A 110764-nucleotide genomic window follows, 5' to 3' on the forward strand; every position below is an offset into this window, starting at 1 on the left:
CCTCCCGCCGGACCAGGGGGGGCGCCCGCAGGTGCGCGAGCGGGTCTTCATCGCCGCGACACGGGTCGAGGACCTCGACGACGCCTGGACCGACATGCCTCCCGTCGTGACGCCTCGGGCAGAGGGTTGGGATCCCTCCGTGTGGGACATCGAGGACTACCTCGACCCTGAGGGGTCCACGGTCACGCCGGCGACCAGGATGACGGCCGCCGAGGTGCGCTGGGTGTCGGCGTGGGACGACTTCGTCCAGTCCTTGCGACGCGCGGGCGAGCTGCGGCTGCCGGGGTTCCCGATCTGGGCGGACGAGTTTCGGCTTCCTGAGGACCTCGTCGTCTCCATGGTGACGCCGACGTGGAAGGCCGGCTTCTTGCGCAAGAACGCTGTCCTGTACGCCCGCCACCGCGACGTCATCGACGCGTGGCTGGACCGCTGGGACGGTTTGGAGGGGTTCCCGCCCTCCCGTCGCAAGCTCGAGTGGCAGGCACAGGACGCGACCTCGCTGTGGGACACCGTCCTCCACTTCCGCCCCTCGGGCATCAGGGCCAAACGGGCCACCTACCTGCCGGCCCTCGTGGCGATCACGCAGACGAGCGTCGTTGCCTCGCGTCGTCGCCGGCTCACGGTTCGCGAGGCCGCGCGGCTGCAGGGTCTTCCCGAATGGTTCGACTTCGGGGACCAGCGTGACGCGGCGTCGTTCAAGCAGCTCGGGAACGCCGTCAACGTCGGGGTCGTGCACCACGTCCTGAGGCAGCACGTGCTGCGAGACGCCGACCTGCTGGGCACGAAGAGCCCCCTGGTGCGGGCCGCCGCAGAGGCGTCGCCGGACCCCAGCGCCTTGCTGGACGCACACCGAGGTCGAGGAGGGCACCTGGAGGCGTCCTGATGGCGCGAAGACCTGCCAGTAGCGTGCGGCCATGGCGAGGGAGTACGGCGTCGAGTATCCCGAGCGGCCGCTGATGGCCGTCCTGTCCGACCTTCTCGGAATACGGCACTTCAGCACCAGCAACGGCGGCACCGTCCGCAGCGACTTCCTGGGCGCGGTGCTGGAGGCGCTCGCGGGGGACGCGCGGACCGTCGTCGGGAAGGACGCACTGCTGGTCGCATGCATCGAGGCGGCGACGAGGCAAGACTTCGACCCACGTCTGCGCAGCCCAGGTGACACCGTCACCAACGCGGCACTCCAGGCGATGGTCGACGGCATTCTCGAGCACGGCGTCCCGGGGCGGCTCGACGCGCGCGGACCTGTGGACAACCCGACGGAGGGGTCTGATGTCGAGGCGGGCGTCACCTTCGACCCGGGCCTCGTCGGTGACCAGCGCGACCGACGCCTCGCGGAGCAGGCCGCACGCGAGGGCCAGGACCGTTTCCGGACGGCAGTCCTGGACGCGTACGGGCAGGTCTGCGCCATCACGGGGACGGACGCGGTGCGTGCGCTCGAGGCAGCCCACATAACGCCGTACCGAGGTCCCGCGACGAGCGTCGTACCGAACGGGATATGCCTGCGTGCAGACGTCCACAGGCTCTGGGACGGCGCGCAGCTCGCGGTGGACGAGAACACGTTCACGGTCCTGCTGGGGTCTGCGGCTCGTGCATCGACGTACGGGGAGCTGCACGGGGCGCGGGTCCGGACTCCCCGCCTGCGCCGCGACCGCCCTTCACCGCTCGCCCTCAGGAGCCACCGCGAGTGGTGCGGCCTCTAGGCCTGCCACGTCCCGTCGCTCCGGTCGGGTGAGTCCGGTCGGTGTGCCGTCACCCGCTCACGGGGTGGCCGCAACTCCCAGCGGTACCGTCCCCGCCTCCAGCCGCCTGCCCTGCGTCGTCTCCACGACGACGTCGAGCGCCGGCAGCCACCCGACCTCGCCGAGCCGGGCCACGAGGTCCCCGAGGTCCGGCGGGTCGGCGGGGGTGCGCACGCTCACGACCAGGTCCGTGCCGACGACCTGCACGTCCGTGACCTCGGTCTGCGCGGCCGGGGCCGCCCACTCCTCGGCGACCGTCCGGGCTCGTGCCGTCGCGACCTCGAGGTAGACCGCCAGCCCCGTGTTGGCCGCGAGCACCGTCGTGACCACGACGAGCAGGCCGCCGATGGTCGCCCACGCCCGGCGCCGGCCGCGTCGCTCGGCGCGGCGGCGGACCTCCAGCGCCGCGAAGACGAGCGTGCCCGCGAGCACGAGCGCGAGCAGGTTCGACACGAACAGCAGCCCGGCGCCGAGGGCCAGGTCGGTACGGCCCTGGCCGAGGCACACCCCGACGACCGCGAGCGGCGGCACGAGCGAGATCGCGATGGCGACGCCCGGCAGCACGGCGGCCACGTCGCGCCGGGCCAGGCCCACCGCGCCGGCGAGCCCGGTCGCGAGTGCGGCGACGAGGTCGAGCAGGCCGGGTGAGGTGCGCCCGGCCACCTGGCTGTTGCCGACGAGGTCGTAGACGTCGGGCAGGGTGAGGGTCGAGGAGGCCCCGACCCCGACCACGAGTGCGACGCCGAGAGCGACGGTGAGCAGCGACCGCAGCATGACGCGGCGCTCGATCCGGGCGATGCCGAGGGCCGTGCCCATGATCGGCGTCGACAGAGGAGCGATGATCATGGCGCCGATGACGGTCGCCGTGGAGTCCGAGAGCACGCCCGCCGTCGCGATGACGGCCGACAGCAGGAGCATCGTCCAGAAGGCCGAGCGCTTGCTGCTCGCGTCGCCGTGGGACAGGTCGAGGTCGCCGGACAGCTCGTCGAGGCTGCGCCGCTGCTGCGGGGGCAGCACGAGGTCCGTCGCCGTGGTCCGCCACGTGCGTCGCGGTCCCGCCGCGCTCATGCGGGGCAGCGTGCCACCGAGTCGGACGTGGCGGAACAGGCGACCCGTCACGGTCGCGGTCCCGGGACCGGAGGTGAGGGGCGACAGCCGAGTGCGGGACGCAGCGGAGCCCCCGACGGGTGCGTCGGGGGCTCTGCTGTCGGGGGCGGGCTCAGCCCGCGGTGCTCACGGCTCGAGGGTGGCCTCGATGTCGGAGAGCTCCTGCGTGGCCTCCGGGTCGAACTCGATCTCGGTCTCGGTCTCGGTCACCTCGACCTCGACCTCCTCCTCGTCGGTCTCCGTGACGGTCGCGGTCGGCTCGACGGTCACCACGTCCTCGACCACCTCGGTCTCCGTCTCGGTCGAGACGTCGGTGACCTCCTCGACGACGGTGCCGTCGTCGACCTCGTCACCGCAGGCGGCGAGGCCGAGGCCGAGGAGGAGCGCGGTTCCGAGGGCGGCGGGTGCGGTGCTCGTGCGTGTCATGGTGGCAGCTCCGATCTGTCGGGTGCGGGCTTCCACCTAGAGGGCTACCCGCCCGAAAAAGCCCATTCGTCCCAGACGATCACGAGGGTGTAACGGTCGGGTCGAGGTGCCCCGGGCTCCGGCGGTCACCGGTCTGACGCGCCTCGTCCCGGGCCGGGTCTCAGGCCGGGTCGGCGCCCGACGGGGCCGGCAGGGGCGGCGCCACCGGGTGCGGGCCCGGCACCTCGACGACGGCGCCGTCCGACGGTCCACGGCGCTCGGCCGGACCCGTGCCGGCGGCTCCGGCGGCGTAGGCGGCGCTGAGCCGACGGTAGGGCCGGCTGAGCAGGGCGGCCGTCGTGAGCAGGAGCCCGAGCAGGCCGGACACGACGAAGACGAGGGCGATGCCACGGTCGGCGCCGGTGCCGAACCAGCCGCCGACGAGGTCGGCCGCCGCGCCGTCCGTCATGGACGGGATGACGACGAGCTCGGTGAAGGGCGCGACGAGGAAGGCGGTCAGCGGGGACGCGGCCAGCTCGACGCTCTGGGCGAAGCCGAACACCCGGCCCTGCCGCTCGTACGGCACGACGCGCTGCAGGACCGTCTGCTCCGCGGCCTCGGCGAACGGCATGAGCAGCATGAACACGAGCATCCCGGCCGTCAGCAGCACGATGGACGAGCGCATCGGGAAGACGATCGTCACCGTCCACAGCACGACGTTGACGAGCAGCAGCGTCCGCACGGGGTTGCTGCCGAGGCCGACCTTCGCCGCAACGAGCCCGCCGACGATGACGCCGGTGCTGAGCGCACCCCACAGCAGCCCCCACACCTGCACCGAGACCAGCGACAGCCCGTATGCGTCCATCAGCGCCATGAACGCGCCGCCGAGCACGTTGTTGACGCACGAGAAGACGATGAGCGCGGGCAGCCCCGGCACGCCCCGGACGATTCGCAGCGTGCCGCGCAGGTCGACGCCGTGACCGGCGTCGCCGGCCCGCGTCCGCACGAGGGCGGGTTCGGGGACGTCGACCCGGGCGAGGTGGACGATCGACGCCCCGAGCACGACGACGCCGAGCAGCAGGACCGATCGCATGCCGTCGAGGCCGACGAGCAGCCCGCTGATGACGGAGGTGACGAGGAAGCTGACGCCCGTCGCCGTGCCGACGAGGCCGTTCGCCCGGTCGCGGACCGGTTCCGGCACGAGCAGCGTGACGAGCGTCGGCATGGTGATGGTGCGGAGGTTGCCGGTGATGACGCCGAGCATGAGGAGCACGACGAACCCCCACAGCACGGGGCTCGCCGGGTCACGGAACAGCTCCGGCGGCGTCAGCAGGTACACGGCGAGGCAGACCGCGTACACGGAGAGCGAGGCCGCGGCCGAGGCCTGCATGACGACCTTCTTGCGGTGGTGGTCGACGAGGCTGCCGAACCACACACCGGTCAGCGACGTCGCGGCGAGGAAGATGCCGGCGATGAGGCCGGTGGCGAGCACGGAGCGCGTCTCCAGGTAGACCCAGAACGTCACCGCGAACCACATGGTCGCGTTGACCACCGCCACGACGGTCGTGCTCGCGAGCGCGTGGGCGAACACCCGCTGGCCGCCCTCGCGCAGGTCGAGCCGCGGTGCGGCCGCCCCGGTCTCCTCGCTCACGGGCCCTCCTCGTGCGTCGGCGTCAGGTCGGCGTCCGTGGGGTGGACCGCCGGGCGGGCGCGGACTCATCGCGGCGCGTCCGACGGCCACCCTCGACCTTCTCGACGGTCCCTGCCGTCGCCGTCGTGCCAGACTCCGCGCGGGGGACGGCGAGGGGCGCCGGTTCCCGGAGGGGGAGCCCGTGACCAGCACCGTCCTGCCCGTCGTGCGCGCCGGGGCGCTGGCGGCCACCGTCGTCCTGCTCGCCTCGTGCACGCTCTCGTCGGGCGAGGAGGGGCCGACCTCCGACGAGGCCGCACCGGCCACCGCCGAGCAGGGCGCCGCCGACGCGCGGGCGGGCGGGGTGGCGGACACCGTGGACGTCGTCCTCGCCGCGGCCGGGACCGACGAGGTGGCCGTGACCGACGACCTGCCGGTGGTCGCGACGCGCGCGGCCGAGGACGCGGACGGCGCGTACGAGGTGGACCTCAACGGCGTGGCGGTGCGCGGCGAGCTCATGACGGTCGTCTTCACGCTGCGCGTCCAGACCGTCGCCGGTGGCTCCTTCACCGTCAACAACCTGTTCGACGACGGCCGGTCGGTGGACGGCCCGGGCGGCCCGTCCTACTTCAGCACGGACGGCGTCTACGTCCTCGACGGAGCGGAGGGCACCCGCCACCTCGCCGCCTACGACTCCGGGGGACGGTGCGTCTGCTCCGACGCCCTCAACTCGGTCGCGGGGCTGCAGGAGGGGTCCAGCGTCGTGCTGACCACGACGATGGCCGCCCCGCCGGAGTCGACGAGCACCGTCGACGTCGTCATCCCCGGCGTCGGCGCCTTCGCCGACGTCGCGCTCGAGCGGTGAGCCGGCCCGCTCGGCGCCACCGCTCCGGTCCGGTCGGCGCCGCCGCCGGAGCGACCGGCCTCCTCGGTGTCCTCCTGCTCGGTCAGGGTGCGGTCGCCGCCACCTCGCCCGAGGTGGCGCCCCTGGTGGCCCGACCACCCGCCGTCGCCTCCGGCGACGGGGTGATCGCCTCGGTCGACGCGGCCGCCGTCACGGTGGACGGCGTCATCGCCGAGGTCGTGCCGCGCACCTCTTCGGAGGACGGCGCCCTCGAGCAGGAGGGCACGAGCGACTTCACGCTCGCGGGCGACGTCTACTTCGCCTTCGACTCCGCCGACCTCGCCCCGCGGGCCGCGGGCGACCTCGCGGCCGTCGCGGCGCAGCTGAGCGAGGCGGGGGTCGAGGACGTCCTCGTCGTCGGGCACACCGACTCCATGGGCTCCGACTCCTACAACCAGGAGCTGAGCGAGGCGCGGGCCGCCGCCGTGGTCACGGCGCTCGAGCCTCGGCTGCCGGGCGTCACGCTCACCGCCGAGGGACGCGGGGAGTCCGAGCCCGTCGCGGAGGAGCGGACGGAGACCGGTGCGGACGACCCGGAGGGGCGCGCGCTCAACCGTCGCGTCACCATCAGCCCGGCGGGGTAGCGCGACCCGGTCGTCACCGTCCGTCGAGCGCGGAGGCGAACGGCGAGGCGTAGCCGGCGGCACCCGACAGCACCCGGTCGACGTCGTCGGCGTCGAGCGCGGCCGGGGTCCCGGCCCGCTCGACCGCCCGGACCGTCGCGCCGAGCAGACGCACGTCGCCGGGGGAGGCGATGGCGGCGACCCCCGGCTCGGCGAGCGCGAAGGCGACCGCCGCGTCGACGTGCTCGGGGTCGTCCCACGGCTCGTACCAGGTGGTGTACGTGTGCTCTGCGCCGTCCGGCCACAGCCGGCGCGAGACGGTCTTGATCGTGCGCAGCCCCACGTCGCGGGCCTCGCAGTCGGCGACCAGGCCGTGGAACTCGGCGGCGTAGTCCGGGCGTCGGGCCAGCAGGTGGTTCCACGGCGACAGGACCGTGTCGAAGTCGTGGCGTCGCAGCGCCTCACGGTGCACGGCGGGCGCGGCGTGTCCGTGGCCCGTGATGCCGACGAAGCGCGTGAGCCCCTCCGTCTGCGCCCGCAGCACCGCCCCGAGCGCGCCCGAGGTCGCCGACCGCGGACCCGTCACCTGGTCGAGCACCTCGGTCTCGCCGACGGCGTGCACCTGGAGCAGGTCGACCCGGTCGACTCCCAGTCGGGCGAGCGAGCGCTCGATCGACGCCCACGCCGCCTCGTAGCCGCGCTCCTCGACCTTGGTCGCGAGGAAGACGTCCGGCGAGGAGAGCCGGTCCGCCCACGGCCGCAGCCGCTCCTCGGACGCGCCGTAGCTCGCCGCCGTGTCGAACGACGTGATGCCGGCGTCGAACGCCTCCTGCACGGAGGCGTCGGCGGTGTCCTGGTCGACGTCGGACAGCATCGCCGCGCCGTACACGAGCACGGACCCGTCGAACCCGGTGCGACCGAAGCGTCGTCGCTGCATGGCAGCCACGGTCCTCCCGACCGCGGAGCCGCGCCACCCATGCGGGCCACTGGTGTTGCGCCACATCATCTGAACGTGTTCAACTGAACGTGTTCAGAAGGAGGTCGCCATGCCCGACACCCGGTCGCCCGTCGCCGACGTGCTCGACCCCGACCTCGAGGCCCGGCCGTGAGCCCCGCGACCGGCGACCCGGCCGCGGTGGCGGTCGCGCTCGTCGTCGCGCTCGGCGCGGTCGTCCTGCTGCCGCTGGGGCTACGGCTGCTCACCGCGCCCGGCCTCGCGCCGCTGGCCCGGGTGTGGCCGCTGCTGGGCCTCGCCGCCGCGGCCGCGCCGTGGCTGCCCCGCGGAGCCGTCGCGGTGGCGCTGGCGTCGGCCTACCTCACCGCGACCCTCGCGCTCGCCGGCTGCGGCCTGACCCGCGCGCTCACGTGGTGGCGCCGCGGTCGACCCGGGCCGCTCACCACCGAGGTGGCCGTCCTCACCGCGCTCGGCACCCCGAGCGCCGGGGCGCTCGCCCTGGTCGCCGAGCGGGCGGGCGTCGAGCTCTTCGGCTTCGACCTCGCCGTGCTCGCCCTCACCGCGCCGCACCTGCACTACGCCGGGTTCGTCGCCGCCCTCGTCGCCGCCCTCGTGCACGCCGAGGTGGGCGCGTCGCGCTGGGCGCGGTTCGGGGCGTGGACCGTGCCGGTCGGCACGCTGCTCGTGCTCGGCGGGTACTTCGTCGGTGACGCCGCGGAGCTCGTCGGCACGGTGGTGCTGACGGCCGGCACGTGGGCGGTCGCAGCGCTCGTGCTGTCGCGGCTGGACGCACTGGCGCCCCGGCGCGGCGCCGTCCGGACCGCCCTCGTCGGGTCCGTCGCCCTCCTGCCCGTCACCATGCTCCTCGCCCTCGGCTGGGCGGTGACCCGTGTGGCGGACCTGCCGTGGCTCTCGGTCGAGGCGATGGTCCTCACGCACGGGCTCGGCAACGCGCTCGGCCTGGGGTTGTGCGGTGTCCTCGCGTGGTACGCCCTGCGGCGGACGGCGGCCCCGCTGTGAGCGCCGGACGGTCCGGGCCGACCTACGAGCCGGTCGGCTGCACGGAGGCGGTGCTCGCCGGCGGGCCGTCGCCGGCCGGCATGCGGTCGCTGCACGTGGTGCGGGCCCTCCGTGCCGTCGCCTTCGAGGAGGCGGCGCACCGGCTGCTGCGCTGGCAGGTGCACGAGGCCGCCGGGGTCCGGGTGCACCGTCCCGCCGACCCGGTGGTGCTCGGGCAGCACGTGACGACGCTGCTCGGCGTCGGACGCCTCGCGCTCGCCGCACCGTGCGAGGTGGTGCGCGTGTGGGACGGGCCGGACCTCGCCGGGTTCGCCTACGGCACGCTGCCCGGGCACCCCTTCGCCGGCGAGGAGGCGTTCGTCGTGCGGCGCACCGCCGACGGCGTGCGGTTCGAGGTCGTCGCCGCGAGCCGCCCCGCGACCTGGTGGTCGGCGCTCGCCGGTCCGGTTGCTCCTCTCCTGCAGGGCGCGTACGCCCGGCGCCTCGCCCGAGCGGCGGACCGGGCGTGAGCGGGCCGTGGGACCTGCCCGGGCCGGGGTGGGGCCGACCGCGCGTGGGGTCCCGTCTGCTCGGGCGGGCGCTGCTCGAGGGCCTGGTGGCCGGGCTCGTCACCGGGGCCGTCTCCGGGGCCGTCTCCGTGGCCGCGATGCTGGGTGACGGGTGGTGGTTCGCCGGCGACCTGGTCGACGGCTTCCTCACCCTCGGGGACGTCCTGGCCCTCCTCTGGGTCCTCGGTGTCGGCGGCCTGGTGGGTGGCGCGTTCGGGGCCGTGGCGGGAGTGGCCGGCGGCGCGGTCGCGGCGATGGTCCTGGGCGCGGTGTGGTCGGTCTGCGGCCGCGACTGGTCGCGGGTACGTCCCGCGCTGCCCGTCGCCCTGGTCGTCGGGGGGTTGGGCGGTGGTTCCGGGCTGCTGCTGCTCGGGTCGCTCCCGGCCGCTGCCGGCCTCGCCGTCGTCGCGGGCCTGGGCGGTGCCTGGCGCGCTGACCGGGCGGTGCGCCGCGTCCGAGCCGTCGGGACGCTGGCGTGACGCCGCGGCCGGCTGCCGCCTCCGCCCCCGCGGCGGTTCGCTGCCGCATCCCGCGGCGCCGGCACCCTTCGGGGTCGCTGTGGTCGACGACGCGGCGCGGCGCTGCCCGCGTGGTGCGGTCGTGAAGCCGGCAGGCGACGGGCAACCGCGGCGCCGGCCCGACACGGCTGGGCCATGGGTCCGGACGACGGGCTCCGACGCCGCCACCGGGTGGACCCTCGTCGGGGCCGCGCTGTGGGACGGCATGGTCTGGGGGGCCACGCTCGGCGCGGTGACAGCGACCGTCCTCGGGTTCCCGTACCTGCCCTTCGCCGTGCTCGGCGCGGTGGTGGGGTGTCCGGCGGGGCTGGTGGGTGGTGCGGTCGCCGCGGCCGTCCTCGGGGTGGTGTGGCGGATCGCCGGGCGCGACTGGACGCGGGTGCGGCCGTCGCTGCCCGTCGGGCTGGTGCTGGCCGCCGCCGTCCTGGCCACCCTGTGGTGGTGGGAGCCGGTCGTCGCCCTCCCTGTCGCCGTGTCGGCCGGTGCGCTGGCGGGGTGGCGGGCGGAGCGGGCGCTGCGACGTCTGCGCGCCGCCGTGTCGGCCGGGTGACGGCGGCGCCACCGCCATCGCGGCACACAGGAGGCCGAGGACGACCGCGAGCGCCCGACACGGGACTCGGGTGTGCCGCCGTGGCGGCGGGCCGCGACGGCGAAGGGCGCCTAGGGTCGGCACCGTGGCGGGCGGGTCCTCCAAGGCGCCGGCGGTCGAGATCGACGTCGACGGCCTCACCGTGCGCCTGTCGAGCCCGGACCGGGTCTACTTCCCCGAGCGCGGGGAGACCAAGCTCGACCTGCTCAACTACTACCTCAGCGTCGGCGACGGCATCGTCAACGCGCTGCGCGAGCGCCCGTGCATGCTCCACCGCTTCCCCAAGGGCGTGGCGGGGGACAAGGTGCACCAGAAGCGCGTGCCCGCGGGCGCCCCGCCCTGGGTCGAGACGGTCCGCGTGCACTTCCCGCGGTGGAACCGCACCGCCGACGAGCTGTGCGTCACCCACCTCGCGCAGGTCGCCTGGGCGGTGCAGATGTCGACCGTAGAGTTCCACCCGTGGAACAGCCGCCGCGCGGACACCGAGTCGCCCGACGAGTGGCGCATCGACCTCGACCCGGGCCCGCTCAGCGACTGGGGGACGGTCCGGCGCGTCACCCGCGTCGTGCACGAGGTGCTCGACGAGCTCGGCGCCGTCGGGTTCCCCAAGACCTCCGGCGGCAAGGGCCTGCACGTCTACGTACGCATCCCGCCGACGCACGGCTTCACCGACGTGCGACGGGCCGCGCTCGCCTTCGCCCGCGAGGTCGAGCGCCGCGCCGGTGACGACGTGACGACCGCGTGGTGGCGCAAGGACCGCGACCCGTACGCGCTGTTCGTCGACTACAACCAGAACGCCCGCGACCACACGATCGCCGCGGCGTACTCGGTTCGCGGGAACGCCGTCGGCACGGTGTCGACGCCGGTGCGCTGGGACGAGGTCGACGACGTCGAGCCCGACGACTTCACCATCGCGACGGTGCCGGCGCGCTACGCCGAGCTCGGCGACCTGCACGCCGACATCGACGACCACGGGTTCGACCTCGCGCCGCTGCTGGAGTGGGCCGAGCGCGACGAGCGGGAGGGCGCGGAGACTCCGCCGGAGCCCGACTAGCGCCCGTTCGAGACCGACAGTGGTTCAGGGGACCTGCACGCCGGAGCGGAGAGCGTCGATCTGCTCCATGCGGAGTCCGGCCACGGAGCCGTCGAACCTGCTGATGCGCGCCGCCAGGTCAGCGGCGTTGCGCGAGAGCGTCTCGGTGAGCCGAAGGCGGGACGTGGGGTCCCACGACCGCCCCAGGCTCCTGCCCGCCCGGAACGGCCCCATGAGCACGGGGTCGTAGTCGCACCTCACGCCCGCCGCCTCGTCCTGCCACAGCTCGTCGCCGAAAGGACCGCGGTGGGTGACGTCGAACAGCACACCGATGTCTCGCGCGTCCTTGTCGGTGAGCTCCTGGCGGTAGCCCCAGGCGATCACCTTCAGACCGATCATGTCGGCGAGCTGCGGCACGCACACGACCAGGTCGTCGACGACCACGCGCTCGGCGCCGGCGACTGCCTCGCGCATACCCGTGACGTCGAGTGTCACGCCGGGTGTCGTCTCGACGATGCCGTCCGTCTCGAGTCCGCCGTAGGGGATGACGTCGACCTCGAACCCGAGCACCTTCACGACCGAGTCCCGCGGCCCGGCCCCCAGCGCCGTCAGCACCCGCCGATACTCCTGCAGCGTGTCGACCAGAATCGTCACGTCGACGTCCAGCGTCACCGCGACGCGGTTGACGTCGGCCACGCAGAGCGCCCAGTAGTCGCGCGCGAAGGAGCCGATGACGGTCGGTACCGGCAGGACGGTCGTCAGGGCACGCAGGACCTCCACGGGGAGGACCTCCGCGGCCGTTCTCACCTGAACGAGTCGAGGTAGGCGGGCAGCAGGGCACGGGCGGCGTCCACCTCACGTGGTTCGAGACTTCCCAGGCCGTCTGCGACAGCAAGGAGCTCGGGCACGTACCTGCTGACCTCGGTGGGCTTCCAGAACTGCTCGCGCAGCTCGACCTCGAACACGTGCGCGGTGCCCTGATCACGACGAGGAACGAGCTGAGCGTGCCGCCGCAGCTCGTGCCAGGGCGGATGACCGAAGACGACGGTTCTCGCCGGCAGCAGGTCGGCTCCGTAGTGGCGCAGCGCCGCTCCGCCGCTGAGAAGCCCTCCGTCGAGCGGCGCATCCTCCTTCCACCACCACTCGGGTGGCGGGCCGGAGAAGACCGAGCGCTGCAGGCGCGGTTGCAGCACGAGTCGGTAGCCGTCGATCCAGTCCTCCACCATGCGGGGGACGTCCACGAGGGCTCGCGTGGGAGATGCGGTGACGAAGCCGGCGCGTGTGAGGCCGGCCATGGCGTTGACCACGCTGCCCTTGGAGACGCCGGCTCGCTGGGAGAGCTGCTCGTACGGCACGTGCAGAGCGTCCGGGTCGACCAGGAGAGTGAAGGCCACACGGAGCCCGGACTTGGTAGCCATGGGCAGGTCGTTGCCCGCCGTCGCGCCGCCAGGCGGTTTGCGGCCCTCCACCTGCACGAGCAGTCCGGGTAGCCGTAGGTGGGCGTTGCCCCCGCTGTCGAGGTACTGGATGCCGGCGGCCCGGTACCTCTCACCCGTCGCCCGGCTCACGTGATGCACCCCGAGCACCAGTGGGCCGAGATGCTGATGTCGGTTCCGCCAACGCTCGAGCTCGGCTGGCCCCATCGGGTTGGTCGAGGTGCGCGCCAAAAGCGGGAGCCGTCGTTCGCCGTCCACCACGGGGACGACGACATACAAGTCCACGTCCGACTCGTGCGCCTCCTCGACCGTGAGTCCGAGCGCCTCGACCGCTGATGCCAGCCGCTCGGTCAGATTTTGCACATGGTCAACGATAGTGGCCGACTGGTCCAAGTGACCCGTCCTCGACCGACCAGGCGTGCGCCGGCGATCGCTGCGTCCGGCTGCGGCAGGCGGCGTGCTCGGTGCGTGGCTCGCCCAGCAGGCGCCTCCGGCCGTGGCAGGCCTGACGGTCGCGATCCTCTGCGAGGGAGGTGATGACCACGACCGTGGGACCTGCCGACCCCGCAATAGCTGCTGACCGGGGTGAGGCGGGCGCCGTTGATGTCGAGGTCTACCCATGTCTGCACGCGCTGCTAGACACTCGTAGAGAAGGCACGACACGCCGATGGCCTTCTCTACGGAGTTCTGCGACGACGGCTAGACGGGCGCATACCGTCCTCGCATGGACCCCGTCCGCAACCCCTACGCGCCCGGCGCGGGCCAGCGCCCGCCCGAGCTCGCCGGCCGCGACAGCGAGCTCGAGGCCTTCGAGGTGCTCCTCACCCGCGTGGGCCGGGGCCGGCCCGAGCGGAGCATCGTGCTGACCGGGCTGCGCGGGGTCGGCAAGACGGTCCTGCTCAACACGCTGCGCTCGCAGGCCGTCCGTCGCGGGTGGGGGACCGGCAAGGTCGAGGCCCGGCCGGGGCAGTCGCTGCGCCGCCCGCTCGCGGCGGGCCTGCACCTCGCGGTCCGGGAGCTCGGGGCACCGGCGAGCGAGACCGAGCACGTGCTCGGGGTGCTCAAGTCCTTCGCGCTGCGCCACAACGACGCCGACGCCAAGGTGCGCGACCGCTGGCAGCCGGGCATCGACGCCCCCGTCGTGCCGGGTCGCGCGGACTCCGGCGACATCGAGATCGACCTCGTCGAGCTGCTCGTCGACATCGGCGGGCTCGCGGGCGACTGCGGCAAGGGCGTCGCGGTGTTCCTCGACGAGATGCAAGACCTCGGCACCGACGACGTGTCCGCCCTGTGCGCGGCCGCGCACGAGATCAGCCAGGCGGGCCTGCCGTTCGTCGTGGTCGGTGCCGGTCTGCCGCACCTGCCGGCGGTGCTGAGCGCGAGCAAGTCCTACAGCGAGCGGCTGTTCCGCTACGTCGGCATCGGGCGGCTCGCGCGCGAGGCCGCCGACCGCGCGCTCGCCGCGCCGGCGAAGGAGGAGGACGCCGAGTTCACCCCCGACGCGCTCGACGCGATGTACGAGGCGACCGCCGGCTACCCGTACTTCGTGCAGGAGTACGGCAAGACGGTGTGGGACGTCGCGACCACGAGCCCGATCACCGCCGACGACGTGCGGGTCGCCGTGCCGCGCGCCGAGTCCGAGCTCGCGGTCGGCTTCTTCGGCTCCCGCTACGAGCGCGCGACCCCGGGCGAGCGGGAGTACCTGCGCGCGATGGCCGACGTGCTCGCCGAGGTCGAGCAGGCCCACGACGGGCCGGGCGACCCGGACGAGGCCGTCCCGACCGCGGCCGTCGCCGCCGCGCTCGGCCGCAAGCCGCAGTCGCTGTCGCCCGCCCGCGACGCCCTGCTCAAGAAGGGGCTCGTCTACAGCGCGGAGCGCGGGCTCATCGCGTTCTCGGTGCCGCACTTCGGCCGGTACCTGCGCCGGCAGGACGCCTGACCGACGGCGCCCTCGGCGACCGGTAGGACCCGGCCGGCGAGCCCTACCCTGGGGCGGTGCCCCTGCCGCCCGTCCGTCGCCGTGGGACGGGCGAGCCGCTCGTGCTCGTGCACGGCCTCGGGGCCACGTCGGACTGCTGGCGGCCGGTGCTCGACGACCTCGCTCGACACCGTGAGGTCGTGACGTTCGACCTGCCCGGCTTCGGCGCGCAGGCCGCGCTGCCCGGGCGCTTCGCCCTGGCGGCGCTCGTCGACGCCGTCGAGGACGTGCTGCGCCGCGAGCGCCTGCTCGGCGCCGACCTCGTCGGCAGCTCGCTCGGCGGGGAGGTCGTGCTCGAGCTGCTGCGGCGCGGCCACGGCCGCCACGTCGTGTCGCTGGCGCCGAGCGGGTACTGGGGCCCGCTCGGGCGGGCGTGGTTCCTGCTCGTCGCGTGGACGGCGACCGCCCTCGTCCTCGTGCTCCGCTCGGCCGTGCCCGCGGTCGTGGGGGTCGCGGCCGTCCGGGCGGTGCTCCTGCAGCCGCTGTCCCCGCGCCCGCACGCGCTGGACCGGGACCTCATGACGACCGCGGCCCGCCACTTCGGCACGACACCGGCGTTCCTGCCCGGGCTGCGCTGGATCGCGCGCCGCCGCGACCCGGTCCGGGTCCCGGCCGGAGCCTCCGCGGGGCGTCGGGTCACGCTCGCGTGGGGCCGTCGCGACGGGCTGTGCCTGCCGCGACAGGCGCACCGCGCCGCCGTGGCGGTCCCGGACGCGGTGCTGCACTGGTTCGACCGGTCGGGGCACCTGCCCCCGTGGGACGAGCCGGCCGCCACGGTCGACCTGCTGCTCGCGGCGACGGGCGTCGACGCCGACGGGCCCGGTGCGGTCAGCGCGGCGAGCCCCCCGTCTGCACCCCGTCCACGAAGTACCGCTGGCCCAGGAAGAACAGCAGCACCATCGGAAGGGTCGTGATGACGCTCGCCGTCACGACGATCTCCCACTGGAAGTTGCCGCTGCCGACGAACCGGTCGAGCAGGATCTTCAGCCCGAGCGGGATCGTGTACAGCGCCTCGTCGCGCAGGTAGATGAGCGGGCCGATGAGGTTCGTCCACGCCGCCTGCACCTCGAACAGCAGCGTGAGCACGATCGCCGGCTTGCACATCGGCAGGGCCATGCGCCAGAAGATCGTCCAGTTGTTCGCGCCGTCCATGCGCGCCGCCTCGAACACCTCACGGGGCAGGCCGAGGAAGAACTGACGCAGCAGGAACACGTAGAAGGCGCTGCCGAACAGCCCGCCCGCCCACAGCGGCACCTGCGTGTTGACGAGGCCGACGGCGTCCCAGATCAGGTACGTCGGGATCATCGTGACGGCACCCGGCAGCATCATCGTCGCGAGCACGAGCCCGAACAGGACGCCCCGCCCGCGGAAGCGGAAGTACGCGAAGCCCCACGCGACGAGCGCGCTCGACACGGTGACCGACACCGCCGCCAGGGCCGTCACCACGAGGGTGTTGACGAGCCACAGCGCGACCGGCGCCTCCTGCCACACCGTCACGTAGTTCTGCAGCGTGAAGGTCTCCGGCACGAGCCGGTTGTCGAAGATCTGGCTGCGCGGCTTGAACGACGCGCTCAGCAGCCAGACGAACGGGTAGACGAACAGCAGCGTGACGAGCGACAGCGACGCGATCACGAGGACGCGCCCGACGACGCGCCTCGCCTTGTGACGCTCCGGTCGGCGCGCGGGCGTGCTGATGCTCTCCACGACCTCGCGGCCGGAGGGCAGCCGGCCGGGCAGCGGCGCCGCACGCGGCGCGGTCGCGGTCACCGGTCGCCCTCGTAGTACACGAGCTTCCGGGACACGACGAGCTGCACGGCGGTGATGGCGAGCACGACGAGGAACAGCAGCCACGCCAGCGCCGAGGCGTAGCCCATGTTGAAGAACTGGAACGCCTGCTGGAACAGGTAGATGGCGTAGAACAACGCGGCGTCGTTGCCGTAGCCCCCTGTCGACCCGAAGTAGGCGGTGTACGCCTCGGTGAAGGTCTGCAGGGCGCCGATGGTGTTGACCACGACGAGGAAGAACAGCGGGCCGCTCACCAGCGGGGTCGTGACGTGCCACGTGCGCCGCCAGAAGCCGGCCCCGTCGACCTTGGCGGCGTCGAGCAGCTCGCTCGGCACGTTGCGCAGGGCGGCCAGCATGATGAGGACGGACCCGCCGACCGTCCACAGGCTCATGAGGACGAGGCCCGGCTTGATCCAGAACGAGTCGGTCGTCCAGTTGGGGCCGTCGATGCCGAACCAGCCGAGGGCGACGTTGAGCAGCCCGTTCTGCCCGTTGAGGAGCAGGAGCACGAGCACACCGACCGCGACGGGCGGGGTCATGCGGGGCAGGAAGAACGCCGTCCGGAAGAAGCCGGTGCTGCGGCCCGCCTTGTCGAGCAGCAGCGCGAGCGCGAACGCGAGCACGACGTAGGTCGGCACCTGCAGGAGCGTGAAGACCACCGTGTTCCCGAGCGCGAGCCGCACGTCCGGGTCGTTGACGAGGCGCACGTAGTTGTCGAGGCCGACGAACGTCGGGGCGTTGATGACGTCGTAGTCGGTGAGCGACAGGTAGAGGCTGTAGCCGATCGGCCACGCCGTGAAGACGAGGAACCCGATGATCCACGGGCTCATGAAGGCGAGCGCGGCGAGCACGGCCCGTCGCCGGGCGCGGCGCTGGCCGGGCCGCAGGGGCGGGCGGTCGGCCCCGCCGCCCCGTCGCAGCAGGCGGGGCCCGAGCGCGCGCAGGTCGGCCGGCGTCGACGGCGGGCGCTCGGCCCCGACCGCGCTCACCCGTCGGCTCCAGCGCTCGGCGACACCTCCGCCGGGTCCACCGGGTCCTGCGACACCTGGGCGGGGTCGCCGCCTGCGCTGTCCCACTGCTGCCACGCCTCGTCGAGCGCCGCCTGGGCCTCCTCCTGGGCGCGGGCCAGGGACTCCGCGGGCTCCGCCTGGCCGTTGAGCACCCGGTTGACGCCGTCCTGCCACGCCTGGGTGAACTCGGCGTCGGCCGGGTTGGCCGGCAGCGAGAACGTGTTCTCGTTCGCGGTGTACGTCGCCTCGATGCCGCCCTGCCACGGCTGCTCGGCCTCCTCGACGAGCTCGCGGATCTGCTCGTCGGCCTCGCGGTTGCCGGTGAGCAGGCCCGTGAAGGGCTTGCCCTCCTCCTCGCGGACGGCGATCCGGGCCTCGGCGGCGGCGAGCCAGCTGTCGACCTCCGTCATGGTGACGGCGTAGCGGCACGCGGCCTGCGGGTTCGCGCTGCCCGTCGGGATCGCCCACGAGCCACCCGAGGCGTAGGCGATGGCCTCGCCGTCACGGTCCTTGAAGGTGTCGAAGACGACGGGTGCGTCGGGGGACACGTCGTTGAGGACGTTGATGTACCACTGCTCGATCGGGAACGCCCCGAGCGTGTTCGAGGCGAACTGGTTGCCGGCCCCGAAGAAGTCCGACGCGTCGCGCAGCGCCTGCACGTCGCCGAAGCCGCCCTGCCGCTCCAGCACCTCGACCGCGAGCTCGAGGGCCTCCACGGCGGCGGGGTCGTCGAGCTGCGCGGTGCGGCCGTCCTCGCTGATGAGCTCGGCGCCGTTGGCCCGGGCCCACAGCGGGAAGAACTCCGGCAGCTTGCTGTCGTAGCCGATCGCGTCCGGACCGGCCGCCTCCTTGAGGGCGTCGGTGGCCTCGGGGATGGCCTCCCAGTCCGAGCCGTCGACCTGGGGGATCTCGACGCCCGCCTCCTCGAGCAGGTCGGGGTTCGCGGCGAGGACCTGCACGACGTTGAACTCGGGCAGCGCGTACACCTCGCCGTCGAAGGTGACCTGCGACAGGGCGCTGTCGACGTACTGGCCGGTGTCGACGCCCTCGCCCTCGAGGCAGCTGCTGAGGGGCCGCAGCACGCCGCGTGAGGCGAACGAGCCGATCTGGCTCCGCGTGCTGTAGATGAGGTCGGGCGAGTCGCCGCTCGCCACGGCCGTCAGGAAGCGCTGCGGGTCGAGGCCGCCCTCGACCAGCTGGACGTCGACGTCCGACAGCGCCTCCTGCGCCCGTTCGGCGCGGGTCTCGGCGACCTCGTCGCTGAGCCCGAAGCCGAGGACCTCCAGGGTCCCCGTGACGTCGGACTCGGCGTCGTAGGTCGCCGCGTCGGTGGCGCCCCCGCCCTGGCCCTGGGCGCACGCGGAGACGGTGAGGGCGCCGACCACGGCGACGCAGACGGGTATCACACGGCTTCTCACAGTGGACCGCTACCCACGAGAAGCGCTTCTCACACACCCCGACCGCCCGAAATCTTCGCGGGCGAAGAGTTGGGCGACCACGCACCGGTCGGCGGCGGTGCTGCGGGAGGGCCGGGCCCGCCGAGGGTGTGCCGAGCGGGCGCGCCGGGTACGGCTGCTGCCATGAGCGAGCGCGACGAGCTGGACCCGGCCGACGACGGCGACATGACCGACCGCGACCCGGTGTCGAGCAGCGCCGAGGGCGACGCCGACCCCGGCAGCGCCGCGCTCGACGAGGCGGGCAGCGGCCACGCCGGTCAGGACACCGACCGCGCGGTCGAGGGCCGGCCGGAGCACCCCGAGGGTGTGGGCGGCGAGCCCTTCGCCGCGCACGGCCCGCCGCCCGAGGCCGCCGACGACGAGCCGGTCACCGACGCCGCCCCGGTCGACGACTGACGCGCCACCGGCCCCGGGAGGGGCAGGCGGGCGTGAGGGCGTGCGGGGTCGCGCCGCCGGACCTCAGCCGCGCCGCAGGTCGCCGAGCAGCTGCGTGAAGGACGGCGCGGCGTCGAACTCGTCGACGACCTGCTTGGGGTCGCGGGCGGCGACGAGGTCTGCGAGCTCGCGGGCCGCGCGCTCGACGCGCGAGGCGAGGGCGCCCGCCGCCTCACCGTCCCCGCCCCAGTCCTCGCTCGCGGCGAAGACGCCGGTGGGCACCGTCAGGGCGCGCAGGTAGCTGAACAGCGGGCGCATGGCGTGCTCGAGGGCGAGGGAGTGCCGCGCGGTCCCCGCCGTCGCCGCGAGCAGCACGGGTGTGCCGTCGAAGGCCGCCTGACCCAGCAGGTCGACGAAGCCCTTGAACAGGCCGGTGTAGGAGCCGGAGTACACGGGCGAGGCCGCCACGACCCCGTCGGCGGCGAGGACCGCGTCGAGGTCGCCCTGCAGCGACGTGCCCGCGAAGCCGGTGAGCATCGCGTTGGTGATGTCGTGCGCCCGCGGGCGAAGGTCGAGGGTCGTCACCTCGGCGGCGACCCCGCGCTCGCGCAGCGCGGCGAGCGTCGCCTCGCCGAGGGCGTCGGCGAGGCGGCGCGTCGCGGACGTCTCGCTGAGGCCGCCGCTGACGACGACGATGCGTCGGGTCACGCGGACACCTCCTCGTCCTCGTCGTGGGTGAGGGCCGCCCGGGACTCGTGCGCCGGGCGCTCGGGCAGGCCCTCGGCCTCCTTGCGCGCGAGCAGCGAGGCGTGGGTCGGGGCGTCCGGCACGTGGGCCGGGCGGCCCTTGGCGAACTCCTCGCGCAGCACCGGCAGCACGTGCTCGCCGAGCAGGTCCATCTGCTCCAGCACAGTCGTGAGCGGCAGGCCCGCGTGGTCGAGGAGGAACATCTGCCGCTGGTAGTCCCCGACCACCTCGCGGAAGGACAGGGTCCGCTCGATCACCTGCTGCGGGGAGCCGACGGTCAGCGGGGTCTCGCGCATGTACTCCTCCAGCGACGGCCCGTGCCCGTAGACCGGGGCGACGTCGAAGTACGGCCGGAACTCCCGGACGGCGTCCTGGCTGTTGGGCCGGACGAACACCTGCCCGCCGAGGCCGACGACCGCGGTGTCGGCGGGGCCGTGGCCGTACTCCTCCCAGCGCTGCCGGTAGAAGCCGACCATCCGCCGCACGTGGGAGGACGGCCAGAAGATGTTGTTGTGGAAGAAGCCGTTGCCGTAGTACGCGGCCTGCTCGGCGATCTCCGGCGAGCGGATCGAGCCGTGCCACACGAACGGCGGCACCCCGTCCAGCGGACGGGGGGTCGAGGTGAACCCCTGCAGCGGCGTGCGGAACTTGCCCTGCCAGTTGACGACGTCGGTGCGCCACAGCCGGTGCAGCAGGTCGTAGTTCTCGATCGCGAGCTGGATGCCGTCGCGGATGTCCTTGCCGAACCACGGGTACACCGGGCCGGTGTTGCCGCGGCCGAACATGAGGTCGACGCGCCCGTCCGACAGGTGCTGGAGCATGGCGTACTGCTCGGCGATGTGGACGGGGTCGTTCGTCGTGATGTGGGCGATCGACGTCGAGAAGACGAGCCGCTCGGTCTGCGCCGCGAGGTAGGCGTGCATCGTGGTGAGCGCCGACGGCACGAACGGGTGGTCGTGGTGCTCACCGAGCGCGAAGACGTCGAAGCCGACCTCCTCCGCCTTCTTCCCGATCGCCATGAGCGCCTTGATGCGCTCGTGCTGGGTCGGGGTCCGTCCGGTCGTCGGGTCGGGCGTGACGTCGCCGACGCTGAAGACGCCGAGCTGGATGCCGGTCACGACTTCCTCCTGAGGTAGTTGACGCTTCTACCGACTCTGAACGCCGGGGCGCGCGCGCCTATGCCCATCAGGAAACCGCTCGACGGCGCGACCCGCGCGCGGGACAGTGTCGCCCGTGTCGGCGACGGCCCTGCGCGAGCTGGACGCGCGCCTGCACGAGCAGGCGGCGACCGACGGGCTGTCCGGCACCGTCCTGCTGACGGTCGACGGCGAGACCCTCCTCGAGGGCTGCTACGGCCTCGCCGACCGCGCCGCGGGGGTCCCGGTCACACCGCGGACCCGCTTCGGCACCGCGTCGCTGTCGAAGATGTTCACCGCCGTCACCGTCCTCGACCTGGTGCGCGAGGGTCTCCTCGGGACCGGCGCCCGCGTGGTCGAGGTGCTGCCCCCGGCGCGCCGGCCGACGACGCTCCACGACGACGTGACCGTCCACCACCTGCTCACCCACACCTCGGGCATCGCGGACTACGCCGAGGAGGACGCGGGCACCCCCGGCTTCGTCGAGGACTACGGGGCGCTGTGGCACGACCTGCCCTGCTACCGGATGGAGCGCCCCGACGACTTCCTCCCGCTGTACGGCGACCGGCCGCCGTACCGCGTGCCCGGGGGCCGCTTCCAGTACTCCAACGCCGGGTTCGTGCTGCTGTCGGCCGTCGTCGAGCAGGTGACCGGCCGGCCGTTCACCGAGGCGGCGACGGAACGAGCCCTGCGGAGGGCCGGCATGATGGACAGCGGCTACCTCCGCAGCGACGAGGTCCTCCCCGACGTCGCGGTCGGCTACGTGCGCCGGGCGGACGGCACGTGGCGCACCAACGTCTTCGACATCCCGGTGGTGGGCGGCGGCGACGGCGGGGCCCTCGTCACCGCGCGCGACGTGGACCGCTTCCTCACCGCCTACGACGACGGGACGTTGCTGGGCGACCTGCGCGACCTCGCCCTCACCCGGCACGTCGAGGTCCCCGACGACGCCCCCGGCTACTCGATGGGCTACGGCGTGTTCCTGTACCCGGACGGGCGGTTCGGCCACGGGGGCGGCGACCCGGGCGTCGACGTCCTCGCCCAGCGCTGGCCCGAGCAGGCGGCCACCCTCGTGGTCCTGTGCAACGTCGAGGAGCCGGCCGCCGACTGGCGCGCCGCCGTGCTGGAGGCGTGGAGCGCCTGACTCAGCGCACGTGCCCCGTGTCGTTCCACTGCTCGACGGCCCGGTTGCCGTGCTCGTGGCCGAGCCGGCAGAGCGCGGCGGTCCCGAGGACGAAGCGGCGGCCCTCGACCGCGGGCAGCTCGAGCCAGCGGGCGGTGAGGACCCGGAGCAGGTGACCGTGCGCGACGAGCACGACGTCGCCGTCCACCTGCTCGACACGGGCGATGACGCGGTCGGCGCGCTCGCCGACGGCCTCCACGGCCTCGCCGTGCTGCAACGGGTGCGTCCAGACGGTCCAGCCGGGGACGTCCTCGGCCATCTCCGGGGTGGTGCGGCCCTCGGCCTCGCCGTAGTCCCACTCCAGCAGGTCCTCGACGAGCTCCGGCTCGCCGAGGCCCGCGAGGCGGCACGTGTCGACGGCGCGGCGCAGCGGGCTGCACAGGACGGCGGCGAAGGAGCGACCGCGCAGCGCCTCACCGGCCGCGCGGGCGTGCTCCTCCCCGGCCGGCGTCAGCTCGACGTCGGTGCGGCCGGTGTGCTTCTTGTCGCGGCTCCACTCGGTCTCGCCGTGGCGGAGCAGGGTGACGGTGCGCTCGTCGGCCATACGGTCATCCGACCGGTCCGACGCCCGCGGCGCCACCTGGGCCCGAGGGGCCGCCGTGCGGGCGGCGGCCCCTCGGCCGGCGGTCGCCGGGTCGGCGGCCCCTCAGGCGGCCTTCTTCAGGCGGACGGCCTGCTTCGCCCGGCCGAGGCGGCCCTTCGCCTGCGGCTCGGGGCGCTGCTGCTGGCTCTGCTGCGCGCCGAGCGCGACGATCGCGCCGGTGAGCACCGGCGTGGCCCACTGCAGGACCTTGAGCTGCTGCTGCGAGCTCGCCACCTCGTAGGGCGTGCGGCCCTCGGGCTCCGTGCTGCCCTCGACCGGGACGTGCTCCTTGCCGACCCTGGCGCCGAGGACGCCGCTCCACGCGGTGGTCGCCACGGCGGCGGCGGTCAGCAGGGTCTTGACGACGGTGTTGGCGGTGACGCCCTTCTGCTGCGCGACGCGGTCGCGGTTGGCGAGGACCAGGCCGAGCCCGCCGACGGCGTGCGCGGCGACCGCGACGACCTGGAACGGCGACCACTTGGCCCAGCCGGCCGCGGCGGTCGAGAGCTTCTCCTCGCGGTCGGTGGTGTCCGCGGCGCCGTTGACGCCGACGGCGCCCATGAGGCTGCCGCCGAACCAGGCGGCACCGCCGAGGTCGTGGAGGGTCTGGGAGACGTACGCGGGACGAGACATGGGCGCTGAGTACCCCCCGTCCGCCGGCTCATGTACCGGCGGGGGTCCCGGGCTCGGGCAGCGGTGCCCCCGCGGGCAGGGTGGTCGGCAGGCCGAAGCGGGGGAACAGCCGCGTGTCGAGGAACGACGTGATGCCGCTGACGGCCCCGTCGTGCACCTCCAGCACGTGCACCGCCCACGCCGTGTGGCCCTTGGCGGGGTCCTCGAGGTCGACCATCCGGTACTGCGCGACGGCCGGGCAGCCGTTGGCGCCGCGCGTGCGCACGAGCCGCGACCCGCGGCAGCCGTGCCCGGGTCCGAGCATCCACGCGCCGATGTCCTCCGCGCCGCGCAGCCACATGGCGAAGGGGGGCATGTTCTGGGTGGCGTCCGCGTGCAGGAGGGCGACGAAGGCGTCGATGTCGTAGCGCTCGAACGCGTCGAGGTAGCGCTCGAGGAGGAGCTGGTGGCGCTCGTCGAGGGGGTCGAGCGGGGCCTCGCGGCGCCCGTCCTGGTGCTCGGCGAGGGTCGCCCGTGCCCGCTGCAGCAGGCTGTTGGCCGAGGCGGTGCTCACCTCGAGCAGCCGGGCGACCTCCTCCGCGCGCCAGCGCAGCACGTCGCGGAGGATGAGGACCGCGCGCTGCCGCGCCGGCAGGTGCTGCAGCGCGGCGACGAAGGCGAGCCGGACGGACTCGCGGTCGGCGGCGACGACGGCCGGGTCGACCCCCGAGGCGGCGCCGGCCGCGCCGACGGGCAGCGGCTCGAGCCACTCCTCGTGCGCGCGCACGTCGGCCAGGGACGCGGCCACCGGCTCGCTGGGGTCGCCGATCTCCAGCGGCCGGGCTCGCCGGGAGCGGCTGCCGATCGCGTCGATGCAGACGTTGGTCGCGATCCGGTACAGCCACGACCGCAGGCTCGAGCGGCCCTCGAACCGGTCGACGGCCCGCCACGCCCGGACCAGCGTGTCCTGCACGGCGTCCTCGGCGTCGTGCACCGAGCCGAGCATGCGGTAGCAGTAGCCGGTGAGCTCGCCGCGGAACGCGTCGAGGTCCACCTGTGCGGCCGCCGCGTCGAGCGTCTGCGTCATGACCGTGCCCCTCCGTCGTCGTGCTCCGCGAACGGTAGACCCCCGCGGCCGACACAGGGGGAGGCCTTTGCCCACCGTCCTCCGGACCGGGCTCCGGACCGACCCGGGTGGAGGGCCACGGGCCGGCAGACGGGTCCGGTCGGCATGGCGGCCGCGGGCCCGGGGTACTGCCCCGGCATGCCACGACACGACCTGACCGACGCCGAGCTCGACGAGCTGTGGGACGAGTTCCACACCGTCGTCAACATGACGAGCAAGGACCTGGCGGACTGGCTGCGCGTACGGGCTTCCGACGAGGACGCCGAGGCGTTCCTCGACGAGACCGGGCACATGCCGGGGCTGTCCACCGGCCAGCACGTGCTGCGCATCCTCGGCCGGCGCAAGACCGACCTCGACGAGGTGGACGTGACGACCATGGCGCGGGTCGTCGAGCGCGTCCGCTCGCAGCGGCGCGAGGACCTGGAGCCCACGGCGGGCGACGCCGCCTGGCGGCACAAGCTGATGACGATCGGCCACGACCCGCTGCAGCCGGCGGACTGAGCGCCGCCTCCGGGCGTGTGTCCGGGGGTCGGGGCAGGCTGTCGCCATGCAGCTGGACCACGTGCGAGAGCTCAAGGCGGCCTGGGCGGCGTGGGCGGCCGCCCCCACGCAGGCCCCCACCGACCGCGCCGGGGCGCGGCCCAGCGCGGCCGAGGCGCTCCCGCCGCCCGAGCCGGCCGCCGTGGCGCTGGGCGCCACGCGCACCGGGTCCGGCTACGGCCTCGCCGTGCGCTACCGGGAGGAGGGACCGGCCGTCAGCCGGCTCGTCGAGCGCATGCGCGAGGAGGTGGGCGAGGCCGAGCTCGACGTGCGGCACGTCGGTGCGGTGCGGGCGCTCGCCCTCGACCCGCAGTGGGCACCCGACCCGTCGTCGCGCGCCGCGGTCGACGTCGGCCGCCTCCGCTCGCGGCTGCGGCCGCTCGTCGTGGGGGCCTCGGTCGCGCACGAGCGCGTCACGGCCGGCACCGTCGGGGCGTTCGTACGGGCGGACGGCGCGTGGTTCGTGCTGTCCAACAGCCACGTGCTCGCCCGATCCGGGCTCGCCTCACCGGGTGACGTCGTGCTGCAGCCCGGCCCGGCCGACGGCGGGGTCGGGGCGGACCGGATCGGCGTCCTGGACCGGGCGGTCCCGCTGGCGGCGGAACGTGCGAACGCGGTCGACGCCGCCCTCGCGCGGCTGGACGACGGCGTCGAGGTCGACCTCTCCGGCGCACCCACGGCCACCGCGCTGCTCGACGGCGACGAGCCGGTCGAGAAGACAGGGCGCACGACAGGAGCGACGACGGGACGGGTGAGCGCGATCGAGGTCGACGACGTCGTCGTCGACTTCGGCCCGGGCGTCGGCCTGCTGCGCTTCGACGGGCAGGTCGAGGTGCAGGGCGAGGGCCGCTCCTTCTCCGCCGGTGGTGACTCCGGCTCCCTCGTCCGGCTCGCCGGCGGGGGTGCGGGCGTCGGCCTCCTCTTCGCCGGCAGCGAGCAGGGCGGGCCCGGTGGGACCGGACTCACCTACTGCAACGTGCTCGACGACGTGCTCGCCGCGCTCGGGGTGGCGCTCCCGACGTCCTGAGCGCCGGGGCGCGCACCCCTGGCGCACGTGGCCCTGCAGGGCCGACCATGCACAGGTGACCGACCGGGACGCCGCTCGCGCGGCCAAGGACCACCTGCGCACCAGGCTGCAGGGGCTGCCGGGGGTCGGGGGGATCGGCCTCGGGCGCCGGCACGGCGGCTACGTCATCACCGTGACGGTCGCCCGGGAGGAGACGTGCGCCCACGTGCCGGGGCACTACGAGGGGGTCGACGTGGAGGTCCGGGTGGGCGGCGCCGTGGCGGCGCTCCCCGCGGCGGGGACGGCGGACACGCACGAGGGTGCCCGCGAGGAGTAGCCCGCCCCGCCGCGCCCGCCGACGTGCAGGCCCGGACGCGCCGCCCGAGGATGGCGGACGTGGAGCTCGCGACCGCCGTCACGTACGCCACCGAGAACCGCCGCAGCGTGCTCATCACGCTGCGCCGCGACGGGAGGCCCCAGTCGTCGAACGTCATGCACGTCGTGGAGGACGGCAGCCTGCTCGTGTCCGTGACCGACGACCGGGCGAAGACGCGCAACGCCCGGCGCGACCCTCGGGTGTCGCTGCACGTGAGCGCACCGGACTTCTGGAGCTACGTCGTCATCGACGGGCGCGCCGAGCTGCTCCCGCCCGCCGAGGACCCCCACGACGAGACCGTCGAGGCACTGGTCCGGTACTACCGGCGCGCGGCCGGCGAGCACCCCGACTGGGACGAGTACCGCGAGGTCATGGTGCGGGAGCGGCGTCTGCTGCTCGCGGTCCGTCCCGAGCGCGCGTACGGGATGCTGCCGGGGGCGGGCGCGTGAGCGGCCTGCCGCAGGACGGGCCGGACGAGGCCCACCGGGTGCCCGACGGCGTCGGTCAGGACACCGTCGAGGCGCTCGGGAAGCTGAGCGAGGCGCTGGAGGCGCTCGAGGTCGCCCGCGGGCACCTGTACGAGTTCCACCGGCTGTCCGGGCGCACCGACATCCAGCTCGGCGACGCCCTGGACGCGCTGGAGGAGGCCGGGCACGGCGACCTCGCTGCCCGCGTGCGCGAGGACATGCACGGCCGCAACGTGCTGGCCGGACGGTGGACGTTCCAGGTGGTCGAGGAGTACGACGACGGCTACTGGTCGCGGTTCCGGCACTGGGAGGCCACGGCCCGCGAGGAGCTCGTCGGTGGGCGCCGGCACCTGCTGGAGGCGCAGATGAAGGAGGCCGAGCGCTCCCGCGGCCGCGAGGGCCACGAGGCGCGTCCGAACCCCTGACGGGAAGGCGCTACAGGCCCTCGGCCGCGAACGTGTCGCACGCGGCGAGCGTGCCCTCCTCGTAGCCGCGCGTGAACCAGCGCTGCCGCTCCTCGCTCGAGCCGTGCGTCCACGTGTGCGGGTCCACCTGGCCGCCGGAGGCCTCCTGGATGCGGTCGTCGCCGACCGCCTCGGCGGCCGACAGCGCGTCCGCGAGCTGCTCGGCCGTCACCGGCTCGAGGAACGTCACCCCGGTGTCGGGATCGACCGTCGTGGCGGCCGCGCCCACCCACATGCCCGCGAAGCAATCGGCCTGCAGCTCCAGGCGGACCTGGCCCGAGCCCGAGCCGGCCTGGCTGCGGTCGGTCGAGGACATGACCCCGGTGATGTTCTGGATGTGGTGGCCGTACTCGTGGGCCGTCACGTACATCTCCGCGAGCGGGCCGTCGGAGGCGCCGAAGCGGCTCTGCAGGGTGTCGTAGAAGGCGAGGTCGAGGTAGATCGACTGGTCGGGCGGGCAGTAGAACGGGCCGGTGGCGGCGCTCGCCTGCCCGCACCCGGACTGCGTCGAGTCCTGGAACTCGTAGACCTCCGGCCGCGGCACCTCGCCCTCGGCGCCGGCCTCGGCGAGGACGCTCGCCCAGTACGCGTCGAGCGACTGCACGGTCGCCGAGAGCCGGCACCGCTGGTCGGTGTTCGCCTGCTCGGCGGTGCACTGCCCGACGGTGCCCTCCTGCTCCTGCTGGCCGCCCCCGGCCGCCCCCTCGAGCACCGGCCCGATGTCGACGCCGGTGAACTGGAAGACGAGGAAGCCGACGACCGCGAGCAGCCCCGCACCGCCACCCGCGATCGCCCCGCCGCGCCGGCTGCGCACGCGGCCGCCCTCGAAGCTGCCGCCCTCGTTGAAGGTCACGACCGGACGCTAGGGCCGCCCGCTCTCCCGCGCGCGCCAGGTGCCGCGGTCGAGGCGGTTCATGACCGGCGTCGAGGTGACGCCGTGCACGAGCACCGACAGCAGGATGGTGAAGGCGACCGTCGCCCACAGCTCGCTGATCTCGCTGAACGCGCCCTCGCCGGCCGCGTACGCGAGGTAGTAGATGGAGCCGATCCCGCGCACGCCGAAGAAGCCCAGCGCGAGGTGCTGCCCGCGCGTCCCCTGCGCCCCGACGAGCGACAGGACGCCGCTGACCGGCCGGATGACGAGCACGAGGAGCACGGCCGTGGCCGCCCCCGCCCACGTGAGGTCGTCGAGCAGGCCGCGGGCCGAGGCGACGCCGAGCAGCAGGAGCAGGACCATCGTGAGGATCTGCTCGACCTGCTCGATGAACGAGTGGAGCACCTGGTGGTACTCGTGGTCGCGCTCGTGGCGGCGGATGGCGAGGGCGGCGGCGAAGACGGCGAGGAAGCCGTAGCCCTGCAGGGTCTCGGCGACGCCGTAGGCGAGCAGGACGGCACCGAGGGCGACGACCGCCTCCCCGGCCTCCGCGAAGCGCCACTCCGGGCGGGGCGCGCGGAAGGCCAGGCGCGCGAGCACCCACCCGACGGCCCAGCCGACCGCGACCCCTATGGCGATCTTGCCGACGAGCTCCCACGCGAGCCAGCGCCAGCCCCACTCGGCGACGCTCACCGTCGAGCCGACGAAGACGGCGAGGTAGACGAACGGGAAAGCGAGGCCGTCGTTGAGGCCCGCCTCGCTCGTGAGCCCGAACCGGACCTCGTCGTCCTCGCCGTCGTTGGGGCCCTGCAGCTGCACGTCGCCGGCGAGCACCGGGTCGGTGGGCGCGAGCACCGCGGCGAGCAGGAGCGCGCTCGCCGGCAGCAGGCCCATGAGCCCCCAGCCGAGCAGCGCGACGGCCGCGATGGTGAGCGGCATCGCGATGCCGAGCAGCCGCCACGTCGTGCCCCAGCGGCGCCACGAGAACGGGCGGTCGATGGCGAGCCCGACGCCGAGGATGGCGGTGATGACGGCGACCTCGGCGAGGCGCTCGGTGAGCTCGTCGCCGTTGAGGACGTCGATCTCCGGCAGCGGCAGCGGCAGCAGGCCGACGAGCAGCCCGACGGCGGTGAAGCCCATCGCCACCGACACCGCGTGGTTGCGGATGAGCCGCGGCAGGGCGGCCGCGACGACGAAGCCGAGCCCACCGACGACGTACACGACGTCCGAGCTCGTGATCTCGGGGGTCGGCAGCTCTGTCGTCGTCGCCGACAGCTGCACGACCAGGGCGTGGGGCTCCGGCACCGGCGAAGCCTGCCACGTACCGTGCCGTGGTGACGCAGCGGGAGCGGGACCTCGACGTCGTCGTCCACGGGGCGACCGGGTTCACCGGTCGGCTCGTCGCGCGCTACCTGCGCGACGCCGCCCCCGCCGGCGTCGCCGTGGGGCTGTCCGGCCGCTCGAGCGACCGGCTGCGCGAGGCGCGGGAGGCGCTCGGCCCCCGCGCCGCCGGGTGGCAGCTGCTCCGCACCGACAGCGCCGACGACGCCGACGTCGCTGCGCTCGCCGCCCGCGCGTCGGTGGTCGTGAGCACGGTGGGCCCCTACGCCCGCCACGGCCTGCCGCTGGTGCGCGCGTGCGCGGCCGCGGGCACCGACTACGTCGACCTCACGGGCGAGGTGCCGTTCATGCGCGCGAGCATCGACGCGGCGCACGAGGAGGCAGCACGCACCGGTGCGCGGGTGGTGCACGCGTGCGGCTTCGACTCCGTGCCCTCCGACCTCGGCGTGCACCTGCTCGCGCGGGCGGCGCGTGAGCACGGCCTCGGCACGCTGACCCGCACGAGGTTCGTGCTGACGGGCGCGAGCGGCGGGGTGAGCGGCGGCACGGTCGCGAGCGCCCGGGGCCTGCTGGAGAGCGCCGGGGAGGACCCGCGGACCCGCCGGCTCGTCGCCGACGCGTACGCCCTGAGCCCGGACCGCGGCCGGGAGCCGGACCGGACGGTGGCGGCCGGGCCGGGCGACGGCGCCGACCCCTCGGGGGTCGAGTGGGACCCGGTGACCGGCCGCTGGCTCGCGCCGTTCGTCATGCACCAGGTGAACAGCCGCGTCGTGCGGCGCTCCAACGCCGTGACCGGTTGGTCGTACGGCCGCGGGTTCACCTACCGGGAGGCGGTCGGGCTGCCCGGACGGTGGCGGGGCGCCCCGCTCGCCGCCGGGCTCGCGGCCGGCACCGCGGCCGTCGCGGCGGCGGCGTCGCTGCCGCCCACCCGTCGTCTGCTCGACGGCGTCCTCGAGCGTGTCCTGCCCGCGGCCGGGACCGGTCCGGACGAGCGGACGATGACGGAGGGGTGGTTCGCCGTCCGGCTGCACAGCACCACGAGCACCGGCCGGCTCGTGCAGGCGCGGATCCGCTCGCAGGGCGACCCCGGGTACGTCTCGACCGCACGCATGCTCGGGGAGTCCGCGCTCGCGCTCGTGCTCGACCGCGCCGGCCTGCCCGACCGCGCGGGCGTCCTCACGCCGGCCACGGCGCTCGGCGACGTGCTCGTCACCCGGCTGCGGGCGGCCGGCACGACGCTCGAGGTCCTCTAGCGCGAGCGCTCCGGCGGTCCGGGCGGCGACCCCCAGTCCTGCGCCAGGACGTCCCGCAGGGCCGCGACGTGGTCCTCGCCGACCCGCTCGGCGAGCTCGGCCTCCACGGCCACCAGCTCGCGACGCGCCCGCCGCACGACGGCGGCGCCGACACGCGTGAGGCGCACGACGCGCAGCCGGGCGTCGCGGGCGTCCGCGTCGGTGGTGAGGAGGCCGAGCGACACCAGCTCGGCGACCTGGCGGTGCATGGACTGGCGGGTGACCCCGACCCGACGGGCGAGGTCGGCGGTCGTCGAGCCCGCGGGTTCCAGGGCGGCGAAGACCTGCGCCTGGCTGCGGGTGAGCGCCACCCCGCCGTCGGCGAGCCGGGCGCGCAGCGCCTCGTCGAACCAGTCGGCGGCGCGCAGCAGCGCGAGCGCGAGGTTCGGCTCCGTCGTCCCGCCCGTGCCGCTCACGCCGCCAGTGTTGCGCATGACCGTCAGTCCGGCTGACAATCATGTCAGCGGGGCTGACGAGTGGTCGTCAGCGGGACTGACGGGAGACGGCGATGAGGATCGCGGTGACGGGGGCGACGGGTCGCACCGGCGTGCACGTGGTGCGGGAGCTGCGGGCGGCGGGGCACGAGGTCGTGGCGGTGGTCCGCGACCGTCGCAAGGCGGCGGACGTCCTGGGCGCCGCGGTCGTCGGCGGCGGGGTGGTCGTGGCGGAGGCGGACGTCACCGACCCGGGTCCGCTCGGCGCGGCCGTCGCCGGGACCGACGGTCTCGTGTCCGCGCTCGGCCCGGTGGGAGGCTCGCCGCCCGACCTCATGGCCCGCTCGGCCGACGCCGCGCTCGCCGCCGTACGGGCGCTGCCGAGGCGCCGGCTCGTGTGGCTGACCGGGGCGGGTGTGCGTCGCCCCGGCGACACCCCCGGCGTCCTGGACCGGCTGATCGTGGGCGTCATGACGGTGACGGCCGGCACAGTCCTCGCCGACAGCCGGGCCGGCGTGGCGCGCGTGGTCGCCGCCGACGACGTCGACTGGACGGTCGTGCGCGCACCCCGCCTCACCGACGGGGACGGGACCGGCTCGTGGCGCGTGGCCGACCGTGTCGGCGGCGGGCACGGGACGCAGCTGCCGCGGGCCGACCTGGGCCGCTACCTCGCGCGGCTCGTCACGGGGGAGGAGCAGCGCCACTCCTCGCCGGTCGTCTCCTCCTGAGGCGGCTCAGGCGGTGAACCGGACCTGCTGACCGGGACGGCACTGCGCGAGCCGGTCGACGTCCGTCCCGGTCGACCACGGCCCCGGCTCCGCGTCGACGACGTAGGCGAGCACGGGGTACCCGCCGGTGACGGGGTGGTCGGCGAGGAACACGACGGGGCGGCCCGACGGTGGCACCTGGACGGCCCCTCGCAGCAGCCCCTCGCTCGGCAGCTCCCCGGCGTCCGCGCGCGCCGGGACGGTGCCGTCGCCCTCGCCGAGCAGCCGGGCACCCACCCGGTCGCTGTCCGGCCCGACCGTCCAGGTGGTCGTGAGCAGCGCCCCCCACGCGCCGTCGGCCAGGCGGTCCGCGCGGGGACCGGGCAGCAGCCGCAGGGGCACTGGACCCTCGTGCAGACCGCGTCGCGGCGCGAGGTCGGTGTCCGGGACGGGCCCTGCCGGTGCGGGGCCGACCGCCGGCGCGTCGCCGGGCTCCAGCCGCGCGGGACCGAGCCCGGACAGCGTGTCGGTCGCCGCGGAGCCGAGCACGCGCGGGACGTCGAGACCGCCGCGGACGGCGACGTACGTGAGGAGTCCGGCGGCGGGCAGCCCGAGCCGCAGCTCGCCGCCCGCGCGCAGGTGGACCGCGGCGTCGACGGGGGCGCCGGCGCACGTCGCACCGGCGACGGCGACGAGCAGCGGTCGGCCGGCCCGGAGGTGCAGGCCACCGAGCGTCACCTCGAGTGCCGGTGCGCCCTCGGGGTTGCCGACGAGCCGGTTCGCGAGCCGCAGCGACGTGCGGTCCGCGGCGCCGGACCGGGTGACGCCGAGCCCCGCGTGCCCGGGACGGCCGAGGTCCTGCACCGTGCAGCGCGGGCCGGTCGCGAGGACCGTCAGCGCCGGGGCGCTCACGTGCCGACGTCCCGGAAGCGCACGCGGGTGCCGGGCGGCAGCAGGGCGGGCGGGTCGCGGTCGGTGTCCCACAGCGGCGCGTCGGTCGTGCCGAGGAGCTGCCACCCGCCGGGTGACGCCGTCGGGTACAGCCCGGTCCAGGGGCCCGCGAGCGCGACGGCGCCCGCCGGCACGCGCGTGCGCGGCTCGGCCCGACGGGGCACCTGCCAGTCGACGGCCGGCCCGTCCGTCGCGACGCAGTACGGGAACCCGGGCGCGAACCCGCAGAACGCGACGACCCACGTGGTGGCGGTGTGCGTCCCGACTAGTGCGGCGGGGTCGAGGCCGAGGTGCGCGGCGGTCTCGGCGAGGTCCTCGCCGTCGTAGCGGACGGGCACCTCGACGGTGCGGCCGGCTGCGGTCTCCGGTCCGCTGTCGCGGTTCGGTCGGGCACGCCGGGCGGCCTCGGCCACGGCACCCGGCGTGGTGACGGCCGGGTCGAGCACGACGAGCAGGGTGCGGGCCGCGGGCACGAGGTCGACGACCCCGGGCAGCGCCAGCGCGGCGACCGCGGCGTGCAGACGGAGGACCGCCGCGGTGTCGGCGACCTCGAGCAGCACCCCCCGCGACCCGGCGGGCAGCACGCGCACCGTCGTCCCGCCGGTCGCGCTCGGTCCCTCACTCACGCGAAGGCCGCCACCTCGACACCCGCGTCGTGCAGGGCGGCGCGGACGGCCCGGGCCGCCTCGACGGCGCCGGGGGAGTCGCCGTGCAGGCAGATCGAGCGGGCGTCGAGGACGATGTCGCCGCCGTCGGTGGTCGTCACGGGTGTGCCGGTGGCGACGGCGACGGCCCGGGCCACGACGGCGTCCGTGCCCGCGAGCAGGGCCCCGGGCTCCGTCCGCGGCACGAGGGTGCCGCCCGCCGTGTAGCCGCGGTCGGCGAAAGCCTCGCGGACGAAGGGCACCCCGGCCTCGGCGGCGAGCCGCTCGAGGACCGAGCCGGGCAGCCCGAGCAGCGGCACCCCGGCGCCGAGCGCGCGGGCGGCGTCGGCCGTCGCTGCGACCACGGCGCGCGCCTGCGCCTCGTGGTGCACGACGGCGTTGTACAGCGCCCCGTGCGGCTTCACGTAGCGGACGGTCGTGCCCTCCGCCGCCGCGATGCCCGCGAGCGCGGCGACCTGGTAGAGCAGGTCGTCGCGCAGCTCGCCGGGGTCGGCGTCGACGAAGCGGCGCCCGAAGCCCGCGAGGTCGCGGTACGACACCTGGGCGCCGACCGCCACGCCGCGCTCCGCGGCGAGCCGGCACACGCGGCGCATGGTCGAGGCGTCGCCCGCGTGGAAGCCGCACGCGACGTTCGCGCTCGTCACGACGTAGAGCAGGGCCTCGTCGTCGGTGAGCCGCCACACCCCGAAGCCCTCGCCGAGGTCGGCGTTGAGGTCGACGGTGCGGCGCTCCACGGACCCATCGTGCCGGGCCCGCTCGGTGCCGTCGCCCCTACCGTCGCTCAACCCGCGCGGCGCCGCCCGAGCTCCCACGACCAGCGGCGCCACACCCGCACCCGGCGGTGGCGGCGCCACACGGTGAAGACGCGCGCCGGCCCCGGATCCGTCGCGGCGGCCGGGTCCTGCCGCAGCTCGGCGAGCAGCCGGGTCACCCCGTGGTGGCGGCGCCCTCGATCGGCCACGGCGGCAGGTGAGGCGCTCACGAGCGTGGCGACCCCGGCGGCGACGGTGTCGTGTCCCGCGTCGAGCAGCTGCTCGCCCTGCGCGGCGGTCAGTCCGAGGCAGTCGAGCGTCTCGCGCAGCTCCCAGCGCTCCACGTCGCGCAGCCACAGCACCTCGCGCTGCGGGAGCGGCAGCGAGGCGAGGGTGTCGGCGAGGTCGGCCCAGTACGTCGGTGACCAGTGCGCCGACCAGGCGAGCGTCTCCCACGGCACATCGCCGACGACTGCCGGGTCCCGTACCGGTACGGGTCCGGCGGATGGCGCGTCTGCTCGTGGTGCCGTCACCGCGGCGGCCCTCGCGTACGTGACGAAGATGCCGGTGAGCCACGCGCGCAGGCTCGTGTGCCACGTGAACATGTCGAGGCCGGGCAGCGCGACCTGCCACGTGGTCGCGACGAGGGGGCCGACCGCGGCCTCGGGCACGTACAGCCGGCCGAGGCGTCGCATGGTCGGGTCGACGTGGTCGAGCAGCTCCTCGAAGGCGCGTCGGCTCCCGAGCCGGACCCCCTCGAAGAGGACGCCCTCGTCCGCCATGGAGGCATCGTCGTGCCGTCGACCGCGTCGGCGCTACACCTTGTCCAGATGGGGTGCCCCAGGGGGACATCCGGCCGGGCGAGGCATGCCGGGACGGCGGAGCAGAACCCGTGGTCGTGGGCTTCGTCGATGCGCACCGTCGTCGGTGGAGAGTCGGGCTGTGGGACGGCTCAGTCGGGCTGAGCGACGATCCAGAAGGGACCACCGTCGGGGCATGCGCTGGGGTAGTTCCATGACGGGTCCGGCGTCGAAGAACCCTCGCCGCCGCCCAGCTCGACGGAGTCTCCGTCGGCAAGTAGCTGGGTCCGTTCGTCGCTGGTGGCGAAGATCGGCACATACGGCTGCTGGTCACCTGTTGCATCAGCCGGGACGACAACAAGGCAGCCGTCGAGAATGTCGGCCGTGCCGGCGAGGAGAGCCGAGTCGCCGCCGGCGCCGGACGGCGGGTACGAAGCCACGGCCGCGCCGTCCTCACGGGCTGTGGAAGTCGCCCCGGCGATGGCCGACTGCCTCTCGGACGCCGCAGCCGCGCCCTCGTCCTGAGTCGTGGACGGCGACCCGCTGCAGCCGGCGACGAGCACTGCCAGAGTCACCGTCACGAGACAGCTGACAACCGGCGGTGCCGCGGTCTCGGCGAGCTTGCGTGACGACGACATCGGACGGCGGGCGGCGAGTCCTGCCATGGACCTTCGACGCTGTGGCGCGCCGCCCGGTTCCGCCCGTATGTGACCGCTGGACGATCCCTGGTTGGTGACCGTCCGCCAAGCCGACGGTCACCAGATGCCACCCGTGACGGAGGATCGCCAGTTCGGAGGAGTCGGTGTCGTTCTCCTGGCCAGGGGTGTGCCGGGACCCGCATGCTCGGCTAATGATCTCTGGCTGGCTAGCGGGCGTGGACACAGAGGAGCGGCGGTCGGTGAGCTTCAATACGGCCGTCGAGGTAGTGGTCGTCTGCGTGTTTGCCGCTGGCGCTGTGTTTCTCACGGTGATCGGGGCTGCTCCCGTGGTCGTAGCCCTGGCTGCGGCGACAGCAGGGGTCGAGTTGGGCTCACTTCTGCGTGGCGATGCAGATCGGCGGCGGGCGCGACGGCGCGAGCTGAGGGTCAATGAGCCTTCAGTTGCGGAGGCGTCCAGTGTCGACGCGCCTGACGACCCGTACGTGAGCGGGCCCGCTTAGAGCGTCTAGTTCGTCGCCGGAATCTCATGTGAAGCGTCAGAGACAGGCACCACGTCAGTTGCGGGGCTCGGGAGGCCGCCCCCCGCGGCCTGCCGATAATGAGGACCATCGCGCGTAGGCACATGGCTGCTGGACCGAAGTCGCGGTTGTCGACAGCGGTCCCTCTGTGGAGCGGCATGCAGAGCGTGCCGGTGACCGATCGGCTCGCGGAGAAGCCGGCCGGAGCGGCTTCAGAGTGCCAGGTGCAGACGCAGCGCGTCGTCGACCTCGGCCAGGTGCTGCCCGCCGAGCCGGCCCAGGGCGGCACCGATCCGCTGCACGGCAACCGACCGGACCTGTTCGGCCTGCGCCTTGGAGTCCCGTTCCAGACCCGTGTGCTCGGCACTGAGCACAACCTGGAACGGCCACACGCGCGACGTGTTGCTCGTCAAGGGCACCACCGTGACGACACTTCGCCCTGACCGTGCCGCCGCAGCGTTGGCGTGGTCGTTGCTGACGATCAGGGCGGGCCGGCGCTTGCTGGCCTCGCTCCCCAGAGCGGGGTCGAGGTCGACGAGACGGATCTCACCGCGCAGCATCGTCGAGGCCGTCCGCGGTGCTCGCTTCCCACCACGCTCGCTCGCCAGAGGCGTCCCACTCGGCGTAGGCCTCGGCGTAGGCGTGCAGCAAGTCCTTCTGGACGAGCCGCCGCAGGGCCTGCTGAACAGCTGCGGAACGGGAGGGCAGCCCCTCGGCGCGCACGTACTCGTCGAGGGTGGCGACATCGTCCTCGGTCAGGCTGACACTCAGCTTCATACCACGATGCTACCGTCTTGCTACTAGGCCGGGAGTCGCACCGGTCAGCGATCGACCACCGACGAGGGCCGTCGCGAGGGGATGGAGGTGGCCGTCACCACGGGATGAAGAGGTCGAAGGTGTCACCGATCACACGGGCCGGCGCCGGCTCCGATTCTGTAGTCGCCGATTGACCACGCTGTCGTGAGCGAGGCCGTTGCGTGGTCCGACCTCGATCTCCCGGTGATGCCACGGGTGGTGCTCGTGATCGGCGCGACAGTGACCCAGCGCAGCAGGTGCACCTTTGACTGCCGGGCAGGACACGAGCCGTCCGGCGGGTCCATGACGGGTCCCGCGGTCGGCCCGTCACCCTACGGTTCCGTCGTGGGACACGACCCCGCCGCTGTGACGGTCGCCAGGACCCACGACCTCGATGCTGTCGTCGCGCTGTACCGAGCCGTCGGCTGGACGGGCTACGCCGAGCGCCCGGACGTCCTCGCCGTAGCCCTCGCCGGCTCCTCGCGGGTGGTCACCGCCCACCGTGACGGCCGCCTGGTCGGGCTCGCCCGGGTCGTGTCCGACGGAGCGAGCGTGTGCTACCTGCAGGACGTCCTCGTGCACCCCGACGAGCGACGGCGAGGCACCGGCCGACAGCTGGTGCTGGCGGTGCTTCAGCCGTACGGCGCCGTGCGTCAGAAGGTGCTGCTCACCGACGACGAGCCCGGCCAGCGCGCGTTCTACGAGAGCCTCGGCTACTCGGAGGTGCGCGAGCACGGGGACGGCTCGCTGCGGGCGTTCGTCCGCTTCGACGGCTGAGGCGGCACTGCGACGAGAGCCAGGAGCGCTGACTCGTCGAGCACGTCGACCACCCGTCCGGCGTCTCGCCTGGCGCCACGTCCTCTTCGAGGACGTCCGGGAAGGACGCACCATCGAGGGCCTGCGGCTGAGCGACGTGGATGCCACGACGTCGGTGGTGCTCCGCGCCGAGGACTCGGCCTTCCTCCGGGTGCTGCTGCCCGTCGCGCTCGACGACGGGAGCACCGTCACGTACGGCGTGTGGGTGCAGGTCTCGGTCGAGGACCAGCACCGCGCCCGCTCCGTCTGGCACGCGCCCGAGTGCGCGGACCGGCGTCTGGAGGGGCAGCTCGCCAACAACGTCCCGCCGGGAGGGGTGCTCGATGCGCCGCTCACCGTCGTCGTCCGCGATCCCGACGAGGTTCGGCCCGACGATCTCGTCCGGGCCTGCGTGCTCGGTCCGGCGTGCCCCGGCGATCGACGTCGACGACATCGTCGTCGCGCTCCGCCGCCACGTGGTCGGCTGAGGGTGGACCGGCGCGGCCAGAGGACGGGACACGCCTGGCGGGGCGGATCACGCTAGATTCGTGTACATGACCACCCTGCCGTTGGCCGAGGTGCGGGCGCAGCTGTCCAAGCTCGTCGAGTCGGCGGTCGAGACCCACGAGCGCATCCACATCACGCGCAACGGACGCCCCGCGGCCGTCCTGCTGTCGGCGGAGGACTACGAGTCGTTGCTCGAGACGCTCGAGGTCCTCAGCGACCCCGAGGCGATGGCCGACCTCCAGGCCCACCGCGAGGCGCCTGACGACGTCGTCTCGTCGGAGGACATGCGGCGCCAGCTGCGCGAGGCCGGCCGCCTCCGGCAGTGAGATCCCGCGTCGAGTACAGCGCCGCCGCACGGCGCGCCCTCGCGTTCGACCTGCCCGAGGGCGTCGCGGCTGCCGCCTTCGAGTTCATCGAGGGTGCGCTGAGCGAGAACCCCCATCGAGTCGGCAAGGCGCTTCGGGGACCGTTGACCGGGCTGCACAGCGCCCGCCGTGGCGACTACCGGGTCCTCTACGAGATCCACGACGACCGCGTGGTCGTGCGCGTCGTGCGGGTGGGGCATCGACGTAGCGCCTACCGACGGCCGTGATGGTCGGGAGCACGCGCCATGACCTGCAGCGGGTCGCCCTGGTCGGCCTGCTCGTGACGCTCCCGGGTCTGCCGCTTCCACTCGCGCACGCAAGCTGTGTCGGCCCTCTGCTGGGCGTCGGTGCTGCGGTCGACGACACCGACCCGCCCGCGACCAGCGTGCTGCCCTTACCCGGGGCGGAGGTCGAGGTCTCCGGCGTCTGGTTCGTCGACGGCTGCGACGACACCGCAGGCGGCTGCGCCGTGCCCGTCGACGAGTCGAGACCACTGGACGGCGTCGAGCTCTTGCTCGAGCAGGACGGCAGGGCGTGGCTGCCCGGCACCCAGGATGCCTCGGGCGAGGACGAGGACTACCGCATCTCGTGGACGGTCCAGGTGCCCGCCGACGTCCGGACCGGTCCGGCGACGCTCCGGGCGGCCGGCGCGGAGCTGGCGGTCGAGATCGCCCGACGACGTTGACGCGGCCCGCGGTCGGTGGGAGCGCGCTGCGCCAGAGTGGAGGCGTGTCCGTCAGCAGCCCCGAACACGTGGTGGTGGCCGGTCTGCTGCGACGTGTCGGCCGAGCCCTCCTGGTCCACCGCTCGCCGTCGCGACGCTGGTACCCCGACGTCTGGGACCTGCCGGGTGGCCACGTCCGCCCCGGTGAGCAGCCGTCACGCGCACTGGAGCGAGAGCTCGAGGAGGAGCTTGGCGTCACCGTCACGGTCGCAGGTCAGCCGTTCGCCGACGTGCACGCGGTCGACTACCGCCTGAGCGTCTGGGTGATCGACCAGTGGGAGGGCGAGCCGGTCAACCGAGCCCCTCATGAGCACGATGCCGTGGCGTGGTTCGGCCGCGCCGACGTCGGAACCCTTCGCCTCGCCGACCGTCACGTGGCGGAGCTCGTGCGGTCTGCCCTCGCGGTCACAGGCGTGCCCTGATGGAAGCGGAGCCGCCAGGCGCCGTCGCCATGTACCCACACCGACGACCGGTTCGCCCGCTGCACGTCGCCGGCCACCCCGTTCGTCTGCACCTCGCTGACGTACGTCACGAGCGCTACGCCGTCCGCGAGCAGGCTCACCCGCAGGTCCACGAGACGGGCGTCGAGGACGTCACCCGTCATGGCGAGGATCTCGGCCCGGTCCCAGCGGCGACCCGACCTGCCGAACTCCGCGAAGTCGGGCGCGAGCACCGCGTCCATGTAGCGCCGGTCGAAGCGGGTCTCCGCACGCCATAGCGACTCCTCGAGGCGTCGTAGCTCCTCCTCCACGCACGGCAGCGTAGGTGGCTGGTCCCTCCGACCATTCGGGCGTCGAATGCCGCGCCGTCGAGACAGGTCGGCCCCTGTCGCTAAGGCGCCGACAGCCGCCGCCTCGTGGCCGACGGCGCGCGTAGTCGCCCGGGGCTACGTTGCGACGGTGACGACGGAGCCACGCCTGCGCCCCAGCTGGCAGGCGCGGGCGGTGACGCTGCTGATCCGGGCGACGCGGCGACGCCAGTTCGCCACCGAGAGGGCCGGGCGAGCCCTGCTCGCTCGAGGGAAGACGTCTTCCAGCCCGCCGGGCTCGGTCGCCTCGCGGCTGGACGTCAGCCGCCACGAGGTCGACGGCTTCGACGTCCACGTGGTGCGACCGCGGTCGGCAGTGGTCGGCGGGCTCGGACCGGTGGTCGTGTACCTCCACGGCGGCGCCTACGTCAGCGAGATCGTGTCCCAGCACTGGGCGCTCGTCGCCGACATGGCGGAGGCGACCGGGTGCGAGGTGCACGTGCCCGTGTACGGGCTCGCGCCAGAGCACCAGGCGCTGCGCGCGCTGGCGCTGGTCACGACCGTCGTCCGTGACCTCGCCCGTGACGGTCGCGCCGTCCACCTCGCGGGCGACTCCGCCGGCGGCGGGCTCGCCCTCGCGGCCGCACAGGCGATGGCGGCCGAGCACCGGCCGAGCGGTCTCACCCTCCTCGCGCGCTGGCTGGACCTGCGCATGGCCAACCCCGGCATCGACGCGGTCGAGCGGGTCGACCCGTGGCTGCACCGGGCCGGGCTGCGCCCCGTCGCCGACGCGTGGGCCGGCGACCTCGCGCTCGACGACCCGCGCGTGAGCCCGATCCTCGGCGACATGTCGGGGCTGCCGCCGGTCGACGTGTGGGTCGGTACCCGGGACATCACCCTCCCGGACTGCCGGCTGCTGTGGGACCGGCTCCCGGACACCGCCCGCGGCTTCGTCCACGTGGCACCCGGCGCCATCCACGTGTTCCCGCTGCTGCCGACCCCCGAGGGACGAAGCCGCCCGCCGCGCCCTGCTGGCCGAGGTGCGCTCGCGGGTTCACGCGACGCCGTAGGCCCGGGCGTCAGCGCCCCGCGGCCACCGCCGCGATGCCGGCCACCTGCTCCGGCGTCACCCGGCAGCAGCCGCCCACGAGCCGCGCGCCCGCGGCGAGCCACCCGTCGGCGAGCCCCTCGACCGGCTCGGGGGACCCGCGCCAGACCCGGGCCGCGCCGTCCCACACCTCGCCCGAGTTCGGGTACACGACCGTCGCGCCGAGCGCGGCGGCAGTCGTCGCGACACCCGGCTCGCAGCAGTTGACGCCGACCGCCACGACGCGCGGGTGGGCCGCGACCTCGGCGACGCGCGCGGCGTCGACGGGCTCGCCGCGGCGGGTGCGCAGCCGGGACGGCTCGGTCGGGTCGGCGACCGCGGTGAGACTCACCCACACGTCGGCGCCGGCGGCCTCGGCCGCGTCGAGCATCGCCTCGACCTCGAGCCAGCCCGGCACCGTCTCGCACGCGAGCACGTCGGCGCCCGCCTCGACGAGCAGCGCCATCCGTTCGGCGTGGAAGGCCCGGAGCGCCGCCCGGTCGAGGCGGCCGGGCGCGGACGGGTCGAGGTAGTCGCCGGTGTACTCCTGCCCGCCGGCGAGCACCGCGCCGTACGGCCCGACGGACCCCGCGACCCACACCTCGCCGGGCGCGCCACGTCCGACGAGGTCCGCCGCCTCCCGCGCCCGGGTCACCGACGAGGCGATGAGTCGGCGCGCCTCGGCCGGCGCCGCCCCGTGCGCGACGAGCCCGTCGACGCTCGCCTGGTACGACGCCGTCACGAGCACCTCCGCCCCTGCGCGCAGGTGGTCGGCGTGGGCGGTCACGACCGCTCCCGGGTCGTCGCGCAGCAGCCGCGCGGACCACAGGTCGTCCGACAGGTCGTGGCCGAGGGTCTCCAGGTGCGTGGCGAGGCCGCCGTCGAGCACGAGGGGCCGGGTCGCCAGGGCGTCGGCGACTGCGCTCACGCGTGCTCGAGCCCGGCGGCGAGCCGCTCCAGCGGCAGCGCGCGCATCGAGCGCGGGGTCGCGAGGAACGGCACGGCCGCGTGGTACCCCCGCTCCTCCAGGACCCCGGGGCGGCGCCCGAGCGCGTCGAGCCCGGCGAGCACGGCGGGGCGCTCGTCGTCGAACATGCGCCGCTGCGTGACGGGGCAGCCGTCGGCGACCTGGACGGTGTAGCCGCGCTGCTCGAGCTCGGTGGCGACCGGGCGCAGGTCGACCCAGCGCAGCACCAGCCCGCACACCCACGGCTGCTCGTCGGCGGCGTCGACGACGCGGGCGAAGGTCCGCGCGCCGACGTAGCCGACGCCGCCCGTCACGACCGCCCCCGTCACCGGAGCGAGGACCGACAGGTCGACGTCGGGGTCGGCCTCGGTGTCGGCGGCCACGCCACCGTCGAGCAGGCCCGCGGCGAGGCCGTACTCGACGGCCGGGGCGGACGCGTCGAGGCCGAGCACCGTGACGGCGTCCGGGCGGCGCCGGGTGGCGAAGAACTCGCGGTCGCGGCGGACCAGCGCGTCGCGGTCGAGGTCGGCGGTGGCGGGGTCCGCCCAGTGAGAGAACAGCTCGTCCTCGTCGAGGTCGTGGTTGAGCAGCGCGGCGTCCTGCCCGTACGAGCAGCACACGTCCGCCACGACGCTCGCGTCGTCGCCCGGGGCGCCCGGCCCGCCCTCGCCGTCGGCGAGCGCCTCCACCAGCCGGCGGAACAGCCGCGCGCCCGTGCCGACCACGCCGTACTCGAGCGTGCGGAAGTAGGAGAAGTACGGCCGGGGGTCCGGGGCGGTGTAGAGCGCGGTGAAGTCGCGCTTTCCCGGGGTGCCCGTCGCCGTCGTCATGTCGTCCTCCCGCTCCACGTCAGTGCTCTCTCGACAGCACGGCGAGCGCGGCGCTTCTTCCCGGGATGCCGCTCACCCCGCCGCCGCGACGGGCGCCGGCCCCGGCGAGCAGCACCCGCTCGTGAGCGGTCTCCACGCCCCAGGAGCCGACCTCGGACGCATCGGTCGCCCACGGCCACGACAGGTCGCGGTGGAAGATGTGGCCGCCGGGCAGGCCGACCTCTCGTTCGAGGTCGACGGGCGTGCGGGCCTCCAGGCAGGGCCGGCCGTCGCCGTCGGTGGCGAGCACGTCCTCCAGCGGCTCGGCGAGCACGCTGCCGATCGAGCGGAGGGTGGCCGCCAGCGCCTCGGCGCGGGCGCGCTCCGGGTCGTCGCGGAACAGCCGGGCGGGCATGTGCAGCCCGAACAGCGTCATGGTGTGCGCGGCGGAGTTCCGCAGACCCGGACCGAGGATCGACCGGTCCGACAGCGTGTGGCAGTACACCTCGCACGGCGGCAGCGACGGGATGCGCCCGGCGTCGGCCTCGGCGAAGGCCGTCGCGAGCTGGGCCGCCGTCTCGTTGACGTGGAACGTGCCGGCGAAGGCGTCCTCGGGTCGGACGGCGTCGTCGCGCAGCCGGGGAAGGCGGGTGAGCAGCATGTTGACCTTCAGCTGCGCGCCCTCCGGGGCGGTGGCGACGTCGTGGCTGCCGGTAGCGAGTCCGTCGGCCCCGGCGCCCGCGGCGGCCAGGGCGCTCGCGAGGTGGGCGGGCGCACCCGCCCAGACGACCGTGCGGGCGGTGACGGTCTCCTCGGTACCGTCCGCGTCGACGGTGAGCCGGCCGTCGGGGTCGAGCGCGACGACCCGCGCCCCCGTCCGCAGCGCGGCACCCGCGGCCTCGGCCGCGCGCGCGAGGGCACCGCTGACGGCGCCCATCCCGCCGACCGGGACGTCCCAGTCACCGGTGCCGCCACCGACCACGTGGTAGAGGAAGCAGCGGTTGGCGCGCAGGTCCGTCATCGTGTCGGCGAAGGTGCCGATGAGGGCGTCGGTGAGCACGACCCCGCGCACGAGGTCGTCGTCGATCCGCGACCCGACCTCGCGGCCGACGGGCTCCTCGACCAAGGCCCGCCAGAGCCGCTCCCCGACCGCCTCGCGCACGTCGCGGGCGCGGGGCAGCGGCCCGGTGACGGTCGGCCACACCACCTCGGCGAGCCGGGCGGTGTCGGCGTAGAAGGCGTCCCACGCCGCGGCGTCGGCTTCGGCGCCCACCCGTGCGAACGAGGCGGCGGTCGCGTCGCGGTCGTCGGCGACGAGCAGGCCGGTGCGCCCCTCGGTGCGCGGGTCCGGCGTGTACGACGACACCGACCGGCGCACGAGCCGCACGTCGAGGTCGAGCTCGGTGACGACCTGCCGCGGCAGCAGGCTCACGAGGTAGGAGTAGCGGGACAGCCGCGCGTCGACGCCGGGGAAGACCGGCGCGCTCACGCTCGCGCCGCCGACGTGGTCGGCGGCCTCCAGCAGCAGCACGGACCGTCCGGCGCGGGCGAGGTAGGCCGCCGCGGTCAGGCCGTTGTGGCCGCCGCCGACGACCACGACGTCGTGGGAGCTCGTGGGCACCGCCCCATCCTGCCGGGTGCGCTCAGGTCGGGTCAGAGGCTCGCGACGCACTCTCCGAGGGCGGCGACGGCGACGTCGAGCTGGTCGTCGCGCAGGTACGGCGCCGGCCCCAGGCGCAGCACGTCGCCGCGGGAGTCGGTGAGCACGCCGCGGCGCTGCAGCGCGACCTGCAGCGCGCCCGCGTGCGGCGAGCGCAGCGCGAGGAAACCGGCCCGCTCGTCGGGGTCGCGGACCACCACGTCGAGGACGGCCGGGTCGACGTCGAGGGCGTCGACCGCCGCGGCGAGCCGACCAACCTGGTGGCGGCTGACCGCGCGCAGGAACGCCGCGTCGAGGCCGTGGTCGTCGAAGAAGTCGAGGACCCGGGAGGCGCGGTACGTGCTCGTCGGGTCGTACGTGGACCCCGCGAACCGCTCGGGGCCGTCGCCGAAGCCGACCTCCCCGGACGGCGCCGCCGACAGGTCGGCGAACTCCGCGAACCAGCCCGTCACCACCGGACGCAGGTCGGTGCCGCGGGGCCAGCGCATCGCGCACGCGCCCTCGCCGTGCTGCAGGTACTTGTAGCCGCCGCCGACGACGACGCAGTCGAGCAGGTCCTCGTCGGTGATCGACCACTCGATCACGCCGACCGCGTGGTAGCTGTCGACCACGCACACCGCGCCGTGCCGCCGGGCGGCGGCCGCGACCGCGCCGAGGCCGGGCACGACGTGGGCGCTGCCGAACAGGACCTTCGAGACGAGCACGCACGCCGTGCGGTCGTCGACCTCCGCGGCGACGCGCTCGGCGAGCGTGTCCACGGGCTCGGCGGCCACCCGCACGACCTCGACACCGACCTCGGCGAGGCGCGCCAGCTGGCGCCGCGCGGAGTGGAACTCCCCGTCCGTCGTGACGACGCGTGGGCGGGCGCGCAGGTCGAGCGCGGACAGCAGCCGCACGAGCAGGGTGTGGGTGGAGTCGGCGAGCGTCACCTCGCCCGAGCCGTCGTCGCCGAGCCACGAGAGCCACCCGCGGCGGACCCGGTCGACGTGGGCGAACACGCGCGACCACTTGCCGTCGACGAGGTCGGCGGCGTCGTCGAAGGCCTCGACCTGCGCGTCGCGGGCCACGTCCGGCCACGCCTGGTGGGAGTGGCCGGTGAGCAGCAGCCGGTCGGCGACCCGGAAGCGCGAGTAGTGCCCGGCGAGGGCGGCCGGGTCCCAGCCCGCCGGCCCCACCATCAGAACCGGCTCCGGACCGTCCACAGCGGGCCGAAGGCCGGCCGCAGCGTCGAGCGCAGGTACGCCGCGCCGGCCGAGCCGCCGGTGCCGACCTTCGCCCCGATCGTCCGCTCGACCATCTTGACGTGGCGGTAGCGCCACTCCTGGATGCCCTCGTCGAGGTCGGTGAAGGACTCGCAGAGCCCCGCGGCGGACGGGTCCTCCCGGTACAGCCGCAGCAGCATGTCCTCCACCTCGTCCTCGCCGCCGGGAGCGCCGTCGACCTCGGCGACGGGGTGGCCGGTGCGGGCGAGGTGCGCGAGCAGGGCGTCCCACAGCGACGGCGCGTCGAGGCGGCGCTGCAACCGGGCGCGCGCCTCGTCGTGCTCGGCGCGGCGCAGCGCGGCGGGGTCCTTGAGCCCGAGCACGAACTCGACCTCGCGGAACTGCGCGGACTGGAAGCCGCTGCCGGACTCCAGGTGCGCGCGGAAGCTCGCGAACTCCAGCGGCGTCATCGTCTCCAGCACGTCGAGCTGGCTGACGAGCACCTTGACGATGCTGCGCACCCGCCCGAGCGTGTGCGCGGCCCGCGCGCGCTCGTCCTCGCCGAGGAGCGCGACGGCGCGGTCGAGCTCCCAGAGGATCTGCTTGAACCACAGCTCGTAGACCTGGTGGATCGTGACGAAGAGCAGCTCGTCGTGCTCCGGCGGGTCGCTCGACAGGGTCTGCAGGTCGAGGAGCTCGTCGACGCGCAGGTACGTGCCGTACGTGAGCGGACGGCCGTCGCGCCGTCGCGGGTCGGGACGGAGCGGGGCGGCCGCGTCGGTGCTCATCGGTGACAGTCTGCCGCGCGGGACCCGTCCGCCGTCAGGGACGGACCCGCACCCGTCCGGCCGTTGTGGCGCCGGGCCCGGTGGGGGACCATGACGGGACGGCCGGGTCGTCGGCGACCCGGGGGGAGGGGCGACACCATGAGCATGCTGCCGGAGTTCATCCTGCCGAACCGGTCGGTGCCCCGGCCGACGCTCGAGGTGCCGGAGGTGTCGGGCACGGAGCGACGCTGGCGCCGCCGCGGTCTGGTCGCCCTCGGCGCGGTCGCGCTCGTGATCGGTGCCGCGGTGGCCCTCGTCGTCTCGGGGGTGCTGCCGCTCGGCCCTGTGGCGACGGCGCTGGCCGTGCTCGGGCTCGGCTGCGCGGCGGCGGCCGCGGTCGTCGACGTCGGGGTGAGCCTGCGCGTGCCGCGCCGCGACGAGGGGGTGCGCCCGGGGCTGCGGGCCGCGTCCTACCTGTGGCTCGCGACGCTGGTCTGCGTCGTCGCGACGTTCGCCTTCCTCGCGACCTGAGCGCTGCCCCCGAGGAGCACCCTGACCAGCCGCCCCGACGAGCCGCAGCCCCGCCGCCGGTCGGCGACGGGGCTGTCGTGCGTCGGGTGCCTCAGCGGGTGCGGCTGCGGCTGGTCTCGCGGAAGCTGCCGAGCTGGGCGGAGGAGTACTCGCCGTCGGCGTTGTCGAAGACCATCGCCCCGATGCGGGAACCGGCCGCGACCTGTCCGGAGCGCCCGTTGAACGTGTACCGGTAGGAGTACGTGCCGGTCTCGTCGCGGTAGGTGCCGGAGTCCGTCGAGGAGTACGTGCTGCCGACGCCGTCCACCGTGATGTCGACGGCCGGGCTCGCCCCGACGCCGTCGTGGCCGAACACGTCGATGGTGCCGTCGATGTCGGCGCGCGAGAACTTCCGGTCCATCGTGAGCGTGAGCGTGCCGCCCTCGATCCACCGGATGTCGACGAGCTCGCAGCCGTTCTCGTCGGGCGCGGGCTCCTCGCCGTGGCCGCCGCCGGGCGGGAAGTCCGGCACGACGCCGTCGGGGCACGCCACGTCGTAGACCTCGCCCCACGCGGTCGCGCGGCCCTTCGAGGTCTCCGTCACCTGCATGTAGCCGAAGTGGATGTTGCCCTGGACGCCGCCGGGCAGCGTGCCGACCTCGAGCCAGTCGAGCATGACGGAGCGGCCGGAGCTCTTGTAGAAGGACTGCTCGGCGGCCTGGGCGGGCCCCGACGTCGCGACGAGCGCGAGACCGGCGAGGGCGGCGACGGCGGCGGTGCCGAGGCGTCGGGACACGGAACGGGACATGACGGTTCCTCTCGGGTGGTGGTGCGACGGGTGGAGCGGGTGGGTCGGTCGGCCGGGGGTCCGGGACGGACGGGCCGGGGCGGGGCGGCGGGACGGACGGTGCGCCGTCAGCGGCGGGTCCGCAGCCGGCGGAGCACGAGCGCCCCGATCTCCTCGCCCTGGGCGAGACCCGCCTCGATGCCGCGGGGGTAGTGGATGCCGCCGAACAGGCGCGAGCCCGCGGCCTCGTCCGCGGCGTCGGTGAAGTCGGAGAACGACCGTGCCGGGTAGCCGCGCTCGGCGTGCGTGTCGTCGACGAACGCGAACGAGCCGAGCAGGTCGGTGAGCACCACCGCGGCCGCCGCGGAGGACACCGAGTGCCCGCTCGTGTGCTCGGGGAACTGCGGCGTGTTGACGAAGGACAGCCACGTGGGGTCGACGTGGCGCTGGATGTACGTGACCGGGCGCAGCAGGTTGGTGCGGTACTTGACCGTCCAGCACGCGAGGAACGCGTCGTGCAGCGTGACGCCGAGGCGGACGTAGGCCTCCAGCGCCTCGTCCAGGCGCAGGTCGAGCAGGCGCGACGTCTGCTCGACGAGCAGCATCCAGTGCCCGCTCGGCAGGCCCGTCGGCGTGCCGAGCGGCGGGGTGAACGAGCCGGGGTTGTCCGTCCAGAACCGGGCGATCGCCCGCTCCTCGTCGCCGTTGCGGCGCGACTGCTCGAGCACGGCGACGGCCTGGTGCCAGAACTCCGAGCCCGGCTCGGCGGAGAACGGCACGTGCGGCCCGGCCGCGACCTCGTCGGTGCTGCGCAGGACGAGCGGGCGGACGTCCTCGCAGTACGGCTCGATGGCCGGCCGGTAGTTCGGCGGCGTCGACTCCCAGTGCCACGGCAAGCCGCTCGGCGGCGTGTACGGCCGGGCGCTCGCCTCGGCGTGCCCGTCCGTCGCGGTCCACGCCAGCAGGCGGGCGGCCACGGCGGCGCCGTGCGCGAGGGAGTCCGCGGTCTCGCGGGGCCCCACGCCCGCGGCGCGGCGCGAGGCGACGACATCGGCGTGGACGGCGTCGAGGTGGCTGCGCGTGAGCGGGGAGCGGTGGGGCAGCAGGCCGAGGAGCAGCCCTTTCGCGGCGGCGGACACCGCGAGCGGCCAGTCCAGGCGCGCTCGGCCGGGGGCCGTGACCACGCCCGCGACGCCGCGACCGTCGACGGCCGGAACGAGACCGGCGAGCTGCCCCGCGAGCGTGACGTGCCCCGGCATGCCGGCGACCGCGGCCTCGTACATCGCGAGCGCCGTGTGCGCGTACGCGCGAGCGGCGGTCGGCGGGGTGAGGTTCTCCAGCAGAACGGCCCGGTAGGCGGCCCGCACCCACGTGTGGGCGACGTCGGCGCCCAGCCGTGACGCCGGCGCGTGGCCGGTGCCGGCGTACGCCGGAGCCGTCCCGCCGAGCAGCACGGCCACCGAGGTGGCGGCTCCCGTCATCAGGACACGACGACGCGACGGTGCAGCAGACCCAGCCATCCCAGGTCCCCACCCTTCTTCCCCCTGCGCCCGTCCTCGGGCGGCAGCTCATCTGACACCGCTCGGACGCGGCGGACGAGGGAGAGGACCCACCCGTTACCGACTCGTTATGAAGGCGTGGGAGAGGATCCCCGGATGAGCCGTTCGTCCCCCCTCCTGCCCCCCACGAGCGCTCCGGTCCTGGAGCCCGCCGCCGTGGCCGACGCGTGCGCGTACGTCGACTCCTGGTGGGGCCTACGGCGGCGCCACCACCGCGTCCCGGCGGTGCAGGGGGCGGTCCTGCTGCGCGGCGAGCTGCTGCTCGAGTCCGCCCACGGCACGGCCGACGCCGACGGCCGGGTGCCCCTCACGCCGACGCACCGGTTCCGCGTCGCCTCGCACTCCAAGACCTTCACCGCCGTCGCCGTCCTGCTCCTGCACCAGCGGGGCGTGCTGTCGCTGGAGGACCCCGTCTCGCGGTGGCTGCCCGCGGTGGCCGGCGGTCCCGTCGCCGACCGGACGCTCGCGGAGCTGCTCAGCCACTCCGGCGGCGTGACGCGGGACTCCACCGACGGCGACTTCTGGCAGCTGGCCCGCGCGTTCCCCGACCTCGACGGCCTGCTCGCAGCCGTCGCCGCGCCCGCCGACGGCGCGCCGTCACCCGCCGTGCTGGGCCGCGCCGAGCGCCTCAAGTACTCCAACATCGGCTACGGCCTGCTCGGCGCCGTCGTCGCCGCGGCGTCCGGCGGCACCTACGAGGCCTTCGTGCGGCGCGAGCTCGTCGAGCCGCTCGGGCTGGCGCGCACCGCGCCGGACCTCGACCCGGCCGACCCCGCTCACGCCGACGCCCTCGCGGAGGTCGTGACGGGCTGGAGCGCGCTCGCCTACGCCGACGAGCGCGTGCCCGTCGACCAGACCGGCACCGGGGCGCTCGCCGCCGCGACCGGGTTCGCGAGCACCGCCTCGGACCTGTGCCGCTGGGTCGCGGCGCACCACGACGGCGGGCCGGGACCGCTCGACGACGTGCACCGCCGTCTCATGCACCGCACGTGGTGGCAGGACGAGGGCGCGCCGGAGGGGGCGCAGCGCGGTGGCTACGGCTACGGCTGGCAGGTGACGGAGGTCGGCGCGCGCCGCCTCGTCGGCCACGGCGGCGGCTGGCCCGGGCACATCACCCGCACGCTGTCGGACCCGGCCGCGGGGCTCGCGGTGTCGGTGTGCACCGACACCGTCGACGGTCCCGCGCTGGAGCTCGCGACGGGGGCGGTGCGCCTCGTCGACCTCGCGGCCGTGCCGCCGGCCGGTGCGCTCGAGCGGGCGGCCGGCGCCGACCTCGCGTCGTTCGCGGGCCGCTGGGCGAACCTGTGGGGCGTCCGGGACACCGTCGTGCTGGGCGGGCGCCTCGTGCTCCTCACGCCCGGGCCGGACCCCGTCGCGACCGCCGCGGAGCTCGACGTCGTCGACGACCGCACGCTGCGGGTCGTGTCCGGCTCCGGCTACGACGCGATCGGCGAGACGTGGCGGTTCGAGCGCGGTGACGACGGCCGCGTCGTCACCGTGCGCGGCTCCAGCGGCATGACGCTGTGGCCGGCCGACGGCTTCGCGGCCCGCCTGGGCGGGTCCGACGCGCGTGTCGGACGGGGGACGTTGTGGCGAACACCTTCCGCGGGGTGAGAGCGGCTCGCTAGTCTCCGAGCGGCCCGCCGTCGCCGCGCCGGTGGCCTGAGCGAGGGGGAGCCGCCACGTGACGACGTTCGTCGTGATCGGCGTGGTCGGCCTGCTCCTGCTCGTCCTCACGCTGCTGCTCGGCGACGTCGTCGAGGGGGTCGTCGAGGGGTTCGGGCCGGACTGGCTGTCCGGCACCGCGATCGCCGCCTTCCTCGCCGCCGTCGGCTTCGGCGGCGCCCTCGCGCTGCAGCTGGGGGCCTCGGAGGGCGTCGCGACGGCGAGCGGCATCGGGGCGGGCCTGGCCGCCGGTGTGCTCGCGGGGCTCCTCACGCGCTCGCTCGCCCGGGAGGGCGGCGCCGACTCCACGCCGAGCGCCGGTGCGCTGGTCGGCCAGGTCGGCACGGTCGTGTCCGACGTCCCGGCCGACGGCTACGGCACGGTCGCGCTGACGGTCGCCGGTCACCCGACACGGCTCAACGCCCGCGCCGGCGCGCCGCTCGCCGCCGGCAGCCAGGTCCGCGTCACGACCGTCCTGTCCTCCTCGGCCGTCCAGGTCGAGCCCGTCACACCCGCCTGAGCCCGGGCACCCGTCGCAGCCGCCGCACCCACCAGCCGCACCTCCCAGTCGCACCCTGAATCAGGAGCCGTCCCATGCCCGGAGCCGACCTCGACCTCGGCACGCTCGTGCCCGTCACCGGCCTCGTCGTCCTCGTCGTCCTCGTCGTCGTGGTCGTCGTGCGCCGCTACAAGGTCGCCGGGCCCGACCAGGCCTTCATCGTCACCGGTCGCCGTGGCAGCGGCGCGAAGGTGCCGGGGCAGGCGGACACCTCGGGGCAGAAGGTCGTGCTCGGCGGCGGCGTGTTCGTGCTGCCGCTCGTGCAGAAGCTCCACGTGCTCGACATGAGCAGCCGCCGCATCCCGGTGCAGATCCGCAGCGCCGTGTCCGGGCAGGGCATCAAGCTCAACGTCGAGGGCGTCGCGATCGTCAAGGTCGGCGGCAACGAGGACTCGATCCGCGCGGCCGCGCAGCGGTTCCTGTCCCAGCAGGAGGACATCACCCCGTACACGCAGGAGGTGCTCGCCGGTGCGCTCCGCTCGATCGTCGGTGCCCTCAGCGTCGAGCAGATCATCCGCGACCGCGCCGCCTTCGCCCAGCGCGTCGCCGACGAGTCCGAGAACTCCCTGACCGGTCAGGGTCTCGTGCTCGACACCTTCCAGATCCAGGACATCAGCGACGACGGCACCTACCTCGCCGACCTCGGCCGCCCCGAGGCCGCACGCGTCGGGCAGACGGCGGCGGTCGCCGAGGCGAACGCCCGGCAGGAGGCCGAGCAGGCCCGCATCCGCGCCGAGGAGCAGATCGCGATCTCCAACCGCGCGCTCAACCTCAAGCAGGCGGAGATCAAGGCGGAGATCGACGCCGCCGGCGCCCAGGCCGCCGCGGCCGGGCCGCTCGCCCAGGCCGACCGCGACCAGGCGATCCTGCTCGAGCAGGAGAAGGTCGCCGTCCGGCAGGCCGCCCTCACCGAGCGCCAGCTCGACACGCAGGTCCGCAAGCCCGCCGACGCCGAGCGCTACCGCGTCGAGCAGGAGGCCGAGGGCCGCCGCAACGCCGACATCGCGACCGCCGAGGCGCGCAAGGCCGCCGCGATCGCCGCCGCGCAGGCCAAGGCGGAGGAGACCCGGCTGTCCGGCGTCGCGGAGCAGGGCCGCCGCGAGGCGCTCGCGCAGGCCGACGCCGTCGAGGGCGCCAAGCGCGGTGAGGCCGAGAAGGCCCGCCGCGTCGCCATCGCCGACGCCGTGCGCATCGAGGGCGAGTCCGACGCCGCCGCCGTGCTCGCGCGCGGGTCGGCCGAGGCCGAGGCGATGGAGCGCCGCGCCGCCGCCTTCAGCCACTACAACGACGCGGCCGTGCTCGAGCTGCTCGTGCAGGTGCTGCCGCGGGTCGCGCGCGAGCTCGCGCAGCCGATCTCCGCGATCGACAAGCTGACCGTCATCTCCACCGACGGCGCGGGCGCCATCCCCCGCCAGGTGACCGACAACCTCGTGCAGACCATGGAGCTGCTCAAGGGCACGACCGGCATCGACCTGCAAGACATGATGAGCCGCGCCGCGAAGGGCCGGGACGGTTCCTCCGCCGTCACCCCAGCGCCGGCACAGGCTCCGGCGAGCGCGGGGGAGTAGCGCCGGCTCGGCCCGCGTGCGCTCGCGTCGCGGCGGGTGGCCGGGGCGCGGTACGTGGTGATCCTCGCCGCGTTCGTGCTACACGACGGCTACAGTCGTCGCATGTCCGAGGTGGCGGCGCGCGAGCTGAGGAACAACACCGCCGACCTGCTGCGCCGGGTGCAGGAGGGGCAGCGCGTGACGATCACCTCGCGCGGTCGCGCGGTCGCTGAGCTCGTCCCGGTCCGCGCGGCTGCACGACGACCGCTGCCTCGCGCCGAGCTGGTCCGCAGGCTCGCCCGGTCGCAGGCGGACCCGGACCTGCGCCGGGACCTCGCCGAGCTCGCCGGCGACACGACCGACGACCTCGGCGACGTCGTCTGATGGTCGCACCGGAGGGCCTCCTCGACACCAGCGTCCTCATCGCCTCGGAGACCGGGCGTTCCCTCGCGGTCGACCGGCTCCCGCTGGTCCTCTGGCTGAACCCCGTGACGCTCGCCGAGCTGCAGGCCGGCGTCCTGGCTGCGCGGGACGTCGACACCCGGGCCCGCCGGCTCGCCACCCTCGACTCGGTGGCCGACGTCGAGGTGCTGCCGATCGACGCGGCCGTCGCGGCCGAGTGGGCGCGGCTCCGGGTGCACCTGGCCGAGCGGGGCCGGCGTGTCAACGTCAACGACCTGTGGATCGCGGCGACCGCCGTGGCGAACAGCATGCCCGTCGTCACGCAGGACGGCGACTTCGACCCCCTCGAGGGGGTCCGCGGCCTCGAGGTCGTCACGGTCTGACGGCTCGCGCGACACCGCCCCGCACCCGGTCCGCCGCCACTACGCTCCGTGACGTGAGCCGGCCTCCCCTGCGCGTGCTCGTGGTCGGCGGCGGCGTCGCCGGGCTGCTGCACGCCCAGCTGGTCCTCGACCGGTCCGAGACGGACGGGCGCGAGGTCGACCTCGTGTGGGCGGTGCTCCGCGACGGCTCTGCCACCGCGTCGCGCTCCGGCGGGCTCGCGCTGCGCTACGCCTCGCCCGACCCGCGGGCGGTGGGGTGGTCGGCGGCCTCGCCCGCGGTGGGTCTGCGCCTCGCCGACCGGCACCCGGTCGTGGCCGCGCACCTCGGCACCACCCGGGCGCTGCTCGTGTCCGACCGTGCGCCCCTCGCCGGGTACGCCGGCGACGTGGTCCGGCCTGCCGACAGCGGACTGGCCCACGCCCACGGCCTGCTCGCCGAGCCGGGGCCGCTGTGGCACACGTGCGGGCTGCTGCCGCGGTGGGCGGAGCAGCTCGCGGCCGACCCTCGGGTGCGCCGCGTGACGCTGGCCGAGCCGCTCGCCTCGACCGCCGACCTCGTCGACCTCCACACCGACTCGGACGCCGACGTCACCCTCGCCTGCCTCGGCCTCGGCGCGCACACGCTCGGCGACCGCTCCCTCGCCGCGCGGCTCGGGGTGCTGCTCACCGGCCCGCTGCCCCCGGGGCTGCACGCCGAGCACGCCGTCATCGACGACGACGACGAGGAGCACCCGAGCTACACCGTCCCGCACGCGACCGCGGGCAAGGCGCACCTGCACGTCGGCGGCACGTACCTGCCGGTCGACGACCCCGCGGCGTGGGACGAGCCGTCGCTGCTCGCCGCGCGCGCCCGCGCCACCGCGCCGCGGGTCCTCGCCGCGGCGAAGGAGCGTTTCCCTGCCCTCGCCGAGTGGCGACCCGACGGCGCCGGGGCGTGGTGGGGGCTGCGCCCGGTGCGCCCGGAGGTGGCGCTGGGCCGGCTCGAGGAGCGCGCCGGCGGGCACGGCGGCACGGTCGTGGTGGCCCACGGCTGGGGCGGGTCCGGCTGGACGATCGGTCCCGCCGCCGCCGACGAGGTTGCGGCGGCAGTGGTCGAGGACCGCCTCGACGAGCTGCCCGTGTGGGAGCGCTGAAGCCACGACCTACCCTGCTCGGGTGCGCAACGCCCTCGACCCGCGGCCCCGTCCCACCACGGCCGCGCTGGCCGCCGCCTCCCTCGTGCTCGGCTTCGCGGTCGCGGAGGCGACCGGTGTGCGTGCGGCCGGAGGGGTCGTGCTGCTCGTGGGCGGCGGCCTCGCCGCGGTCCGCTGGTGGCGGCGCAGCGGTCCGGTCACGGCCGTCGGGCTGACGGCGGTGTACCTCGGCGCCTTCGCCGGCTCCCACGTCCTGGCGCGTGGCGTCGGTGCGTGGCCGGCGGTCGCGACCGCCGCGGCTGTGGCCGGCGGCGCGGCCTACGTCGCCTCCGACCGGCGTCCCCCGCGGCCCGGGGCCGTGGCGGCGGTCCGGACGGACCGGGTCGGGACCCGCTGAGCCGCCGGGGCCGGTCCGGGGCGACCGCCGGCGGGTCGGGGGTCACCGCCGTCCCGGTCGACGGCGGCCTCGCGTCGCTGGTCGACGAGCCGCGCGGCGGCACCGGCTGGACCCTCCTCGTCGACGGCGTGCCGCAGTCCCACGTCGACCTCGCGGACCCCACCGTGCTCGTCTTCGAGTACGTCCGGTGGGTCGGCGCGCTCGTCGACGCCCTGCGCCCGGCCGGCGAGCCGCTGCACACCGTCCACGCCGGCGGCGGCGCGGCGACGCTCGCCCGCTACGTCGCCGCGGTCCGGCCGGGGTCGCGACAGGTCGTGCTCGACCCCGACGGCCCCCTGCTCGCGCTCGTGCGGGAGCACCTCGGGCTGCGTTCCACCTCGCACCTGAAGGTGCGGGCGGAGGACGGCCGTGACGGGCTCGCCGGCCTGCGGGCCGGCGGGTACTCCCTGCTCGTCCGGGACGCCTTCGCCGACGCCGAGGTGCCGCACCGGCTGCGCACCCGGCAGTGGGTCGAGGCGGCCGCCCGGGTGCTCGCCGCCGACGGCGTGATCGTGCACAACCTCTCCGACGCCCACGACCTCGCGCGCAGCCGCGCCGAGGTCGCGACGCTGCGGACGGCGCTCCCGCACGTCGTGGCCGTCGTGGAGCCGGCCGTCCTGCGCGGCCGGCGCACCGGCAACGTCCTCCTCGTCGCCTCCGGTCGGCCGCTGCAGGACGTGGTCACCGGGCCGTGGGCGCGAGCCCTGCACGGGGACGCGGCCGCCCCCGTCCGGCTGCTCGACGAGGACGCCGTCCGGGACCGGCTCGGGGGCGGGGACGTGCTCGACGACGACCGTCCGGGCCCGCCGCCCGCCCCGAGGCCCTCGTGGCGCTGACCCGTCCGGTCCTACGATCCGGCGCGTGAGGAGCGCGGCGCTCGTGTGCGCGGCCGGCCTGCTGCTGGCCGGCTGCACCGCGGCCGCGGACGGTGCCGCTCCGCCGTCCGACTCACCCTCCGCCCCGTCACCCGACCCGTCGCCTGTCGCCGTCGGCGCGACGGAGCTCGGGGCGGCGCTCGTGCAGTACCGCCGCGACGCCCAGCGCGACGTGCTGCAGGTGAAGGTGACCAACCCGGGCGAGGAGCCCGTGACGGTCCGCCGCGTGCAGCTGGACTCCGCGACCTTCACCGCGCCCGTGGTCGCGGACAAGGACTCGGTCGTGGGGCCGGGTCTCACCGTCGACCTCACGGTCGACCTGCCCGGGGCCGCCTGCGACGGGCGCGACGAGGCGCCGGTCGCCGTCGAGCTCACGGTGCTCGACGCGGCGGGCGAGGAGCACGTGGTGCGGCTGGACACCGCCCGGGGCGGGGCGGGCGGCACCACCGGCTCGCTCGCCGACGGCTCGGGTGCCGACGTGCTCGCCGAGGTGCAGGCGAGGCGGTGCGCCGCCATCACCGTCGCCGAGCACGTGCGCCTGTCGACCGACCCGGAGTGGGTGGACGGCGGGCCGCTGCCCGACGGCACCCCGACGCTGCTCGGCGCGCTCGTCGCGGAACCGGTCCCGGGCGGCGGGCCGGTCGCCCTGGTCGTCCAGGGCGCGACCACGCTGTTCACCTTCGTGACCGCCGCGGACGCCTCGCTCGCCGCCGGGGCCGAGGAGACCGTCCGCCTGCCGCTGCGCGTGCGGGTGACGCGCTGCGACCCGCACGCGGTCGCCGAGGACAAGAAGGGCTACCTCGTGCCGGTGCGCGCGAGCCTCGACGGCGCCGAGCCGCTGCTGGTGGAGGTCGCGGTCCCGGTGCCGGAGCGGGCGGCGCTGCAGGGGCTCATCGACGCGTCCTGCGCCTGAGGGCCCCGGCCGCCCCGGACCCCGGGCGGCCCGTCGGCCCGCGCGTCGGCCCGCACGGCACGGGGCCCGCCCGGCTGCTGCCGGACGGGCCCTGTGCTGGTGCTGGTGCTGGTGCTGCGGTGCTGGTGCTCAGCCGAGGGGCGTGCCGGCCCGGCTGCCGGGGTTGCAGACGTTCGCGACGTTGACGACCTCGCCGCGGCCGACCACGACCTCCTTGACGGCCTTGACCTCACCCTTCTGGTCGGTGCAGGTGAGCGTCCACGCCTCCGGGTCGTTGACGACGCGAGGCGTCGGGCCACGGAACGTGACCGTGCCCGACCAGTCGTCGTCCGCCCCGCCGTCGTAGTTGAAGACGACGAGCGTGTACTCACCGGGGACCGGGTCGCGCCACGTGATGACCTCGGGCTGACCGCCCGTGGCCGCGCTGCCCACCACCTGGCCCTCAGCGTCGAGGAGGTAGAAGTCCCAGTCCGCCACGGCGGCGGAGCCCCACGTGAAGCGGAGGTCGGCGAACGCGTTGTCGAAGCCCTCCTCGATCGTGACCGGGACCGACTCGTAGGCACCGTCGAAGCTGAGCGCCCGGTTCTCGGCGGGCACGCCCTCCGGGTTGGCCAGCGTCACGTCCGGCTGCGTGGGGGCCGTCGGGTCACGGCCGTCGCGGCCGGCCACGATGGGACGCGTCGACGGGTTGACCGCGAACTCGAAGCGCCCGCCGGTCGAGTCGTAGCGGCTCGACAGCGAGTCCTCGAAGCTGGATGACCTCGCCGCCGCGACCGATGACCGGCGACGTGCTCGTGAAGAACTCCTTGTTCACCTCGAGCGACCAGCCCGCGGGCATGGTGCCGACGAGCCGCGAGTGGTAGGCCGGGTCGGCCGTCGCACGCTGCATCTCGAGGTACGCGGCGCGGTTGCCACCGAGGCCGGCGCCGGCCGCGGGCTCGAGACCGAGGTACTCCGCGACGACCGCCCGCTCGAAGGCCGGGTGGAAGTTCTCGTCGCCGATCTCGGGGGTGAAGCCGATGGAGCCGGCCGTCCAGAACGCCCAGTCCTCCGTGCCGCCCGTCGTGTCGTACAGCTCGTAGGACGGGATGTTGGCGTAGCCGTTGTGCGCGGTCGCCCGCGCGCCGAGCTCCTTGTACATCGGCTCCTCGAGCGGGGCGCCGGTCGCGGCGACACCCGGCGGGCGCAGCCACAGGTTGGAGTACGTGTGGTTGGTGATGAGCGTCGTCACCGAGCGGGTGCCGATGAGGTTCTTGATGTTGCGGGTCTCCGGCTCGCTGAACGGGTCGTCACCGCGGTAGGTGTCGCTCGACCAGCTCGTGCTGGCGCCCGGACCGCCCCACAGGCCGCCGTAGTTGCGGTTGAGGTCGGTGCCACGCAGGCGCCCGGCGTTGTTCGCCGCGCACGTGCCCGTCGTGTAGTTGACCGGGGCCGTCGGGGTGTTGGCGGAGATCTTGCAGTTCTTCCGCTTGTTGTCGTACGAGAACGTGCCGAACGTGTCGGTCGTCGTCGCCTCGCGGGAGATGGTGAAGCCGTCGGGGTTCACGACCGGCACGATGATCGTGCGGGTCTCCTCGACCAGGTCGGTGATCTCCTCGTCGCTCCCGTAGCCGTTGAGCAGCTCGTACGCCCACTCCATCGCGTGCTCGCCCGAGGGCCACTCGCGGGCGTGGTGCAGGCCCATGTGGAGGAGACGGGCTTCCCGTCGTGGACGCGGTCGACGTCGGTCGTGATCTCGATGCCGTGGACCATGCGGCCCTCGACGGTGGGCTCGTCGAGCGTGATGGGACGGACCATCCCCGGGTGGTCGGCGACGAGCTGCTTCATCTCGCTCTCGTAGTCGGCGAGGCGCCGGTACTCGGTGCGGCCGCTGGGGAGGGACGTCGAGTCGTTGGCGGCGGCGAACTGCGCGTCGGCGCGGCGGTCGGCGGCGGACTGCGCCCCCAGGTCGGCGATCTCGACGTCGTAGTCGAAGCCCGCGGCCTCGAGCGCCTTCTTGTCGGCCTTGCCGTGCAGGACGACGTCGATGCTCGTCGGCGTGCCGTGCTCGGTGAGGTCGAGGTCGAGGCGCTGCAGCTTCTCCTTGTCCTTGCGCGTCGGCGTCTCGACGCTGACGAGCGTCGACGTCTCCGGCTCACCCTCGATCTCGAGGAACGCGAGGTCGACGGTGACCTCGGCGCCCTTGCCCTTGAGCAGGCAGCCCTGCACGGTGAGCTCGGTGCCGGCGTCGACGAAGCCCGTGGCCTTCTCCCGGCCGGAGAAGCCGGCGCTCGCGGCGACGACCTCGCCCGCGTCGTCGAAGACCGCGAGGTCCCAGTCGCCCGCACCGGCGATGCCGGCCTCGACGAGGCCGCTGGTCGGGGCCGTCACGGTGTAGGAGTCGACGCCCGCGCCACGGGCGGGACCGTCGGCGCAGGTGCGCGCCTGGGCGGAGCGCACCTCGAGGACGTTGACCGGGCCGGCCTGCGCCGCGGGCACGGCGAGGACGGCACCCGACACCACGAGGGCACCGGTGACGCCGACGGCGACGCGGGTGCGGGACCTGCGTCGGCGTCGGTGACCGGGGTCCCCGGGGACGGCCGGGGGTGGAGCGGAGGAGAACGACATGCGTGTCGCCTTCCGCTGGTAGGTGGGGCGAAACGTAGGCGTCACCGCATGCGAGAACAAGGCTTTACCGACCGGTCGGGCACGGCTAGGGTGCGGCGCCCTCCGAACCGCCCGGCGCACCCGTCGGGAGGCTGCTCAGCACGCAGAACTCGTTGCCCTCGGGGTCGGCCATCACGAGCCACGTGACGTGCTCGTCGCCGCCCTGCCCGATGTCCGCGCGACGCGCGCCGAGAGCCTCCAGGCGTGCGACCTCGGTGTCCTGGTCGTCCGGTGCGAGGTCGAAGTGCCAGCGGTTCTTGCCCGCCGACTTCGCGTCCTGCACGCGCCAGAACATGACGGGGAACGCCTTGCCGCCCTCCTCCCGCGTCGCGGCGGGCGCGATGACGGCCGCGCTGCCGTCCTCGGCGGAGTGGACGAGGTGCCAGCCGAGGGCCTCCACCCAGAACCGCGCCTGCGCGGCCGGGTCGAGGGAGTCGACGGTCACGGAGTTGATGTGCAGCGCCATGCCCGCGGACGGTAGGGGAGGGGCCGGACACTGCGCGGACGACGGCGCGGCGCGAGGCACCCGAGTCGGGCGAGGCGTATGCCCCCATTGGGGGCATACGGCCTCACGCACGACCCTCGCCGGTCCGGTCGGCGTCGACGTCCCGGCCGCGTGGACCGGCCGGCCGGTGCGGCGCCCACCGGTGGCACGCTTGGCGCATGAGCGAGCGGCAGTTCGGGTTCCGCACCCGCGCCCTGCACGCCGGCGGCGCGCCGGACCCCACGACGGGCGCGCGGGCGGTGCCGATCTACCAGACGACGAGCTTCGTGTTCGAGGACGCCGCCGACGCCGCCAACCTCTTCGCGCTGCAGAAGTACGGCCTTATCTACTCCCGCATCGGCAACCCGACCGTGTCGGCGCTGGAGGAGCGGCTCGCCTCCTTGGAGGGCGGCCTCGGGGCCGTCGCGACCGCGTCGGGGCAGGCCGCGGAGTTCATCACCTTCGCCGCGCTCGCCGGCGCCGGCGACCACGTCGTCGCGGGCGCGTCGTTGTACGGCGGGACGATCACCCAGCTCGACGTCACGCTGCGCCGCTTCGGGGTCGACACGACCTTCGTGCGCGGCGGCGACCCCGCCGACTTCGCCGCCGCGATGACCGACCGCACCCGGTTCGTCTTCGCCGAGGTCGTCGCCAACCCCGGCGGCGAGGTCGCCGACGTCGCGGGTCTCGCCGAGGTCGCCCACGCCCACGGCGTGCCTCTCGTCGTCGACGCCACGACCGTCACGCCGTACCTGTGCCGGCCGATCGAGCACGGCGCCGACATCGTCATCCACTCCACGACGAAGTTCATCGGCGGCCACGGCACCACCCTCGGCGGGGTCGTCGTCGACTCCGGCCGCTTCCCGTGGGACAACGGGAAGTTCCCCTCCATGACGGAGCCCGTGCCGAGCTACGGCGACCTGCGCTGGTGGGGCAACTTCGCCGAGTACGGCTTCCTCACGAAGCTGCGCAGCGAGCAGCTGCGCGACATCGGCGCGTCGCTCAGCCCGCACTCGGCGTTCCTGCTGCTGCAGGGCGTGGAGACGCTGCCGCAGCGCATGCGCGAGCACGCCGCCAACGCGCGCCGGGTCGCCGAGTGGCTCGAGGCCGACGAGCGCGTCAGCTGGGTCCGCTACGCCGGCCTGCCGTCGCACCCCGACCACGAGCGCGCCGAGCGCTACACCCCCGAGGGTCCCGGGGCCGTCTTCAGCTTCGGCGTGCGCGGCGGGCGCGAGGCCGGCGAGCGGTTCATCTCCTCGGTGCGGCTGTGCAGCCACCTCGCGAACATCGGCGACGCCCGAACCCTCGTGCTGCACCCGGCGTCCACGACGCACCAGCAGCTGAGCGAGGAACAGCTCGCCGCGGGCGGCGTCTCGCCGGACCTCATCCGCATCAGCGTCGGGCTGGAGGACGTCGACGACGTGCTGTGGGACCTCGACCAGGCCCTCGACGCGGCCGTGCGCGGCGACGTGGCGAGCGCGTCGGCCGCGCCCCCGCCCGACGAGGTCGACGGCGGCACCTCGGCGGTGGCGTCGTGAGCGCGACCCCGCGCGACGAGCGCACGTGGAGCGGCCCGAGCGCGCAGCAGCGCCAGGCGATCCTGCGCCGGACCCGGACCGTCGCCGTGGTGGGCGCCAGCGACAAGCCGTCGCGCGCGTCGTACTTCGTCTCGACGTACCTGCTGTCCACCTCGCCGTACGAGGTGTGGTTCGTCAACCCGAACGTGCGCGAGATCCTCGGCCGGCCCGTGTACTCCTCGCTCGCCGAGCTGCCCGGGGTGCCCGACCTGGTCGACGTGTTCCGCCGCCACGACGACCTGCCGGCGGTGCTGGAGGAGACCCTCGCCCTCGACGAGGGCGTGCAGACGCTGTGGCTGCAGCTGGGGCTCTGGCACGAGGGCGTCGCCCGCCGCGCCGAGGCGGCCGGCCTCGACGTCGTCATGGACCGTTGCCTCAAGATCGAGCACGCCCGGTTCCACGGCGGCCTGCACCTCGCGGGCTTCGACACCGGCGTCATCGACTCCCGGCGGCGCCGCGACTGAGGGACCACATCCGTCTGCGTTCGTGTCGACGTACGGCGCGTGCGTCTGCGTTCGTGTCGTCGAGCGCGGGTTACCGTGCCGCATGGCGGCGGCGACGCGACGGCGGGGTCTGCCGCGCCGCGTGAGCAACTGGCTGCTGCTCGTCGCGACGGCCGTCGCGCTGCTCACCGGGCTGCTCACGTGGTTCGTCGTGACGGACGCCGGCCGCTGGGTCGTCGCCGTGCACGGCGCCGCAGGGCTGCTCCTTCTGCTGCTCGTGCCGTGGAAGACGCCGGTCGTCCGCTCCGGGCTGGCGCGCGGGCGCCGCACCCGCTGGCTGTCGCTGCTGCTGCTCGCCGTGACGGTCCTCGCCCTCGTCACGGGCGTCCTCCACGCGACGGGGCTGGCGACGGCCGCGGGTGGGCAGCTGATGATGTGGTGGCACGTCGCGTCCGGCTTCACCGTCGCCGCGCTGCTCGTGTGGCACGCGCTGGCCCGTCGGCAGCCGCTGCGGCGCACCGACCTCGACCGGCGGCTCGCGCTGCGCGCCGGTGGCGTCGCGCTCGGCGCCGGGGCGATGTGGCTCGCGACGAGCACCGCCACCACCGCGCTCGCCCTGCCCGGTGAGGCGCGCCGCCCCACCGGCTCGTACCTGCTGCCGCGGCCGCGCCCGACCATCTGGCTGTTCGACAGCACGCCGGCCCGCGCCGACGCCGACCCGGTGATCTGGCATGTCGACCTGACGGACGCCGACGGCACCCGCACCGTGCCCGTCACCGACCTCGCCGGCTCGGCGGAGCGCACGAGACGAACCGTCGTCATCGACTGCACCTCCGGCTGGGCGAGCGAGCAGCCGTGGACGGGCGTGCCGCTCGCCGCGCTCGTGCGGCCCGCCCCGGGCGACCGGTCGGCCCTCGTCCGCTCCCGCACCGGCTACGCCCGCCGGTTCCCGATCGCCGAGCTCGACGACCTGCTGCTCGCGACCGACATGGCCGACGCGCCGCTCGACGTCGTCCTCGGCGGCCCTGTCCGCCTCGTCGTGCCCGACCAGCGCGGGTTCGCGTGGGTCAAGTGGGTCGCCGAGGTCCGCACCGACCCGGCGCCGCCGTGGGCGCAGCCGCCCGTCCCGCTGCGCTAGCGCCGGGCGCCCTGGACATCCGCCCGGAAGGTCGGGCACCACGACCCTGGGACCCGGGACACCGGGCGCCGCAGAGTCCTCCTCGACGCGGACCGCCCGGTCCGCCCGGTTCTCACGAGGAGACACCACGCCATGAGCACCACCGCCAACCCCGCCGCCTTCGCCGCCGCCCACCCCGCCCACCCCGCCGTCCCGTCACCGGCTCACGAGGTCGCCGACGCCTCGACGCGCGCGGCAGCCCGCCGCCCCCGCGCCTGGGCCTGGACGGGCGTCGCCGCGGGCGTCCTCGGCGTCGCGGCGATCCAGATGAGCCTGCTCGTGACGCCGGTCTACGACGACGCCACCGCCGGCGACGCCGAGGCCATCACGACCGCCATGGGCGACCTCGTGCCGGCCCTGCTCGCCTTCCACCTCACGACCACGACGCTGCTCGTGCTCCTGCCCGTCGTCGCCGCCGGTCTGCACCGGCGCCTCCGTACCGCGCTGCCCGGCACCAGCCTGCTCCCGGGGGTCGCCGCCGCGGGCCTGCTCCTGGTCGCGGCGGCCGCGCTCATGGGCTCCGCGCTCGACACGGAGTTCATCTTCGCCGCCGGCGAGCCCGACCGGGTGGTGCCGGAGTCGGTGGCCTTCTACGGGCACTGGGTCGGCACGGTGCCGTGGCTGTGGGTGGGTGCCGGCATCAGCGGCGTGGCCGTCGCGGTCGCCTCGCTGCGGCACGGCGCGGTGCCGCGCTGGCTCGGCGTGGTCGGCCTCGTGCTCGGCGGCCTCACGCTGCTCCTCGGCGTCAGCCCCCTGCAGTACATGGCCGGCTTCACGGGTCCGGTCTGGCTGCTGGTCACCATGCTCGGCCTCGCGCTCGGCGACCGTCGGGCAGCGTGAGCCGAAACCCTCTCCCGGGACGCCGGTCGGTCCGTACGCTGCGCTCGCCATGACAGCGACCGTCGCCGCCGGCAGCGGGACCACCACCGCCGCGCCGGCCCTCCTCGAGGGCCGGCGCGGTGGCGCGCCTGCGGCCGCCGTCGTGACCCTCGTCCTCGCCTGGGGGACCGGGGTCCTGTCGCTCCTCCTCCTGCTCGGCGCCGCCCTCCGGCCCGGGGAGGACCTGATCTTCTACGCCGTCGACCTCGCCGTCGCCGTCGTCTTCGGTGCCGTCGGGGCCGTCGTGCTGTGGCGGGTCGTGCACCCCGTCGCCGTCCTGATGTCACTGGCCGCCGTCGGTGGCGCGCTCGCGTGCCTCGGCTACGGCTACGACGCCCTCGGGCGGGAGGTCGGAGGGCTGCCCGCGCAGGATGCCGTGTACCGGCTCTTCAGCACCGCGTGGCTCCCCGGGACGTTCGCGATGTTCCTCGTGCTGCCGTGGCTGGTACGGGAGGACGGCTCGTGGCCGCCCGACCGGGCGGGTCGTGCGGGACTGGGCGCGGGCCTGTTCGTGACGTCTCTCGTGCTCGGGATCCAGTTCCTGCCCGAGACCGGTGCCGCCTTCCTCGCCTTCTCGGCTCTCACCGCGGTGGCGGTCGTCCTGGGGCTGGTCGCCGCGTGGGCGTGCGTGCGCCGGCGTCGTGACCTGCCGCCCGGCCAGCGGACGCCGTACGTCTGGCTGGCGCTCGGCACGGCGACGGTCGCCGTCTCGTTCGTCCCCTTCGCCGTGCCGCCGTTGCTCGGCGTCGTGCCCGTCGCGGTCGTCCCGTCGCTGCACCTGGTGAGCCAGGTGCTGCTGCCCGGCGCCGTCATGGTCGTGGTCCTGCGCCGCCGGCTGTGGGGGCTCGACCTCGCTCTGTCCCGCGCGGTCCTGGCGGGCGCGCTGACCGCGGTGCTCGTCCTCGCCTACGTCGTCGTCACGGCGCTCGTCGGTGCGCTCGTGCCGGGCACCGGCCTCGGCCAGCTCGCGGCGGCCGCCGCGGTCGTGGCCGCGGTCCAGCCGTCGCGGCTGTGGCTGCAGCGCCGCGTCGACCGGCTCGTCCACGGTGACGCGCACGACCCCGCGCAGGCGGTCCGCCGCCTCGGTGCCTCCCTGGGCGCCGCGTCGTCGACGGAGGACCTCCTCGAGGGGCTCGTCGACGGCGTCGTCGCCGCCCTCCGGCTCGACGGCGCCGTGCTCGTCGTCGACGGTGAGGAGGTCCTCCGCCGCGGCCGCCCGTCGCCCGGCCCGGACACCCTCGGCGTCCCCCTGCAGCACCGCGGCGCGCCCGTGGGGCGCCTCGACGTCACCGCCCCCGGCGGGGAGCGGCTCGACGCCCGGGGCCGGGCGGCGCTCGCGGACCTCGCCGGCGTCGTCGCGGCGGGCGTGGCGCTCACCGTGGCCGCGCGCGACCTCGAGACGGCCCGGGAGAAGGTGACCGAGGCCCGGCTGGCCGAGCGCCGCGTGCTGCGCCGCGAGCTGCACGACGGCCTCGGGCCGTCGCTCGCGGGTATCCGGCTCGGCATCGGTGCGGCGCGCAACGTCGTGCGTGAGGACCCGGCGGCCGCGGCCGACCTGCTCGAGGCGCTGCAGGCCGAGCTCGACGAGCGGGTGCAGGACGTCCGCACCCTGTCCCGCGACCTGCTGCCGCCCGCGCTCGACGAGCTGGGGCTCCTGCCCGCGCTCACCGAGCTCGCGGCCCGCCACGCGACCGGCGGTCTCGACGTGCGGCTCGACCTCGACCCCGCGACGTCCGCGCTGCGCGGGCCGCTCGCCGTCACCGCCTACGGCATCGTCGTGGAGGCGGTGACGAACGTCGCCCGGCACAGCGGCGCCTCGTGCGCCACCGTCCGGCTGCGCCGCGAGGACGACCGGCTCCTCGTGCACGTCGACGACGACGGCACGGGCATCGGTGACCGCGCGGTGCCGGGCGTCGGCACGTCGTCGATGCGGGAGCGCGCGGAGGAGGTCGGCGGCACGCTGCGCCTCGGCGCGGCGCCGGGCGGCGGCACCCGGGTGGCGGCGGAGCTGCCGTGGCCGGCGTGAGCGAGGACGTCCGGGTCGCCGTCGTCGACGACCACCCGGTCTTCCGGCTCGGGATGGTGAGCCTGCTCGGCAGCCTCGACGGCGTCGCCGTCGTCGGCCAGGCCGCCTCGGCCGCGCAGGCGGCCGACGTCCTCGACGAGACCGCGACGCCCGACCTCGACGTCGTCCTCATGGACGTCGACCTCGGCGACGGCTCCGGCATCGAGGTGACACGCGACCTGGTCCGGGCCCGGCCGGACGTCGCCGTCCTCGTCGTCACCATGCACGAGGACGACGACAACCTCGTCGCGGCCATCCGCGCGGGGGCCCGCGGCTACCTGCTGAAGAGCGCGAGCCCGACCGAGGTGGAGCGCGCCGTGCGCGCCGTCGCGAACGGCGAGGTCATCCTCGGGCCCGAGGTCGCCGCGCGAACCCTCGCGTACCTGTCGGGTGCGCGTACCGCCGCGGTCGGTGGTCCGGTTCCGTTCCCCGAGCTGACGGCCCGCGAGCGGGAGGTGCTCGACCTCGTCGCGCGCGGCCTCGACAACGCCTCGGTCGCGCGACGGCTGGTCCTGGCCGACAAGACCGTGCGGAACACCGTCGCGGCGATCACCGCGAAGCTCGCGGTGCGGGACCGGTCGGCCCTCATCGTGCGGGCACGGGAGGGCGGGCTCGGCGGCTGAGGTCCGTCGTCGGGCGTGTACCCCCACTGGGGGCACACGCCTGCTCACGAGGTGCGCCCCCGGGCAGGCTTCTCACGTCCAGTACAGGACCCGCAGGCCGGGCAGGCGGCGCGCGAGCTCGGCCTCGAACCAGGTCCGCAGCTCAGCCATGACGTCCTTCGGGTAGACGTACTTCAGCGAGCCGTACCGGCCGCGCTTCTCCGTGCGGCGCGAGGGGTCCATGTCGACGCGGGTGCGCGGGTACCAGCCGAGGAGCACGTCGCGGCTGCCCGGCGTGAAGCGGTGCGTGATGAGCTCGGCGGTGAGGTCGAGGTCGGGCACGGCGTCGACGGCGGCCTCGACGAGGTCGAGCAGGTGCCCGTAGTGGGTCCGCCAGTCCTCGACCGGCATGAGCGGCGCCATCGTCAGGCCCACGGGGTAGCCGTCGAGCGCGAGCCGGCGCAGCGCGGCGAGCCGGTCCTCCAGCCGCGCCGTCCCGCCCTCGACCCGCTCGGTGACCGGCAGGCAGTTGACGCTGAAGCGGACCCGGGTGCGCCCGGCGTGCGGCAGTCCGACGAAGTCGTCGACGTCGGCGTACTTCGTCGTCCACCGCAGCTGGACGTCGGCGTCCCAGTCGCCGAAGAACTCGACCGCGCGCCGCCACGAGCCCGTGAGGTGCTCCAGCGCGAGCGGGTCGGTGTAGCAGGACGCCTCGAAGGTCGTGCCCTCGTGCGCGCGGTGCTCGCGCCGGCTCGTGACGGTCCCGCGGCCGAGGTAGGGCTCGAGCCCGGCGAGGATGTCGTCGAGGTCGGCGTACACGCGCGTGACGGGCGGGCCGGACAGCGACCCCGCGAGGTAGCAGTACTGGCAGTGGGCGGGGCAGCCCTCGGCGAGGTCGACGCGCCAGTCCGCGCTCGGGGCGATCGGCTGCAGGTCGCGGCGCGACGGCGGGCTCACGACGACGGCCATCGTCGACTTCGCCCGCGCGTAGGTCTCCCGGTCGCTCGCCCCGCGCACGCCCGTCAGCCGGTTCGACCTCAGCCGCTCGACCTCGAGGCCGAGCGCCTCGACCCGTTCCACGATGCACACCCCGTGGGGGTGCTCGAGCGCCGCCGGGGTGACCACGACCCGCTTCGGGGTCCACCGGCGGGCCGGCCGGGCGGGCGGCGCCAGGGCCGTGAGGTCGCGGGTCTCGACGACCTCCCCGCTCGCGTCGTGGGGCACGGCGGGGACGTCGACCGCGAGCGGCTCGCCGAGGTCCACGTCGGCGGGGCCCGTGCGCTGCTGGTCGTCCACGCCTCCACGGTGCGGTCCCGCGGGCGGGGCGGCACCTCGGCGCGCGTGTCCGGGGCGTGGGGCACGATGGTCGCGTGACGACGGAGACCACGGCCCCCGACAGCACCCCCGAGGCGACGGGCCCGCTCGCCCACCTCGACCCCTCGGTCCGCCCGCAGGACGACCTGTTCCGCCACGTCAACGGCCGCTGGCTCGAGACGGCGGAGATCCCCTCCGACCGGGCCGCCCACGGCAGCTTCTACCTGCTCCGCGAGCAGTCGGAGGCCGACGTCCGCACCATCATCGAGGAGTCCGCCGCGTCGCAGCCCGAGCCGGGCTCCAACGCGCAGAAGGTCGGCGACCTGTACGCGAGCTTCATGGACACGGAGCGGATCGAGGCGCTCGGCACCGAGCCGCTGCGGCCCGTGCTCGCCCGCGTCGACGCGGCGGAGGACGTCGAGGGCCTCCTGCGGCTGTTCGGCGAGCTCGAGCGCGAGGGCATCGGCGGCGCCTTCGGCTCCTACGTGTGGGTCGACAAGGGCGACCCCACCCGCTACCTGCTCCACCTGTCCCAGGGCGGCATCAGCCTGCCGGACGAGTCGTACTACCGGGAGGAGCAGCACGCGGCCATCCGCGACGCCTTCCCCGACCACGTCGCGCGCATGCTCACCCTCGCCGGCGTCGCCGAGGGCGAGGCGGCCGAGGCGGCCGCGCGCACAGTGCTCGCGCTGGAGACCCGGGTCGCCGCGTCGCACTGGGACACCGTCGCCTCCCGCGACGCGGTGAAGACGTACAACCTGCGCACGGGCGAGAAGCTCGACGACCTCCTGCCGGGCTGGCGGCACTGGGCCGACGGCGTCGGGGTGCCCGAGGCCGGCCGCGCCGAGGTCGTGGTGGGCGAGCCCGAGGCGCTCGAGGGCCTGGCCGCCGCGCTGCGCGAGCTGCCGCTGGAGGACTGGCGCACGTGGCTGCGGTGGCGCGTCGTCACCTCGATGGCCGCCTACCTGCCCGACGCGCTCGTCGCGCAGAACTTCGCCTTCTACGGCACGACGCTGTCCGGCGTCCCGCAGATCCGCGAGCGCTGGAAGCGCGGCGTCTCGCTCGTCGAGGGGGTGCTCGGCGAGGCCGTCGGCGAGCTGTACGTCGAGCGGCACTACCCGCCGGCCGCGCACCGGCGCATGACCGAGCTCGTCGACAACCTCATCGCCGCCTACCGCGAGCGCATCGACGGGTTGGACTGGATGTCGCCGGAGACCAAGGCGCGCGCGCAGGAGAAGCTGCGGCAGTTCACCCCGAAGATCGGCTACCCGGTCCGGTGGCGCGACTACGCGGCCGTCGAGATCGAGGCGGGCGACCTGCTCGGCAACGTGCGCCGGGCGACGGCCGCGGAGACCGTGCGCGAGCTGGAGAAGCTCGGTGCGCCGATCGACCGCGACGAGTGGCTCATGACGCCGCAGACCGTCAACGCGTACTACAACCCGGCGCTCAACGAGATCGTGTTCCCGGCGGCGATCCTCCAGCCGCCGTTCTTCGACCTCGAGGCCGACGACGCGTACAACTACGGCGGCATCGGCGCGGTCATCGGCCACGAGATCGGCCACGGCTTCGACGACCAGGGGTCCCGCTACGACGGCACCGGCGCGCTCGTCGACTGGTGGACGGAGGAGGACCGCGAGCGCTTCGAGGAGCGGACGAAGGCGCTCGTGACCCAGTACGACGCGTTCTCGCCGGAGGAGGCGCCGGACACGCACGTCAACGGCGCGTTCACCCTCGGGGAGAACATCGGCGACCTCGGCGGCGCCGAGGTCGCGCTGCACGCCTACCGCATCTCGCTCGGCGGCCAGGAGGCGCCCGTCGTCGACGGGCTGACCGGCGAGCAGCGTTTCTTCGTCGGCTTCGGCCACATCTGGCAGCAGGTGACCCGGCCGGAGGAGGTGCGGCGTCGCATCACGATCGACCCGCACTCGCCCGCGGAGTTCCGCGCCAACGTGGTCCGCAACGTCGACGCCTTCCACACGGCGTTCGGCACCGAGCCGGGTGACGGGCTGTGGCTCGACCCGACGGAGCGCGTCCGCATCTGGTGACGACGTGCCGGGGCCGTCTCAGCCGAGGCGGCCCCGGACGGCTGACAGCAGGGTCGAGCGGTCCTTGTGGTCGCGCTCGTACGTCTGCAGCCGCTCGAGCGCGGCGTCGTCCAGCTCGTCCAGGCGCCGCTTGACCTGGTCGACGGTGAGGTCGTCGTAGCCGTCGAACGGCTCGTGGGTGCGGGCGCGACGGCCCGCGTCCTTCGCCTTGCTGGTGTTGGGCACGTGCTGCTCGCCGCGCTTCGAGCCCTTCCGCTTGCGCCGCTCGGTCGCCCGCCTCTCCTCCGGCGACAGCTTCTCCCACGCCCCCTTCGGCAGGTACCGCTCGGTCTCCTCGCCGTGGCGGGCGCGCTCGTCGCCGTCGGCGGTCTGCCACTCGTCGTCGGTCCACTGCTCGAGGTGCTTCTGGCTGTCGTCCTTGCCACCTCGGTACGCGCCGCCCGCCTTCTCGTACTCGTGCGCGAGCAGCTGCGCCTTGCGGGCGCTCCACTGCCCCGGCCGACCGCCGCGGTCGCCCTCGGTGATCTCCTTCTTGAGCCGCTCGCGCAGGTCGGGGTCGGTGTACTTCTGCTCCTTGCTGCGTGCCATGTCCCAGTGACGCACGCGCTCAGCCGGGGCGCCCGCCAGGAGGCGGTCAGGCCAGCGCGCGGCCCACGAGGTCGCGCGCCGCGTCCTGCACCTGCCGCAGGTGGTCCTCGCCGCGGAAGGACTCGGCGTAGATCTTGTAGACGTCCTCGGTGCCGGACGGACGGGCGGCGAACCACGCGTTCTCCGTCGTCACCTTGAGCCCGCCGAGCGCCGCGCCGTTGCCCGGCGCCTCGGTGAGGACGGCGGTCACGGGGTCGCCCGCGAGCTCGGTGGCGCTGACGTCGTCGGCGCTGAGGCGCGCGAGCTTTGCCTTCTGGTCGCGGTCGGCGGGGGCGTCGACGCGTGCGTACACCGGCGCGCCGTGGCGGCGCTCGATGTCGGCGTACGCCGCGGACGGGCTCGCGCCGCTGACGGCCGTGATCTCGCTCGCGAGCAGGGCGAGGAGGATGCCGTCCTTGTCGGTGGTCCAGACCGTGCCGTCCGTCCGCAGGAAGCTCGCCCCGGCCGACTCCTCGCCGCCGAACCCGACGCTGCCGTCGAGCAGGCCGGGCACGAACCACTTGAACCCGACGGGCACCTCGAGCAGGCGGCGGCCGAGCCCGGCGACCACCCGGTCGATGACGGAGCTGGAGACGAGGGTCTTGCCGACCGCCACGTCGTCGCCCCACGAGCGGCGCGAGAACAGGTGCTCGATCGCGACGGCGAGGAAGTGGTTGGGGTTCATGAGACCGCCGTCGGGCGTCACGATGCCGTGACGGTCGGAGTCGGCGTCGTTGCCGGTCGCGACGTCGAACGGCGCGCGCCCGCCCTCGCCGCCGGCCATGCGCTCGCGCAGGCTCGCCATGGCCCACGGGCTCGAGCAGTCCATGCGGATCTTCCCGTCCCGGTCGAGCGTCATGAAGCGCCACGTCGGGTCGACGAGCGGGTTGACGACCGTGAGGTCGAGGCGGTGGGTCTCCGCGATAGCGCCCCAGTAGTCCACGGCCGCGCCACCGAGCGGGTCGGCACCGATGCGGACCCCGGCGTCGCGGACGGCGTCGAGGTCGAGGACGGCCGGCAGGTCCTCGACGTAGCGCGCCAGGAACTCGTACGTGCCCGCGTGCTGCCGGGCCCGCTCGAACGGCACCCGCCGGACGGCGTCGGCGCGGCCGCCGCCCTCGCGAAGGATCTCGTTGGCGCGGTCCGCGATCCAGCCCGTCGCGTCGGAGCCGGCGGGGCCGCCGTGCGGGGGGTTGTACTTGAACCCGCCGTCGGCGGGCGGGTTGTGAGACGGCGTCACGACGATGCCGTCCGCGCGGCTCGCGTCGTCGTCGGCCTTGCCGCGGTTGTGCCGCAGGATCGCGTGGCTCACGGCCGGGGTCGGCGTGTACCGGTCGGCGGCGTCGACGAGGACCGCGACGTCGGCCGCGGCGAGGACCTCCAGGGCACTCACCCACGCCGGCTCGCTGAGCGCGTGCGTGTCGCGGCCGAGGAAGACCGGCCCCGCGATGCCCTGCTCACGGCGGTACTCGACGATCGCCTGCGTCGTCGCGACGATGTGCTGCTCGTTGAACGCCGTCTGCAGGCTGCTGCCGCGGTGCCCGGACGTGCCGAACGCGACCCGCTGGCCGGGGTCGTCGAGGTCGGGCGTCAGCGCGTAGTAGCTCGTCACGAGGTGCGCCACGTCGACGAGGTCCTCGGGCTGGGCGGGCTGTCCTGCGCGCGGGTGGTCGGCCATGACGTCGATCCTGGCGCGTGCGACGTGTCCACACCAGGCCAGGACACCGCGTGGACGGCGAGCCTGTGGACGACGGCCGACGCGCTCTCACGTGGCGTGCCAGCGTCTTCTGATGCCGATCGGACTCGCCTACCTCCCGGAGCAGCTGTGGCTGCCGCAGCAGCTGCAGCACACCGCCCGCGCCGCGTCGGCGCACGTCCGGCAGGCCGCGCGTGGTGCGGGCCTGACCTTCGCGCAGGTGGCGGTGATGGCCACGCTGTGGCGACAGCCTGACGGCATCCCGGTCGGGGCGGTCTGCGAGAACCTGGGGTTGTCGTCGGCGACGGTGTCGCCGGTGCTGCGCCGGCTGCACGAGCGCGGGCTCGTCCACCGGGAGCCGTCGGCCTTCGACGCCCGCGGCCTCATCGTGTCGCCCACCGACGCCGCCGAGCCGCTGCGCGAGGTGGTCGAGACCGCCCTGGCCGCCACCGAGCGGGCCGACGGGCTCACGGCCGACGAGCGTGACGAGCTCCTCGCGCGGCTGGAGCAGGTGTGCGAGCGGCTCCGCAGCTCGATCCTGCTCGAAGGGTGGCTGCCCGACCCGCCGCGCCGCCGGTGGCCGTCCGCCGGCTTCGACGTGGACGTGACCTCGGGCGGGGACGCGGCTGCCGGCTCGTGACGGCTGGGCCGCTGCCGGACCTGCCCCCCGAGGTCGGTCGTGCACGACCACCTGGAGGCACCCCCTGCGCCGGATGGCTCACGCACGACTGTCTCGTGCGCGACTGAGTCGCGCGTGACTCAGTCGCGCGTGACTCAGTCGTGCGCGACACGGTCGTGCGTGAGCGAGCGGGGTGCGGAGTCTGGTCCGGTCGGTCGTGCGCGACACGGTCGTGCGTGAGCGAGCGGGGAGCGGAGTCTGGTCCGGTCGGTCGTGCGCGACACGGTCGTGCGTGAGCGGCCGTCTAACAGGCCCGCCTCAGGACGGTCGTGCTCGACTCAGTCGCGCGCGACACGGTCGTGTGTGAGCGGTCGTCGGACGGGCCCGCCTCAGGACGGTCGTGGGCGACCGAGTCCGGCCAGCAGCACGGCCTCACCGAGGGCGGCGACGTCGGCCAGCACCACGTCGACACCGTCCGTCACCCGCGGCGGGATCAGCACGACGCTGTCCGCCCCGGCGGCGTGACGCGCGCGGACGCCGTCGCGCACGCCGTCGTCGCCCCGCAGCACGAGCAGGTCGAGCGCCTCGTCCGAGAGCTCCGCCGAACCGTCGGCGACGCGGTCGAGGTGCGCCCGGACGTCCTCGGGCAGGTCGGCGAGGTGCGCCTCGATGCCGCCGTCGCGGAGTGCACCGAGCACGCGCTCCCGGAGCACGGCGTCGCGCTCCTCGTCCGTCACGTGCGCCCCGGTCAGCGCCCACGTGTACGTCGTGAGCCGCCGGTCGCCCGGCCGGGTCGACCCGGTCGCCGCCTCGTCGAGCCGGGCCCGAGCGGAGGCGACGTACGCCGGCGGCGTCGGCTCCGCCAGGATGAGGCCGTCCGCGCTCTCGCCCGCGAGCCGCACCGATCGGGGCCCGCGCACACCGAGGCTGAGCGGCGGGACGACCGCCGGCGGGAACGACAGTCGGACGGCGTCGAGGGCGACGACCTGCCCCTGCGTGCGGACCTCCTCGCCGGCGAGCAGGGCCCGGACGGCGTCGGTCGTCTCCCGCAGCGTCGTGAGCCACGAGGCCGGCGTGGCGCCTACCTGCTCGACCCACGACGCGACGCCGTGCCCGAGGCCCGCGTGCACGCGGCCGGGGAACGCACCCGCGAGCGTCGCGAGCTCCATCGCCGCGAAGGCGGCGTTGCGTGCGACCGCCGGCAGGATCCCGATCCCGACGACGACGTGCTCCGTCGCCGCGAGCGCGAGGGCGGCCGTCGACACGCCGCCGGTGAAGAAGCAGTCCTCGACGACCCACACCTCGTCGAACCCCGCGGCCTCGCACGCCCGCGCCACGCGGACCACGTCGCCCGGCGGGACCTCGCGGGGCAGCATGACGCCGACCGACGCGGTCACCGCTCGTCCCCGTCGGCCGGGCGGCACTCGTGCAGCCGACCCGGCACGAGCAGCCCGCTGAGACCGCCGGCGACCAGCAGGCCGGCGGAGATGAGCATGGCCGCACGGTAGCCCGCGGTCAGCGCGTCGGGGTCCGCGTAGTCCTGCTGACCGAGCCCGACCAGCCCCGGCAGCGCCGCGACGGCGAGCAGACCGCCCGCACGGCTCACCGCGTTGTTCACGCCGCTCGCGGTCCCCGTGTACCGGTCCGGGGCGGCGGCGAGCACCGTCGTGGTGAGCGGCGCGACGATGAGGACGAGGCCGAGCCCGAACAGCAGCACGCCGGGCAGGACCGCCGTCCAGTACGAGTCGCCCTCCGACACGAAGGCGAGCCACGCGACCCCGACCGCCGCCACGAGCGGGCCCGTGACCAGCGGCAGCCGCGGCCCGACCCGGTCGGTGAGCGCCCCGGCCCTCTCGGACAGGAACACCATGAGCAGCGTCGACGGCAGACCGGCGAGGCCGGCCACGAGCGGGCGGTACCCCAGCGAGGTCTGCAGCTGGATGACGAGGAAGAAGAACATCGCCCCCAGCGCGGCGTACACCGCCAGGGTGAGCAGGTTCGTCACCGTGAACGTGCGGTTGGCGAACAGCGACGGCGGCACCATCGGGGCGCTCGCCCGCCGCAGCCACCACACGAACGCGACGCCGGACACGACGGCGACGACCCCGGCCACGGGCGCGGCCGAGGCGAGCAGCTCGCTGCCCTCGCCGCGCCCGGCGCCCGTGAGCGCGACCGTGAGCGCGGCCAGCGCGACGACCGCGAGGACGGCGCCCGTCCAGTCGAGGTGCGGCGCCGAGGCGGGGTCCCGGCTCTCCGGCACGAAGCGGGCGGTGAGGACGAGGGCGACGACCGCGATGGGCAGGTTGACGAGGAAGACGAGGCGCCAGTCGTACTCGGCGAGCCAGCCGCCGAGGGCCGGGCCGAGGGCCGGTGCGGCAGCCCCCACACCCGCCCACGTGCCGATGGCGCGCCCGCGGTCGGCGGGCCGGAAGCTCGCCTGGATGACCGCGAGCGAGCCCGGGGTCAGCAGCGCGCCCGCGACGCCCTGCAGCACCCGCGCGGCCACGAGCAGGTTCGCGGTGGGGGCGAGTGCGCACAGCAGCGACGTCACCGCGAAGCCGGCGATGCCCCACACGTAGACCTTCCGGCGACCGACGTGGTCCCCCAGCGAGCCGCCGACGAGGATGAACGCCGCCAGCGTGAGCGTGTAGCCGGTCACCACCCACTGCAGCTGGGCGAAGCTCGCGTCGAGGTCCTCGCCGATGCGGGGCAGCGCGACGTTGACGACCGTCGAGTCCAGGAACGCGATCGTGGAGCCGAGGATGACCGCCGCGAGCAGGCCCGTCCCCTGCCGGGTGCCGTACGCGACCTCACCGGCGTCCGGTGCGCGGGCGACGTCCACGGCCCACAGCATCCTCCGTCGTGCCGCGGCGCGCGCCTCGATCTACCGTCGGGCGGGTGACCGACTCCAGCACCGCGGCCGAGAACCCGCACCAGAACGTCAGCTTCCCCTCCAACGGCGGCACCGCCCACGGCTACCTCGCCGTGCCGGAGGGCGGGTCCGGCCCCGGGCTCGTCGTCATCCAGGAGTGGTGGGGCCTCACCGAGCACATCAAGGACGTCACCGACCGGTTCGCGCGCGAGGGCTTCGTCGCGCTCGCCCCCGACCTGTACGGCGGGGCGACGACTCACGACTCCGACGAGGCGGGCCAGCTCATGCAGGAGCTGCCCGTCACGAAGGCGGCGACCGACCTCGCGGGCGCGGTCGACTTCCTCCTGCAGCACGAGGCGGTGACCAGCTCGACGGTCGGTGCGGTCGGCTTCTGCATGGGCGGGGGGTTCGTGCTCGTGCTCGCTGCGCAGCAGGGCGACCGCGTCGGTGCGGCCGTGCCGTTCTACGGCGTCGGCGGCTACGACCAGGTCGACCTCGGCGGCATCACCGCGCCCGTCCTCGGGCACTTCGGCACCGAGGACGGCTTCGCGGCGCCGGAGCAGGTCGACGCGCTCGAGGCCGAGCTGCACGAGAAGGCGAAGGGCCCCGTCGAGATCGTCCGGTACGAGGGCGCGGGCCACGCGTTCTTCAACGACGAGAACCACCTCGGCACCTACGACGCGGACAAGGCGGCGCAGGCCTGGGCGCGGACGCTGGAGTTCCTCCGCGCCAACGTGCGCTGACCCGTGCCCGAGCTGCCGGAGGTCGAGCTCGCCCGCTCGACCATCGAGCGGGCCGCGCTGGGTCGCGTGATCGCCGACGTCGACGACACCGACGAGTGGGTGTGCCGGCCGCACGCGCCCGGTGAGATCCGCGACGCCCTCGTCGGCCGGCGTCTGACCGCGGCGCACCGCCGCGGCAAGACGATGTGGTGCGACACCGACGGCGGTGCGGAGGCGGGTGCGGACGACCGTGCGGACGGGCCGCAGCTCGGCCTCCACCTCGGCATGAGCGGGCGGATCATCGTGCGCACCGCCGACGGCGGGACCGTGCACGGCGGCGACCCCGTCCGCGGCGTCGACGGCACCGACGAGTCAGTCGCGAAGCCGGAGTGGTACCGCTTCACGCTCGTCTTCGAGGACGGCGGGACGCTGCGGCTGTTCGACAAGCGCCGCCTCGGCCGGGTCCGGCTCGACCCCGTCCTCGACGACCTCGGGCCGGACGCCGCCGACGTCCGGGTCGCCGAGTTCCGCTCCCGGGTCGGCCGGGGGACGGCGCCGCTCAAGGCGCGCCTGCTCGACCAGTCGGTGCTCGCGGGTGTCGGCAACCTGCTCGCCGACGAGACGCTGTGGCAGGCCCGGCAGGACCCGCACCGACCGGCCGGCGACCTCGCGGAGACGGAGCTCACCGACCTGCACAAGGCCCTCCGCGCCGCCACGCGGGCGGCCGTCCGCAAGGGCGGCGTGCACACCGGCGACGTCATCGGCTCGCGGCGCAAGGGTGCCTCCTGCCCGCGCTGCGGCGCGCCGATGGCGACCGGCCAGGTGGGCGGGCGCACCACGTGGTGGTGCACCTCCGAGCAGGTCAGCCCGCGAACCTGAACCCGGCTGCGCGGGACCCGCCGGTGGGGCACGATCGGCCCGTGCCGGAGCTGCCGGAGGTGGAGGCGCTCGCGAGGTTCCTCGGCGAGCGCGCGACGGGCCGTGTCGTCGCCCGCCTCGACGTCGTCGCGTTCAACGTGCTCAAGACCTTCGACCCGCCGCCGACCGCCCTGCACGGGCTCGCCGTCACCGGCGCGTCCCGGCACGGCAAGCTCCTCGACCTCGACGTCGACGGGCTGCACCTCGTCGTCCACTTCTCCCGCGCGGGGTGGGCGCAGTGGAAGGAGCCGGCCGCAGCCGCGCCCGCCCGACCGGGCAAGGGGCCCCTCGCGCTGCGGGTCGTGCTCGACGACGGCGAGGGGCTCGCCTCGCTCGACCTCACCGAGGCCGGCACGCAGAAGCGGCTCGCCGTCCACCTCGTCCACGACCCGACGCAGGTGCCCGCCGTCGCGAAGCTGGGTCCGGACCCGCTCACGCTCGACGTCGACGGCCTTGCGGAGCGGCTGGCCGGCACACGGCAGCGGCTCAAGACCGTCCTCACCGACCAGCAGGTGCTCGCCGGCATCGGCAACGCCTACTCCGACGACATCCTCCACGCGGCCCGGCTCTCGCCGTTCGCCCCGGCCGGCGGCCTGACCGCCGAGGAGCTCGAGCGCCTGCACGGCGCCGTCCACTCCGTGCTCGGTGACGCCGTCGCGGCCGCCGTCGGGCGGGCCCCCGAGCAGCTCAAGGACGACAAGCGCGGGCGCATGCGCGTGCACGGACGTACCGGCCAGGCGTGCGACGTGTGCGGCACGAGGATCGCCGAGATCAGCTACACGGACTCCTCGTTCCAGTACTGCCCCGGCTGCCAGACGGGCGGGCAGGTGCTGTCGGACCGGCGCATGTCCCGGCTGCTCAAGTAGCGGCGCGCCGGGACGGAGGCCCGCTCAGACCTGGCCGCGGAACGGCGCGAGCACCTGCCCCATGCGCTCCCAGCGGTCGATCTCGCAGCCGTTGTTGAGCCGGAACGTCGTGTCGACGGGGACCTCGGAGCCGTCGACCCCCGTCAGCGTCCCGCGGACCGCGACGACGGCCTCCCCGCCGAACTGCTGCGTGCACATCGCGTCCGGCGGCACCGGGGCGAACGGGTCGCCCGCGGCCAGGGCCGCCTGCAGGTCCGTGCAGGCGGCCTGCACGTCCGGGTGGTCGCCCTCGCCCGAGACGACGCCCTGGGCGAAGGAGCACGTGAGCGCCACGGCGCCCGACCCGCCCTCGACCACCTCGACCTGCAGGTCGGCGGCCACGAGCTCGCCGACCAGCGGCGGCGTGCTGCCGACGGCGCCGTCACCGGGCAGCAGCGTGGCGTCGTCGCCGGGCAGCAGCGTCGCGGGCGCGTCGGTGTCCGACTCGTCGCCGGGGGTGGTGGGCTGCACGCTCGCCTCCGTCGGTCCGGGCCGCGCGGACCCGGTCGGGTCCGCCGGCGTCGAGCCTGGCGCCGTCCCCCCGCCACCGCACCCCGTCGCGAGCAGCGCAGCGGCGAGCAGACCGGTGAGCGCCGGGAGCGTGGTGGCCGACCGGTGCGTCGTGCGTGTCCTCACCATGCCCATGGGACGATCCCACCAGCCCATCCGGTTCCACCGCACCCCAGCCGAGGAGCAGCCGTGAGCGAGGTCCCCACCGTCGACGTGACCGACGTGCCCGACGACGCGGTCGTCCTCGACGTCCGCGAGGACGACGAGTGGCAGGCGGGGCACGCGCCGGGCGCGCTGCACGTCCCGCTCAACCAGGTGCCCGAGCGGCTGGACGAGCTGCCCGACGGCGAGCTGCACGTGGTGTGCCGCAGCGGCGGCCGCTCGGCGCGGGCGACCGCGTGGCTCAACCAGAACGGGTACGAGGCCGTCAACGTCGCCGGCGGCATGGGCGCGTGGCGCGAGGCCGGCCGGCCCCTGGTGAGCGAGGACGGGACGGAGCCGACCGTCCGCTGACGGCGCCGCGACCCCGGCCGTGCGCCTGCTGCCGCACCGCCCGGCGCTGCCCGCGCCGGTGCGACCGCTCGTCGTCGCCCACCGCGGGGCGAGCCTCGCCGAGCCCGAGCACACCCTGCGTGCCATGGAGCGGGCGCTCGCCGAGGGCGCGGACGGCGTCGAGTGCGACGTCCGGCTCACCCGCGACCAGCGGCCCGTGTGCTTCCACGACGTCGACCTCGACCGCACCTCGGACGGCCGCGGCCTGCTCTACCGCCGCACGCTCGCGGAGCTCGACGCGCTCGACTACGGGGAGGGCCCCGGCATCCTCACGCTGCGCCGGCTCGTCGAGCTCTGCCGCGACGCGCCCCGCCCGTTCGGCCTCCTCGTGGAGACCAAGCACCCGAGCCGGTGGTTCTGGCGGGTCGAGCGGCAGGTGGTCGCCGACCTGCGCGCGGTCCTCGGGCCGCGGCTGGAGGGGCTGCCGTTCCTCGCGGTCATGTCGTTCTCGCCCATGGCCGTGCGGCGGCTGGCGGCCCTCGCCCCGGACCTGCACCGGGTCCGGCTGCGCTCGCACCGCGCCCCGCTGCCCCAGCTGAGCACCGCGCACGCCGTCGGCCTCGACCTGCGTCTCGTGCTCGCCGACCCGTCCGTCGTCGCCGGCTGCCACCGCCTCGGGCAGCGCGTCCACGTGTGGACGGTCAACACCCCGCAGGACGTGGCCACCTGTACGCGGCTCGGGGTGGACGGCATCATCACCGACGACCCGGCGACGGCCCGGGCCGTCGTGGACGACGTCGTCGGAGCGGGGTGAGGTGGCGCGGTGGCTCTCGAGCTCACGCCGGGCGGGAGGAGCGGGCCCGCCGTGCGGGCCCGCCGGTTTCGCGCTAGAGGCGCTCGGGTATCACGTCGCTGTCCGGGGGGTCAGCAGTGACGGAAGGTGACGAGATGGTGTCGGCCACGACGGTCCGCACGGAGCGTGAGTGGACCCTGCCCCACGACGCCGCCGCGGTGCCCGGCGCCCGCGAGCAGCTCGTCGACCTGCTCGAGGAGCTCGGCGTCGCGGAGGAGACGGTCGTCGAGGCCGAGCTCGCCGCGAGCGAGCTGCTCGGCAACGCCGTCATGCACGGTCGCCCCACCACGGACGGCACCGTCGTGCTCCGGGCTCGTGTGCGCGAGCAGGCTGTCGAGATCGCCGTCACCGACGGTGGGCCCGCCGAGGGCCAGGCCGCCGACATCAGGCCGCGGCGCACGTCGGTCGTCGCCACGCGCGGACGCGGGCTGCGCATCGTGCGCAGCCTCGCCCACGAGTGGGGTGTGCTGGTGGACGCCGACCAGGGCGGCACCACCGTGTGGGCGTCCATCGGCGGTCCGTCGAGGCGTCGCGCGGGCTGATGAGGACCGCGGCGCACTCGCGCCGGTCACGCCGATCGCGGCGGACCGCGCGGGCGTCGGAGGGCGGGACGCGCCCGTACCCTGGGCGACCGTGAGCAGCCGCCGCCGTCCCACCGGCCAGAGGTCCACCGCCACCGTCGACCCCGCGACGCCGATCGAGCCGCCGCGCGGCGGGCTCCGGGCGCCGTGCCCGTGCGGGTCCGGGAAGCGCTACAAGCAGTGCCACGGCAAGGCGCGCGCCGGTGCGGAGTTCGTCGCGCGCCCCTTCGAGGGGCTGCCGCGCGAGACCGACTGGGTCGCCTTCCGCGAGATCGTTCCGGCCGCCACCATGCGCACCCGCACCGTCGACGGCGACGAGGTGACGTTCGCCACCGTCCTGCCCGTCGCGTGGCCGGCGCTGCGGCGCGCGGACGGCAGCGTGTTCGTCGGGGTGCAGGCCGCCGACGCCTCCGCCGACGCGAGCCGCGACCTCGCGGCCGCCCTCGACGAGGCGCTCGCCGCGGACGGTCCCGGTCCCGTCGAGCACGTGGACGCGCGCCGCTCCACGGCCCGGCTGCAGGACCGGCTCGACCTCGAGGTGGAGCCCGAGCTGGTCGTGCACGAGGGCTTCGACTTCTGGGTCGACGGCGTCCTCGACGCCGACCCCGGGGACGCCGAGGACCCCTCCGACCCGCTCACCGCGCTCGCCCCCCAGGTGCGGGCGTCGCTCGAGCGGGCGAACGAGGCGGTCGTGCCCACCGAGAAGCTGACCGCCGCCGACAGCGCCTACTGGTGCCGCATCGGCGACAACGTCCACCTGCGCTGGATCATCAACACCCCCGAGGACGAGTTCCTCGACGCGCTCGCCCGGCTGCACGCGCAGCCGCTCGAGGGTTCGGAGCAGCCGGCGTCCACGCTCGGCGACGGCACGCGCTTCGCCGGCTTCTTCCGCGCTTACGGTCTCGTCGTGCCGGTGTGGGACCTGCCGACCGGGTCCAGCGCCGAGTTCGCGGAGGAGCCCTTCGCCCGGCTCGTCGACCGCTTCCGCGGCGCGCTCGCCGAGACCGGCCCTCTCGACGCCGACGCCCGTCGCGCCCGCGCCGGCCTGCTCGCGCGGCAGGTCACCCTGCGCTGACGCGCGGCCGGGCGGGGCGCCGGCTACGTGACCCACCTGACGCGGGGCCGCCCGCCTGCCATCCTCGGAGGGTGCTCCGCCTGCTCGGCGAGGTGGTCCTCGACGGCACCGGGCCCGTCCCGGGGCGCGCGCGGCGCGTGCTGCTCGCGACGCTCGCGCTGGCGAGGCCTGCCCCGGTGAGCGTCGACGGCCTCGTCGACGCGGTGTGGGGCGGCGACCCGCCGGCCCACCCCGTCGCGGCGCTGCACAACCAGGTGTCGCGGCTGCGCTCGTCGCTGCCCACCGGCATCGCGGTGACCGCGACGCCTGAGGGCTACCGGCTGGACGCCGTCGACGACCTCGTGGACGCGGCACGGCTGGAGGGCGCCCTCGCCCGGGCGGCGGCGCTGCCGCCGGGCCACCGCCTGCCGGTCGTCGACGAGGCCCTCGCCCTGTGGCGGGGCGAACCGTACGCCTGCCTCGACGACCCGGTCGCCGCCGGCGAGCGGGAGCGGCTGTCGCGCGTGCGGGCCGCGCTCGCCGACGTGCGGGCGGAGGACCTCGTGTCGGGCGGGCGCGTCCTTGAGGCGGTCGTCGAGCTCGAGGGCCGCCTGCCGGGCGACCCGCTGCGGGAGCGCACGGTCGAGCTGCTCATGCGGGCCTACGTCGCAGCGGGACGACGGGCCGACGCCCTCGCGGCGTACCGCGACCTGCACGCGCGCAGCGTCGACGAGCTCGGCCTCGACCCCTCGCCGGCGCTGCGGGCGCTGCACGCCGCCGTCGTCGACGACACGGTCGAGGTCCCCCGTCCCGCAGGGACCGTGCGGCCGGGACGGGAGGCGGCTGCCGAGCCGCCGGTGCGAGAGCCGGTGTCGCAGCACGTACGGACGCCCGTCCCGCCGCCGATGCCGCCGCCCGTGCCGCACCGCCCCGTCGTCCGGCTCGTCGGCCGCGACGGCGACGCGGCGCTCGCGTCCCGGCTGCTCGCCGGGCACCGCTCGGTGACGCTCGTGGGGCCGGGCGGCGTCGGCAAGACCCGCCTCGCCGAGCACGTCGCGGCCGCGGTCCCCGACCGGGTCGTCACCGTCGCCGAGCTCGCGACCGCGGAGGACCCGGCCGACGTCGACGGCCTCGTCGCGAGCAGCCTGCGAGCGGCGCCGACGGCGGGCCGTACGGCCCGGGACCGGGTGCTCGCGACGCTCCGCCACGGTCGCCACCTGCTGCTGCTGGACAACTGCGAGCACGTGGCGGCCGCCGCGGCCGACCTCGTCGACGCCGTGCTCGCCGGGACCCCGGACGTCACGGTCCTCGCGACGGGGCGCGAGCCGCTCGACGTCGACGGTGAGCGCGTCGTCCGCCTCGACCCGCTGCCCCCGGAGGAGGCGGTCCGGCTCTTCGCCGACCGCGCGGCGTCGCTGGGGCTCCCGCTGCCCTCGGACGAGAGGACCCGCGAGCGGGTGGCTCGCGTGTGCCGCGCGGTGGACGGGCTGCCGCTCGGCGTCGAGCTCGCGGCCGCCCGGCTGCAGGCGATGACGCTGGAGGAGCTCGTCGAGCGGGTCGACGACCTACTCGGGCTGCTCGTCGGTGGACGCCGCTCCACCGCGGCCCGTCACCGTTCGCTTCGCGGTCTCGTCGAGTGGTCGGTGCGCGACCTGCCGCCGGTGCTGCACCGCACGTTCGTGCGCTTCGCGGTCTTCGCCGGACCGGTGGACGCCGCGACCGCCGCGGGCGTGTGCGGCGGCGACGCGACCGAGGTCAGGGACCGGCTCGCCGGTCTCGCCCGCCGGTCCCTGCTCGTGCAGGTGCGGGAGCCTGGCCGGCCGCTGCGCTACCGCTGCCTGCAGACGGTGCGCGCGTACGCGCAGGACCTGCTCGAGGCCGGCGGCGAGGCCGGGAACGCGCGCGACGCCCACGCCCGGCTCGTGGTGGCCGCGGCGGAGGCGGCCGCCTCGCTCGACGGATCGGCGACGGAGCCGCTGCCTGCTCTCGCCGAGGTGCGGGCGGCCCACCGCCACCTGCTGGCGGTCGGCGACGGCCACGAGGCGCTGCGGCTGGCGGCTGCGCTGCACCACCCGGCGCTGTTCCGCATGCAGGCGGAGGTGTACGGCTGGGTGGCGGAGACCGCGGCGCGCTTCGGCGACCTCGACGACCAGCACACCGAGCGCGTGGTGGCCGCCGCAGCGACCGGGGCGTGGCAGACCGGGGACCTGGAGCGGGCGCGGCTGCACGCGGCGCACGCGGAGCGCGTCGCCGCCCGGTCGTCGTGGCCGGACGCCGGCGGCAGCGCCGCCGAGGCCCGAGCCGACGTCCTGCTCTTCGACGGCGACCTCGACGGCGCCGCGGGCGCGTGGGAGGAGTCGGTGGTGCGCTCGCGCGCGGGCGGCCGCGACGCCCGCCTGCTCACGCGCCTCGCGGACCGGGCCATGGTCGCCGGCTACCTCGACCGGCTCGACGTGGTGGAGTCGTGCCTCGCCGAGGCCCGGGCGCTCCTGCCCGCGCACGAGTCGTGGTTCACCGCCTGGGTCGACTACGCCGAGGGGGAGGCGCTCGCCGGCCACGACCCGACGCGGGCGCTCGACGCCCTGGACCGGGCGCTCGCGGCGGCGCGCCGCACCGGCGCGGACTTCACGACCGGGGTGGCGGGCCTCACCTGGGTGGGCCTGCGGGTGCGGGCGGGCGATGCCGTCGCAGCCGGGCCAGTGCTGCGCGACCTGCTGCTGCGGTGGCGGCGAGCCGCGGCGTGGGTGCAGCAGTGGATCACGCTGCGGACCGCGGTCGAGCTCCTGGAGCGGCTCGGGGAGCACGTCGCGGCGGCGCGCGTGCTCGGCGCGGTCGAGGCCTCCGGCACCGTCGGCGTGACGGGGCCCGACGCGGAGCGGCTGCACCTGCTCGGCCTGCGCCTCGCGGCGGCGCTCCCGGACGCCGCGGCCCACCGGGACGCCGGCGCGGACCTCGACCGCGACGCCGTCGTCGACCTCGTGCTGTCGCGGTTGCCGGCCGGGTCCGACAGCACCGCGACAGCGCCGTGACAGGAGGGGTCGCGACAGTCGGCGTGGCGCGCACCCGGTGCGCCACGACACCCCGGGAGGGACCGACCGTGCACGACCACCGCCACGACATCTACCTGACCGACGCGGGCCTGGAGACGGAGCTGCTGTTCCTCGACGGGCGCGACCTGCCCGACTTCGCCTCGTTCCCGCTGCTCGACGAGCCGGCCGGACGCGAGCGCCTCGTCGGCTACTACCGCGACTTCGTCGCCCTGGCCGACGGCCTCGGAGTCGGGGCGGTCCTCGAGACCCCGACGTGGCGGGCCTCCGCCGACTGGGGCGCCCGGCTCGGGGTCGACGCCGAGGCCCTCGCCCGCCTCAACGCCGACGCCGTCGCCGTGCTGCGCGAGGCGGTCGACGCCGTGCGGCCGTCGGTCGACGTCGTCGTGTCCGGCAACCTCGGGCCGCGTGGCGACGGGTACCTCGTCGAGCAGCGGATGGACGTCGACGAGGCCGCCGCCTACCACCGCCCGCAGGTCGAGGCGCTCGCCGGCGCGGGGGCCGACCGGATCGCCGTCGTCACGGTGACCTACGCGGAGGAGGGCGCCGGTGTCGCCCGCGCCGCGGCCGCCGTCGGGGTGCCGGTCCTCGTCTCGTTCACCGTCGAGACCGACGGTCGCCTTCCCTCCGGCCAGCCGCTCGCCGACGCGGTGGCGCAGGTCGACCGGCTCACGGACGGCTACCCGACCGGCTACGGGGTCAACTGCGCGCATCCCGACCACGTGCACGACGCCCTCGACGGCCTCGGTGACCAGGCCGAGCGCGTCCACCTCTTCCGGGCGAACGCGTCGCGGATGAGCCACGCGGAGCTCGACGAGGCCACCGAGCTGGACGACGGCGACCCGCTGGAGCTGGGCGCGCAGCTGGCGGACCTCCGCCGTCGCCACCCCCACCTCACGACCTTCGGCGGCTGCTGCGGCACCGACCTGCGCCACGTGCGCGCGGCCGGCAACGCCCTGACCGGCGCGGCCGTCGGCGCCTGAAGGGGCGACCCCGCCTCCGGCCGGAGAGCCCTCGGCAGTCAGCCGAGCGGGTCGCGGACCACCGGGCAGCTCATGCAGCGCGGTCCGCCGCGGCCGGAGCCGAGCTGGTCGCCGGGGATCTCCAGCACCTCGACGCCGGCCGCGCGCAGCCGGGCGTTGGTCTCGGTGTTGCGCTCGTACGCCACGACGACGCCGGGGGCGAGGGCGAGGGTGTTGTTGCCGTCGTCCCACTGCTCGCGCTCGGCCGTGACGGGGTCGAGGCCCGTGTCGACGAGCCGGATGCGCGCGAGCCCGAGGGCCTCCGCGGCCGCGGGCAGGAACGGCGCGACGGGCCCGAGGGCCAGCTCGACGGACTCCGGCGCCACGTGGGCGTCCGGCGTGCCGCCCGTGCCGGCGGCCGCTGTCAGCGGGTACGCCTGCAGCGTGCTCGCTATGTTCGGGTACACGACGACGGCGTCGCGGTCGACCATCGTGCAGACGGTGTCGAGGTGCATGGTCGCGCGCTCCTGCGCGATGGGGACCGCGAGCACGGTGTGCGCGAGGCCGCGGCCCAGCACGATGCGCGCGAGGCGCTCGACCCCGGCGGGTGTCGTGCGCTCGCCGGTGCCGACCGCGAGCACGCCCGGGCCGACGACGAGCACGTCGCCGCCCTCGACGTGCTCCCACTCCGGCCGGTACGCGACCGCCGTCCCGGCGAAGCGCGGGTGAAGGTCGTAGACGAGGCCGAGCAGGTGCGTCTCGCGGTCGCGGGCCGGCATGGCGAGGGACGTGACCGCGACCTCGTCGCCGACCCACACGCTCGAGTCGCGCGTGAACAGCAGGTTCGGCAGCGGGTCCACGACGAACTCGTCGTCGGGCAGCAGCGTCGCGACGAGCCCGCGGCGGCTGGGCACCTCGTCGTTGCGCACGCCCGCCACGAGGGCCGTCGTGAGCGCGTCGGCGTCGAGGTCCGACAGGTACGCGTGCAGGTGCGCGCGGAGGGTGTCGCCGAGGCGCAGGCCGCTGCCGCTCGAGTCCGTGAGGGTGTCCGCGACGGCGCGCTCGCGGGCCAGCGGCTGCTCGAGCACCTCGCGCAGCAGGTCGGTGAACAGGTGCACGCGGACCCCGCGCCCGCGCAAGGTGTCGGCGAAGGCGTCGTGCTCGGTCTGCGCCCGGTCCACCCACGGCAGCCCGTCGAACAGCAGCCGGTCGTTGTTGCGCGGCGTCAGCCGACGCAGCTCGGCACCGGGCCGGTGCAGGATCACCTCCCGCAGCGTGCCGACCTCGCTGTCGACGAACCCGCCCGTGCGCGTGCTGGTGGTGGTCACGCGGGCCATCGAACCACCCGGGCGCACGTGGTCATGCGGTCCGCGTCCGGTCCCGGCGTCGCAGGCTCAGTGGGCGGTGAGGTCGCGGGCCCGCCACACCACATCCGCCTCGGGCCGTCCGTCGGGGTCCGCGTCGACCCGGACGACCCGGAACCCCTCCCGCTCGTAGAACGCGGCCGCTCGCGTGTTCCCGGCGAAGTGCTCCAGCAGCAGCCGGGGGGTGCCAGCGGGCACGCGCCCGGCGACCGCCCGCAGCAGCGCCGACCCGAGACCATGACCCCGCGACCCCGGTTCCACGTACAGCTTCCACACCACCACGTCCCCGTCGACGCGTCCCGTCTCGGCCATCGCCGACACGCGACCCTCCGCGGTGGGTCGGGGGACGGAGTCGACGACCAGCAGCCCGCCCGACCCGGCCGCCGAGCGGAGCCGCTCCTCGGTCCACCACGTCCGCAGCTGGGCCGCGGCCGCCTCGGCGCCCAGCACCGGCGTGTAGTGGGCGACCACGGTGCGACGGCCGAGGTCGAGGACGGCCGGGACGTCCGCGGGCGTCGCCACCCGCACCGCCGCGGCAGCCGGGGTCACCCCGTGTGCTCCTGCGCGAGCGCCGCCGCGCGCGCGAGCACGACCTTGGCCGGCGCCCCGGTGCGGGCGGCGGCGACGGCGACGTCCTCCCACTCCGGCTGCACGTTGACGACCCGGCCGTCGAGCCACGCGCGCTTCACGCGGACCCGGTCGCTCGTGCCGTCGGCCGCGTCGACCGTCACCTCGACCTCGTCACGGGGCAGGGCGTGCTTGGCGACTGCCTGCACGCGCATGCCGATGGCACTGGTCTCCCGGGCCACGACGTCGCGCACCGCGCTCGCGCGCTCGGGGTCGCTCAGCACGTGCAGCGTGTGGGCGGGACGGCCCTTCTTCATGAGGATCGGCGTGAGCCACGCGTCGGAGGCCCCCGCCTCGAGCAGGCACGCGAGCACGCGCGGCCACAGCCGCGGGTCGAGGTCGTCGACGTTCGTGCTCGTGACGAGCGCGACGTCGACACCGGTGTCGCCGAGCGGGCCGACCGGGGCGCCGAGCACGACCCGGAGCGCGCCGAAGCGGCCGGGCGTCTCGCGCGTCCCGGCGCCGGCGCCCAGCGCGGCCGGTCGCAGCGGCGGCAGCGGGCCCCACGAGTCCGCGAGCGTCGCGAGCAGCGCCATCCCCGTCGGGGTGCACGTCTCGCCCGCGCCCGGCCCGGCGAGCACCGGCGCGCCGGCCGCCGTCGCGAGGTGCAGGACCGCCGGCACCGGGGCTGGCACGCGGCCGTGCCCGAGCGTGCCCGCCGCGTCCTCGGCGTCGCTCGACCCGCCCACGCCGACCGGGGTGCACACGACGCGGGAGACGCCGAGGGCGTGCAGGGCGGCGCACACCCCGACGACGTCGCCGACCGAGTCGTGCGCGCCGACCTCGTGGAAGTGCACGCGGTCGACGTCGCTGCCGTGGATCTCGGCCTCCGCGGCGGCGAGCGCGGCGAAGACGGCCGTGGCCGTGTCCCGGACCCGCCCGTGCAGCGGGGCCGTCGCGAGCGCCCGCTTGATGTCGGCCCAGCGACGGTCCGGGCCGGAGCGGGCGTCGTCGGCGTCGGGGACCACCTCGGCGCGGGCGACCCGGAAGCCGTCGCGCACCTCGTGCCGGAACACGACGTCGGCGGGCACGACCGCGCGGACCGCGGCCCGGACGGCCGTCTCGTCCGCCCCGGCGTCCCACAGGGCGGCGAGCAGCATGTCGCCCGCGGCCCCCCGACCGGCGTCGACCCACAGCGTCGTCACGTCGACCGAGCCTGGCCGCCGCGGGCGGCGCGTGCCACCCGTGCCGCGTGGACCCCTGCGCCGTAGCCGTTGTCGACGTTGACGACGACGACGCCCGGCGCGCACGAGTTGAGCATCGACAGCACGGCCGCGAGCCCGCCGGCACCGGTGCCGTAGCCGACCGACGTCGGCACCCCCACGAGCGGCACCCCCACGAGGCCGGCGACCACCGACGGCAGCGCTCCCTCCATGCCGGCCACCACCACGAGGCAGTCGGCGTCGGCGAGGCGGTCGCGGACGGCCATGAGGCGGTGGATGCCGGCGACGCCGACGTCGTCGACCCGGTCGACGCCTGCGCCGTGCACCGCGACGGTGACGGCGGCCTCGGCGGCGACCGGCCCGTCGGACGTGCCAGCGGCGACGACCCGGACGAGCCCTCGAGGTGCGGGCAGCGGGCCGAGGACCGCCGTGCGGGCGACGCGGTCGACGTCGGCGTCGGCGAGCTGGGCGGCCACGTGGTCGAGCGCCTCGGGCGCGAGCCGCGTGGCGAGCACCGCCGTGTCCGGGTGCGCGGTGTGCAGCGTGCGGAGGATCTCGACGACCTGCTCCGGGGTCTTGCCGGCTCCGAAGACCACCTCCGGGTCACCGGTGCGGGCGCGGCGGTCGACGTCGATGCGGCTGTGGCCGAGGTCGACGGCCGGGCCGGGGGAGGACGGGACGGGTTCGCGGGGCGGCACGGCGCGAAGGGTAGGTCGACGGGGACACTTGCTGCCGCCGAGCACTTTGCGGTACAAACTCCAAGTGCTTTGCACCGCAAAGCACCGACGAGCGGAGGAGCCCACGTGGACCGCACCGAGGACCGCACCACGGCCGCGGCCGGCGAGACGCCGGGCCACGACACCGCCGAGCCCGCCCCCGCCGACATGCTCGCGCTCGTGCAGGCCGAGCAGGCGCGCGTGGCGGCAGCGTTCCGGCCCGACGAGCGGCTGCTCTTCGGCGCGTGGGGGACGGCGTGGCTCGTCGGCTTCCTGCTCATGTGGGCCGGCTCCCCGCTGCGCGAGGGCGGGCCGCTCGTCGCGGTGCCGGGGGTCGTCGTCGGGGTCGCCTTCTTCCTGCTGCTGCTGTCCGCCGGCGTCGTGACGGCCGTGCACTCCACGCGCGCGGGCCGCGGGCTGCGCGGCGCGTCGAGCCGCGTGGGGGCCATGTACGGCTGGGGCTGGTTCCTCGGCTTCGCGAGCCTCCCGCTCGTCGTGCTGTCGGCGGACCGGCTCGGCGCGCCGCCCGAGGTGGCCGCCCTGCTGTGGCCCGCGCTGTCCGGCCTCGTCGTCGGGCTGCTGTACATCGGCGGCGGCGCGGCCTGGGACGACCCCACCCAGTTCGCCATCGGCGCGTGGATCCTCGTCACGACGGGCCTCGGCTGCCTGCTCGGGCTGCCCGGCCTCTACCTCGTCATGGCGCTCGCCGGCGGGGGCGGCTTCCTCGCGGCCGCCGCGTGGTTCGCCCTCCGGCGGCGCCGGTACGCGGCGGTCCCGGCGGAGCGGGTGTGAGCGCCGACGCCGACGCGCGCCCGCTCGCGCTCGACCCCGTCATCCACGCCCAGGCACGGCTGCGCCTCACGACCACGCTCGCGTCGCTGCGCGAGGGCGACCGGATCGCCTTCCCGCGCGTGCAGGAGGTGCTCGAGATGACCGCGGGCAACCTCGCGACGCACCTGCGCAGGCTCGAGGACGCCGGCTACGTCGAGGTGACGAAGACCCACCGCGGTCGCTCACCCGTCACCTACCTCGCCCTGACCCGCCGCGGCCGCCGCGCCTACGAGGACTACCTCGAGGCGCTGCGGGCGCTGCTGGAGCCCCCCGCCGCCGCGGTGACCGCCGTCGACGGCCCCCCGACCGAGGAGGACCTTTGACCACGACCACCGCGCGGTGGGAGGGCGTGACCCGGCGCTTCGGTGCGGTGCTCGCGCTCGACGACGTGACGCTGGAGGTGCCGCAGGGCCAGCTGCTCGGCCTGCTCGGGCCCAACGGCGCCGGCAAGACGACGCTGCTCAGCCTGCTCGTCGGGCAGCGGCGCCCCGACCGCGGCCGTGTCGAGCTCTTCGGCGGCGACCCGCGCGACCCCGCCCGCCGGCGCGCCCTCGGCAGCACCCCGCAGGAGACGGCGCTGCCCGCGACGCTGCGCGTGCGGGAGGTCGTCGACCTCGTCGCCGCGCACTACGCCGACCCGCTGCCCGCGGCCGGGCTGCTCGACTCCCTCGGCCTCGCCGACGTCGCGCGGCGGCAGACGGGCGGGCTCTCGGGCGGGCAGCGGCGCCGGCTCGCGCTCGGCCTCGCCCTCGTCGGTCGCCCCCGCCTGCTCGTCCTCGACGAGCCGACCACCGGGCTCGACGTCGAGGCGCGGACGCTGCTGTGGGACCGGGTGCGGGAGTTCCACCGCGACGGCGGGACGGTCGTGCTCACGAGCCACTACCTCGGCGAGGTCGAGGCCCTCGCCGAGCGGGTCGTGGTGGTCGACCGCGGCCGTGTGCTCGTCGACGACCCGCTCGAGCAGGTCCTCGACCGCGTGCCCCAGCGGCTCGTCCGGCTCCGTGCGGCCGCCCTCCCCGCTCTCGCCGGCGCCACGCGCGTCGCCGACGAGGGCGACGGGCGCTGGGCGGTCTGGACGACCGACTCCGACGCGCTCGTGCGCGAGCTCGTCCGCGCCGACGTCGCCTTCCGCGACCTCACGGTCGCGCCCGCGTCCCTGGAGGAGGCGTTCCTCGCCCTCACCGGCGCTGCCGGCGCCTCGGACGGCGCCGCCACCGCACCCGTCACCCCCGCAGGAGCCCCCGCATGAGCACCCTCGCGCCCGGCGCCGCCCGCCTCGCCGCGGTCCACGCCCGCTACCTCGCCGTGGAGACCCTCCGGGTGCCGATCGCGGTCGTCGGGACCGTCATGTTCCCGGTCCTGTCGATGCTGTTCTTCGTCGTCCCGTTCGCCGAGGTGAGCGGCGACCCCGTCGCCGCGACCGCCGCGACCGCGCAGCTCAGCCTCTTCGCGGTCTTCTCGGTGTGCCTGTTCACGTTCGGCGTCGGCGTGGCCGACGACCGCTCGACCCCGTGGGAGCCGTACGTGCGGACGCTCCCGGTCGGGGCGGGGCCGCGGGTGGCCGCCCGGCTCCTGACGGGCGTGCTGTTCGCCCTGCTCGGGCTGCTGCCCCTGCTGCTCGTGGCTGCGCTCGCCACCGAGGCGGCCGTGACCCCGGGCCAGGTCGTCCTCGGCCTTGGCGCCCTCGCCGCGGCCGGCACCCCGCTGCTGCTCATGGGCATCGCGATCGGCTACGCGCTGCCGGTCAAGGCGGCGATCCCCGCCGCGCAGGTGCTGCTGTTCCCGCTCGCCTTCGGCGGCGGTCTGTTCCTGCCGCCGCAGTCGTTCCCCGGCTGGCTCGACGGCGTCTCGCTGCTCCTGCCGACCCGCGCCGGGCGCGACCTCGTCGTGGCCGCCACGACGGGCGGCGACGTGCCGGGCCACGTGCTGCCCGTCCTGCTGGTGTGGACGGCCGTGACGGCCGCCGTCGCGGTGTGGGCGTACCGGCGCGACGAGGGCCGTCGCTTCCGGTGAGGCGGGACGGTCGCGGCCCCTCCCGGACCGTCCCCTAGCCTGCTGCGGGTGACGGCGGAGCCCGGCGAGCGCATCGCCTACCTCGGACCGGCGGGCACCTTCACCGAGGCCGCGCTCGACCAGGCGCTCGCGGGCCGTGCGGCGGCAGCGGGCGGCCCCGCGGCGAAGGTGCCCATGGCGACCGTCGGGCGCTGCTTCGACGCGGTGCGCACCGGCGAGGCGGCCGCCGCCGTCGTCCCGATCGAGAACTCCCTCGAGGGCGGGGTCAACGCCACCCTCGACGCGCTGAGCGCGAGCGACCCGCCGCTCGTCATCGTCGGCGAGCAGCTCGTGCCCGTGACGTTCGTGCTCGCCGCGCGGGAGGGCACGGAGCTCGCCGACGTGCACCGCGTCGCGAGCCACCCGCACGCCGAGGCCCAGTGCCGCGCGTGGCTGGCCGACACGCTGCCGGCCGTGACGGTGGAGCCCGCGATGTCGACGGCGGCCGCGGCCGCGGGCCTCGCCCTCACCGCCGGGTCGAGCCCGGGGTACGACGCCGCGATCTGCGCGCCGTCGGCGGTCGAGCGCTACGGGCTCGCCACCCTCGCGACCGACATCGGCGACCGCCCCGCCACCACGCGCTTCGTCGTGGTGTCACGTCCGGGCACGGTGCCGGCGCCGACCGGCGCGGACCGCACGAGCATCGTCGCGTACCTGCGCGAGAACCACTCCGGGGCCCTGCTGGAGCTGCTGGAGCAGTTCGCCTCGCGCGGGGTCGACCTCACCCGCATCGAGTCGCGGCCCACGGGTGCGGGCTTCGGCGAGTACTGCTTCTCCATCGACCTCGACGGGCACGTCGCGGAGCCGCGCGTCGCCGAGGCGCTGCGCGGGCTGCGCCGGCTCAGCCCGTTCACGCGCTTCCTCGGCTCCTACCCCAAGGCCGACGGCCGGACCTCGCGCGTGCTGGACTGGACCGACGGCGACGCCTTCGACGACGCCGAGCGCTGGCTCGCCGGGCTGCTCGGCGGCTGAGCGTCTGGCTCGCGCGGCCCGCGGACGGTGAACCACCCCAGGGCGACCTGCACCGTCGGTCCGATGAGCAGGGCGTAGGCGACCGTGCCGATCCCGACCGTGCCGCCGACCAGCCACCCGACGGCGAGCACCGTCAGCTCGATCGAGGTCCGCACGAGCCGCACCGAGCGGCCCGTCACGCGCACGAGGCCCGTCATGAGCCCGTCGCGTGGGCCCGGCCCGAGCCCGGCGCCGATGTAGAGCCCGCCCGCGACGCCGTTGCCGAGGACGCCGCCGACGAGGAACGCGATCCGCCACGCGAGGTGCTCCGGCTCCGGCAGCAGCCACAGCGTGGCGTCGGCGGCGAGGCCGATGACGACGACGTTGGCGACCGTGCCGACGCCCGGGCGCTGCCGAAGCGGCCACCACGCGAGCAGCACCAGGGCGCCGACCACGATGACGACGGTGCCGAAGGTGAGCCCGGTCCGCTCCGCGACGCCCTCGTGGAACACGTCCCACGGGTCGAGGCCGAGGCCCGAGCGGACCATGAGCGCCATCGTGGCGCCGTAGAGGACGAGCCCGGCGAACAGCTGCGTGAGGCGGCGGGCGCGAGGACGGGGGAGCAGCACGCACCCGACTGTGCGGCACGGGTGGCCTTCCCATCCAGGGCCACCTGCCGCACACTGGCCGGGTGCAGACCCGGATCGGTGCGCTCGCCCTGGGCCGCCTGCTCGGGGACGGGTGGCGCGGCAGTGGCCCCACGTACGCCGCCCTCGCGGCGCGGGTGCGCAGCCTCGTCCTCGACGGCCGTCTCCCGCTCGACGTCCGCGTCCCGTCGGAGCGTCAGCTCGCCGAGCAGCTGCAGGTGAGCCGCACCACCGTGACCGCGGCCTTCGACTCGTTGCGCGAGCAGGGCTTCCTCCGCTCGCGGCAGGGCTCCGGGTCGTGGACGGCCGTGCCCGGTGGCGTGCGGCCGACGGGCGGCGCGATCGCCCCGCCCACGCCCGACGACGTCGCGCACGACGTCATCGACCTCGCCGCCGCGACGCTGCCGGCCGACGGGGTCGCCGTCCGCGCCGCGTACGAGGCGGCGCTGCTCGAGCTGCCGCGGCACCTGCCCGGCGTCGGCTACGAGGCGGCGGGCCTGCCGGCGGCCCGACGGGCCGTGGCCGACGACCTCACCCGCCGCGGCCTGCCCACCGGCCCCGAGCAGGTCCTCGTCACCTCCGGCGCGGTGTCGGCGTGGTCGCTGCTGCTGCGCGTCCTCGCAGGGCCCGGCGACCGGGTGCTCGTCGAGCAGCCGACGTACCCGAACGCCCTCGAGGCGGCCCGCCGCAGCGGCGCTCGGCTGCTGCCGGTGCCGCTAGGGGGCTGCGGCGAGCCGCTGTGGGACGTGGACGCGTGGCGGGCGACGCTGCGGCAGGGCACGCCGCGGCTGGGCTACGTCATCCCCGACTGCCAGAACCCGACCGGCGGCGTCATGGACGACGACACCCGCCGCGCCGTCGTGGCGGCCGCGGAGGCCGTCGGGACCGTGCTCGTGTCCGACGAGTCCCTCGCCGACCTCCGGGCCGGCGGTACGGCCCCCCGTCCGCTCGCGACGTTCTCGGACTCCGTGGTGACGGTGGGCGGGCTGTCGAAGTCCGCGTGGGCCGGTCTGCGCCTGGGGTGGGTCCGCGCGACGCACGACCTCGTCGACCGGCTCGTGGAGGCGCGGTTGTCGTGGGACCTCGGCACCCCGCTCCTCGAGCAGCTCGCCCTCGCCCACCTGCTCGACGACCCCGCCCGCGAGCGGCACGTGGCGGGGCGGCGGGCGCTGGTGGCGAGCCGGCGCGAGGCGTTCGAGGCGGCGCTCCGCCGGCACCTGCCGCACTGGCGCTACCGCCGCCCGCAGGGCGGGCTGTCGCTGTGGGTCGAGCTGCGCGACGGCTCGAGCACCGCGATGGCCGAGCGCGCGGCGGCGCACGGGCTGCGGCTCGCGGCCGGTCCCCGCTTCGGGGTGGACGGGGCCCTCGAGCGCTACCTCCGGCTGCCGTTCGTCGTCCCGGTCGAGCGGGTCGACGAGGCGGTCCGGCGGCTGGCGGCCCTGGCCGCCGACACACCCCGCGCCCGGCCGAGCCGCCTCGTGGTGTGAGCCGTGCGCACGGCGCCTAGGGTCGCCGGGTGGCACGCATCCTCGTGACGGGCTCGACCGCGGGCATCGGGCTGGAGACGGCCCGGCAGCTGCTGGCCTCCGGGCACGGGGTGGTGCTCCACGCCCGGGACGACGCCCGGGCCGAGGCGGTGCAGGCGCAGCTGCGCACCGACGCCGGTGAGCCCGAGGTGGTCGTGGGCGACCTGACGTCGATGGCGAGCACGCGGCGCCTGGCCCTGGAGGTGGCGGAGTCGCGGCCGCTCGACGTCGTCGTGCACAACGCGGGCGTCGGCGCCTCCGACGAGCGGGTGCTCACCGACGACGGGCTCGAGCGCATCTTCCAGGTCAACGTGGTGGCGCCGTACCTGCTGACGGCCCTCGTGCCGGCACCGGCGCGCCTGGTCTACCTGGCCTCCGGCACGCAGTCGCGCGGCGAGCTGCTCCTCGACGACCTGCAGCACGACCCGGCACGCCGGGCCTGGGACGGCATGCAGGCGTACTCCGACTCCAAGCTCGCCGACGTCGTCCTCGCGCTCGCCGTCGCACGGCGCTGGCCGTACGTCGTGTCCAACGCCGTCGACCCGGGCTGGATCCGCACGCGCATGGGTGGGGCCTCGGCGAGCGGCGAGCCCGCCGAGGGCGCGGACACGCCCGTGTGGCTGGCGACGAGCCAGGAGCCCGACGCGACCCTCAGCGGACGCTACCTGCACCGCCGGCGGGCGCTGGAGCCGAACCCGGCCGCGCGCGACGAGGCCGTCCAGGAGGGTCTGCTCGAGACCCTCGCCGAGCTGACCGGGACGGGCCTGCCGAGCCGCTGACTGAGCCTCGGCCGCCCCCGGTCGGCTGCCACCCCCGCCCCGCCTCCCCGGTCAGTCGCCCCGGGCCCTGCGGGTCTCGCGGTCGTTCGCCTTCTGCAGGGCGTCGACGAGCTCGTCCTTCGTCATGTCGGAGCGGCCGTGCACGTCGAGCTCCCGGGCCCGCTCCATGAGGTGCTCCTTGGTGGCGTTGGCGTCGACACCGCCCTTGGTCTCCCGGTCGGTGTCGACCCCACCCTCGGCCTGGGCGTCGGACGGACCCGTCCGGCCGTCCTCCTTGGGCTCCCAGTGGTCGCCCGTCTTCTCGTGCGTGTGCTTGAGCGCGGCGTACGCCGTCCGGTTCGCGCGCTCCTCGTCGTCGTAGGACTCCATCGCGGAGTCGTGCGTCTTCGCGAACGTCCGCTGGGCCTTGTCGTCGCTGCGCTGCAGGGTGCTCGGCAGCTCGTCCTGCTTCGGCTCGCCGCTCCTCGTCGTCTTCGGCACGTCGTGACCTCCTCCGGTCCGCTCCGGTCCTGTGCCAGGAGGGGTACCCGCACGTCGGCCGCACCATGCGGTCCGGGTGGCGCCGCGGCAGGTGGTGGGGTGCCGGGCGCTCGCGACGCGGGCTGGGTACGGCCCTCCGACACGCCGGGGGCGCCGCGCAGGAGCCAGCACTCGTCGCACCGTGACGAGTGCTGGCTCCCGGGCGCCGTGGGCGGCGTGTCGCACCCCCGGAGCCAGCCCACGTCGAGACGGCTCGCGACCCCTCCAGCTGGCCAGCCGTGGCGCGGCGCCCTCGGCGGCAGAGCCGTGGCCGCGAGGTCGCGGCCACGGTCGCCGTGCGGTCGCGGTGCGGTGACCCTGCTGCGATCGTCGCCGGATGGCCGCCTCCCGCTCGTCCCGCTCGTCGCCCGCCTCGTCCCGCTCGTCGCCCGCCTCGTCCCGCTCCTCGTCGTCCTCGACCCGCTCGTCCTCCTCCTCCTCGTCCTCCTCGTCGTCGCGCGCGAAGCCCCGCTCGACGCCCGCGTCGCGGACCCGGCCGGTCACGACCGACGAGGCGGAGCCGCGCGAGCAGCGGTCGTTCGTCGAGCTCGACGGTCGCGACCGCAGCGCGGACTACCGGCGCTGGGCCGAGTCGCGCGCGGCCGGGGACGTGCTGACGAGCCCGGTCCTCCTGCGCGGGCAGGCGCGCCGCGAGCACGTGCGCCGCACGCTGCTGGAGGACCACCGGGCGCGCATCAACAACCGGCCGCAGGGCGCGCAGCGCAAGTTCGACACCCTCGCCTCCGACCCCTTCACGTTCTTCCGCGGCACGGCGCTGCTGTACTACCGGGACCACGGCGGCACTGACGGCCACCTGCCGGTCGTGCTCACCGTCGGCGACGTGCACCCCGAGAACTTCGGCGTCATGCCGAACTCCGACGGTGCCCCCTTCTTCGGGGTGAACGACTTCGACGAGGCGTGGGCGGCGCCCTTCAGCTACGACGTGCGGCGCGGGGCGGTCGGCTTCTGGCTCGTGGCGCAGCGCAACACCGGGGACCGCGACACGTGTCGCCGGGTCGTCCGTGCCTTCGTCGACGGCTACCTCGGCGGGCTGCGCGCCTTCGCGGAGGACGACCGCTCGAGCACGTTCCAGTTCCGGCTCGACAACAGCCCCAAGGTCGTCCGCCGGATGATCGAGGAGGCCGTCGACGAGCGCGCGGACTTCCTCGCGAAGTACGTCGACCTGCAGACCTCGTCGTTCAGGCCATCACGCAAGCGGGTGCCGCACTCCTCGCACGTCGACGAGTTCCAGGACGTCGTCGACCGCTACGTCGCCGACAACGACCTGGGGACGGTGCCGCGGCCCGACGACTTCTTCACCGTGCTCGACGTCGCCCGCAAGAAGGGCAGCGGCACCGGCAGCCTCGGTCTCGACCGGTACTGGATCCTGCTCCAGGGCTGGGGCGAGGAGCCCGACCGCTGCGTCGTGCTCGAGCTCAAGCAGGCCCGCCGCTCCGCGCTGTACGGGCTCGTGCCCCCGAACGACCTCACGCACCGCCACGAGGCCGACGGCGAGGCCCAGGGCCGCCGCATCGTGACGGCGCAGCAGGTCCACCTCGTCAACGGGGACGCCCTGTACGGCTACGTCGACGTGGGTGGGACCAGCTTCCTCGTGCGCGAGCGCAGCCCCTACAAGTACGAGGCGGAGACCAAGGGGCTCTCACCCAAGCAGCTGCGCCGCTACGCGGGCGTCTGCGGGCAGGCCCTCGCGCAGCCGCACGCCCGCTCCGACGAGGAGACCGGCATCCTCGAGGGCAGCGCGGAGCACCTCATCCTCGCCTCGCTGCAGCCGGAGCTGTTCGTCGACGACACCCTGGCGTTCGCCGAGGAGGCCGCGGCGCGCGTCCACGAGGACTTCGACCACTTCCGCCGGGACCACGCCCTCGGCGCGTTCCGCTACTGGGACGTCGCCTGAGACGTCGGTCGGGGCCGGGCCGTCGGGCCGCCGGTGCGCCACAGCAGAACGCCGGCGAGGAGAAGCGCCACCCCCGCCAGGTCCCACGCGAGGTCGTAGGGGAGCAGATCGACGCCGTAGCGGACCTGGTGCAGCCCCAGCACCTTGTGGTGCACGACCCCGTCGAACAGCTGGAACGCCCCACCTCCCACGAGGACGCCGGCCCACCAGCGCCGCCACGACCAGCCCGGGCGCCGCGACAGCAGCAGCCCCCACGTCGCCGCACCGACGACGAGCACCAGCGAGGCGCTGTGCAGCACGCCCTCCCACAGCCGCGAGGCCAGCGGTGTCGACAGGTCGTACAGCGTGTGCCAGCCCAGCAGCTGGTGGAACACCACCTGGTCCAGGCCGGCGACGAGACCCAGCCCGAGCAGCAGGCCGGCTCTCGGCACGCCGCGGCGGGTGGCGCGGGCGTCGAGGGGTGCGGGGGCCGTCACTCCCGTCGTGTACCCGCCCGGGGACGCCTGACGCGACTCAGGGGGCGAGCGCGACGAGCGAGCCGGGCCGCAGCGTGACCTCGATCCGCGTCACCTCGCCGACGACGTCGCCGTCGACCTGGGCCTCGGTGCCGCGCGGGCACTCCACGGCGACGTTGCGCTGCGAGCGCAGCACCTCCACGTCGGGGCCGCGGGCGTCGCGCCGGCTCACGAGCCGGCCGAGCTGCACGAGCAGGCCGAGGTGGCTGCGCGGTGTCGCGACCACGGTCTCCATCACCCCGTCGTCGGGCTGGGACTCCTCGAGCAGCCGCAGGCCGCCGACCAGCACGCCGCACGTCACGACGAGCAGGGAGCGGACCGCGGTCCGGTCGACGCCGTGCTCCTTGAGCGACACCGACACGTCGTCGAGGTCGTCGGCGTAGCGGACGCGGATGGCGTTGCGGCGCAGCGCCTTCGCGCCGGAGACGATGTAGGCGAGCCAGCCGGCGCGCTTCTTCATGTCCTCGTCGACCCCGGCCATGATGTCGGCGTTGAGCCCGATGCCGAGCCCGACGAGCGACAGCTCGCTGCTGCGGCTGCCGTCCGGGCGCGTGAGGGTCGCCTCCATGACGTCGACGTTGCGGTGCCGCCCCTCGTCGATCATGCGCACCGCCTCCTGGCGGCTCGTGTGGCTGACGCCGAGGGCGCGCGCGAGGAGGTTGCCCGTCCCCGCGGGCAGGATCGCCAGCGGCGTCGAGGTGCCGACGAGCGCGCGGGCGACGGCCCGGACCGTCCCGTCCCCACCGGAGACGGCGACGACGGACGCGCCCGCCTCGAACGCCTCGCGGGCCTGCTTCGCGCCGGTCTCCTCCGCCGTGGTCTCCCACCAGCGCGCGTCGTCCCAGCCGTTGCGTCGCGTGACCTCGGCGACCTCGCGGCGCAGCTCGTCCATGTCGGACTTCACGGGGTGGGCGATGACGGCGATCCAGCGGTGCGGCGCCCCGGCGTCCGCGGCGCCGGGCCGGGCGCCCGAGTCGTGCGGCGACGCGCCGGCGCCCGGGTCGGTTGCCTGGTCCGCGCCGTCGGGCGTCTCCTGCTCCACGCTCGGAGCGTAGTGCCGTGACCGTCCGCCACCTCGGTCGTGCGTACGCTCGCCGGTGTGATCGACGTCAAGGTGCTGCGCGAGGACCCGGCGAGCGTGCGGGACAGCCAGGTGCGCCGCGGCTCCGACCCCGCCACCGTCGACGCCGCGCTCGCCGCCGACACCGCGCGCCGGGAGGCCGTCGGCGCCTTCGAGCGCCTCCGTGCCGAGCAGAAGTCCTTCGGCAAGCGCGTCTCGGCCGCACCGAAGGACGAGAAGGCCGCGCTCGTGCAGCAGGCCAAGGCGCTGTCCGACGACGTCAAGGCGGCGCAGGCGCGCGCGGAGGAGGCGGAGACCACCCTCGACGCCGCGCTGCGCAGGATCGACAACCTCGTGCTGCCGCAGGTGCCCGCCGGCGGCGAGGCCGACTTCGCCGTGCTCAAGGAGGTCGGCACCCCGCGCGACTTCGCCGCCGAGGGCGTCGTGGACGCCGACGGCGCGGTGCCGGACCACCTCGCCGTCGCCGAGGGCCTGCGGGCGATCGACGTGCGGCGCGGCGCGAAGGTGTCGGGCAGCCGCTTCTACTTCCTCACCGGCCCCGGCGCGCGCCTGGAGCTCGCGCTGCTCGGCCTCGCGATGGACACCGCCGTCGAGGCGGGCCTCACCCCGATGATCACGCCGACGCTCGTGCGCCCGGAGGTCATGGCCGGGACCGGCTTCCTCGGCGAGCACGCCGCGGAGGTGTACCGGCTCGAGGCCGACGACCTCTACCTCGTCGGCACGAGCGAGGTCGCGCTCGCGGGCTACCACTCCGACGAGATCCTCGACCTCGCCGACGGTCCGCTCCGCTACGCGGGCTGGTCGGCGTGCTACCGGCGCGAGGCCGGCAGCCACGGCAAGGACACCCGCGGCATCATCCGCGTCCACCAGTTCCACAAGGTCGAGATGTTCACCTTCTGCGAGCAGGCCGACGCCGAGGCCGAGCACGAGCGGATGCTCGCGCTGGAGGAGGGCATGCTCGGCGCGCTCGGGCTGCCGTACCGGGTCATCGACGTCGCCGCGGGCGACCTCGGCTCGAGCGCGGCCCGCAAGCTCGACTGCGAGGCGTGGCTGCCCTCGCAGCAGCGCTGGCTGGAGCTCACGAGCACGAGCAACTGCACGACCTTCCAGGCCCGTCGTCTCGGCGTGCGCGTGCGCGGCGAGGACGGCACCCGCCCCGTCGCGACGCTCAACGGCACGCTCGCGACGACCCGCTGGCTCGTCGCGCTGCTGGAGAACAACCAGCAGGGCGACGGCTCGGTCGTGCTGCCGCCCGCGCTCGCCGCCCGCCTCGGCACCGACGTGCTGGCGCCCGCGTGATCCCCGGGCGGCCGCTGGTCGGCATCGACATCGACGGCACGATCGTCGACCACGACGACCTGCTCACCGAGCGGGTCCGCCGCACGGTACGCGCCGCCGCGGAGGTCGCCCACGTCGTCATCGCCACCGGGCGCAGCACCGACGGCACGCTCGAGGTGCTCGACCGGCTCGGCCTTCTGACGGGGACCGCGGTGGTGTCGAACGGTGCCGTCACGCTGCGCCTTGACCCCGCGCTCGGCGTGGGCTACGAGGTGCGCCGTTCGACGACGTTCGACGCGGGGCCGGCGCTGCGCGCGGTGCGCGAGCACCTGCCGACGGCGCTGTACGGGGTGGAGACCGAGCGGCTGGAGAAGCTCCTCACCGCCGAGTTCCCGCCCGGGGAGCTGTCCGGCCCGTTCCGCACCGCGTCGTTCGAGGAGCTCGTGTCGACGCCCGCGCTGCGCGTCATCGTGCGCTCGCTCGACCACACGCCCGAGGAGTTCCAGGCCATCGTCCACCGCGTCGGCCTCAACGCCGTCAGCTACGCCGTCGGCTGGTCGGCGTGGCTCGACATCGCCCCCGAGGGCGTGTCGAAGGCGACGGCGCTGGAGCAGGTGCGCCGCGACCTCGGGGTCGCGCGCGAGGACACGTACGCCATCGGCGACGGGCGCAACGACATCGAGATGCTGCGGTGGGCCGCGCGCTCCGCGGCGATGGGCAACGCCCTCGACGACGACGTCCGCGCCGCGGCGGGCGAGGTCGTGCCGTCGGTCGCCGAGGACGGTCTCGCGGTCTACCTCGAGCGCGTGCTCGGCCTCGACGTCGCGGCCTGACCCCACCGGCCCGCGGCGCGCCGCGCGGCGTCAGCCGGTCGTGAGGTCCCGGCGGCGGAAGGCCGCGAGACCGAGCCCGAGGAGGACGACCGCCACACCCGCGAGCGCGAGCGGTGCGCCCGCGCTCGCGGCCTCCAGCGGCACCTGCGGCACGTGGTGCAGCGGCGAGACCGCCCGCGCCCAGCCGGGCAGGTCGAGGCTGTCGCCCAGCACGAGAACCACCCCCGTCCACGCGACGAGCAGCCACGCGAGCGGTGCGAGGCGGGTCCCGAGGCCCCACAGCGCGACCGTCGCGGCGACGAGCACCCACACCGCGGGTGCGGTGACGAGCGCGCCGCGCAGCGCGTCGCCCACCACAGCCGTCGGGCTGCCTGTCGCGACGGCCGTCAGCCCGCACGCGAGCGCGGCGAAAAGCAGCGCCGCGGTCGGGACTACGAGACCCACCGCCACGTGGGAGGCGGCCCAGCGCGCGCGGGCCACCGGGGTGGCGAGCACCGGCTCGGCGCGACCGGACTGCTCCTCGCCGCGCAGGCGCAGCACCATCGCGACGCCCGCGCAGGCGGCGAGGACCGCGAGGAAGAACACCGTGATCACGAGGTAGCCGTCGACGATGCTGTCGGCGCCGCCCGGGATCATGTCGAGCAGCTCCGGCGCCTGCTCGACGAGGTCGGCGGTCGCGGTGACGAGCGAGCCGTAGACGACGCCGGCCGCGAGGAGGCCCACGCCCCAGCCGGTGACGGTGCCGCGCTGCAGCCGCCACGCGAGGCCGGCCGGCCCCCGCAGCAGCGGTCCCGCGGTGGCCGTCCCCGGCCGGGCGGCGAGCAGGCCGGCGCCCACGTCGCGCCGGTCGAGCAGGGCCAGCGCGACCGCGCCGAGGAGCACGAAGGCGAGCACGGGCAGCAGCAGCGGCCACCAGCGGTCGAGCCAGAAGGGGTAGGCCGCCTGCCCCCAGCCGATGGGCGAGAGCCACGTGAGCGCGCTGTCCTGCACGTCGCCCGCGGCGCGCAGGGCGAACGCGACCGCCACGGCCGCGCCGCCGACGGCGCTCGCCGGCCGACCGTTCTCGACGAGCTGTGCGGCGACCGCGGTGATGCCGGCGAAGGCGAGCCCCACGGCGCCGAAGGAGGCGCCGAGCAGCAGCGACCCGGCCGGCGGCAGGCCCGTGACCACCGCGGCGGCCCACGTCGCCGCGACGACGGCGAGGTTCGCGACGACCGCCGTGCCGAGCGCGGCGAGCAGCGGCGCGCGACGTCCCACCGCTGCGGCGAGGACGAGCTCGGTGCGGCCCTCCGCCTCGTCGGCGCGGGTGTGGCGGACGACGGTGAAGACGCTCATGAGCCCGACGAGCACCGCGACGACGGCGTAGATCTCGAACGCGACGGCGCGCTCGACCGTCTCCAGGCCGACCGGGCGCCCCGTCATGGCGATGACGGCCGCGTTGGCCTGCGCGACCTCGGCGTAGCCGGCGAGCGCCTGCGGGGTGTCGTACGTGCCCTGGCTCGCGACCGACTGCACGGCCACGAGCCCGGCCGCGGCGGCGACCCAGACCGGGAGGCGCACGCGGTCGCGCCGCAGCGCGAAGCGCAGCAGCGACCACGTGCCCGTGGCGCGTGAGGACCGGGTCGGCGGGTCGGGGTGCACCTGACCGGGCGCGACGTGCCGGCCTCGCACCGGGGTCCCGGTGCTCATGCGGACCGCGCTGCCGCGTGCGAGTCGTCGACGCCGGCCCGCTCACCCTGGTCACCGACCTGGTCATCGACTCGCTCGCCGTAGTGGCGCAGGAACAGCTCCTCGAGCGTCGGCGGCCGGCTCGTGAGCGCGTGCACCCGCAGCGGGACGAGGGCGCGGAGCAGGCCGTCGAGGTGGTCGGTGTCGACCTCGCAGTCCAGCCGGTGCCCGGACCCCGTCGTGGTGACGACGAGGTCGTGGACGCCGGGGGTGCCGGCGAGGGCGGCGGGGTCGCCGCCGACGTCCGCCCGCACCGACGTGCGGGTGAGGTGGCGCAGCTCCTCCAGCGTGCCGGTCTCGACCACGCGGCCGGTGCGGATGATGCTGACGCGGTCCGCGAGCGCCTCCACCTCGGCGAGGATGTGGCTGCTCAGCAGGACGGTGCGGCCCTCGTCGCGGGCCTCGCGGACGCACTGCGTGAAGACGGACTCCATGAGCGGGTCGAGCCCTGACGTCGGCTCGTCGAGCACGAGCAGCTCCGCGCGCGAGGCCAGCGCCGCGACGAGCGCGACCTTCTGCCGGTTGCCCTTGGAGTACGTCCGGGCCTTCTTCGTGGGGTCGAGCTCGAAGCGCTCGAGCAGCTCGGCCCGGCGGGCGGCGTCCACGTCGCCGCGCAGCCTCGCGAGCAGGTCGATCGTCTCGCCGCCGGTGATGCCGGGCCACAAGGTGACGTCGCCCGGCACGTAGGCGAGGCGCCGGTGCAGCGCGACGGCGTCGCGCCAGGCGTCCTGGCCGAACAGGCGCACGTCGCCGGCGTCGGCGCGCAGCAGACCGAGCAGGACGCGGATGGCGGTCGACTTGCCGGCGCCGTTGGGGCCGAGGAAGCCGTGCACCTCGCCCGGTGCCACGGAGAGGTCGAGCCCGTCGAGGGCGCGCGTGCGGCCGAAGGTCTTCACCACGCCGCGGAGGTCGAGGATCGAGGTCACGAGCGCCGACGCTACACCCGTTTCACGAATGTGTGAATGTTGTGGAGCGGGTTACAGTTCGGCGGTGACGCAGGAGGCGACCGACCGGCGCGAGGACGTGCTCCGGTTCGTCGAGCGCTTCGCGCTCGTCATGCGGCAGTCCGGCATCCCGCCGATGCCGGCGCGCGTCCTCGCCTTCGCGCTCGCCGACGACGCCGACCGCTACACCGCCGCCGACCTGCAGGAGGCGCTCGGGGTGAGCGCCGCCGCCGTGTCGGGCGCGGTCCGCTTCCTCGTCCAGGCGCGGCTGCTCCGTCGCGACCGGGAGCCCGGTACCCGCAGCGACCTCTACGTCGTCGACGACGCCGACCTGTGGTCACCCATCTTCGCCGGCGAGGTCGAGCAGCTCGGCGTGTGGGCGGACGTCGTCGCCGAGGGCGTCGAGGCCGTCGGTGCGGACACCCCCGGCGGGCGGCGGCTCCGCGAGTCGCAGGAGTTCTTCGCCTACATGCGCGGTGAGCTGCCGCGGCTGCTCGAGGGCTGGAGGGCGCACCGGGAGGCGCACCGGCACGAGTGGTGATGACAGGTACAACCTGACCACCTTAGTCTGGTCAACATGACCACCCAGTACAACGTGGCGGAGGCGAAGGCGCAGCTCTCGCGCATCCTCGACCAGGTGCTCGCCGGCGAGGACGTCGTCCTCGCGCGGTCGGGTGTGCCGCTCGCGCGGCTGGTGCCCGTGGAGGTGCCGACGCGACGTGAGCTCGGCTTCCTGCCGCTCGCGATGCCGGACGGCCGCTTCGACCCGCTGACCGAGGCCGAGCTGGCGGACTGGGAGTGACGAGCGCACTGCTCGACACGCACGCCTACGTCTGGGCCGTCACGGCGCCGGGGCGACTGGGTGACCGCGCTCGCGAGCTGGTGGAGGACGCGACGACGGGTCTCGTGGTGTCCGCGGCGACCGTGTGGGAGATGTCCACCAAGCACCGGACCGGCAGGTGGCCGGAGGTGGAGCCGCTGCTCGCCCGGCACGCCGACGTCCTGTCACGGCTCCGCGCGGGAGCCCTGCCGATCGACCACGACGACGCCGCGCTCGGCGGGTCCCTGTCGTGGGACCACCGTGACCCCTTCGACCGGGTGCTCGCGGCCCAGGCGTTGCGGCGCGGCCTGCCCCTCGTGACCCGCGACCGGGTCTTCTCCGGCGTGCCGGGTCTGCGGACCGTCTGGTGAGCGCGGGCGCTCGGCCCGCCGCATCGCGACGTCGACGGCCACGCTGAGCGGGGTCACGCGGCTCACCAGACCCGGGCCGAGGCGCGGGCCACCTCGGCCCGAGCGACGAGGCAAGGGGTTCCCCCGGCAGGCGGAGCGGTGAGCGGTGAGAATGGGTCGGTGCGCCTCCTCGCCAGCGACGTCGACGGGACGCTCGTCCCCCGTCTCGGCCCGATGAGCGACCGGACGGTCGCGGCGCTGGCCGCGGCCCGCGCCGCCGGGGTCCACGTGGTGCTCGCGACGGGCCGGCCGCCGCGCTGGATGACGGGCATCGTCGAGCGCGCGGGTCTCACCGGCCGCGCCGTGCTCGCCAACGGCGCCCTCGTCATCGACGTCGAGCGGCTCGAGCAGCCGGACGCCGGTGTCGTGCGCGCCCGCACCCTGCGTGGCCACGACGTCCGCGCGATGGCCGCGGCCGTGCGGGACGCCGTGCCCGAAGCGCACTTCGGGATCGAGACGGCCCGCGGCTTCGGCGTCGAGCGGGGGTGGCCGAGCCCGATCGAGGCCGACCTGCCCCGCGCCCACCTCGACGACCTGCTGCGCGAGGCGGGCGACGACGTCATCAAGCTGCTCGTCAAGACCGCGGAGCCCGAACGGCCCGGCCTGGGCGACGCGATGCTCGAGGTCGTCGGTCCCCTCGTCGCGGGCCGCGCCGAGGCGACCCACTCGGGCGGCCACCTGCCGCTGGTCGAGCTGGGGCCGCACGGCGTCACGAAGGCCGCCGCGCTCGCCGAGGTCGCCGCCGAGCTCGGCGTCGAGCAGCGCGACGTCGTCGCCTTCGGCGACATGCCGAACGACGTCGCCATGCTCCGCTGGGCCGGGCGCGGCTACGCGATGGCCGACGGCCACCCCGTCGCGCACGAGGCCGCCGACGACATCGCGCCGCCGTGCGCGGCCGACGGCGTCGCGCAGGTCGTCGAGGACCTGCTGCGCCGGCGGGACGGGTCGGCCGCGTGAGCGCCACCCGCGAGGACGTCGCCCTCGACGAGCGGCCGGAGGGCGGCGAGCCGGCCCCGCCGTCGCGCCGTCGCCGCGCGCGCCGCTGGTGGCGGGGGCTCGCCGCCGCGCTCGTGCTCGTGCTGCTGCTGGCCGCGGGGACGGTCTTCGGCGTCGCCTGGTACTTCTCCGGCATCGCCCTCGCCGTGGACCGCTCGGGCGCGCCCCCGGTGCCGGTCGTCGCGGGCGACGGGACCGGCGGCGGAGCGGCCGGCTCCGCGGCGGCCGGCACCGTCACGCTGCCCGACGTGCCGGGCAGCGCGACGCTCGGGCTGCACGGCATCCGCTGGCAGGCGGGCGCCGAGACCGGCTGGGGCGTGACCGGTGACGTGCTGCAGCGGCAGGACGGCCGCGTGGTGCGCGAGTGGGAGGACCGCTCGGGCGTCCTGCCCGGGGCGGGCGCGACGGGCTCCCTCGACCAGGACGTGTTCCTCGGCGACCCCGCGACGGTCGGGCTCGACTTCGAGGAGGTGCTCCTGGAGAGCGAGCTGGGGCCGCTGCCGGCCTACCGGGTGCCGGCCGACGCGGCCGCCGCGGAGCCGGCGGGCACGTGGGTGGTCTTCGCGCACGGGCGGGGCGGGCAGCGCGAGGAGGCCAACCGGTACCTGCGCACGTGGCACGACCTCGGCCTGGACGTGCTCGTGCCCGCCTACCGCAACGACTCCGTCGCCCCGGCCGACCCGTCCGGGCGCTACGGGCTCGGCGCGACCGAGTGGCGCGACCTGGAGACGGCGGTGCGCTACGCCCGCGACCAGGGGGCCGAGGAGGTCGTCCTCGCCGGCTGGTCGATGGGCGGGGCGATCGTCCTGCAGATGATGGCGCAGTCGCCGGAGGCGGACGCGGTCACCGCGCTCGTGCTCGACGCGCCGGTCGTCGACTGGCGCGACACCTTCTACCACCAGGGCCGCCTCGCGCGGCTGCCGGACTGGTGGACGTCCATCGCGCTCGTGCTCGTGGAGCTGCGCGGCTCGCTCGACCTCGACGACCTCGACTGGGTCGCGCGCGCCGACGAGCTGCGGGTGCCGACCTACCTCGTGCACTCCGACGACGACCGGTTCGTGCCGAACGGCCCGAGCCGCGAGCTCGCGGAGCTGCGCCCCGACCTCGTGACCCCGCGCTTCGACGGTCCAGGTGACCACACGCGCGAGTGGAACGTCGACCCCGACGGCTACGACGCCGACCTGCGCGAGTGGCTGCAGGAGACCGTCCTCAGCGACGCCGGCTGAGCCGCCTCCGCACGTCGCTCACGCGTCGGCTCGGCCCTTCGTGGCGTCCCCCAGCCACCGGCCGACCGCGTCCGCGTAGCGGAGGTACTGCTCCCGCGCGGCGGGGACGGCGCGGGCCACGACCTCGAGGTCGACGCGGAGGTACTCGTGCACGAGCACGTTCCGCAGTCCGGCGCTCGGCGCGAGCTCGGCCGCCAGCGCGGCGTCCAGGACGCCGAGGTCCGCCACCGCGACGAAGGACTCCCGGTAGCCCGTCACCGGCCGGCCGAGCGACGCAGCCACGTGCAGGTTGACCGAGACCGCGAGCTCGACGCACTGCTGGAGGAGACGCTCGGCGAGCAGCCTCGTCCGCCAGTCGTCCCGCAGCAGGACCGCGTCCGGCGTGCCGAGCTCCGCCAGCCAGCCGCACACGCGGACCAGCTCCGCCAGGCGCGCCCTCACGACGTCGGCGTCCAGCGGTCGCGGTGTCATCCGCCGAGCACCTGCGCCTGCAGCCGCCGCATCCAGTCCGTGTCGGCGTACCGGCGCGCCGCGAGGTCGCGCGCCCGCGCGAAGCGACCGGGCTCGTCCTCGTAGAGGCCCTCGCCCGACAGGGCCCGGTGAGAGAGCAGCTCGTCCGCTCCCCGCAGGCTCACGAGGTCGACCCGGTCGTCGTCGAGGAGGACGGCGAGGTCGTGGTGGAGCCGGAGCAGGTCCGTGGACGGGCCGGGGACGACGCCGAGGTCGACGTCCGCCGGCTGCTCGGAGTCGACCGCGCTGCCGAAGAGGACGAGGACCTGCACCAGGTGGCGCTCGCACAGGGCGTCGAGGGAGCCGTCCGCGACCGCGCGACGCAGCGCCGCCACGGCGCGCGCGGCCGAGGTCGCGCCCTGGTCCCTCGCGTTCACGCGTCGAGCGTAAGGGCCCGGGCCGCCTCGTCGGCCCGGGCCGCGGCCGCTGCGAGCGCCCGCCGGGCGGCGTCGAGGCCTCCGGGCGTCTCGACGTCGTCGGCCATGACGAGGGCCTGCGCGCACTGGGCGACGGCCGTCGCAGCCCGGGACAGCGCCCGGTGCGCGGCCGCGAGGTCGTCCTCGGCCGGCACCTCGCGGTCCGCCCCGGGTGCGCGGTGGTGGGCCTCGACGCAGCAGCGCCACACGAGCTCCCGGCACGCGGTGAGGTCGGCGACGAGCGCGTCGACCTGCTCACCCCCGGGGCCGTTGAGCACCTGCAGCACCCGCCGGCTCGCGCGGTCGACCCGGTCGAAGTCACCGCGCCACAGGCCCTCCCCGAGCGG

Annotated in this window: 122 protein-coding genes and 1 pseudogene (2 of these 123 cut by a window edge); 69 read left to right on the forward strand and 54 right to left on the reverse strand. The window is 75.4% G+C overall.

Translation table 11 applies throughout. From position 1 onward, the window contains the following. A protein-coding gene (locus tag WAA21_RS04245; RefSeq protein WP_336921513.1) for a DNA cytosine methyltransferase crosses the window boundary here: on the forward strand, positions 1–883 show its 3' portion. It extends 515 nt beyond the left edge of the window; only the last 883 of its 1398 coding nucleotides appear in the window; its start codon lies beyond the left edge, outside the window; it ends in the stop codon at positions 881–883. A 31-nt stretch (positions 884–914) separates the two neighbouring features. Then, entirely contained in the window at positions 915–1700 is a 786-nt protein-coding gene (locus WAA21_RS04250; protein WP_336921514.1) for an HNH endonuclease, read from the forward strand. Positions 1701–1757: 57 nt separating this feature from the next. Here WAA21_RS04250 and WAA21_RS04255 read toward each other — a convergent pair whose 3' ends face one another. From WAA21_RS04255 to WAA21_RS04265, 3 genes are all read right to left on the reverse strand, one after another. Further along, positions 1758–2807 carry a DUF389 domain-containing protein gene (locus WAA21_RS04255; RefSeq protein ID WP_336921515.1) on the reverse strand — a complete coding sequence of 350 codons (1050 nt, stop codon included), beginning with the start codon at positions 2805–2807 and terminating at the stop codon, positions 1758–1760. A 165-nt stretch (positions 2808–2972) separates the two neighbouring features. Continuing rightward, the gene (locus WAA21_RS04260) at positions 2973–3272 is read right to left on the reverse strand and encodes a hypothetical protein (protein WP_336921516.1); all 300 of its coding nucleotides are present in this window, start codon (positions 3270–3272) and stop codon (positions 2973–2975) included. Positions 3273–3432: 160 nt separating this feature from the next. Further along, entirely contained in the window at positions 3433–4902 is a 1470-nt protein-coding gene (locus WAA21_RS04265; RefSeq protein ID WP_336921517.1) for an MFS transporter, read from the reverse strand. 181 nt (positions 4903–5083) lie between these two features. Here WAA21_RS04265 and WAA21_RS04270 point away from each other — a divergent pair, with 181 nt between their 5' ends. Both WAA21_RS04270 and WAA21_RS04275 read left to right on the forward strand, forming a co-directional pair. Next, positions 5084–5746: a hypothetical protein gene (locus WAA21_RS04270; protein ID WP_336921518.1), complete on the forward strand. Its 663-nt coding sequence runs from the start codon at positions 5084–5086 to the stop codon at positions 5744–5746. Continuing rightward, positions 5743–6369: an OmpA family protein gene (locus tag WAA21_RS04275; RefSeq protein ID WP_336921519.1), complete on the forward strand. Its 627-nt coding sequence runs from the start codon at positions 5743–5745 to the stop codon at positions 6367–6369. The genes WAA21_RS04270 and WAA21_RS04275 overlap by 4 nt, the downstream gene beginning before the upstream one ends. A gap of 13 nt (positions 6370–6382) precedes the next feature. On the opposite strand, the gene WAA21_RS04280 is transcribed toward WAA21_RS04275, so the two are convergent. Further along, positions 6383–7285, reverse strand: a complete 903-nt coding sequence (locus WAA21_RS04280; protein WP_336921520.1) for an aldo/keto reductase — start codon at positions 7283–7285, stop codon at positions 6383–6385. A 168-nt stretch (positions 7286–7453) separates the two neighbouring features. Between WAA21_RS04280 and WAA21_RS04285 the strand changes: the two genes are divergently transcribed. The 5 genes from WAA21_RS04285 (at position 7454) to ligD (ending at position 11032) form a co-directional block, all read left to right on the forward strand. Beyond that, positions 7454–8323: a YndJ family transporter gene (locus WAA21_RS04285; RefSeq protein WP_336921521.1), complete on the forward strand. Its 870-nt coding sequence runs from the start codon at positions 7454–7456 to the stop codon at positions 8321–8323. Continuing rightward, positions 8320–8832, forward strand: coding sequence for a DUF1990 family protein (locus tag WAA21_RS04290; RefSeq protein ID WP_336921522.1), 513 nt, complete (start codon positions 8320–8322; stop codon positions 8830–8832). The genes WAA21_RS04285 and WAA21_RS04290 overlap by 4 nt, the downstream gene beginning before the upstream one ends. After that, positions 8829–9350, forward strand: coding sequence for a hypothetical protein (locus tag WAA21_RS04295; protein WP_336921523.1), 522 nt, complete (start codon positions 8829–8831; stop codon positions 9348–9350). The genes WAA21_RS04290 and WAA21_RS04295 overlap by 4 nt, the downstream gene beginning before the upstream one ends. 271 nt (positions 9351–9621) lie before the next feature. Continuing rightward, complete coding sequence (locus WAA21_RS04300) at positions 9622–9939, forward strand: hypothetical protein (RefSeq protein ID WP_336921524.1); 318 nt, start codon at positions 9622–9624, stop codon at positions 9937–9939. A 124-nt stretch (positions 9940–10063) separates the two neighbouring features. Continuing rightward, complete coding sequence (gene ligD / locus WAA21_RS04305) at positions 10064–11032, forward strand: non-homologous end-joining DNA ligase (RefSeq protein WP_336921525.1); 969 nt, start codon at positions 10064–10066, stop codon at positions 11030–11032. Between the two features lie 24 nt (positions 11033–11056). Here the strand turns inward: ligD and WAA21_RS04310 are convergent, their stop codons facing one another. Further along, positions 11057–11818: a hypothetical protein gene (locus WAA21_RS04310; RefSeq protein ID WP_336921526.1), complete on the reverse strand. Its 762-nt coding sequence runs from the start codon at positions 11816–11818 to the stop codon at positions 11057–11059. Then, positions 11815–12810 (reverse strand): type IV toxin-antitoxin system AbiEi family antitoxin, encoded by a 996-nt coding sequence (locus WAA21_RS04315; RefSeq protein WP_336921527.1) that lies wholly within the window; start codon positions 12808–12810, stop codon positions 11815–11817. The genes WAA21_RS04310 and WAA21_RS04315 overlap by 4 nt, the downstream gene beginning before the upstream one ends. Before the next feature lie 361 nt (positions 12811–13171). Here WAA21_RS04315 and WAA21_RS04320 point away from each other — a divergent pair, with 361 nt between their 5' ends. Together WAA21_RS04320 and WAA21_RS04325 are read left to right on the forward strand one after the other, a co-directional pair. After that, positions 13172–14386: an ATP-binding protein gene (locus WAA21_RS04320; protein ID WP_336921528.1), complete on the forward strand. Its 1215-nt coding sequence runs from the start codon at positions 13172–13174 to the stop codon at positions 14384–14386. A gap of 56 nt (positions 14387–14442) precedes the next feature. Further along, on the forward strand, positions 14443–15339 hold the full coding sequence (locus tag WAA21_RS04325) for an alpha/beta fold hydrolase (RefSeq protein WP_336921530.1): 897 nt from the start codon (positions 14443–14445) through the stop codon (positions 15337–15339). Here WAA21_RS04325 and WAA21_RS04330 read toward each other — a convergent pair. From WAA21_RS04330 to WAA21_RS04340, 3 genes are read right to left on the reverse strand one after another with little or no spacing between them, the layout of a single operon-like run. Next, the gene (locus WAA21_RS04330) at positions 15254–16192 is read right to left on the reverse strand and encodes a carbohydrate ABC transporter permease (RefSeq protein WP_336921531.1); all 939 of its coding nucleotides are present in this window, start codon (positions 16190–16192) and stop codon (positions 15254–15256) included. The two genes, WAA21_RS04325 and WAA21_RS04330, sit on opposite strands and share 86 nt — an antisense overlap. After that, positions 16189–17199: a carbohydrate ABC transporter permease gene (locus tag WAA21_RS04335; protein WP_336921532.1), complete on the reverse strand. Its 1011-nt coding sequence runs from the start codon at positions 17197–17199 to the stop codon at positions 16189–16191. The genes WAA21_RS04330 and WAA21_RS04335 overlap by 4 nt, the downstream gene beginning before the upstream one ends. Next, complete coding sequence (locus tag WAA21_RS04340) at positions 17196–18626, reverse strand: ABC transporter substrate-binding protein (RefSeq protein ID WP_336921533.1); 1431 nt, start codon at positions 18624–18626, stop codon at positions 17196–17198. Before WAA21_RS04340 ends, WAA21_RS04335 begins: the two co-directional genes overlap by 4 nt. A gap of 174 nt (positions 18627–18800) precedes the next feature. Between WAA21_RS04340 and WAA21_RS04345 the strand changes: the two genes are divergently transcribed. Then, on the forward strand, positions 18801–19073 hold the full coding sequence (locus tag WAA21_RS04345; RefSeq protein ID WP_336921534.1) for a hypothetical protein: 273 nt from the start codon (positions 18801–18803) through the stop codon (positions 19071–19073). A gap of 63 nt (positions 19074–19136) precedes the next feature. Here WAA21_RS04345 and WAA21_RS04350 read toward each other — a convergent pair whose 3' ends face one another. Both WAA21_RS04350 and WAA21_RS04355 read right to left on the reverse strand, forming a co-directional pair. Further along, positions 19137–19760: a CE1759 family FMN reductase gene (locus WAA21_RS04350; protein WP_336921535.1), complete on the reverse strand. Its 624-nt coding sequence runs from the start codon at positions 19758–19760 to the stop codon at positions 19137–19139. Next, positions 19757–20908, reverse strand: coding sequence for an LLM class flavin-dependent oxidoreductase (locus tag WAA21_RS04355; RefSeq protein WP_336921639.1), 1152 nt, complete (start codon positions 20906–20908; stop codon positions 19757–19759). Before WAA21_RS04355 ends, WAA21_RS04350 begins: the two co-directional genes overlap by 4 nt. Positions 20909–21032: 124 nt before the next feature. On the opposite strand from WAA21_RS04355, the gene WAA21_RS04360 reads away from it, so the two are divergent. Then, the gene (locus tag WAA21_RS04360; protein ID WP_336921536.1) at positions 21033–22079 is read left to right on the forward strand and encodes a serine hydrolase domain-containing protein; all 1047 of its coding nucleotides are present in this window, start codon (positions 21033–21035) and stop codon (positions 22077–22079) included. 1 nt (position 22080) lies between these two features. Here the strand turns inward: WAA21_RS04360 and WAA21_RS04365 are convergent, their stop codons facing one another. The 3 genes from WAA21_RS04365 to WAA21_RS04375 form a co-directional block, all read right to left on the reverse strand. Continuing rightward, complete coding sequence (locus WAA21_RS04365; protein ID WP_336921537.1) at positions 22081–22662, reverse strand: histidine phosphatase family protein; 582 nt, start codon at positions 22660–22662, stop codon at positions 22081–22083. Between the two features lie 102 nt (positions 22663–22764). After that, on the reverse strand, positions 22765–23334 hold the full coding sequence (locus WAA21_RS04370) for a hypothetical protein (protein WP_336921538.1): 570 nt from the start codon (positions 23332–23334) through the stop codon (positions 22765–22767). 28 nt (positions 23335–23362) lie between these two features. Then, complete coding sequence (locus WAA21_RS04375) at positions 23363–24400, reverse strand: sigma-70 family RNA polymerase sigma factor (protein WP_336921539.1); 1038 nt, start codon at positions 24398–24400, stop codon at positions 23363–23365. 177 nt (positions 24401–24577) lie between these two features. Here WAA21_RS04375 and WAA21_RS04380 point away from each other — a divergent pair, with 177 nt between their 5' ends. The 5 genes from WAA21_RS04380 to WAA21_RS04400 are packed head-to-tail and all read left to right on the forward strand — an operon-like array spanning position 24578 to position 27253. Then, on the forward strand, positions 24578–24940 hold the full coding sequence (locus tag WAA21_RS04380) for a DUF3140 domain-containing protein (RefSeq protein WP_336921540.1): 363 nt from the start codon (positions 24578–24580) through the stop codon (positions 24938–24940). 46 nt (positions 24941–24986) lie between these two features. After that, positions 24987–26006 (forward strand): hypothetical protein, encoded by a 1020-nt coding sequence (locus WAA21_RS04385; protein WP_336921541.1) that lies wholly within the window; start codon positions 24987–24989, stop codon positions 26004–26006. A gap of 55 nt (positions 26007–26061) precedes the next feature. Beyond that, the gene (locus WAA21_RS04390; RefSeq protein ID WP_336921542.1) at positions 26062–26322 is read left to right on the forward strand and encodes a hypothetical protein; all 261 of its coding nucleotides are present in this window, start codon (positions 26062–26064) and stop codon (positions 26320–26322) included. Positions 26323–26381: 59 nt separating this feature from the next. Continuing rightward, entirely contained in the window at positions 26382–26810 is a 429-nt protein-coding gene (locus WAA21_RS04395; protein ID WP_336921543.1) for a PPOX class F420-dependent oxidoreductase, read from the forward strand. Next, entirely contained in the window at positions 26807–27253 is a 447-nt protein-coding gene (locus WAA21_RS04400; protein WP_336921544.1) for a hypothetical protein, read from the forward strand. Before WAA21_RS04395 ends, WAA21_RS04400 begins: the two co-directional genes overlap by 4 nt. A gap of 10 nt (positions 27254–27263) precedes the next feature. Here WAA21_RS04400 and ypfJ read toward each other — a convergent pair whose 3' ends face one another. Further along, complete coding sequence (gene ypfJ, locus WAA21_RS04405; protein ID WP_336921545.1) at positions 27264–28145, reverse strand: KPN_02809 family neutral zinc metallopeptidase; 882 nt, start codon at positions 28143–28145, stop codon at positions 27264–27266. A 9-nt stretch (positions 28146–28154) separates the two neighbouring features. After that, the gene (locus tag WAA21_RS04410) at positions 28155–29471 is read right to left on the reverse strand and encodes a cation:proton antiporter (protein ID WP_336921546.1); all 1317 of its coding nucleotides are present in this window, start codon (positions 29469–29471) and stop codon (positions 28155–28157) included. Between the two features lie 29 nt (positions 29472–29500). Between WAA21_RS04410 and WAA21_RS04415 the strand changes: the two genes are divergently transcribed. Beyond that, the gene (locus WAA21_RS04415; protein ID WP_336921547.1) at positions 29501–30760 is read left to right on the forward strand and encodes a saccharopine dehydrogenase family protein; all 1260 of its coding nucleotides are present in this window, start codon (positions 29501–29503) and stop codon (positions 30758–30760) included. Here the strand turns inward: WAA21_RS04415 and WAA21_RS04420 are convergent. Then, positions 30757–31215, reverse strand: coding sequence for a MarR family winged helix-turn-helix transcriptional regulator (locus WAA21_RS04420; RefSeq protein WP_336921548.1), 459 nt, complete (start codon positions 31213–31215; stop codon positions 30757–30759). The two genes, WAA21_RS04415 and WAA21_RS04420, sit on opposite strands and share 4 nt — an antisense overlap. 92 nt (positions 31216–31307) lie before the next feature. Here WAA21_RS04420 and WAA21_RS04425 point away from each other — a divergent pair, with 92 nt between their 5' ends. Continuing rightward, positions 31308–31961 (forward strand): NAD(P)-dependent oxidoreductase, encoded by a 654-nt coding sequence (locus WAA21_RS04425; protein WP_336921549.1) that lies wholly within the window; start codon positions 31308–31310, stop codon positions 31959–31961. 6 nt (positions 31962–31967) lie between these two features. Here the strand turns inward: WAA21_RS04425 and WAA21_RS04430 are convergent, their stop codons facing one another. The 7 genes from WAA21_RS04430 to WAA21_RS04460 form a co-directional block, all read right to left on the reverse strand. After that, complete coding sequence (locus WAA21_RS04430) at positions 31968–32852, reverse strand: biotin-dependent carboxyltransferase family protein (RefSeq protein ID WP_336921550.1); 885 nt, start codon at positions 32850–32852, stop codon at positions 31968–31970. Next, on the reverse strand, positions 32849–33517 hold the full coding sequence (locus WAA21_RS04435; RefSeq protein WP_336921551.1) for a 5-oxoprolinase subunit B family protein: 669 nt from the start codon (positions 33515–33517) through the stop codon (positions 32849–32851). Before WAA21_RS04435 ends, WAA21_RS04430 begins: the two co-directional genes overlap by 4 nt. Next, positions 33514–34290 carry a LamB/YcsF family protein gene (locus tag WAA21_RS04440; RefSeq protein WP_336921552.1) on the reverse strand — a complete coding sequence of 259 codons (777 nt, stop codon included), beginning with the start codon at positions 34288–34290 and terminating at the stop codon, positions 33514–33516. Before WAA21_RS04440 ends, WAA21_RS04435 begins: the two co-directional genes overlap by 4 nt. A 47-nt stretch (positions 34291–34337) precedes the next feature. Continuing rightward, entirely contained in the window at positions 34338–35090 is a 753-nt protein-coding gene (locus WAA21_RS04445; RefSeq protein ID WP_336921553.1) for an RNA polymerase sigma factor, read from the reverse strand. Positions 35091–35260: 170 nt separating this feature from the next. Then, on the reverse strand, positions 35261–35773 hold the full coding sequence (locus WAA21_RS04450) for a hypothetical protein (protein WP_336921554.1): 513 nt from the start codon (positions 35771–35773) through the stop codon (positions 35261–35263). Between the two features lie 724 nt (positions 35774–36497). After that, positions 36498–36845: a type II toxin-antitoxin system PemK/MazF family toxin gene (locus WAA21_RS04455; protein ID WP_336921555.1), complete on the reverse strand. Its 348-nt coding sequence runs from the start codon at positions 36843–36845 to the stop codon at positions 36498–36500. Further along, complete coding sequence (locus WAA21_RS04460; protein WP_336921556.1) at positions 36832–37062, reverse strand: ribbon-helix-helix domain-containing protein; 231 nt, start codon at positions 37060–37062, stop codon at positions 36832–36834. The genes WAA21_RS04455 and WAA21_RS04460 overlap by 14 nt, the downstream gene beginning before the upstream one ends. A gap of 363 nt (positions 37063–37425) precedes the next feature. Here WAA21_RS04460 and WAA21_RS04465 point away from each other — a divergent pair, with 363 nt between their 5' ends. From WAA21_RS04465 to WAA21_RS04485, 6 genes are all read left to right on the forward strand, one after another. Continuing rightward, complete coding sequence (locus WAA21_RS04465) at positions 37426–37857, forward strand: GNAT family N-acetyltransferase (RefSeq protein WP_336921557.1); 432 nt, start codon at positions 37426–37428, stop codon at positions 37855–37857. A gap of 157 nt (positions 37858–38014) precedes the next feature. Then, positions 38015–38419, forward strand: coding sequence for a DUF2199 domain-containing protein (locus WAA21_RS17925; protein WP_442893227.1), 405 nt, complete (start codon positions 38015–38017; stop codon positions 38417–38419). 10 nt (positions 38420–38429) lie between these two features. Further along, the gene (locus tag WAA21_RS04470) at positions 38430–38708 is read left to right on the forward strand and encodes a type II toxin-antitoxin system Phd/YefM family antitoxin (RefSeq protein WP_336921558.1); all 279 of its coding nucleotides are present in this window, start codon (positions 38430–38432) and stop codon (positions 38706–38708) included. Next, positions 38705–38974 (forward strand): type II toxin-antitoxin system RelE family toxin, encoded by a 270-nt coding sequence (locus tag WAA21_RS04475; RefSeq protein ID WP_336921559.1) that lies wholly within the window; start codon positions 38705–38707, stop codon positions 38972–38974. The genes WAA21_RS04470 and WAA21_RS04475 overlap by 4 nt, the downstream gene beginning before the upstream one ends. Next, entirely contained in the window at positions 38974–39432 is a 459-nt protein-coding gene (locus tag WAA21_RS04480; protein WP_336921560.1) for a hypothetical protein, read from the forward strand. Before WAA21_RS04475 ends, WAA21_RS04480 begins: the two co-directional genes overlap by 1 nt. Positions 39433–39506: 74 nt before the next feature. Further along, positions 39507–39893, forward strand: coding sequence for an NUDIX domain-containing protein (locus WAA21_RS04485; RefSeq protein ID WP_336921640.1), 387 nt, complete (start codon positions 39507–39509; stop codon positions 39891–39893). On the opposite strand, the gene WAA21_RS04490 is transcribed toward WAA21_RS04485, so the two are convergent. Then, positions 39842–40222, reverse strand: a complete 381-nt coding sequence (locus WAA21_RS04490) for a nuclear transport factor 2 family protein (protein ID WP_336921561.1) — start codon at positions 40220–40222, stop codon at positions 39842–39844. The two genes, WAA21_RS04485 and WAA21_RS04490, sit on opposite strands and share 52 nt — an antisense overlap. 46 nt (positions 40223–40268) lie before the next feature. Here WAA21_RS04490 and WAA21_RS04495 point away from each other — a divergent pair. Further along, positions 40269–41147 (forward strand): annotated as a pseudogene (locus WAA21_RS04495) (alpha/beta hydrolase fold domain-containing protein); the annotation flags it as partial. A gap of 151 nt (positions 41148–41298) precedes the next feature. Here the strand turns inward: WAA21_RS04495 and mmuM are convergent. The 5 genes from mmuM to WAA21_RS04520 are packed head-to-tail and all read right to left on the reverse strand — an operon-like array spanning position 41299 to position 46732. Beyond that, positions 41299–42234, reverse strand: coding sequence for a homocysteine S-methyltransferase (gene mmuM, locus WAA21_RS04500; protein WP_336921562.1), 936 nt, complete (start codon positions 42232–42234; stop codon positions 41299–41301). Continuing rightward, on the reverse strand, positions 42231–43103 hold the full coding sequence (locus tag WAA21_RS04505) for a hypothetical protein (protein ID WP_336921563.1): 873 nt from the start codon (positions 43101–43103) through the stop codon (positions 42231–42233). Before WAA21_RS04505 ends, mmuM begins: the two co-directional genes overlap by 4 nt. A gap of 19 nt (positions 43104–43122) precedes the next feature. Further along, positions 43123–44703 (reverse strand): phytoene desaturase family protein, encoded by a 1581-nt coding sequence (locus WAA21_RS04510; protein ID WP_336921564.1) that lies wholly within the window; start codon positions 44701–44703, stop codon positions 43123–43125. A 32-nt stretch (positions 44704–44735) separates the two neighbouring features. Then, the gene (locus tag WAA21_RS04515; RefSeq protein ID WP_336921565.1) at positions 44736–45920 is read right to left on the reverse strand and encodes a kynureninase/PvdN C-terminal domain-containing protein; all 1185 of its coding nucleotides are present in this window, start codon (positions 45918–45920) and stop codon (positions 44736–44738) included. Beyond that, on the reverse strand, positions 45920–46732 hold the full coding sequence (locus WAA21_RS04520; RefSeq protein WP_336921566.1) for a tryptophan 2,3-dioxygenase: 813 nt from the start codon (positions 46730–46732) through the stop codon (positions 45920–45922). The genes WAA21_RS04515 and WAA21_RS04520 overlap by 1 nt, the downstream gene beginning before the upstream one ends. 138 nt (positions 46733–46870) lie before the next feature. Between WAA21_RS04520 and WAA21_RS04525 the strand changes: the two genes are divergently transcribed. Beyond that, a complete protein-coding gene (locus WAA21_RS04525) occupies positions 46871–47242 on the forward strand; it encodes a hypothetical protein (protein ID WP_336921567.1) in 372 nt (123 codons plus the stop codon). A gap of 91 nt (positions 47243–47333) precedes the next feature. On the opposite strand, the gene WAA21_RS04530 is transcribed toward WAA21_RS04525, so the two are convergent. Both WAA21_RS04530 and WAA21_RS04535 read right to left on the reverse strand, forming a co-directional pair. Beyond that, positions 47334–48029, reverse strand: coding sequence for a hypothetical protein (locus WAA21_RS04530; protein WP_336921569.1), 696 nt, complete (start codon positions 48027–48029; stop codon positions 47334–47336). Between the two features lie 107 nt (positions 48030–48136). After that, positions 48137–49489 (reverse strand): vanadium-dependent haloperoxidase, encoded by a 1353-nt coding sequence (locus WAA21_RS04535; RefSeq protein WP_336921570.1) that lies wholly within the window; start codon positions 49487–49489, stop codon positions 48137–48139. 174 nt (positions 49490–49663) lie between these two features. On the opposite strand from WAA21_RS04535, the gene WAA21_RS04540 reads away from it, so the two are divergent. The 9 genes from WAA21_RS04540 to WAA21_RS04580 all read left to right on the forward strand — a co-directional run bounded on the left by WAA21_RS04540 (position 49664) and on the right by WAA21_RS04580 (position 57480). Beyond that, on the forward strand, positions 49664–51181 hold the full coding sequence (locus WAA21_RS04540; protein WP_336921571.1) for a serine hydrolase domain-containing protein: 1518 nt from the start codon (positions 49664–49666) through the stop codon (positions 51179–51181). Between the two features lie 70 nt (positions 51182–51251). Continuing rightward, on the forward strand, positions 51252–51752 hold the full coding sequence (locus WAA21_RS04545) for an NfeD family protein (RefSeq protein ID WP_336921572.1): 501 nt from the start codon (positions 51252–51254) through the stop codon (positions 51750–51752). Between the two features lie 74 nt (positions 51753–51826). Further along, positions 51827–53359, forward strand: coding sequence for a flotillin family protein (locus WAA21_RS04550; RefSeq protein WP_336921573.1), 1533 nt, complete (start codon positions 51827–51829; stop codon positions 53357–53359). A 102-nt stretch (positions 53360–53461) separates the two neighbouring features. Further along, on the forward strand, positions 53462–53722 hold the full coding sequence (locus tag WAA21_RS04555; protein WP_336921574.1) for a type II toxin-antitoxin system Phd/YefM family antitoxin: 261 nt from the start codon (positions 53462–53464) through the stop codon (positions 53720–53722). Next, positions 53722–54123 (forward strand): type II toxin-antitoxin system VapC family toxin, encoded by a 402-nt coding sequence (locus WAA21_RS04560; protein ID WP_336921575.1) that lies wholly within the window; start codon positions 53722–53724, stop codon positions 54121–54123. Before WAA21_RS04555 ends, WAA21_RS04560 begins: the two co-directional genes overlap by 1 nt. A 53-nt stretch (positions 54124–54176) precedes the next feature. Continuing rightward, a complete protein-coding gene (locus WAA21_RS04565; protein ID WP_336921576.1) occupies positions 54177–55256 on the forward strand; it encodes an FAD-dependent oxidoreductase in 1080 nt (359 codons plus the stop codon). Between the two features lie 22 nt (positions 55257–55278). Then, entirely contained in the window at positions 55279–55653 is a 375-nt protein-coding gene (locus tag WAA21_RS04570; RefSeq protein ID WP_336921577.1) for a hypothetical protein, read from the forward strand. Between the two features lie 77 nt (positions 55654–55730). Next, positions 55731–56528 (forward strand): spermidine synthase, encoded by a 798-nt coding sequence (locus WAA21_RS04575; RefSeq protein ID WP_336921641.1) that lies wholly within the window; start codon positions 55731–55733, stop codon positions 56526–56528. Between the two features lie 25 nt (positions 56529–56553). Beyond that, positions 56554–57480, forward strand: a complete 927-nt coding sequence (locus tag WAA21_RS04580) for a hypothetical protein (protein ID WP_336921578.1) — start codon at positions 56554–56556, stop codon at positions 57478–57480. Between the two features lie 129 nt (positions 57481–57609). On the opposite strand, the gene WAA21_RS04585 is transcribed toward WAA21_RS04580, so the two are convergent. The 3 genes from WAA21_RS04585 to WAA21_RS04595 form a co-directional block, all read right to left on the reverse strand. Continuing rightward, a complete protein-coding gene (locus WAA21_RS04585) occupies positions 57610–58149 on the reverse strand; it encodes a hypothetical protein (RefSeq protein WP_336921579.1) in 540 nt (179 codons plus the stop codon). Then, positions 58127–59164: a M14 family zinc carboxypeptidase gene (locus tag WAA21_RS04590; protein WP_336921580.1), complete on the reverse strand. Its 1038-nt coding sequence runs from the start codon at positions 59162–59164 to the stop codon at positions 58127–58129. Before WAA21_RS04590 ends, WAA21_RS04585 begins: the two co-directional genes overlap by 23 nt. Positions 59165–60172: 1008 nt before the next feature. Then, complete coding sequence (locus tag WAA21_RS04595; RefSeq protein ID WP_336921581.1) at positions 60173–60592, reverse strand: VOC family protein; 420 nt, start codon at positions 60590–60592, stop codon at positions 60173–60175. A 197-nt stretch (positions 60593–60789) separates the two neighbouring features. Between WAA21_RS04595 and WAA21_RS04600 the strand changes: the two genes are divergently transcribed. From WAA21_RS04600 to WAA21_RS04625, 6 genes are all read left to right on the forward strand, one after another. Then, the gene (locus WAA21_RS04600) at positions 60790–62148 is read left to right on the forward strand and encodes an O-acetylhomoserine aminocarboxypropyltransferase/cysteine synthase family protein (protein ID WP_336921582.1); all 1359 of its coding nucleotides are present in this window, start codon (positions 60790–60792) and stop codon (positions 62146–62148) included. Further along, positions 62145–62651 (forward strand): CoA-binding protein, encoded by a 507-nt coding sequence (locus WAA21_RS04605; RefSeq protein ID WP_336921583.1) that lies wholly within the window; start codon positions 62145–62147, stop codon positions 62649–62651. The genes WAA21_RS04600 and WAA21_RS04605 overlap by 4 nt, the downstream gene beginning before the upstream one ends. A gap of 82 nt (positions 62652–62733) precedes the next feature. Further along, the gene (locus WAA21_RS04610) at positions 62734–63768 is read left to right on the forward strand and encodes a molybdopterin-dependent oxidoreductase (RefSeq protein ID WP_336921584.1); all 1035 of its coding nucleotides are present in this window, start codon (positions 62734–62736) and stop codon (positions 63766–63768) included. A gap of 132 nt (positions 63769–63900) precedes the next feature. Then, positions 63901–64647 carry a hypothetical protein gene (locus WAA21_RS04615; RefSeq protein ID WP_336921585.1) on the forward strand — a complete coding sequence of 249 codons (747 nt, stop codon included), beginning with the start codon at positions 63901–63903 and terminating at the stop codon, positions 64645–64647. A 49-nt stretch (positions 64648–64696) separates the two neighbouring features. Beyond that, a complete protein-coding gene (locus WAA21_RS04620) occupies positions 64697–66712 on the forward strand; it encodes a sensor histidine kinase (protein WP_336921586.1) in 2016 nt (671 codons plus the stop codon). After that, positions 66709–67374, forward strand: coding sequence for a response regulator transcription factor (locus WAA21_RS04625; protein ID WP_336921587.1), 666 nt, complete (start codon positions 66709–66711; stop codon positions 67372–67374). Before WAA21_RS04620 ends, WAA21_RS04625 begins: the two co-directional genes overlap by 4 nt. Before the next feature lie 72 nt (positions 67375–67446). Here the strand turns inward: WAA21_RS04625 and WAA21_RS04630 are convergent, their stop codons facing one another. After that, entirely contained in the window at positions 67447–68649 is a 1203-nt protein-coding gene (locus WAA21_RS04630; RefSeq protein ID WP_336921588.1) for a spore photoproduct lyase family protein, read from the reverse strand. Positions 68650–68723: 74 nt separating this feature from the next. On the opposite strand from WAA21_RS04630, the gene WAA21_RS04635 reads away from it, so the two are divergent. Further along, positions 68724–70712 (forward strand): M13 family metallopeptidase, encoded by a 1989-nt coding sequence (locus tag WAA21_RS04635; RefSeq protein WP_336921589.1) that lies wholly within the window; start codon positions 68724–68726, stop codon positions 70710–70712. Between the two features lie 18 nt (positions 70713–70730). Here WAA21_RS04635 and WAA21_RS04640 read toward each other — a convergent pair whose 3' ends face one another. Further along, positions 70731–71300 (reverse strand): hypothetical protein, encoded by a 570-nt coding sequence (locus tag WAA21_RS04640; protein ID WP_336921590.1) that lies wholly within the window; start codon positions 71298–71300, stop codon positions 70731–70733. A gap of 46 nt (positions 71301–71346) precedes the next feature. Then, positions 71347–73017, reverse strand: coding sequence for a phosphoglucomutase (alpha-D-glucose-1,6-bisphosphate-dependent) (gene pgm / locus WAA21_RS04645; RefSeq protein WP_336921591.1), 1671 nt, complete (start codon positions 73015–73017; stop codon positions 71347–71349). A gap of 112 nt (positions 73018–73129) precedes the next feature. Between pgm and WAA21_RS04650 the strand changes: the two genes are divergently transcribed. After that, positions 73130–73675 carry a MarR family winged helix-turn-helix transcriptional regulator gene (locus WAA21_RS04650; protein WP_336921592.1) on the forward strand — a complete coding sequence of 182 codons (546 nt, stop codon included), beginning with the start codon at positions 73130–73132 and terminating at the stop codon, positions 73673–73675. A 368-nt stretch (positions 73676–74043) separates the two neighbouring features. Here WAA21_RS04650 and WAA21_RS04655 read toward each other — a convergent pair whose 3' ends face one another. Together WAA21_RS04655 and WAA21_RS04660 are read right to left on the reverse strand one after the other, a co-directional pair. Beyond that, entirely contained in the window at positions 74044–75051 is a 1008-nt protein-coding gene (locus WAA21_RS04655; RefSeq protein WP_336921593.1) for an LLM class flavin-dependent oxidoreductase, read from the reverse strand. Next, entirely contained in the window at positions 75048–76496 is a 1449-nt protein-coding gene (locus WAA21_RS04660) for an MFS transporter (RefSeq protein ID WP_336921594.1), read from the reverse strand. Before WAA21_RS04660 ends, WAA21_RS04655 begins: the two co-directional genes overlap by 4 nt. Before the next feature lie 56 nt (positions 76497–76552). On the opposite strand from WAA21_RS04660, the gene WAA21_RS04665 reads away from it, so the two are divergent. The 3 genes from WAA21_RS04665 to WAA21_RS04675 are packed head-to-tail and all read left to right on the forward strand — an operon-like array spanning position 76553 to position 79032. Beyond that, entirely contained in the window at positions 76553–77269 is a 717-nt protein-coding gene (locus tag WAA21_RS04665) for a dienelactone hydrolase family protein (RefSeq protein ID WP_336921595.1), read from the forward strand. 3 nt (positions 77270–77272) lie between these two features. Next, complete coding sequence (locus tag WAA21_RS04670) at positions 77273–78127, forward strand: Fpg/Nei family DNA glycosylase (protein WP_336921596.1); 855 nt, start codon at positions 77273–77275, stop codon at positions 78125–78127. A gap of 41 nt (positions 78128–78168) precedes the next feature. Further along, positions 78169–79032, forward strand: a complete 864-nt coding sequence (locus WAA21_RS04675; RefSeq protein ID WP_336921597.1) for an Fpg/Nei family DNA glycosylase — start codon at positions 78169–78171, stop codon at positions 79030–79032. Positions 79033–79056: 24 nt separating this feature from the next. Here WAA21_RS04675 and WAA21_RS04680 read toward each other — a convergent pair whose 3' ends face one another. Further along, on the reverse strand, positions 79057–79707 hold the full coding sequence (locus WAA21_RS04680; RefSeq protein WP_336921598.1) for a hypothetical protein: 651 nt from the start codon (positions 79705–79707) through the stop codon (positions 79057–79059). A 63-nt stretch (positions 79708–79770) separates the two neighbouring features. On the opposite strand from WAA21_RS04680, the gene WAA21_RS04685 reads away from it, so the two are divergent. From WAA21_RS04685 to WAA21_RS04710, 6 genes are all read left to right on the forward strand, one after another. After that, complete coding sequence (locus tag WAA21_RS04685) at positions 79771–80094, forward strand: rhodanese-like domain-containing protein (RefSeq protein WP_336921599.1); 324 nt, start codon at positions 79771–79773, stop codon at positions 80092–80094. 19 nt (positions 80095–80113) lie between these two features. Beyond that, positions 80114–80887 (forward strand): glycerophosphodiester phosphodiesterase, encoded by a 774-nt coding sequence (locus WAA21_RS04690; protein ID WP_336921600.1) that lies wholly within the window; start codon positions 80114–80116, stop codon positions 80885–80887. Positions 80888–81003: 116 nt separating this feature from the next. After that, positions 81004–81468 carry an ATP-binding protein gene (locus WAA21_RS04695; protein WP_336921601.1) on the forward strand — a complete coding sequence of 155 codons (465 nt, stop codon included), beginning with the start codon at positions 81004–81006 and terminating at the stop codon, positions 81466–81468. Positions 81469–81559: 91 nt separating this feature from the next. After that, positions 81560–82582 carry a DUF5926 family protein gene (locus WAA21_RS04700; RefSeq protein ID WP_336921602.1) on the forward strand — a complete coding sequence of 341 codons (1023 nt, stop codon included), beginning with the start codon at positions 81560–81562 and terminating at the stop codon, positions 82580–82582. A 71-nt stretch (positions 82583–82653) separates the two neighbouring features. Then, complete coding sequence (locus tag WAA21_RS04705) at positions 82654–85590, forward strand: AfsR/SARP family transcriptional regulator (protein WP_336921603.1); 2937 nt, start codon at positions 82654–82656, stop codon at positions 85588–85590. Positions 85591–85658: 68 nt separating this feature from the next. Further along, on the forward strand, positions 85659–86591 hold the full coding sequence (locus WAA21_RS04710) for a homocysteine S-methyltransferase family protein (RefSeq protein WP_336921604.1): 933 nt from the start codon (positions 85659–85661) through the stop codon (positions 86589–86591). Positions 86592–86629: 38 nt separating this feature from the next. Here WAA21_RS04710 and WAA21_RS04715 read toward each other — a convergent pair whose 3' ends face one another. The 4 genes from WAA21_RS04715 to larB form a co-directional block, all read right to left on the reverse strand. Then, positions 86630–87898 (reverse strand): arginine deiminase, encoded by a 1269-nt coding sequence (locus tag WAA21_RS04715; RefSeq protein ID WP_336921605.1) that lies wholly within the window; start codon positions 87896–87898, stop codon positions 86630–86632. A gap of 66 nt (positions 87899–87964) precedes the next feature. Continuing rightward, positions 87965–88483 (reverse strand): GNAT family N-acetyltransferase, encoded by a 519-nt coding sequence (locus WAA21_RS04720; RefSeq protein ID WP_336921606.1) that lies wholly within the window; start codon positions 88481–88483, stop codon positions 87965–87967. Then, on the reverse strand, positions 88480–89706 hold the full coding sequence (gene larC, locus WAA21_RS04725) for a nickel pincer cofactor biosynthesis protein LarC (protein ID WP_336921607.1): 1227 nt from the start codon (positions 89704–89706) through the stop codon (positions 88480–88482). Before larC ends, WAA21_RS04720 begins: the two co-directional genes overlap by 4 nt. Continuing rightward, positions 89703–90422 (reverse strand): nickel pincer cofactor biosynthesis protein LarB, encoded by a 720-nt coding sequence (gene larB, locus WAA21_RS04730; RefSeq protein ID WP_336921608.1) that lies wholly within the window; start codon positions 90420–90422, stop codon positions 89703–89705. Before larB ends, larC begins: the two co-directional genes overlap by 4 nt. Before the next feature lie 105 nt (positions 90423–90527). On the opposite strand from larB, the gene WAA21_RS04735 reads away from it, so the two are divergent. Genes WAA21_RS04735 through pheA form a run of 5 tightly spaced genes read left to right on the forward strand, consistent with a single transcriptional unit; the run spans position 90528 to position 94295 of the window. Beyond that, positions 90528–91232: a hypothetical protein gene (locus WAA21_RS04735; protein ID WP_336921609.1), complete on the forward strand. Its 705-nt coding sequence runs from the start codon at positions 90528–90530 to the stop codon at positions 91230–91232. Further along, positions 91229–91594, forward strand: a complete 366-nt coding sequence (locus tag WAA21_RS04740; protein WP_336921610.1) for a transcriptional regulator — start codon at positions 91229–91231, stop codon at positions 91592–91594. Before WAA21_RS04735 ends, WAA21_RS04740 begins: the two co-directional genes overlap by 4 nt. After that, positions 91591–92520: an ABC transporter ATP-binding protein gene (locus WAA21_RS04745; protein ID WP_336921611.1), complete on the forward strand. Its 930-nt coding sequence runs from the start codon at positions 91591–91593 to the stop codon at positions 92518–92520. The genes WAA21_RS04740 and WAA21_RS04745 overlap by 4 nt, the downstream gene beginning before the upstream one ends. Then, the gene (locus WAA21_RS04750; RefSeq protein ID WP_336921612.1) at positions 92517–93284 is read left to right on the forward strand and encodes an ABC transporter permease; all 768 of its coding nucleotides are present in this window, start codon (positions 92517–92519) and stop codon (positions 93282–93284) included. The genes WAA21_RS04745 and WAA21_RS04750 overlap by 4 nt, the downstream gene beginning before the upstream one ends. Positions 93285–93332: 48 nt before the next feature. Next, positions 93333–94295 (forward strand): prephenate dehydratase, encoded by a 963-nt coding sequence (pheA, locus tag WAA21_RS04755; protein ID WP_336921613.1) that lies wholly within the window; start codon positions 93333–93335, stop codon positions 94293–94295. Here the strand turns inward: pheA and yczE are convergent. Continuing rightward, positions 94193–94831, reverse strand: a complete 639-nt coding sequence (gene yczE / locus WAA21_RS04760) for a membrane protein YczE (protein ID WP_336921642.1) — start codon at positions 94829–94831, stop codon at positions 94193–94195. The two genes, pheA and yczE, sit on opposite strands and share 103 nt — an antisense overlap. Positions 94832–94965: 134 nt before the next feature. Between yczE and yczR the strand changes: the two genes are divergently transcribed. Both yczR and WAA21_RS04770 read left to right on the forward strand, forming a co-directional pair. After that, the gene (gene yczR, locus WAA21_RS04765) at positions 94966–96408 is read left to right on the forward strand and encodes a MocR-like transcription factor YczR (RefSeq protein ID WP_336921614.1); all 1443 of its coding nucleotides are present in this window, start codon (positions 94966–94968) and stop codon (positions 96406–96408) included. Between the two features lie 29 nt (positions 96409–96437). Continuing rightward, a complete protein-coding gene (locus WAA21_RS04770; protein WP_336921615.1) occupies positions 96438–97226 on the forward strand; it encodes an SDR family NAD(P)-dependent oxidoreductase in 789 nt (262 codons plus the stop codon). A gap of 51 nt (positions 97227–97277) precedes the next feature. On the opposite strand, the gene WAA21_RS04775 is transcribed toward WAA21_RS04770, so the two are convergent. Then, entirely contained in the window at positions 97278–97706 is a 429-nt protein-coding gene (locus tag WAA21_RS04775; RefSeq protein WP_336921616.1) for a ChaB family protein, read from the reverse strand. Positions 97707–98082: 376 nt separating this feature from the next. On the opposite strand from WAA21_RS04775, the gene WAA21_RS04780 reads away from it, so the two are divergent. After that, positions 98083–99660, forward strand: a complete 1578-nt coding sequence (locus WAA21_RS04780; RefSeq protein ID WP_336921617.1) for a DUF2252 domain-containing protein — start codon at positions 98083–98085, stop codon at positions 99658–99660. On the opposite strand, the gene WAA21_RS04785 is transcribed toward WAA21_RS04780, so the two are convergent. After that, positions 99642–100136, reverse strand: a complete 495-nt coding sequence (locus WAA21_RS04785; protein ID WP_336921618.1) for a DUF2243 domain-containing protein — start codon at positions 100134–100136, stop codon at positions 99642–99644. The genes WAA21_RS04780 and WAA21_RS04785 overlap by 19 nt on opposite strands. 37 nt (positions 100137–100173) lie before the next feature. Next, positions 100174–101217 carry a diacylglycerol/lipid kinase family protein gene (locus tag WAA21_RS04790; RefSeq protein ID WP_336921619.1) on the reverse strand — a complete coding sequence of 348 codons (1044 nt, stop codon included), beginning with the start codon at positions 101215–101217 and terminating at the stop codon, positions 100174–100176. A 57-nt stretch (positions 101218–101274) separates the two neighbouring features. On the opposite strand from WAA21_RS04790, the gene serS reads away from it, so the two are divergent. Both serS and WAA21_RS04800 read left to right on the forward strand, forming a co-directional pair. Beyond that, on the forward strand, positions 101275–102555 hold the full coding sequence (serS, locus tag WAA21_RS04795; RefSeq protein ID WP_336921620.1) for a serine--tRNA ligase: 1281 nt from the start codon (positions 101275–101277) through the stop codon (positions 102553–102555). Then, a complete protein-coding gene (locus tag WAA21_RS04800; RefSeq protein WP_336921621.1) occupies positions 102552–103367 on the forward strand; it encodes an HAD family hydrolase in 816 nt (271 codons plus the stop codon). Before serS ends, WAA21_RS04800 begins: the two co-directional genes overlap by 4 nt. A gap of 30 nt (positions 103368–103397) precedes the next feature. On the opposite strand, the gene WAA21_RS04805 is transcribed toward WAA21_RS04800, so the two are convergent. Then, on the reverse strand, positions 103398–105056 hold the full coding sequence (locus tag WAA21_RS04805; protein ID WP_336921622.1) for an ABC transporter permease: 1659 nt from the start codon (positions 105054–105056) through the stop codon (positions 103398–103400). Beyond that, positions 105053–106021 (reverse strand): ABC transporter ATP-binding protein, encoded by a 969-nt coding sequence (locus WAA21_RS04810; protein ID WP_336921623.1) that lies wholly within the window; start codon positions 106019–106021, stop codon positions 105053–105055. The genes WAA21_RS04805 and WAA21_RS04810 overlap by 4 nt, the downstream gene beginning before the upstream one ends. A gap of 64 nt (positions 106022–106085) precedes the next feature. Here WAA21_RS04810 and WAA21_RS04815 point away from each other — a divergent pair, with 64 nt between their 5' ends. The 5 genes from WAA21_RS04815 (at position 106086) to WAA21_RS04835 (ending at position 109491) form a co-directional block, all read left to right on the forward strand. Continuing rightward, positions 106086–106580, forward strand: coding sequence for a GbsR/MarR family transcriptional regulator (locus WAA21_RS04815; protein WP_336921624.1), 495 nt, complete (start codon positions 106086–106088; stop codon positions 106578–106580). A 36-nt stretch (positions 106581–106616) separates the two neighbouring features. Next, positions 106617–106841: a type II toxin-antitoxin system Phd/YefM family antitoxin gene (locus tag WAA21_RS04820; RefSeq protein ID WP_336921625.1), complete on the forward strand. Its 225-nt coding sequence runs from the start codon at positions 106617–106619 to the stop codon at positions 106839–106841. After that, on the forward strand, positions 106838–107230 hold the full coding sequence (locus tag WAA21_RS04825; RefSeq protein WP_336921626.1) for a type II toxin-antitoxin system VapC family toxin: 393 nt from the start codon (positions 106838–106840) through the stop codon (positions 107228–107230). Before WAA21_RS04820 ends, WAA21_RS04825 begins: the two co-directional genes overlap by 4 nt. Positions 107231–107389: 159 nt before the next feature. Next, entirely contained in the window at positions 107390–108226 is an 837-nt protein-coding gene (locus WAA21_RS04830; RefSeq protein ID WP_336921627.1) for an HAD family hydrolase, read from the forward strand. Then, the gene (locus WAA21_RS04835) at positions 108223–109491 is read left to right on the forward strand and encodes an alpha/beta hydrolase (protein WP_336921628.1); all 1269 of its coding nucleotides are present in this window, start codon (positions 108223–108225) and stop codon (positions 109489–109491) included. Before WAA21_RS04830 ends, WAA21_RS04835 begins: the two co-directional genes overlap by 4 nt. Positions 109492–109509: 18 nt before the next feature. On the opposite strand, the gene hepT is transcribed toward WAA21_RS04835, so the two are convergent. The 3 genes in view from hepT to WAA21_RS04850 are tightly spaced (each overlapping or abutting the next) and all read right to left on the reverse strand, a layout consistent with a single transcriptional unit that may run on beyond the window. Next, a complete protein-coding gene (gene hepT / locus WAA21_RS04840; RefSeq protein ID WP_336921629.1) occupies positions 109510–109962 on the reverse strand; it encodes a type VII toxin-antitoxin system HepT family RNase toxin in 453 nt (150 codons plus the stop codon). Further along, positions 109959–110378 (reverse strand): hypothetical protein, encoded by a 420-nt coding sequence (locus WAA21_RS04845; RefSeq protein WP_336921630.1) that lies wholly within the window; start codon positions 110376–110378, stop codon positions 109959–109961. The genes hepT and WAA21_RS04845 overlap by 4 nt, the downstream gene beginning before the upstream one ends. Then, on the reverse strand, positions 110375–110764 hold the 3' portion of the coding sequence (locus tag WAA21_RS04850; RefSeq protein WP_336921631.1) for a hypothetical protein. The gene runs 102 nt beyond the window's last position; only the last 390 of its 492 coding nucleotides appear in the window; the start codon falls outside the window, past its right edge; the stop codon is at positions 110375–110377. Before WAA21_RS04850 ends, WAA21_RS04845 begins: the two co-directional genes overlap by 4 nt.

This window comes from Aquipuribacter sp. SD81, assembly GCF_037153975.1.
Classification (GTDB): Bacteria; Actinomycetota; Actinomycetes; order Actinomycetales; family JBBAYJ01; genus Aquipuribacter.

Coding starts and splice junctions, on each gene's coding strand:
- WAA21_RS04255 (WP_336921515.1), bottom strand. CDS start 2,807: ATGAGCGCGGCGGGACCGCGACGCACGTGGCGGACCACGGCGACGGAC.
- WAA21_RS04460 (WP_336921556.1), bottom strand. CDS start 37,062: ATGAAGCTGAGTGTCAGCCTGACCGAGGACGATGTCGCCACCCTCGAC.
- WAA21_RS04345 (WP_336921534.1), top strand. CDS start 18,801: ATGAGCGAGCGCGACGAGCTGGACCCGGCCGACGACGGCGACATGACC.
- WAA21_RS04455 (WP_336921555.1), bottom strand. CDS start 36,845: ATGCTGCGCGGTGAGATCCGTCTCGTCGACCTCGACCCCGCTCTGGGG.
- WAA21_RS04650 (WP_336921592.1), top strand. CDS start 73,130: ATGCCGATCGGACTCGCCTACCTCCCGGAGCAGCTGTGGCTGCCGCAG.
- WAA21_RS04365 (WP_336921537.1), bottom strand. CDS start 22,662: ATGGCCGACGAGCGCACCGTCACCCTGCTCCGCCACGGCGAGACCGAG.
- WAA21_RS04780 (WP_336921617.1), top strand. CDS start 98,083: ATGGCCGCCTCCCGCTCGTCCCGCTCGTCGCCCGCCTCGTCCCGCTCG.
- WAA21_RS04375 (WP_336921539.1), bottom strand. CDS start 24,400: ATGACGCAGACGCTCGACGCGGCGGCCGCACAGGTGGACCTCGACGCG.
- WAA21_RS04820 (WP_336921625.1), top strand. CDS start 106,617: ATGACCACCCAGTACAACGTGGCGGAGGCGAAGGCGCAGCTCTCGCGC.
- WAA21_RS04595 (WP_336921581.1), bottom strand. CDS start 60,592: ATGGCGCTGCACATCAACTCCGTGACCGTCGACTCCCTCGACCCGGCC.
- WAA21_RS04610 (WP_336921584.1), top strand. CDS start 62,734: ATGGCGGCGGCGACGCGACGGCGGGGTCTGCCGCGCCGCGTGAGCAAC.
- pgm (WP_336921591.1), bottom strand. CDS start 73,017: ATGGCCGACCACCCGCGCGCAGGACAGCCCGCCCAGCCCGAGGACCTC.
- WAA21_RS04450 (WP_336921554.1), bottom strand. CDS start 35,773: ATGGCAGGACTCGCCGCCCGCCGTCCGATGTCGTCGTCACGCAAGCTC.
- WAA21_RS04620 (WP_336921586.1), top strand. CDS start 64,697: ATGACAGCGACCGTCGCCGCCGGCAGCGGGACCACCACCGCCGCGCCG.
- WAA21_RS04590 (WP_336921580.1), bottom strand. CDS start 59,164: ATGGGCCTGCACCACGCCCGCGAGTGGCCCTCGGGCGAGCACGCGATG.
- WAA21_RS04425 (WP_336921549.1), top strand. CDS start 31,308: ATGAGGATCGCGGTGACGGGGGCGACGGGTCGCACCGGCGTGCACGTG.
- WAA21_RS04470 (WP_336921558.1), top strand. CDS start 38,430: ATGACCACCCTGCCGTTGGCCGAGGTGCGGGCGCAGCTGTCCAAGCTC.
- WAA21_RS04535 (WP_336921570.1), bottom strand. CDS start 49,489: ATGACGGGAGCCGCCACCTCGGTGGCCGTGCTGCTCGGCGGGACGGCT.
- WAA21_RS04505 (WP_336921563.1), bottom strand. CDS start 43,103: ATGACGACGGCGACGGGCACCCCGGGAAAGCGCGACTTCACCGCGCTC.
- WAA21_RS04805 (WP_336921622.1), bottom strand. CDS start 105,056: ATGAGCACCGGGACCCCGGTGCGAGGCCGGCACGTCGCGCCCGGTCAG.
- WAA21_RS04560 (WP_336921575.1), top strand. CDS start 53,722: ATGGTCGCACCGGAGGGCCTCCTCGACACCAGCGTCCTCATCGCCTCG.
- WAA21_RS04615 (WP_336921585.1), top strand. CDS start 63,901: ATGAGCACCACCGCCAACCCCGCCGCCTTCGCCGCCGCCCACCCCGCC.
- hepT (WP_336921629.1), bottom strand. CDS start 109,962: ATGACACCGCGACCGCTGGACGCCGACGTCGTGAGGGCGCGCCTGGCG.
- WAA21_RS04520 (WP_336921566.1), bottom strand. CDS start 46,732: ATGAGCACCGACGCGGCCGCCCCGCTCCGTCCCGACCCGCGACGGCGC.
- WAA21_RS04515 (WP_336921565.1), bottom strand. CDS start 45,920: ATGGTGGGGCCGGCGGGCTGGGACCCGGCCGCCCTCGCCGGGCACTAC.
- yczE (WP_336921642.1), bottom strand. CDS start 94,831: ATGGCGCTCATGGTCCGCTCGGGCCTCGGCCTCGACCCGTGGGACGTG.
- WAA21_RS04550 (WP_336921573.1), top strand. CDS start 51,827: ATGCCCGGAGCCGACCTCGACCTCGGCACGCTCGTGCCCGTCACCGGC.
- WAA21_RS04600 (WP_336921582.1), top strand. CDS start 60,790: ATGAGCGAGCGGCAGTTCGGGTTCCGCACCCGCGCCCTGCACGCCGGC.
- WAA21_RS04525 (WP_336921567.1), top strand. CDS start 46,871: ATGAGCATGCTGCCGGAGTTCATCCTGCCGAACCGGTCGGTGCCCCGG.
- WAA21_RS04370 (WP_336921538.1), bottom strand. CDS start 23,334: ATGTCTCGTCCCGCGTACGTCTCCCAGACCCTCCACGACCTCGGCGGT.
- WAA21_RS04480 (WP_336921560.1), top strand. CDS start 38,974: ATGGTCGGGAGCACGCGCCATGACCTGCAGCGGGTCGCCCTGGTCGGC.
- WAA21_RS04750 (WP_336921612.1), top strand. CDS start 92,517: ATGAGCACCCTCGCGCCCGGCGCCGCCCGCCTCGCCGCGGTCCACGCC.
- WAA21_RS04385 (WP_336921541.1), top strand. CDS start 24,987: ATGCAGCTGGACCACGTGCGAGAGCTCAAGGCGGCCTGGGCGGCGTGG.
- WAA21_RS04280 (WP_336921520.1), bottom strand. CDS start 7,285: ATGCAGCGACGACGCTTCGGTCGCACCGGGTTCGACGGGTCCGTGCTC.
- WAA21_RS04540 (WP_336921571.1), top strand. CDS start 49,664: ATGAGCCGTTCGTCCCCCCTCCTGCCCCCCACGAGCGCTCCGGTCCTG.
- WAA21_RS04320 (WP_336921528.1), top strand. CDS start 13,172: ATGGACCCCGTCCGCAACCCCTACGCGCCCGGCGCGGGCCAGCGCCCG.
- WAA21_RS04555 (WP_336921574.1), top strand. CDS start 53,462: ATGTCCGAGGTGGCGGCGCGCGAGCTGAGGAACAACACCGCCGACCTG.
- WAA21_RS04250 (WP_336921514.1), top strand. CDS start 915: ATGGCGAGGGAGTACGGCGTCGAGTATCCCGAGCGGCCGCTGATGGCC.
- WAA21_RS04260 (WP_336921516.1), bottom strand. CDS start 3,272: ATGACACGCACGAGCACCGCACCCGCCGCCCTCGGAACCGCGCTCCTC.
- WAA21_RS04530 (WP_336921569.1), bottom strand. CDS start 48,029: ATGTCCCGTTCCGTGTCCCGACGCCTCGGCACCGCCGCCGTCGCCGCC.
- WAA21_RS04380 (WP_336921540.1), top strand. CDS start 24,578: ATGCCACGACACGACCTGACCGACGCCGAGCTCGACGAGCTGTGGGAC.
- WAA21_RS04640 (WP_336921590.1), bottom strand. CDS start 71,300: ATGGCACGCAGCAAGGAGCAGAAGTACACCGACCCCGACCTGCGCGAG.
- WAA21_RS04445 (WP_336921553.1), bottom strand. CDS start 35,090: ATGGCGGACGAGGGCGTCCTCTTCGAGGGGGTCCGGCTCGGGAGCCGA.